The organism is Pseudomonas graminis, from assembly GCF_004364335.1.
Taxonomy (GTDB): domain Bacteria; phylum Pseudomonadota; class Gammaproteobacteria; order Pseudomonadales; family Pseudomonadaceae; genus Aquipseudomonas; species Aquipseudomonas graminis_D.
In genome coordinates, this window is the sequence record NZ_SOCR01000014.1 from 1 (window position 1) to 110,176 (window position 110,176).

Consider the following 110,176-nt stretch of genomic DNA (forward strand, 5'->3'; position numbering starts at 1 on the left):
GCGCAGTGGGCCGAGCCGCATGGATGCGGCGAGAGCGCCGTCAGGACATGGATGTCCGTTCGGCGCGGGCCCACGGAGCGTCGTCGAAGTGAGGGTATTCCGACGAAGGAGGAACCTAACCAGGAGCAAGCACCCTTGGTTCCTTGGGGATGGTGCGACTTTCGACTTTTCCAAGTAACTCGCCGAAGGCGAAATAGTCTGCCCCCAGGCAGACGCTCTAGATCCAGATCACGCCTTCCAGGGCGACTGCCGAATGACCTCCACAAAATTCAGCGGCTTGAACGTCGGATCCTCAGCCACCAACACATCCGCATTCACCGTCCCGAACGTCGTATCCGGCTTATGCCGAAAACCATCGGCAAACGCGCACAAAATGCACGCCTTGAAGTCCTCACCGCGCGGGTGAGCATGGGTCACCCCCTCACGCTGCTCATCACTGAACTGCCCGTAATTGATCCCCAGCACATCCATCTCCACGCCCGCCGTCACCAGCGCCACGTTCGGCCGCAAATGCTCGGGCACGCCCGGCGTCGTGTGCAGCGCAATCGACAACCACACCTGCTCCATATCCCCCTCGGACAACCCAAATGGCTGCATGAACGCCCGCGCCGCGTTGGCCGAATCCACCTCAAAACGCAGGTCCACGCTGCGATGCCGCGCCACCAGACCCAAATCATGAAACATCGCACCGACATAAAGCTGCTCGGCGTCGTACGCCAGCCCCTTGCGCTCCCCCGTCAGCGCGCCCCACAAAAACACACGGCGCGAATGATTGAACAGCAGGTCGTCTTGCTGATCGCGGATGTACTCGGTGGTGGCGCGGGCCAGCGCGCTGTCGGGGATCTTGATACCGGCGATTGATTGACTCATGGGAAATCTCTCCAGCGGCCGCACCGGTGTGGCGCGTTGAAGAGAAGTCTGCGCGGCGAGACCCAATGGCTCAATCGGCGCGCGGTCTCGTTCTCTGCCAAACGTGCATCGTTTACTGCCAGCTCACCTGCGGTTTACCAGATTGCGGCGGACCGACGGCACGACCTCGGATAAACTCTGCGCCGTTGCAGTGCGCCATGCCTCAAAAAGCGCCTCAAAAAGTGTCATCAAAGCGTGCCGTCAGAGCCCGCCGATAAAAGCATTCCTGCCCCCCCATCCTGATGCATCGAAAACAAGGAGCCCCTGTGTACAAGGGCGTTGCGTTATCGGTCATGGCCTCCTGCCTGTTCGCGGTCATGTACTACTACACCTCATTGCTCACGCCATTGAGCGGTGAAGAAATCTTCGGTTGGCGCATGCTGCTGACTCTGCCCTGCGTGACCCTGTTCATGCTCTCCAGCGGAGACTGGAAACTCGCCCGTGACCTCGGCGTCAGGGTGCGCCAGACGCCTGCATTGCTGGCGGGGATGGCGCTGTCGGCGACGTTGATGGGCGCGCAGTTGTTGCTGTTCATGTGGGCGCCGCTGCACGGCCGCAGCCTGGAGGTATCACTGGGGTATTTTCTGCTGCCGCTGACCATGATCCTCACCGGGCGTGTGGTGTACGGCGAGCACCTCTCGCACCTGCAGAAAATCGCCGCCTGTTGCGCGCTGGTCGGGGTCGGTAACGAGCTGCTGCGCCTGGGCAGTTTTTCCTGGGAAACCCTGGTCGTCTGCCTGGGGTATCCGCTGTACTTCGTGCTGCGGCGCAAGCTCAAGACCGACAACCTCGGCGGTCTGTGGTGGGACATGCTGCTGATCCTCCCCGTGGCGGTGCTGTTCATCTGCCAGGGCAATACCTCGGTGGTGGAACAATTCCCACGCTTCTATGTGCTGATTCCGGTGTTGGGGGCGATCAGTGCGTCGGCATTGGTCAGCTACATTCGCGCCAGCCGCCTGCTGGCGTTCAGCGTGTTCGGCTTGCTGAGCTACGTCGAGCCGGTGCTGCTGGTCGGCGTCGCCCTGCTGCTGGGTGAATCCATCGGCCGCGATGAATGGATGACCTACCTGCCCATCTGGCTGGCGGTCATGGTCCTGGTGGGAGAAGGCGCCAAGCATGTGTTGGCCCAGCGACGACGCAACAGCGTGTGAATTGAAGGTTGCTCGTTGGCAGCATTAATGACCGAAGCGCGCCAGCTGCATTTCCTGCAACCGGCTTAACGTGCGCCGAAACGCGAACGCCAGATAGCCTTCGGTGTACAGCTCGGCCATCGGCATCGCGGCTTCGATGTACAGCGGCACCTTGCGGTCGTAGCACTCGTCCACCAGAGCGATGAAGCGGCGCACGCCATCGTCGTAGGGCGACAGCTGCGGCAGCTCGCGGTCCCCCGCCGTGACCTGTTCAACGCCGTCCTCGGTGCCACGGGCAATGCGCCCCTCGCGTTGGGGTGCGCTCAGCGCCGGCACTTCACTTAGCAAGACGGCTTTATAGCGATCGCACAGCTCGATGAAATCCATCGCCGCCAGCGGTTGCTCGCACAGGTCGGCATAGCGGCACCAGATCACCGTTCGACTGCTGCGCACCACCGGCACATGGCGACGACCCAGCGGCGCTGGCTGAATCGACACCGACTCCCCGCTGCTCAACGCCTCGAACACTTCCACCAGCGCGCTCGGCCCCGTCTCCGCCTTCACCCAGTAACGCTGCTGCGCCTGACCGGGATGCAGCCGGTGGTCCTCGCCGCCGTCGACCGAGACCACCTCCATGAAGTGGTTGATCGCCGTGATCGCGGGCACGAAACGCTCGCGGTTATGACCCGTGGCGTACAACTGTTCGGGCAATTGATTGGACGTGCACACCAGCACCACGCCCTCGTCGAACATCGCGCGCAACAGGCCGCCGAGGATCACCGCGTCGCCGATGTCATTGACGAACAACTCGTCGAAGCACAGCACGCGCACGTCCTGGGCCAGCTCCCGGGCCAGCACCTGCAGCGGTCTGGCCACGCCGGTGAGCTGGAACAGGCGCTGATGCACCCATCGCATGAAGTGATGAAAATGCTGGCGCCGGGCCGGGACCTGCAGGCTGTCGTAAAAACGGTCCATGAGCCAGGTCTTGCCGCGCCCCACCGGGCCACACAGATAAACGCCCTTGACCGCGCCGCCGCGCTTGCCGTCGTTCAGCGCCTGCCAGCAGGCCTGCAAGTGCAGCACAGCATTGCGCTGGGCCTCGTCCGGCTGAAAACCCTGTACATCAACGGCCTGCTGCCAGGCCTCAAGTGGAGACAGAACGGTCATCGAAACGCTTCACTGTGCAGCGGAGTTTTGGTCGTGGCGTCTGGAATACGAAGCGCCCAACAGATAGAAACAGCCGCCGGCAATGATGAAGGCCGCCAGCATGTAAAACATGAAATGCGCCGACTGGGTCGCCAGGGCGAAGCCGCACAACACCGGCCCCAGCGCGCCACCGAGGTTGGAGAGGTTCTGCGCGCCGTAATACATGCCGCGCAAGTGGGTGGGTGCGATACGGTCGATGAACATGTACTCGGCGGGAAACACGATGATCTCGCCCAGGGTGAACACCGCCACCGCCAGCGACCAGTGCAGCACCGTCGTGGACAAGGCAAACCCGACCACGCCCATCAGAAACAGGCTGAAACCTGCGGTCAGCCACTGATTCAGGTACTGATGGCTGATGCGTTTGCCGACCAGGTACTGCAAGCAGATCACCACGGCGGCGTTCACCGCGACCACCGAGCTGATCACCTGATAGGTGAATTCCGGCGTGCTGGTGGTGACCAGATATTGCGAGAGGTACGCGGTGAACTGCCCGAATACCACCGCGCTGAGCACGCCGCCGACGGTGAAGCACACCAGCCGGTAGTCCTTGAGCAGGATGCGTCCGACGGCGATGAAGGAAACCGGCGCATTGGCCGGGTCCGCCGAACTCAGTTTGCGGTCCCCGTACATCGCGTAGACCGCCAAGAAGCCCAGGCCCAGCGCCGCCGATATCACGAACGGCAGCTTCATGTTCCAGTGGGCCAGCCCCGCGCCGATGAAGGGGCCGACGGCATAGCCGATGTTGATCAGCGTGTAGCGCACCGAGAACACTTTGCTCTGATCGGCCACCGGCAACAGCTTGCCAAACGCCGCCTTGACCACGATATCGATGACCGAATACGCGAAATTGAACGACACCAGAAACAGGAAAAACAGCCACAGCTTGCTGGTCACGCACATGCCGATGAAGCCGGCGACGAAGAACCCGGTGAAGCACAGAATCAAGCGGTAGCTGGACAGTTTGTCGGTGAGGTAGCCGCCGTACAGGCTCAACAGCGAACCGACAATCAGCGCCCCGCCGACGACCATGCCGATGTCGCTCATGCTCAAGACGAAATTCGAAGAAAGGTAAATCACCAGATACGGCAGGGTGATCGCCCTGCCCAGCGTCAGGAAAAGTGACGACGAAAGCAGGAGATTGACTGAAGCCGGGTAATGTCTGAGCGCAGCGAGCATCCGTGTTCTGTCCTTCATGACGTGCCGAGCCTGGGTAACAGGCGTCGGCGAGCTGTTTGAGTCAAACATCGTTACACAATCGGCAGTGACAGGACACCTGAAGAATGGGTGAAACGCGGCAGGGTGCGTCATTCCCCTACTGGCTGTGTGCGTTCACATTCCGTAACATTCCCACCTTTTGCACGCCGCCCTCCAGGAACGCCATGAAACCCGCACGTCTTCGCGCCGATGTCCTTGCCGGACTCACCACCTCTTTCGCCCTGGTGCCCGAGTGCATCGCCTTCGCGCTGGTCGCGCACCTCAATCCGCTGATGGGCCTGTATGGCGCCTTCATTATCTGCACGCTGACCGCGCTGTTCGGCGGGCGTCCCGGCATGGTCTCGGGTGCGGCGGGTTCGATGGCCGTGGTCATCGTGGCGCTGGTCGTGCAGCACGGCGTGCAATACCTGCTGGCGACGGTGTTGCTGGGCGGGTTGGTGATGATCGCGTTCGGACTGCTGCGCCTGGGCAAACTGGTGCGGATGGTGCCGTATCCGGTCATGCTCGGGTTCGTCAACGGCCTGGCCATCGTCATTGCCATGGCGCAGCTGGAGCACTTCAAAAGCGGCGAAACCTGGCTCAGCGGCACGCCGCTCTATCTGATGATCGGACTGGTGTCCATGACCATGGCCGTGGTGTATCTGCTGCCGCGCCTGACCCGCTCGGTGCCGCCGGCGCTGGTCGCCATCCTCGGCGTCGGCCTGCTGGTGTACCTGTTTGACCTGCCGACGCGCACCCTTGGCGACATGGCGCACATCGCCGGCGGCCTGCCGGGCCTGTCGCTGCCGGACGTGCCGTGGAATCTGGAGACCCTGAAGATCATCGCGCCCTACGCGATCCTGATGGCGCTGGTCGGTCTGCTGGAAACCCTGCTGACCCTGAACCTCACCGATGAAATCACCGAAAGCCGCGGCTACCCGGACCGCGAGTGTGTCGCCCTCGGCGTCGCCAACCTGGCTTCCGGCCTGTGCGGCGGCATGGGCGGCTGCGCGATGATCGGCCAGACCGTGATCAACCTCAGCTCAGGCGGCCGCGGCCGTCTGTCCGGCATCGTCGCCGGGGTGATGATTCTGATGTTCGTGCTGTTCCTGTCGCCCCTCATCGAGCGCATTCCGCTGGCGGCGCTGGTCGGCGTGATGTTCGTGGTGGCCCAGCAGACCTTCGCCTGGGCCTCCCTGCGGGTGCTGCGCAAAGTCCCGCTGAACGATGTCTTCGCGATCATCGCCGTGACCATCGTCACTGTTCTCACCGACCTGGCCACCGCCGTGCTGTTCGGCATCCTCATCGCGGCGCTGAACTTCGCCTGGCAACAGGCCCGCGAGCTGTACGCTGACAGCCATATCGAGCCGGACGGCAGCAAGATGTATCACCTGCACGGCACGCTGTTCTTCGCCTCCACCACGCCGTTCCTCGATCAGTTCGATCACGTCAACGACCCGCAACTTGTCACGCTGGATTGCCGTCACCTGATCTTCGTGGACTATTCGGCGATCGCCGCGCTGAAAACCCTGCGCGAGCGTTATCACAAGGCGGGCAAGCACCTGCGCGTGGTGCACCTGTCGGAACGCTGCAAAAAGCTGCTCAAGCGCGCGGGTGTGCAGCACGCTTGAGGCGCTTGCTGAGCCTGGACGTGCGGATTAACTGATCGCCCGCACAATAGTCTCGGTCGCCACCACCTGCGCGTATTCCCCGTGCAGGTTGGCCAGCGACATGGCGTGAATGTCCTCCGCGGTGCGTGGCTGGCCGAAGAAGTCTGCGCCGTCGAAGGTGAAGCAGGCGTCATGGGGCACGATGACCTCGAAGCCAAGATTGCCACCAGTGCGCGCGGTCGACTCCACGGAGTTGTTGGTGACCACGCCGACGATCACCACCTGATTGATACCGTCCGCGCGCAGCCATCCCTCCAGCGCAGAATGGCAGAAGGCATCGGGCACCTGCTTGTGCAGCTCGCCTTCGTCGTCCCACGGCATAAACGCCGGTTGGAACTCGACGCCGGATTGCTGCGGCCAGAACACCGAATTCGGTGAGCGGGAGAAATGCCGCACGTGAATCACCGTGCGCCCGCTGTCGCGCCAGGCGCTCAACAGTTCCAGCATCCGCTGCTCGGCGTCAGGGTTGTTGCGCCGCCCCAGTTTCGGGTGGTTGATGCCCTGCTGCATGTCGATGAGGACCAGCGCGGCTTTTGGTTGGATGTGCATGTTTATTCCTGTGAAGACGTTAGTGCAGTAAAGAGCGTGTGCCGCGAAGAGCGTGGCGTCTTGGAAGTTTTCCATCGCTTTGAGTCACGGCTTCCGTTTTACCCAGACTATCTCGACCACCGGTTACCGCGCGAGTCATGGAGGGCAGATACTCTTGCCCCTCCACCCACGACTGAGCATTCAGGCTAAAGGAGATCGACATGACCCATCCCACCAATCTGATCGGCAAAACAGCTCTGGTCCAAGGCGGCTCTCGCGGCATCGGCGCTGCGATCGTCAAACGGCTGGTCGAACAAGGCGCAGCAGTGGCCTTCACCTTCGTCAGCTCGGAAGCCAAAGCCCGCGAACTGCAAGACAGCATCACCGCAGCCGGCGGCAAAGGCCTGGCCATCAAGGCCGACAGCGCTAACGCTGAAGACATTCGCGGCGCCGTCGCCAAAACCGTAGAGACGTTCGGCGGCCTCGACATCCTCGTCAACAACGCTGGCGTGCTGGCCATCGCGCCGCTCGACGAATTCACCCTCGAAGATTTCGACCGAACCCTGGCGATCAACGTACGCAGCGTGTTCATCGCCAGCCAGGAAGCGGCGCGGCACATGAAAGAAGGCGGCCGCATCATCAACATCGGCAGCACCAACGCCGACCGCATGCCCTTCGCCGGTGGCGGCGTTTACGCCATGAGCAAATCGGCGCTGGTCGGCCTGACCAAAGGCCTGGCCCGCGACCTCGGCCCGCGCGGCATTACCATCAACAACGTCCAGCCCGGGCCGGTCGACACCGACATGAACCCGGCCGACAGTGACTTTGCCGAAACGCTGATGGGCCTGATGGCCGTCCCGCGCTACGGCAAGTCCGAAGAAATCGCCGCCATGGTCGCCTACCTCGCCGGCCCGGAAGCGGGCTACGTCACCGGCGCCAGCCTGACCATCGACGGCGGCTTTGGCGCCTGATCCCCGCGCTCTCGCCTTCAACGCAAAGCCCCGGACCTTTATGAGCACAAGGGGCTTCGCGCTTTTTCCTTAAGCGCATGAAAATTCTGAAAAAAAGTTTTGCCTTCGCCAAAGCTTTCGACTACATTAGCGCGCCTCGACAGACTGAACGTCTGAAGAGATACGGTGAAGTGTCCGAGTGGCTTAAGGAGCACGCCTGGAAAGTGTGTATACAAGAAATTGTATCGAGAGTTCGAATCTCTCCTTCACCGCCACATTAAAAAGATCCCCGCAACGCTTATGGCGTGCGGGGATTTTTGTTTCTGGGGTGTTTACCACACCGCGTCTGCACGGGCCGAGTCGGCTGGCAGAGTGGCAACTCCTCCGGTTGCCGCCAACCGCCCCATTCGTCAATCAACCTCGTCCAGCTGGTTCAAGCTCACCCGATAAGACTTAAGCCCGTCAGTCTGTGTGTACTGCTTGCTGAAGTATCGATAGACCGCGCCCTTCACAGTGATACCGACGCCGTTAGCCGTATCACGGACCACCACGTCCTCAAGGGCGCTGTCGGTGATCATGAATGAATTCCGCGTGTTCAGTTCCTTGAGTATTTCCTCGTCAGAGCCCGGGATCGGGCTGCTGAGATAAAACCGTAAGGTGTCCAGGTCGGTTGCAGGTGCGCCATAGTAGGTGACATACACCCATGCGCCCCGCTTTAGCTGATGTGTGAGCACCAGTTCATCTGCATCGGCGATGCCGCCCAAGACATGTTCGAGCAGGTAGTAAGCAAGCAATACGCTCAGTAAAGCCCAGAAGAGGAACTTGTAGATAACACGGGAGCTTGTAACCGTTGGATCGTGACTCTTCATTCCTTGATATGTCCTTGTGATTAAGCGACAGCTCAAATATCTCTGCTTGATCTGATTGGCCGGTTAATCGTCCGAAGGTGCCAGCCCCTTCGTGGGTTCAAACAGCGTCTGCAAAGAATGGGTGGTCGCCGAGAAGGTGTTTCGAGCTCGCAATCCGGGGCGTAGCGCGTCGCGCGCGCACCTTGGCAGCAAGTGTCCAAGGCGTGACAAATTGTGTGTGAGCGTGACTCTTTTTGAAAGGCCCGATCCTGACAGACCAGCAGACGCTGTATGTAGGAGATAGCCAGTCGTTCTAGGGCCACGCTATCGCCGATTAAACACTGCTCATTTAGAGGCTGGCCGGGACGGCCCGTCCGCCTATGCTCCGCGAGCCTTTGCTCGCCGGTATGTTTAAGCCGCGCAGCCGCTTGCCCCGCGGCATCCCACCCTGCAAACGACCACGTGACCCAACCCACCGGAATAACTAGAATCGCCCCGCGTTTATTTTTCCACGCAAAGCGTCGGAAAAATCTCCATTTGGGTGTCTGAGCAGCTAAGGTCTATCCCTCGTACTGTGAATGAATCCAATTCCCGTACACGGCTAGCGCTACACCAAAAGAAAACAGTCCGTATTCCGGCCCCCATTGCGCACCCGCGAGAGACACATGCAGGGTGCGAATTCGCAGGAGAAGGTAAATGAATGGCATCGGTAAACGTTTGCGCCAAGAAAGAAAACGTCTGAAATTGACCCAGAGCGCACTGGGCGCCATCGGCGGTGTTGAGGCCAACGCCCAAGGGCATTACGAAAGCGGGCAGCGACTGCCCAGGGCGGATTATCTATTCAAGATCGCCGCCGCCGGCGTGGACATTACCCGCGTCGTGACCGGGATAGAGGCCTCGGCCCGCCCTGAAATGCACACGTTTTCGACGATGCAGACGAGTCAGGACACGGAGGCTTCAGCCGACCTCGACAGCTCGGAAAGCATGGTGAAAATCATCAGCCAGTTGCGACAGAGTCTGTGGATCACGGCAAACGCACTGTGCGAGGTGACTCGACTGGTTGACTCCGAAGCGCCGCGCTCAAGCGCCGATCATGTCGAAGATCACCTGAAGGTGTTGCAAGGCGATGCCGACATGTTCGCGGCACTCGCGCTGGCAAAAGTCCAGAAAGCTGCCCACGAAACCCACTGATCCCGATCAGCGTCACTGACAGCCGAACCTCTCAGATGGTAGCCTTGCGCCATCCAGGGAGGTTTCAATGATCAGATTTCCAGCGCTGCCCTCAGCGATCATGATGTTGCTCTTGTGCAACGTGGCAAACGGCGACGTCTTCAAGTGCGTCGCCGCCAACGGCGCCATCAGTTTCGCCCAAAGCCCATGCCCCACTTACGTTGGCGAATCCATCGTACAACGCCCGCCGCCGTCCCGGCTTTCCAGCGAGTGGGAAGAAACCGACTTCCCTTATCGCTTGAACAAGAACGCTACGGAGATTCTGCAAGTCAGCCGACGTAGAAAGCTGATCATCACCAACGAGCGGGAGATCGCCGATCGCCTGCAAAGCATTCGCCCGCCTCCCCCCGGCCTCCCTTCGACTTGCGTTGCCCCGCGTTACGACAGCGCCTGCTTCGACCCCTCCGGCGGCCGTGTTCGTCAGCCAGTCAAAAGCGGCCTGATGAAATCCTCGGGAAACTGACAGCGTTGCCTGCTTACTCACGGCTTGCCGCTTAAGGCTTGCCGCTCACCATTACTTCTCAATTTTCTGAACTAAGTTTTTACCCGCGCCGATGTGACGCCCCGTGAGAGCTGCTTAAAGTCAGGCCCCATCGCCAGAATCACAAAAACGAGCCGGCCATGACCTCCACTAACACCCGCCACGACGCCGTTCAACACGCCGCACAAACGCTCATCGACGCGTTCGCCAGCAACGACACGGATACCTACTTCGCCGCATTCGCCGAAGACGCCACGTTCCTCTTTCACACCCTCCCTGCACCCCTGCTGTCACGGGCCGCTTACCGCGATGTGTGGGCGGGCTGGCAAGCCGACGGTTTCGCGGTGCTCGGTTGCCAATCGCGCAACGCGCACATCAGCCTCCAGGGTGATGTCGCGATTTTCATGCACGACGTCGACACCCACATCCGCTTCGGCGATGAAGAAAGCCATTTCAGCGAGCGCGAAACCATTGTCTTTCGACAATACGACGGGCGCTGGCTGGCATGCCACGAACACCTGTCGGTGAAAACGGGCTAGCGCGGGCCTTCTATCGCGGGGGCCGGCAACCAATGGCGAGTGGCCCTCAGAGGCTGCCGCCTGCACAACGCACTGCTTTACCTGATTCAGAGTCGCAATGCCGACCACTGCCAATGCCACGATCGGAGTCACCGGTCGAGATAACGGGCCTGCGCTTGTACGCTGGCCTTATAACAACACGACAGCGCGCAGGAACATCCCATGGCTCACCCCACCACCACGATCGAAACCTTCGGGGTCGAACAGATCCCCGATCATCAGCGCGACGCTGCGCCCCTCGACCTGTTTCGTCTGACCTTCGGCGGCGCCAACACCTTTGCCACAGCAGTGTTGGGCAGCTTTCCAGTGCTGTTCGGCCTGTCGTTCCAGGCCGGCGTCTGGGCCATCCTGCTGGGCATCGTGCTCGGGTCGATCATCCTTGCGCCGATGGGCCTGTTCGGCGCCCTCAACGGCACCAATAACGCGGTTTCTTCCGGCGCGCACTTTGGCGTCCACGGGCGCATCGTCGGCTCGTTTCTATCGCTGCTCACGGCGGTGGCGTTCTTCTCGCTATCAGTCTGGAGCTCGGGCGATGCGTTGATCGGCGGGGCGAAACGCATGGTCGGCCTGCCGGAAAACGACATCACCCTGGCGTTGGCCTACGGTGTTTTCGCCGTGCTGGTGCTGGTGGTGTGCATCTACGGTTTCCGTTTCATGCTGTGGGTCAACAAGATCGCGGTGTTCGCTTCAAGCCTGCTGTTCCTGCTGGGTATCTTCGCCTTCAGTGGCAGCTTCGATGCGGGTTTTGCCGGTACGGTCAATCGTGGCAGCGAAGGGTTCTGGGCGGCATTCATCGGCGCCGCGCTTCTGGCGATGAGCAATCCGGTGTCGTTCGGTGCATTTCTCGGTGACTGGTCGCGCTATATCCCACGCCAGACATCGAAAAAACGCATCATGGCGTCGGTGTTCCTGGCGCAGATCTGCACGCTGATTCCGTTTCTGTTCGGCCTCTGCACAGCGACCATCGTGGCCACCCAGGCGCCGCAATACATCACGGACAACAACTACGTCGGCGGCCTGCTGGCAGTCTCGCCCAGCTGGTTCTTTCTGCCGGTGTGCCTGATCGCGATCATCGGCGGGATGTCGACTGGCACGACGTCGCTCTATGGCACCGGGCTGGACATGTCGAGCATGTTTCCGCGCCTGCTCAATCGCGCCCAGGCGACGATTCTGATCGGCATCGCTGCAATTGCCTTCATCTTCATCGGCCGTTTCGCCTTCAATCTGGTGCAAAGCGTGTCGACCTTCGCGGTGCTGATCGTGACATGCACCTCGCCATGGATCGTGATCATGGTCCTGGGCCTGATCGTTCGCCGCGGCTTCTATCACCCGGCGGACCTGCAAGTGTTCACCCGCGGCCAGAGCGGTGGTCATTACTGGTTCGAACATGGCTGGAACTGGCGCGGTCTGGGTGCGTGGCTTCCGAGCGCGGCGGTGGGCCTGTGCTTCGTCAACTTGCCGGGACAGTTTGTCGGCCCACTGGGGAATCTGGCGAACGGAATCGACATCAGCCTGCCGATCACTCTGGGCCTGGCGGCGCTGTTGTACATCACCCTGCTGCGCACCTTTCCGGAACCGGTCGGCGTGTATGGCGCCCACGGTCCGCACCCTTTGTTGGGCGATAACGCGCATCGCAATGTGAAGAAGCCGATGGCGATCGGTTGATATTCCGACGCCGTTTGCCGAGGGCTCGCTGCACAGCGGGCCCTTTTTATTTGTCCGCAGTGGCGCTCTCACTTCAGCGGCCTGAGCCCGAGGCTACACCGACCGGCGGGCCGTGTGCCGCTGGCGCCAGTGATTCACATCACGCACAATCGCCGCTTGCCTCATTGCCCCAGCAGCATCCCACCCACAGCAACACGTCAGCTCGACCCACAGGAGATCACCCCCGCATGAACGCAAACGACTGGACCGAAGCTGCCTTGGCGAAGTACATCGAGACCAATCCGATGTTGCAGGCTGAAATCCAGGATTTGAGCCCGAAAGAACAGCAACAGCAGACCCTCTGGGCCTTCGAAGACGAAGCCGAAGCCCAGGGCATCCCGACCTGGGAGCTGGCGTTGACCTTTATTGCCGAAACCCCCGAGCAATTGAAGGAGCTGCGCCTTGCTGCGCACAAGGAAGCGGCCGAGGCACTGGACATGGACTGGGAAGAATACTGCGAACTGAACGAAGTCGAGGTTTAACCGACCCGCTCCCTCTCAGGGTCGCCAGCGTCGGCGACCCGACCCCTGACTTGCCAGTCATCCTTTGCGCTTTACCTTGCCCTGCCGGGTGGGTAACGTCTGCGCCACTTCAAAACAAAAAGGACTCGCTCCATGAGTGATTTGGTCGCCTATCAACTGGATGACGGCGTTGCGACGCTGACCCTGACCAACGGCAAGGTCAACGCCATCAGCAACGACGTGGTCGCTGCGTTCAATGCCGCACTGGACCGCGCCGAGCAGGACCGCGCCGTGGTGATCATTACCGGTCAGCCGGGCATTCTCTCGGGCGGGTACGACCTGAAAGTCATGACCTCATCGCCGGAAGCCGCCATGGCCCTGGTCGCCGAAGGGTCCACACTGGCGCGGCGGATGCTGTCTTTCCCGTTCCCCATCGTGGTCGCGTGCGGCGGTCATGCCGTCGCGAAAGGCGCATTCCTGCTGCTGTCGGCGGATTACCGTATCGGTGTCGAAGGCCCGTTCAGCATCGGTCTGAACGAGGTACAAATCGGCATGACCATGCACCACGCCGGCATCGAACTGGCCCGTGACCGCCTGCGCAAAAGTACCTTCGGTCGCTCGGTGATCTGCGGCGAGATGTTCGATCCAAAGGGCGCGCTGCAAGCCGGCTTCTTCGACAAGGTCGTCGCGCCGGAAGAACTCGCCGAGGCCGCGCGCACCGTGGCGCTGCAGATGAAGAAGATCAACATGCGCGCTCACAAGCAGACCAAGCTGAAAGTGCGCAAGGAATTTCTCGAGACCCTCGATCGGGCTATCGAGCTGGATCGCCAGATCCCGCTCTGAGCAATCACCAACCACGCGCCGCATTCCTCGCGGCGCGCTTGCCCTGAAACATCCCGTTAAATTCCTGATCCCCCGCCCGGCCCATGGGCAATTGCCGATTCCAGTGCACATCCGTACACTGCGCGACTTTTCGCCTGCCGGGTGGTTTTTGCATGCTGTTCGTATTGCGTATGTTATTGATGGGCCTGCACTTTCTGGTCGCCGGCGCGTTGGGACTTTTGCTTGGCCTGTGCCGCCCGTTCAACCCTGACAACAGCCGCCTGTGTGCTCGCCTCTACGCCCTTCCCGCCATGCGCATCCTCGGGCTTCGCCTGAACGCGCAGCTCAACCCGCAGTTCGAACAGACCAGGCCCTGCGTCATCATCTGCAACCATCAATCCAACTATGACCTATTTGTGCTCGGCAACATCGTGCCACCGCGCACGGTCTGCATCGGTAAAAAAAGTCTCAAGTGGGTGCCGTTCTTCGGCCAGCTGTTCTGGCTGGCGGGCAATGTGCTGATTGATCGCGGCAACCCGCAGCGGGCGCGCCGCGCCATTCTCCAGACCACCGACACCCTGCAGCACAAGGACACGTCCATCTGGGTGTTCCCCGAAGGCACGCGCAACAAGGGCGAAGAACTGCTGCCGTTCAAGCGCGGCGCGTTTCAAATGGCGATCGAGGCCGGTGTGCCCATCGTGCCCGTCTGCGTGAGCACCTACGTGCGCAACATGGATTTGAACCGATGGAACAGCGGCGAGGTGATCATCCGCACGCTGCCCGCCATCCCCACCGCGAACCTGACCAGCGAAGATATCCCGCAACTCGTCGCGCTCTGCCACGCCCAGATGCAGACCTGCATTGCCAGCGTGGACACGCAAGTTCGCGGGTCCGCCGCCGCCATCCCAACAGACGCTGAACAGCACTGAAAAAACCTGCGAACTCGTTCAAATCCGCCGACTCTGATCAGGGAGCGCGCTAAGCTGCGCGTCAGTTCTCCCTAAAAGAAGAAGCAGACATTATGGGTCGAGTGGTTGCCGCTGCCGTTTACAGTGCGGGAAAGAAAGTCACCAACATTTCCCTCGACGAGGGCGCGGCCTGGGCGGCGAAACCCGGGCATTTCGTCTGGATCGGCCTTGAGCAGCCAGACCTCGAACAACTGACCACCCTGCAACGGCAGTTCAATCTGCACGAGCTGGCCATCGAAGACGCACTGGAGGTCCACAGCCGGCCGAAGCTGGAGACCTTCGGTGACGCACTGTTCATCGTGACTTACGCGCCGATCCGCGAGAACGGCAAGCTGATCTTCATCGAGACGCACATCTTTGCCGGCAAGGGCTACGTCATCACCTCGCGCAATGGCGATTCAAAGTCCTACGGCGTGGTTCGTCAGCGCTGCGAGGCCCGTCCGCTGCTGTTGGAGCACGGGGAAGATTTCGTGCTGTATGCGCTGCTGGATTTCGTTACCGAGAACTACCAGCCGGTCACCGAGCAGATTCATTGCGAGCTCGAAGAGCTTGAGCATAACGTCCTGCGAAAGGACCTCAACGAATCCGACATCCACCGCATCCACGCCCTGCGTCGCGACCTGCTGCGCCTGCGCCGCTACGTGGCGCCCATGGTCGAGATCGGCGAGGAACTGCAGAAGCTCAGCTTCCCCTTCATCGACAAGAACATGCGCCCGTACTTCCGTGATGTGGAGATCCACGTCAAACGGCAGATGGAAGACCTTTCCAACCTGCGCGACATCGCCAGCCAGACCATCGAAATCAGCCTGCTGCTGGAGTCTTCACGACAGAGCCTGACCCAGCGCAAATTCGCCGCCTGGGCCGCGATTCTGGCCTTCCCCACCGCCATCGCCGGGATCTACGGGATGAATTTCCAGAACATGCCCGAGCTGACCTGGCACTACGGGTACTACATGGTGTTGGGGGTGATCATCGGCGGGTGCGGGATATTGTTCGCGAGCTTCAAGCGGTCTGGGTGGCTTTGAGGCTTTTGAATATGCCTACGACTGTAGGACCGGCTTTAGCCGGGAAGAAGCCGGTCTGAGCACCCTCAATTTTGAGGCGTAGCGAACGTCACCTTGCCGTGTCCACACCCATCCCACTGAACGGATACGACACTGCGTAGGAGCCGGCTTGCTGGCGAACGCGGTCGGCCACTCACTGCTGCGGTGTCTGATCCAATGTCTTCGCCAGCAAGCCGGCTCCTACGGACCTGATATCGGCCGTCAATTGGCGATGTCTGCTTCCCGGCTGAAGTAGGTCATACATGCGCGCTCACACCCGATTTCACTGGCTGCACGCGTCGCTTAGTGGGACCGGCTTTAGCCGGGAAGAGGCCCCTTTGTGCACCTTCAATTTTGAGGCGTAGCGAACGTCGCCTTTCCGTGTTCACACCCATCCCACTGAGCGGATACGACGTTTAGCTCACCGGCCGCTTGTTCGCCACAAACCGCATCATCCATTCCGCCACCGCCGTGCCGTGGTGGTCTTCTTCCAGGCTCGCAATGCCTTTGCCGTACACCTGCTCGCCCAGGGCGTCCTGACGGATGTCGAGCAGCGTGCGCGAGTAGTCGTGGATGAATTCCGGATGCCCCTGGAAGCACAGCACCTGGTCGCTGATGTGATACGCCGCGAACGGGCAGAACTCGCTGGTGGCAATGACCGTCGCCCCTTCAGGCAGCGCAGTCACCTGGTCCTGATGGCTGATCAGCAGCGTGAGCTTGTCCAGCGCCGGCGTCATCCACGGCTGGGTCGGTGAGAGGTTGTAGTGATGAATGCCGACGCCCCAGCCTTGTGACGCGCGCTCGGTCTTCCCGCCCAGCAGCAGCGCCAGCAATTGATGGCCGAAACACACGCCGAGCAGCTTGTCGCCGCGCTTGTAGCGGTCGAGCAGATACGTCTTGAGGGTTTCGATCCACGGATCGGTGCCGAAGGAATCGGCCTTGGAGCCGGTGATCAGATACGCGTCGAACTGCTCGTCATCCGGCGGGTAATTGCCCTGCATGACGTTGTAGACGACAAATTCCGCAGGCACCGGCTGGCGGGCGAAGAGCTTCTCGAACATCCGCCCGTAACCCTGGTATTGATCGACCAGTTCCGGGCGAAGTACGTCGGTTTCCAGAATGCAGATGCGTAACGACATAAAAATCCCTGAAGCGACAAAAGCGAAAATGCGTGGGCCCAAGCCTGCCTTGAAGGTCGGGGCAAGGCAAGGCCCGTTAAGGCGTTACGCCGTTGTCAGCTGAACCCACGCTGTACATCTTTTGGATGAACAGCCCTTCATACGCCACAACGAGGATTCGTTACTGGAACAGCTTCCCCTCCTCGGCTTTCTCCAGCAGCAACGCAGGCGGTTGAAAGCGTTCGCCATAGCGTTCGGCCAGGGCGCGGGCGCGGTTAATGAACGGCTTTAGCCCGTATTGATTAATGAACTGCAACGCACCCCCGGTCCACGCCGGGAAGCCGATGCCAAGCATCGAACCGACGTTGGCGTCCGCCGTCGAGCGCAGCACACCCTCTTCCATGCAGCGCACGGTTTCGAGGGCTTGAATGAACAGCAAGCGGTCGCGAATATCCTGGCCGCTGATCTGTGCGTCGGGCTTCTCGAACCGGGTCTTCAACTCGGGCCACAGGTGCTTGGGCGCGGCGTCGGGATAGTCGTAAAAACCGCCGCCGGAGGTTTTCCCTGCGCGATCGAACTCATGCAGCAGCTGCTCGATCACTGCGTCGGCCGGATGCCCGGCCAGCTCAACGCCCTGCTCGGCCAGGTCCTTGCGCGTCTGCTGACGAATCTGACTCATCAGCCTCAGCGACACCTCATCGGACACCGCCAGCGGCCCCACAGGCATCCCGGCCTTGCGCGCCTCGGTCTCGATCATCGGCGCACTGACGCCCTCGCCGAGCATGGCAATGCCTTCGTCGGCGTAGGTGGCGAACACTCTTGAGGTGAAAAAGCCGCGAGTGTCGTTGACCAGAATCGCGGTCTTGCCGATCTGCTGAACAAAGTCGAAGGCCCGCGCCAGGGTCATGTCGTTGGTGCGCGCGCCCTTGATGATTTCCACCAGGCGCATCTTCTCCACCGGGCTGAAAAAATGCAGGCCGATGAAGCGCTCCTGCCGACTGATGGCGCTGGCAAGGCCCGTAATCGGCAGCGTCGAGGTGTTGGACGCAATCACCGCATTGGGCACCACCACTTGCTCGGCGGCGGCGCTGACCTGCGCCTTCAGCTCGCGATTCTCGAACACAGCCTCGATGATCAGGTCGCAGCCTTCGAGATCGCTGTCGCGGCCTGTCGGCTTGATCCGGCCCAGCACGGCGTCGCGCTGAGCCTCCGTAATGCGGCCGCTGGCAAACTGCTTGTTCAGCAGTCGCGCCGAGTAATCCTTGCCCTTCTGCGCTGCTGCCAGATTCACGTCCTTGAGAATCACGCTGACGCCTGCCACCGCCGTGACATAAGCAATCCCGCCGCCCATCAAGCCGGCCCCGAGGATGCCCACCTTGCGCATGTTGAACACCGGCGGCGCCTTGGGCCGCGCCTCGGCGGCCTTGACCCGGTTCAGCTGAAACCAGCTGCCGATCATGTTCTTGGCGACGGGGCCGGTGGCGAGTTCGGTGAAGTAACGCGCCTCGATTTTCTCCGCCATGTGGAAATCCACCTGGGCGCCTTCCACAGCCGCGGCCAGGATCTTTTCCGGCGCCGGGTAGCAACCCCAGGTCTTGCTGCGCAAAATCGACGGCGCGATGGCCAGCATCTGCGCCACTTTCGGCTGCGCAGGCGTGCCGCCGGGCAATTCATACCCCGGTTGATCCCAGGCTTTGATCGGGGCCGGATTGGCCAGAATCCATTCACGCGCCTTGGCCATCAGGTCATCGGCGTCGCTGGCCAACTGATCAATCACGCCAAATTTCAAGGCGTGCTCGACGCCCATCGTCCGGCCCTCCATCAGCAACGGCAGGGCTTTTTCCAGACCCAACATGCGCACCAGCCGCACGGTACCGCCGCCGCCCGGAAGCAAACCGAGGGTGACTTCCGGCAAGCCCAGTTTCACATGGCCGCTGTTCAATGCGATGCGATGGTGGCAGGCCAGGCACAGCTCCAGGCCTCCGCCCAATGCCGAACCCTCGATGGCCGCCACCACCGGTTTGCCGAATGTTTCCAGCGCACGAAGCTGGGCCTTGAGGTCCATGGTCATCTGGTAGAAGGCCGCGGCGCGGGCGGCGTCGACCTGACTCAGCTCGTTGAGGTCGCCGCCGGCAAAGAAGGTCTTCTTCGCCGAGCGGATGATCACACCGGCGATGGCCTCCTTGTCCGCCTGCAGGCGCTCGAGCGTCTCGGCCATGGCCTGGCGATACGGCGCGTTCATGGTATTGGCCTGCTGGCCGGGCATGTCGAGGGTCAGCGTGACAATCTGATCCGGGCCGGTTTCGTAGCGGATGGCATCGCTCATGCGGTCGTTCTTCCTGAAGCGGTTATCGGATAAAGGCGGTCGGCGAAGCGGTTGTCGTGCTGCACGTTCATACCCGCTCGATGATCGTCGCGATGCCCATTCCACCGCCGACGCACAGCGTCGCCAGGCCGTAACGCAACTGCCGGGCTTCCAGCTCGTCGAGCAGCGTGCCAAGAATGATGCAGCCCGTGGCCCCGAGCGGATGGCCGAGGGCAATCGAGCCGCCGTTGACGTTGACCTTGTCGGGGTCGACGCCCATGTCCTTGATGAACTTGAGCACCACCGAGGCGAAGGCCTCGTTGACCTCGAACAGGTCGATGTCATCGATGGTCAGCCCCGCTCGCGCCAGGGCTTTACGCGTGGCGGGTGCAGGGCCCGTGAGCATGATGGTCGGATCGGTGCTGGTCACCGCCGTCACCACGATGCGTGCCCGAGGCCGCAGCCCCAGCGCCTGACCTTTTTGCGCAGTGCCGAGCAGCATCAAGGCGGCGCCATCGACGATGCCGGAGCTGTTGCCCGGGGTGTGCACGTGCTCGATGCGTTCGACATGGCTGTAGACCCGCAGCGCCGTGGCGTCATAGCCCATTTTGCCGATCGCCTCGAAACTCGGGCGCAGTTTGCCCAGCGCCTCCGGCGTCGTCTCGGGGCGGATGAACTCGTCATGGTCGAGCAAAAGCATGCCGTTCTGGTCCTTGACCGGCACCAGCGAACGACGGAACGCACCCCGCTCCCGGGCCAGCGCGGCCTTGTGCTGGGATTGCGCGGCGAACCGATCCACGTCGTCGCGGCTGAAGCCTTCAAGGGTGGCGATCAGATCGGCGCCAATCCCCTGGGGCGTGAAGTGAGTGTGCAGATTAGTGTGCGGGTCCAGCACCCAGGCGCCGCCGTCGCTGCCCATGGGCACCCGCGACATCGACTCCACGCCGCCGACCACCACCAGATCCTCGAACCCGGAACGGATTTTCATCGCCCCCAGATTCACCGCTTCCAGCCCCGATGCGCAGAACCGGTTGACCTGAACCCCGGCCACGTTCACGGCCCAATTGGCGACCAGCGCTGCGGTTTTGGCAATATCGGCGCCTTGATCGCCGATGGGCGTGACGCACCCCAACACAATGTCATCGACGTGGTGGGTGTCGAGGTGATTGCGTACTTGCAGTTCTTTCAACAGCCCTGCCACCAGATCCACCGGTTTGACGCTGTACAACGCGCCGTCCGGCTTGCCCCTGCCCCGCGGCGTGCGCAAGGCATCGTAAATAAACGCTTCGGTCATCCTGTCCTCGCTAACCCGATGAACTGTCTTTTTATAGGTCCGACCGACAGTCGAACTGTCATGGGAGCACTGTCTACCACAAGCGATATCACAGAGCGCATTGTTTCGCCGGATCGAGTGACAGGTTAGCTGGCTGCAGGAAGTTTCGGACTCGGACGAACGGTAGCGAGCGAATGAGCGTGGACACTTTTGGTCGCAGGCGTCTAGCAGGGGAATATCTGCGGGATGGCTATTCGCCAAACCTAGGGAAGTTATAAAAACGCGATGTCATAGGCCTCAATGATCTAAACCCCACGGCACGTGGCTTCTAAGGTTTAGTCAGTAGCAGTGGCGCCATAACAAAATCGTTTCACCAGCGCCTGCCGCCTGCGATCTGCTGATCGGGGCACCTGCTCTTTTGCCTCACCTTTGCCAACCCACACTTTGGTCACGACCAACGCCCATGGGTTTCTGTTGCTCAGGGATAACAAGAAAAGGCATTTACCATGTTCAAGTTCAAATTCAAGCGCTCGAAAATACGTCAGGCCGGATTGATTGTCTTCGCCACCACGCTGCTGCTGATCTTGCCGAACATGACGCGGCTGTTTGGCTGAGCATCCTGCTCAATGCACACGTAACCTCTCCCCTGTGTGATACAGGCAACCGTCGGCCGCGCGGGTATCGCGTCGTTGCATCCCGATTGTGTGGGCGTGGATTGCGTGGGATCAGCTAACGGGGCGGGATAAGAGCAAGGCTGCCTGACGCACTGAATAGCGCGTAGACGAAGCGGAGGCGGCCGAGCTGAGTGCTCGGCCGGTGCGGGTTGATCAGCCCTGGCGCTGGACCTGAATCATCGGTGCCGGGACAGGCTTTTTCGCCGCCGGCACTGCAACCGGCGCTGAGGGCGACACCACCACCTTGGCATGCATCTGCTCGCAACCACCGCCACGGCGCATGCCACGCACCGGGCAGGCGTCCAGATAATCCAGGCCGACCGCCAGCTTCAGATGCCGCTCCGGGATCGCCAACTGATTGGTCACATCGAAGCTGTACCAGGCGTCGTCAATCCACGCTTCTGCCCACGCATGGCTGGACAGATGTTCGCTGCTGTCACTGTAGAGATAACCCGACACATAGCGCGCCGGCACCCCCAGACTGCGGGCGCAGGCCAGAAACGCGTGGGTGTGATCCTGACAGACACCCGCACGGTTGGCGAACGCCTGAGCGGCGCTGGTATCCACCGCCGTCGCGCCCGGCGTGTAAGTAATGTGCTCGTTGAGCGCATGCATCATATCGATCAATGCGGTGCGGTCGGTGCGCTTCTTGGTCTGCGCAGCGGCGAAGGCGCGAATCGCTTCGTCGGCCTCGGTCAGGCGGGTGAAGCGCAGGAACGGCAGCGACGACTGGCTCTCATGTTCCGACTCGCGCTTCTCGTCGATCTCGACCTGTCCACGGGCACCGATGACGATGGCTTCGTGGGGTTCGTCCAGGGTCAGCACGTGGAGAATGTTGCCAAAGGGATCGATCTGCGCACGCACCGGGCGCGGCAACGCCAACTGCCAGCTCAGCACCTGCTGGCGCTCGCTGTCGTGGGGGGTCAGACGCAAATACTGGATGCTGGCGCGGACCTGATCGTCGTAGTGATAAGTGGTCTCGTGGCTAATTGAGAGTCTCATGCAGCCTCCAGGTAAGAAGTGTGAATGACGCTACCCAGTTGGGCCAGAAGTGGAATGAATTCGTTCAACCACTCATGCAGGCCTTCATCGAGAATCTCGTCGATGCCGGTGTAGCGCAGGCGAGCGTCCAGCTCGGCAGCCAGACGCTGGGCGGGACGGCCATTGGCCCCAGGCAGGCTGGCGAGAATGATGTCCAGCTCCTCCAGGCACGCACGCAATGAGCGCGGGATGTCCGCACGCAACAGCAGCAATTCGGCGACCTGACGGGCACCCGGTGCATCGCGATAGACCTCCGTGTACGCCTCGAATGAAGACAATGCGCGCAGTAGCGCACTCCATTGGTAATAGCCGGCGGCGGAACTGTCTGCCGCCGCGTTGGCGGACGGACCGCGCAATTCGAGCATTTCATAGCGCGCATCGAGCATGCGCAGGGTGTTGTCGGCGCGCTCGATGAACGTGCCCAGACGAATGAAACGGAACGCGTCGTTGCGCATGATCGTGCCATAGGTGGCGCCGCGGAACAGGTGCGAACGCTCCTTGACCCACTCACAGAAACGGCTCATGCCGTAGCGACTCAAACCCTGTTCGGCGATGCCGCGAATTTCCAGGTAAGTGGCGTTGATGTTTTCCCACATGTCCGCCGTAATACGCCCACGCACCGCATGGGCACTGGCCCGCGCTGCGCCCAGGCAGCTGAAGATGCTGGCGGGGTTTTCGGCGTCCAGCGCGAAAAAGTGCAGCAAGCGCTCGGCGTGCAGGTCGCCGTGGCGCTCCAGGTAATCGTCCAGGGTTCCGGTGATCAGCAGTGGCATGGCGATTTCATTGAGGCCATCCCCGCGTCCGTCCTGTGGCATCAGCGACAGCGAGTAACTGACGTCGAGCATTCGCGCGAGGTTTTCGGCGCGCTCCAGGTACCGCGACATCCAATATAAATCCGAGGCAGTTCTACTTAGCATTGGCAGGCATCCTTAATCCTCGACCACCCAGGTATCTTTGGTGCCGCCACCCTGTGACGAGTTCACCACCAGCGAACCTTCGCGCAGGGCAACACGCGTGAGACCACCGGGCACGACACGGGTTTCGCGGCCAGCCAGGACGAACGGGCGAAGGTCGATGTGGCGCGGGGCGATGCCGTTCTCGACGAAGGTCGGACAGGTCGACAGGCACAAGGTCGGTTGCGCGATGTACGCATGGGGCTTGGCTTTAAGCCGCGCCCGGAACGACTCGATTTCGGCGGCGGTGGATGCGGGACCCACGAGCATGCCGTAACCGCCGGAGCCCTGGGTTTCCTTGACCACCAGATCGCCCAGATTGGCGAGCACGTGGGACAACTCCTCGGGCTTGCGGCACTGCCAGGTCGGCACGTTCTTGAGAATCGGCTCTTCGTCGAGGTAGAAACGGATCATGTCGGTCACGAAGGGGTACACCGACTTGTCGTCCGCCACGCCAGTGCCGATGGCATTGGCCAGCACCACGTTGCCCGAGCGGTAGGCGGCCAGCAGGCCCGGCACGCCGAGCATGGAATCAGGATTGAACGCCAGCGGATCAAGGAACGCGTCGTCGAGCCTGCGGTAAATCACGTCCACCGCTTTCGGGCCGTCGGTGGTGCGCATGAACACGCGGTCATCGCGCACGAACAGGTCAGCGCCTTCCACCAGCTCCACGCCCATTTCCCGGGCCAGAAACGCATGCTCGAAAAACGCGCTGTTGAAGCGCCCGGGGGTCAGCACGACGACGCTCGGGTTATCCAGCGGGCTCGAGCTTTTCAGGGTGTCCAGCAACAGATTCGGGTAGTGATCGATCGGCGCGATGCGTTGCGCGGCGAACAACTCGGGGAACAGCCGCATCATCATCTTGCGGTCTTCAAGCATGTAGCTCACGCCGCTTGGCGTGCGCAGGTTGTCTTCAAGCACGTAATACGTGCCGTCGCCGTCACGCACCAGATCGACGCCGGAGATGTGCGAATACAGATCGCGATGAAGATTCAGGCCCTGCATCGCCAACTGATATTGCTCGTTGGCGAGGACCTGTTCGGCAGGAATGATCCCGGCCTTGATGATGCGCTGATCGTGGTAGAGGTCGGCGAGAAACATGTTCAGCGCCTTGACGCGCTGAATGCAGCCGCGCTCCACCACTCGCCATTCGCTGGCCGGAATGCTGCGCGGAATCGTATCGAAGGGGATGAGCCGTTCTGTGCCCTGCTCGTCGCCGTACAGCGTGAACGTGATCCCGGCGCGATGAAACAAAAGATCGGCCTCACGCCGGCGCTGAGCGAGCAACTCAGGCGGCGCTTCGCCCAACCAGCGGGCGAATTCCCGATAATGCGGACGGACTACGCCGCCCGCATCGTACATCTCGTCATAAAAGGTGCGGATCATGCCGTACTCCTTGTCACCATGGACACCAGAGCCTTCGCAAGGCCCGTGCCATCGGCATAAACGCTTGAATATCAATGGGTTGAGTTAAACAGCTGGAGCGTCCGCACCATTCCTGTGCACGATGCGCCCTAACCCGTTGCCCGACGCTTCATGGCGAAGCATCCGGTACTTTTCAAAATCTATCGCAGGCATAGCCACAGTTCATTTCCGCGCATTACTGGAGCTGAGCATAATCGCCCCATACCGCAGACCAACACGCCGGATTTCACAAGGCGGCTGGCTCAAAACCTTATTGGCAACGCCACCCGATATTCCCTTTCCGCCGCTCCCAAGAGAGCGGCTTTTTTTTGCCTGTGATTCAGCTCGGTGCATCTCCCGCGCCACGCCTGATCGTAGACACGGGAGACCGCGTTCTTAACGCCAGGCGCCGTGCTGGCGACGCCTGATGTCAGTGAAGCCAGGTCAATGAAGGCGCTTGAGCTCCTGTTTGACGCCCCATCCTTCAACCTCCCCGTCCAGACCGAAAATCGCGGTCTGGAAATCCTGCTCGAAGTCGCCGATTCCGTCGTAGGTCGCGTACATCAACTTGCTCAGTTCCAGGTGCCACGCACCGTCTTCCAGAGCATTGAGCTGGACATTGACTGACTCGCCACGAAATTTTTCCGCAGCCTGACGCGCCCGGTCCTCATCCGGAAAGGTGGCATAGAACTCGATGGGGTGAATGCGTGCGAAGTCGAAACCGCCTTCTTTCATGCAGCGCAGTACATGGCTGCTGACGTCTTCTTGAAAGGCTGTGCTCATGAAACGTCCTCCTATGCAACGATAGATAGAGTTTCAACTATCCCGAAACACTCCACGATGGCGAGGCGTGTAGCGACAGATCATCTGCCGCCCGGGACTCAAGCATGTCGCTGACAAGGCCGGTGCGTTTTACAAAACAAACATACGTACGCGAGCTGACTCGGGTAGATGTCTCACCGACCTCGCTGGCAGAGTACGCCGATTGATAGTGCGTTGCCAATTGGCAGGATGGCGGGAAATGCAGGCTTCTTACGAAGCCTCAACGATGGAGATGATCTGTACCGCGTTCTGCTCTTTGAGTGTCTTCACGGTGGGCTCGGCAGTGCGACCGTCGAGGTCGTTCAGATCAAGATCACTGGCAACCGGAAACAGGATCGGACGGAGTCGCTGCGCAGCCTCTTCTTCACTGGGACGGTGATCGGATTCAAGATCGAGGCTTTGCTGTACACCGTCTTTGTCCAGAAACGAAATAGTCCACACTTTCATCAATGTCTCCTCAGTAAAGGCCTGACAACGGCCTGATGATCTTGACCCTTGCAGCGCACCGACGTTCAACCCGAATCGTCAGCGCCCGCCTGAGGTTACCAGCCCGAGCCCACAGATCCGCGGGCAAAAAAAACGCCCCGGTGTCGGGGCGTTTTTCATCAGGCTGCGGTCATTGCGGCTTGGCGTCTTTGACCCCTGCCGTGTTGTCCAGCAGGCTCTTGGTCGCGGTCTGCAGGAAGCTGTCGAGCTTCTTGCGCAACTCGGCAACGTCCGGCGCGTTCGGCATCAGCTCGGCGTGGGGCTTTGTACCCAACTCATAGCTGTATACCTTCGGCTCCATTTCCTTGGGTTCGATCAGGATCCGGTTGCCGGTGACCAACGCGACGGTCTGCTCGCTGCCTGACGGCTTGATCACACCGAAGCCCTCGTCTCCCGCCGGCAGATTGAGCAGGTCGCGGCCCCAGCACTGGTGCACGGTGTCGCCACCCAGGCGGCCCATGATGGTCGGGACGATGTCGATCTGCGTACCCACGATGCTGCTGCGCTTGCCGAACTTGTCTTGCAGGCCCGGGGCGATCATCAGCATCGGCACGTTGAAGCGGCCCAGGTCCATCTCGGTGATCTGCTCGTTGTTGCCGAAGCCGTGGTCACCGACGACCACAAACAGCGTGTCCTTGTAGTACGGCTCTTTCTTGGCTTTCTCGAAGAACTGACCCAGCGCCCAATCCGAATAACGCATGGCGGTGAGGTGTTCATCCAGCGTGCCATGCCCGGTCACGCGCTCGACCGGCAGATTCGCCGGCAGTGCGTACGGCGTGTGGTTGGACAAGGTCTGCAGCAAGGCATAGAACGGCTTGCCCTTGGCTTCGCGGGCTTTCAGCTCTTCGGCGCCACGGTCGAACATGTCCTGGTCGGACACGCCCCAGGTGGGGTCCGAGAACACCGGGTTGACGAAGTCATTGCGGCCAATGAAGTTGGTCATGCCCTGGTTGCTGAAGAAGCCCGACTGGTTGTCCCAGGCGAAGTCACCGTTGTAGACATACACGTCGTCGTACTTGCGCGCGCTGAGCAGCTGCGGCAAGCCGGACAGCTTGTGGCTGCCTTCCGGCGTCTGCATCAGGTACTCGAAGCCCGGCAGGTTCGGGAAGCAGGCCATGGTCGCGAACATGCCCTGGTGGGTGTGCGTGCCGTTGGAGAAGAAACGATCGAACAGCAGACCTTCCTGGGACAGTTTGTCGAAGTAAGGCGTGATGTTCGATTCGTCGCCCAGTGCACCCACCGAATGGCCGGCGAAGCTTTCCATCAGGATCACGACGACGTTCTTGATCGGCAGTGTGTTGGCCGGCGGCGGCGTGAAATCACGACGCACAGCGGCTTTTTCCGGATCGATCAGCTTGTCGTTGGCGGTCAGCAGCATGTCACGAACGACCTGCTGGGCTTCGGCCTGAGGCAGAGTCGCCTTCCAGATGTTGTCGCGGTCTTCGGACATCCGGCTCTTCGCCGCTGCGATCAGCGTCAGCGTGCCGTTCAGGCCCAGGGTGTTGGCGAAGTTGGAGTCAGTGGTGTACGCATCGCCCCAACGCAGCGGCGGGCCCTGACGCAGGGTGCCGCGAGCGGCGATGACGGCCACCACCAGGCACAGCAGGAAAACCACGGCACGCTTGTACAACGGCGCAACCACGCGGTTGTCGGCGCTGGCCACATTGAACCCGCCACGCGGACGGGTCACACGATCGACGCCTTTGAAGACCAGGCTCAGCAACCAGGTCAGCAGCGCCCACGCCAACAGATAGCGAACCACCGGATAGCCGTACCAGATCATGCTCAGGACGGTTTTCGGGTCTTCTTTGACGTACTGGAAAACCAGGCCATTGAGGCGCTGGTGGAATTCACGGTAGAAATCCATCTCCATCAGGCCGAAGAACGTGGTCAGGCTCGCGACCAGCGTCAGCCAGAAGCGAAACACCCCACGGGCGGCCATCATGCGCGCACTGAACAGGGACAGCAGAAGGGGAATCAGGATGTACACGACCAGACGCAAATCGAACCGCAGGCCATTGCCGAACGACTCGACGAACGTCGAAGCCGGCGTCGCACCGATGCCTTCGCGGTTATAGACCAGCAGCGCAACGCGCAACAGGGTGTACAGGACCATCAGCACCAGGCCGCTCAGGAGCGTATAGGCCAGGTGCGATTTGACGGTAGGTTGCGGCGCGCGCGCCGGGGCGTCCGTTTTGGCCATGTGTTGTGGGATCCGTTGGATTCAGGTTGAGGTTCAAAAAGCGGTGCGCCCGACCACATCGAAATGCCGGTCCGGGCTGCGGGGGCCAAATATTACGTGAACCCTCGCGGTTTACCACCGATCCCGCGCATTCTTCATGACGGATCGGCACAAACATCTATCTCAATCAGTGGGCATGCCTGGAACGGCGCGAATCTTCCCGAAGAAACGGTGAAAATTCCGTTGATTAACGCCGCCACTCATATTTTCTTACAAAGCCTTGAATCGCGTTTACACCTTGAACGTCTGGGCATATTGCTCGACGGCCTGCTCGATGGCCCCAAAGACATGGGGTGCGTGGGGGTTGAGCGAGGCGTTTTCCTGCAGAGACGCCTGCACTGCCGCAATCAACCGCGCGATGCGCACGTTCGGTTTACGGATGTCACAGGTCGAGGCCAACGTCAGAATGCCGAGCCTCGATCCGAACAGGCTTTTCGAGCCGTCCAGACGCAGGGCCAACGCATCGTCCCTTATATACGCGGTGGTGTTGACGATGTCGTAGGCCGGCGCCAGTCGTGCGTCCGCCCCCAGCGGGTCGCGATACAGCAACCCGAAATTCTTCAGATGGGCATCGCCGTTGCCCACCATGCAGCTGAGCGCGACGATGTCGAAGAACTGATCCAGCGAATCACGAACATGCTCAGGCGCGCAAAACAGGCGAATGGCCTTGGCGATGTTTTCGTAGCTGGAGTCGTATTTCTGCTCCGTGCCCAGGCCCATCAATACCGCCATGTCTTCGAAACCGATGGCTCGTTGCTCAGTGTCCCGATCGAAGCGGCGCATGACGAACAGCTGGCGGTTATCCGACAGATAAAATTCCGGTACCGGCATGTCGGCCCTGCGCGCTGCGTCCATGCACACGTATTCGTTTACCGCCAGCCCGGGGAAGTCCGCCCTCCCCGACTTGACGATTAATTCAGGCATCAACAGCGTGGCTTTGGGGTCTGTGACGAAATCCGAATCGGGCACGATGACTTTGGGCTGAACGCCTGAGATCCCCGTGCGCAAAATGTATTGATCGACCAGTTCGGCAAACAAATCCTGCGTTCCGTCCCAACTGAGTATCTGCCCCAGACTTTTGCCTGCCACGGGGCCCGCACCGCCCAGCAAGTCGTCGATCATGGGAGACGCCACGGCCACGCGGCCGACCGGCGAACCGCTGCCGGTCAACGCCATGAGCAGCATGGGGTTGATGGGCGTGGTTTTGGCGAGGCGATTGCGCAACTGTTCCAGCACGAAGCCTTCGGGCAGGTTCATCTGGAACACCGGGTGCAGGCTTCGCGATACATAAGCCGCATCGCGAACGCCCATGGTCAGGCTGATCTGCGACTCCGGACTGGCGTCCAGGCCGTAGCGAAACAGGTAGTCGCAGGACTCAGGCGCGGACAGCTCACCGCTTTCACCCTCAGGGGTAAAAATGCGCACACGATCCAGCGGTTTCACCGGAACACCTCGCGCAGCTCTTCAAACGTCGGGCGTCGGGCGGAAACGACCTTTATTTCGGCATTCAACGCGGCCAGAACCTTGGCGTAGAAATTCACCGCCACGGTCGGGCTGCCTTTTTCGACTTCAGCAAGCTTTTGCCGTGTCATGCCCGATTGGTAGGCCAGCTGAACCTGAGTGAGGCCACGGGATTTACGCATCTGTTCGATCTGACTGCCCAATCGCTCAAGCAATAATGTCGCGTCCATTTGTCACGCCTGCATAACACTCAACGATGGATGGAATGTATACGTGACATGAATGGCGATCAAGGAGAAGTTACGTAAACCTGACATCAGCCAATGGATGTCAGGTTTACGTAACATCCTCAGCGGTCAGGCATTGCTCGGCTTGCTGATTGCCTGAAGAACGTACTGCGGCAATGCGAAGGCGCCGATATGTATTTCAGGGTTGTAGTAACGCGTAACGATGCCACTGCCGGCGAATCGCTGATGCAGGGTATCCAGCGAAATCTTGCGGTGCTGAGAATCCGTCGAACCCCAGGCAAAGGTCATTGCGCCGCCAATATAGGTGGGCACCGCTGCCTGGTAGAAATGCCAGTCGGCGAACAGGCCATTCATGCGCCCTGCCGTGGTCTGCACTTCGCTCAGCTGCATGAACGGCGTGCCGTTTTGCGTAACCAGAATGCCGCCTTCGTTGAGGCAGCGGTGGCACGCCTGATAGAAATTCTCCGAGAACAGCACTTCGCCCGGCCCGATCGGGTCGGTGGAATCGGAAATGATGACGTCGAATTTTTCTTCGGTATTGGCAACGAAGCGCATGCCGTCGTCGATGACCAGGTTCAGACGCGAATCATCGAAAGCGCCTTTGGAGTGGTTCGGCAGGTACTCCTTACACATCTCGACAACGGTGCCGTCGATCTCGACCATGGTGATGTGTTCAACCGTTGCGTGCTTGGCGACTTCGCGCAGCATGCCGCCATCGCCACCGCCGATGATCAGGACGCGCTTGGCACGGCCGTGGGCCAGAATCGGCACGTGGGTGAGCATCTCGTGATAGATGAACTCGTCGGCTTCGGTGGTTTGAATCACGCCGTCCAGCGCCATGACGCGACCCATGCGCGGGTTCTGGAAGATCACCAGATGCTGATGCTCGGTGCGCACTTCATGCAGCATTTTTTCCATGCGAAAGCGCTGGCCGTAGCCTTCGTACAACGTTTCTTGATAATCACTCATGGATGAAGTCCCCGATAACGACTGATGACAGGACGGCGGGCCGCCCACAAGAAGGCGCGCATTCTACGTCGCGGAGCATGACAGGTCGAATGTCGTGGTGGCCCGAGGGGATCCGCGGAAACAAAAACGCCCGACTGGCCAGGCCAGTCGGGCGTCATGTGTTCTGAAGCCTCGCTGCGCTTCTGCTGCGATACTAGATAAGCACGCTACTAGATACGCACATTGCCGCGCGGGCCAGCGATTGCCCAGATGATCAGGCCCAACACCGGCAGGATGACGATCAGCAAAATCCAGAGAATTTTCTTCCCGGTTTCCGCGCCGCTTTTCAGCACGTTGATGATGGCCCAAATATCCAGCGCCAGAATGATCAGGCCAATCAGACCGTTGAAGGTAGAACCCATGGTGTTGCTCCTAATTGAAGGCTTGCTCACTTGAGAGTGGCGGCCCGCGATGAGGGTTCCGTTGGTCGGCAGGGATATTTCGTGGCGCAGCGAAACACGTCGATGGGGATCAAATCTGCGCCTTGAGCGCCTCCAGCGCAGGTTCGATCAATATGCCGAGTTCAACGCCGAGGGCCATGACCCGCTCGACATCGGCGCCGTAGACCAGCACCGTTTGCAACACATGGTCCAGCGGCTCGCTGACGTCCATCAGCACATACCCGCCCATGTCCTTGTTCATGCTGGAAAGCTGAATCTGAATGCGGTTGAGCGCGGCCAGCGGTTCAGCCTTGGTCAGTTGCTTGGGTTTGATGTTGAACGCCACGTTGGGCCCGAACGAGGCCATGATCTCGGTGAGCAGGTCAGGATAGGTATCGGCCTGAAGCAACACGGTGTCGGGAAGGCTGCCAATGACCACCCACTCCCCCAGCGGGATCGGAAACGTGTCGTCGAAATTGATGTCGGGGTTGGCGGTCAGAAACGCATCGGGGTCGGCGTAAGCCTGGGCGGCCTCGTCGGCGATTTTTTCGATTTCTTCATCGCTCATGCAGCCGGAGCTGATCTTGCTGATGAATTCGATGAGTGAAGCTTTCATGGCAGATCGTCCGAGGGCTGGAAAACAGGCGCGCAGGATAGCTGGAAATGCTGCGCGCCTCTATCGCTTACGCCCCCAGGCGGGTGAGCTGCTCGGCAGTCTCGGTCGCGCCCATGGTCTGCGCGGCCATCAGCGGGGTGACGCCCTTGGCATCCTGAATGTGAGGGTTGGCCCCCTTGGAGATCAGGTAGTCGACGATCGCCGTGCGGTTGAACATCGCCGCCATCATCAATGCCGTGCGGCCGTCGGCTGATGCGCCTTCGACGTCTGCGCCGCCTTCCACAAGGATTTTCACGGTTTCCAGATCGCCCTTGAAAGCCGCGCCAGCGATCGGACTCTGGCCGTTGTCGTTGCGCAGTTCCGGGTCAGCCTTGTGCTTGAGCAGCACGCGCACTGCGTCCTGATGACCGTGATAGCTGGCCAGCATCAACAGCGTGTCGCCTTTGTGGTTGCGCAGGTTGGGGGTCAAGCCGTTTTCCAGGAGCCGGTCGAGCATCGGGGCGTCGCCGGCACGGGCCCTGTCGAATACCTGTTCGGCAAATTCCAGTGCCTCTTCGTCTGTCATGCGCGTGGCAGAACCGGGCGTGGTGGGGGCGTCAGACATTTCGTAACTCCAGTAGCGCAAGGCATTGCGCGGGATAGATCAAAGGATGCGGCGATCCATGGGCCAGGCAATCTATGAGCCATGGATAAAGCGTGTAGTTCCACTGATGACGCCATCACCCATGGCGCACGGCAATGGCGCCGCTGTAGATGACACCAACCATGCCACCTTCGGCTACAGGCGCCAAACCATCGGTTTCAATGCGCCCGACAGGATCGGCTCACGGCTGGCCGAGAAAATTTCGCAACAAGGGGAAATAAATCCGGGATACCGCTGTCTCAGTAATGTCATGCAACGCGTGGCCCCTCCCTGATTCACCCCTGTCTCACTCCCCACTCCGGTAAATTGCAGGATGCACGAGAGGCATTCATGCAAATTGCACGAGACAGTATTTTTTAGAAATCTGTAAGCCCTTGATTTCGTTGACATTTATTTAAGCGCAAAAGCTGGCACAGTCACTGCACTAGTCATTCCAAGCTTGTTATCCCATGAGCAATGGAGCCTCTAGACATGACTTTCATCCAAGAAAAATTCGCATCCGTATTTTCCGATTTCGAAGTCACCACCCAGCCGCGTCCGGACGGTGGCGTTCTGTTGACTCTGCGCAACGATGAAGGCACCAACATCCGCCGCTGCGTGTCCTACGCTCAACTGCACACCCCAGTGCAACTGGAATGGGTGATCAGCGCGATTCGTCGTGATCTGGCCGCACAAGCCAGCGAGCTGCCCGCTATCTCGATGTTGCAAAGCCAGCACCGTTTTGATTTGCCTACTTATCACACCCGATAAGTACCAGGCCGGAACATAGCGTTCCGGCAGCAGCACGTTTCACTCTCATCGAAGCATCCCTTGTAGATTCCCGCGATAGTTGATGCTATCGCGGTTTTTTTTTGGGCTTTTTTCCGAGGCTTTGACGTCAGGCGCTGGCACCCACTCCAGGTCTTTCTATCAGAGCCGGTCTACTGGTCAGAGCTCGTCTACTGAATGATCCCTCGACACAACGCCTCACCCACCGCCTGCGCACGGTTGGTCACCCCGAGCTTGGCGTAGATGCTCTTGAAGTGATGCTTGACGGTCGCCTCCGAGACTTCCTTGATCAGCCCGATCTCCCACGCCGTCTTGCCTTCCCGCGCCCACTTGAGAATTTCGAGTTCCTTGGGCGACAGCGCCCGCGTCTGCAGTTGACGTCCTTTCCCCGCCACGTGAAGCATCGGCACCAGACTCGTGAGCAGGTAACGATCGTTGTGGGTCAGCGGCCGCTCCATGCCGTTGAGCGTGCAGATGGTGATGACACCCTGATTGGCCCGCGTCTGGCTGCTGTACCCATAGGAAAAAGCCGGCAGCAGGTCACAATCCTCCACCGCTGCCATGTAGGCGGGTGATGGCGGATAGGTCTTGAAGGCCTCTTCCCAATTCAGAAAGCCCATGGTGTGGCGGTAGCAGCGTATGACCGGGTCTTCGATCATCAGGCGTCCCTGGCAATAAAGATCCTTCCAGTAGCTGTCGACGTTGGACGTAATGCAACTGAGCAATACGCCGTTTCGGTACTGATAAAGCATGGCCCGTTCGCTGCGGCATTCAGCTCTTAGCCAGTCAAGTGCGTTGGCGATGGCTGCATCGCCATCCTGTTCAGTGATGCTGCTGACCATTTGTTGTATCAACGGACTCAGCGTCCCTGTCTGCGCGTTTTTCATGTTCCCTCCCGTTTAAACCATCAATTGCGCGGCCCTGATACCCCTTGGTTTTTTTATGCATGGCAGCTGAAAAACGGCGTCAGGTGCTGTCGTCAACACGACCGCACCAGGCGCATTCAAAAGCTGTCAGGGTCCGACAGGCGAAGGGTTACACAGTCGAGGAGGGTTAAACACAGCGTCGAAAACAAACAGGCATGCCTGACCGTGAAACAAGCAACTTCCCACAAACGAACAAAAACCAACTTACATTTTTCCGCATTTGGATACAAAAACGGCCAATGTCAGAGACATCGGCCGTCGGTTTTCAGCACGTCTGGATCGTCAGAAAGCGCTGGGCTCTATCGCCGTAAAACGGCTGACGTTGACGTGTCCATCCAGTGCTCCGCCATCGCGCACCAGTGCGCAGGTGACCATGCCGGCCTGTTGCGCCGTATCGAGTTCTTCGACGATATCGGACAGGAACAGAATCGCCTCCGCCGGCTGCCCGATGCTCGAGGCAATCGATCGATAGGACGCCTCCTCGCGCTTGGGGCCAGAGGTGGTATCGAAGTAGCCACTGAACAGTCCGGACAGATCGCCCGCCTCGGAGCAACCAAAGATCAGCTTCTGTGCCTGGATCGAGCCCGAGGAGTAGACGTAAAGCGCATACCCCGCCTGATGCCAGCGTTTCAGCGCCTCAACGGCATCCGGATAGACATGCCCCTTGAGCTGCCCGGCCTGATACCCCTGTTGCCAGACCATGCCTTGCAAGGCTTTCAGCGGCGTGGCTTTGCGGTCTTCGGCGATCCATTGCAGCAGGATCTCAATGACCCGATCAACGTCGGCGTCGGGTTCGGCGCTGTCATTGCGCACGGCCTGCAGCTGGGCGGCCACGTCGGGTTCGGCAGCATGCTCGCGAACGAAGTCGGGCAGATGCTGTTTGGCGTACGGAAAGAGCACGTCGAAGACGAAGCTCACCGCGCTGGTGGTGCCTTCGATGTCGGTCAGGATCGCTTTGATGGTCATATTGATCAGTCTTCCAGACGCGGGAACTGGCTGGCGATGCTCTCGCCGGTGAACTTGGCCACCCAGCCATCCGGGTTGTTGAACAGGCGAATGGCGACGAAATGCGGATGTTCGCCCATGTCGAACCAGTGCCGGGTGCCCGCCGGAACGGAGATCAGGTCGTTTTTCTCGCAGAGCACGGCATAGACGAAATCGTCGATGTGCAGGGTAAACAGCCCACGGCCGGCCACAAAGAAACGCACTTCATCTTCGCCATGCTGATGCTCCTCAAGGAACTTGGCGCGCAGCTCGGCCTTTTGCGGATGATCGCTGTTGAGGCTGATCACATCGACGGTCACGTAGCCACGCTCGGTCATCAGCCTGTCGATCTGAGTGCGGTAGGCAGCAATCACTTCCTCCTGGCTGGCGCCGGGGGTGATCGGCGTTGCCGCCTGCCAGCGGTCGAACGCCACGCCGTGCTCGGCCAGGGTCGAGGCAATGTCTTCCAGGTGCGTCAGGACCTTGTTGGGCAGCTCGGGGGATGACACGTGATAAACGGACAGACTGCTCATTTCGGGGCTTCCTCGGTTCGGTCCGCGTCTGTCGGCTCTGGGGCCGATCCGACGCGTTGATTCAGGCAGTGGGAACGCTGGAGTGCATGATCGTTGCGCAGATCAGGGATCAGCGGTTGAGCACGGACAGCGTCTTGAGCTCGCATTCGAACAAGAATTCAAAGGCTTCGATCTGGCGCAAGGCATCGCTCATCTTCGCGCCCCACGTGTACAGACCATGACCGCGAATCAGGTAACCGGCGCAGTCAGGGTGTTGATCCAGCCAGGGCTGGACCTTGTCTGCGAGCCGGGCGATGTCCTGATCGTTGTCGAAAATCGGCACCACCACTTTTGATTCATGGGTGGAAACGCCGCTGAAGGCTTTTTGCAGCTCGTAGTCCTCGAACACCAGATGATCACCGGCAGTAAGCCGGGACAGCACGGTGGCGTTGACCGAATGGGTGTGCAGCACAGCGCCCACCGCTGGCTTGCAGCGATAAAGCTGGGTGTGCAGCAGGGTTTCAGCCGACGGCTTTTTGCCGGGCTCCAGGCTGTTGCCGGCGAGGTCGGTGGCCAGCACGTCGTCCATGCCCAACTGACCCTTGTGCTTGCCGGAGACGGTCAGCAGCGCTTCGGTCGGCGACAGGCGCACGGAATAATTGCTGCTGGTGGCAGGTGACCAGCCCCGGGCGTACAGAAACTGCCCCGCCTGGATAATTTCCCGAGCCAGTGCTTCGCGACTCATACGCGCTCCTCTTTCATACATGTGGCGGTCAGAACAGCAGCGGCCACGGCCGCCAGACTCGCAATGGCAAAGGTCCAGCTGGCGCCCAGCGCGTTCCAGCTGTACCCGGAATACAAAGCGCCCATCGCCCCGCCCGTGCCGGAAAGGGCGGCGTACAACGCCTGACCCTGACCTTGCTGGCGCGGGCCGAAACTGCGCTGCACGAAATGCACGGCCGAGGCATGAAAACTGCCGAACGTGGCCGCGTGCATCAGTTGGGCGACGATCAGAATCGCCAGATGATCGGCCAGATTACCCAGCAAAAGCCAGCGCAATGCGGCGATCACGAAGCTGGTAATCAACACCTGACGGACACTGAAGCGCTGCAACACACGGCTCATCACCATGAACATCAACACTTCGGCGATCACCCCCAGCGCCCACAACAGGCCAATCATGCCGCGGGTGTAACCGAGGTGTTCCAGGTGCAGCGTGAGAAAGGTGTTATACGGCCCGTGGCTCAGTTGTATCAGGGCGACGCTGATGTAAAACGCCAGCACCCCCGGCCTGATCAGTTGCCTGAGAAACCCCTCCCCCGCGACCCGCACACCCGAGACCAACGGCTGCGCGTTCGGCACCCACCAACTGCTGGCGATGATGCCGAGCAGGATCACCAGCAACAGTTGCGGGTAGTGATCCAGGCTGAACCACTCCAGCATCCGGCCCAGTATGACGACCGAGAGGATGAAACCGATCGATCCCCACAGCCGGATCTGGCTATAGCGGGAAGTCTGGCCCTGCAAATGCGTCAGCGTGATGACTTCGAATTGCGGCAGCACCGCGTGCCAGAAAAACGCATAGAGCGCCATGACCATCGCCAGCCAGGCGTAGGACGTATCGATGAGAATCAGGCTAAAACAGGCCAGTCCGCAGAGGGCGCCGAAGCGCACGATGGTCAGCCGTCGTCCGGTGTAATCGCCGAGCCAGCCCCACACGTTGGGCGCGACGCAGCGCATCAGCATCGGGATCGCCACCAGTTCGCCGATGCGCGCGGCGGAAAATCCCAGGTGGCTGAAATACAGCGCCATGTAGGGCGCCGTGGCCCCAAGCAGGGCGAAATAAAAGAGGTAGAAGCTGGCGAGCCGCCAGTAAGGAAGCGCCGCCACGCTCAGATGACCGCAGCGGTGACGCGCGGCTCAGGCATTACAGTTGACCCAGAATAGGCGTCATCACGCGCACGTCGCTGTTTTGCCCGCGATGGCGCAGCAAGTGGTCGACCAGCACGATGGCCATCATCGCTTCGGCGATGGGTGTGGCGCGGATGCCCACGCACGGGTCATGGCGCCCCTTGGTGATGACCTCAACGGAGTTGCCATCGACGTCGATCGAGTGCCCCGGCGTGGTGATGCTGGAGGTCGCCTTCAGCGCCAGGTGCGCAACGATCGGCTGGCCGGACGAAATGCCGCCGAGGATGCCGCCGGCGTTGTTCGACAGAAAACCCTCGGGGCTCATCTCGTCGCGGTGCTCGGTGCCACGCTGGGCAACGCAGGCAAAGCCGGCGCCGATCTCGACGCCTTTGACCGCGTTGATGCTCATCAGCGCGTGGGCCAGTTCGGCATCGAGACGGTCGAAAATCGGCTCGCCCAGGCCCGGCATCACGCCTTCGGCCACGACCGTGATCTTCGCGCCCACCGAGTCCTGATCGCGACGCAGCTGGTCCATGTAGGCTTCCAGCTCCGGCACCTTGCTCGGGTCGGGGCTGAAGAACGCGTTGTCTTCCACCGAGTCCCAGGTCTTGAACGGGATTTCGATCGGGCCGAGCTGGCTCATGTAGCCGCGAACGGTAATGCCCTGGGTGGCAAGAAACTTCTTGGCGATGGCCCCGGCGGCGACGCGCATGGCGGTCTCCCGCGCAGAGCTGCGACCGCCGCCACGGTAGTCGCGGATGCCGTATTTATGGTGGTAGGTGTAATCGGCGTGGGCGGGGCGGAACAGGTCCTTGATCGCCGAATAGTCCTTGGACTTCTGATCGGTGTTGCGGATCAGCAGGCCGATGGAGGCGCCGGTGGTCTTGCCTTCGAAGACGCCGGACAGGATCTCGACCTCGTCGGGCTCCTGACGCTGAGTGGTGTGGCGGCTGGTCCCCGGCTTGCGGCGGTCGAGGTCACGCTGCAGGTCTTCCAGCGACAGCTCGATGCCCGGCGGGCAGCCGTCAACGATGGCAACCAGTGCCGGACCGTGGCTTTCGCCGGCAGTGGTGACAGTGAACAGCTTGCCGTAGGTATTGCCGGACATGCGGGAGGCTCCGAGGACGTTCAAAAACTCAAGCGCGCCAGTATACGCAGGCTTATGGCGCAGTTCATCCTCGAACCTTATTCATTTGCCCGCGTCCAATTGACACTTTATTGATGATGGTCCTGCAATGCTAAGCGCCTTACCCCTGATTCGCGGCTTCTGGCCGCTGCGAGCGATCATCTTGAGCCTGACCCTGCTGTCATCCATCGCCCACGCCGGAACGCCCGTTGTGCTGCAGCGCCCCATCAGCCTGGACACGGGCACCGGCGAGCTGTTTGGCACATTGCTGCTGCCCAAATCGGCGAAACCCGTGCCGGTAGTGTTGATCATCGCGGGCTCGGGGCCAACCGACCGTGACGGCAATAACTCCGACGGGGGACGCAACGACAGCATGAAACGTCTCGCCCTGATCCTCGCCAAGCACAACATCGCCAGCGTGCGTTACGACAAGCGCGGCGTTGCGGCCAGTCGCCCCGCCACCCCGGACGAGCGCGATCTGAGCATCGAAAAATACGTCGACGACGCCGTCGCCTGGGCGGCCAAGCTCAAAACAGACTCGCGCCTGGGACCCCTGATTCTGATGGGCCACAGTGAAGGTGCGCTGGTGGCCACCCTGGCGGCGGAGCGTGCCGGCGCCGTGGCGTTGATCTCCGTAGCCGGTACCGGTCGGCCGGTGGATCAAGTGGTCCGCGAGCAACTGCAGGATCGCCTCCCTCCTCCGCTGCTGGCGCGCAGTGAGCAACTGATCGAGGAAATCAAGGCCGGCAAGACTGACAACGACGTGCCCGAGCCCCTCCAAGTGGTATTCCGCCCAAGCGTGCAGCCTTACCTGATTTCCTTGTTCCGGCAGAACCCGACGGCGGCGTTCGGACAGCTGAAAATCCCGACGCTGATCATTCAGGGGCGCAACGACATGCAAGTGGGCGTGGGCGACGCCGAGCTGCTGCACAAGGCCAAACCCGACTCGCAACTGGCGATCATCGACGGCATGAACCATGTGCTGCGCATCGTGCCGATGGACATCAAGCGGCAGTTGGCGTCCTACAAGGATCCGCAGTTGCCGTTGGCCAGCGAAGTGACCGATCGCATCCTGAAATTTCTCGACTCGGTACCGGCCGCCTGAGGCCGGTGCTTTTCAACGCGCGAGCCGACGCACGATCCTTTAGCTTCGTCATAAACGGCCGATAGCTGTCTGCTGGCATCGTGTGCCGGTGCCATGTGCCGGGCAATGTCGATAACAGGATCGCCGTGATGACAGAAGCAACCATGCAAACCGACGCGGTCGAGCCGACCGATGCCAAAGAAGGCGAAGTCGCCGCGCCTGTCTTGTGGGAGGAAGTGCACGCCGAGCATTTCTCCATGCTGCGTCTGGCGCCCCTGCCCACCGACCGCGCGACCGGCGCCCGCCCGCTGCGTTTCGTCGAGTTCGGCAGGGCCGAGCGGCACAACAAAGAATTCAGCCTGCTGCGCATGAGCTATCAGCTGCCGGGGCAGAAGACCCGCAAAGAACAGAATTGTCTGGATGTCTGGGTGGATCACGCCAATCGCAGCGTTCGCGTGGGCCCGGCGTCAGGCTTGCAAATCGAGCCATGGAACCGCGGCCTGGGCCGTTTCATGCTGGCTCAGGGCATCAGCTGGGCGCAGAAACGTTGCGCCGAGTACAAGATCGAAGGCGTTGCGCTGGCCAACAAGGATGCGCTCAACGAGGACACACGTCTGCGTCGTGATCACTTCCTCAAGACCCAGGGTTTCGAAGTCGTCTACGCCGATGCGCAACACCTCAAAGGCACCATCAAGGACGCCAAGGTCGGCAACCTCAATAACACCTGGAACGCCGACAAAATCCAGATCGTGCAGATCCTCGACGCCGCGCAGATGTTGCAACAGGCCGAACAGAGGATTCAGGAACAGGACGTCACGATCAAGAAAACCGAAGACAAGGTCAGCAAATACCGCCGGGACGACGCCGGCCTGCGCTTCACCATCGCCTGCCTGGTCACCTTTGCCGTGTTTCAGGCCGGCCTGCTGATCTGGATTGCGACGCATCGGTGAGCCGGCATCATGAGGGGAAAGGCCGGTGTGCTCGTCATCAGATGTGCGATGTGAATGCCGACGCCTTCCCGGCTGAAGCCAGCCCCACAGTTGCATGCGGTCAGTAGGACCGGCTTTAGCCGGGAACAGGCCGGTGTGCTCGTCATCAGATGTGCAGTGTTAATCCCGACGCCTTCCCGGCTGAAGCCAGCCCCACAGTTGCATGCGGTCTGTAGGACTGGCTTTAGCCGGGAACAGGCCAGCTGATTACCTGACTAGACCCGCGCTGCGAACAGATCTTGATGCTTGCGGCACTGCTCCGCCGTCAGCATGAACACGCCATGGCCACCACGTTCGAATTCCAGCCAGGCGAAATCCACTTCCGGGTACAGGCTTTCGACGTGAACCTGGCTGTTGCCGACTTCCACGATCAACAAGCCCTTGTCGTTCAGATGGTCCGCAGCCTGGGCCAGCATGCGCCGCACCAGATTCAAGCCGTCGTCACCGCAGGCCAGCGCCAGCTCGGGTTCGTGCTGGTATTCGTCGGGCATGTCGGCGAAATCTTCGGCATCGACGTACGGAGGGTTGGACACGATCAGGTCGAAACGCTGACCTGGCAGCCCGTCGAAACCATCGCCCTGCACGGTGTACACGCGCTGATCCACGCCATGGCGCTCGATGTTCTGATTCGCCACTTCCAGCGCCTCGAACGACAGATCGGCTAACACCACTTCCGCGTTCTGGAACACGTCGGCGCAGGCGATGCCAATGCAGCCGGAGCCGGTGCAGAGGTCGAGAATGCGGGCCGGATCGTTGGCCAGCCAGGGTGCGAAACGCTGCTCGATCAATTCACCGATGGGCGAGCGCGGAATCAGCACGCGCTCGTCGACGATGAATGACATCCCGCAGAACCACGCTTCACCCAGCAGATACGCCGTGGGCACGCGCTCCTCGATGCGTCGCTTGATCAGGTGTTGAACCGCCACCAGCTCGTCTTCTTCAAGGTTGCAGTCCAGGTAACTGTCGGCAATTTCCCACGGCAGATGCAGGGCGCCGAGCACCAACTGGCGAGCTTCGTCCCACGCGTTGTCGGTGCCATGACCGAAAAACAGGTCTTCCCCATGGAAACGGCTGACAGCCCAACGGATATGATCGCGCAGGGTGCGCAGGCGGGAAGTGATCACGGCAGACTCCTTGAAAAAACGACGGGCGATTCTATCAGCCATCCACGCAACAAACGATCCCGCACCAGGCGCGGCGGCCACGCGCTAAACTTTCCGCAGTCTTTACCTCGTTTTGCAGGCACTATGACAGCAACCGCGACCTGCTCGACGGCTTGAAGCCCGGCAAAAAAGCGAGGTCTGTGAGCAGGGCGATTCACAGAATCGCTCTGCCAGTGGACAATGTGGCAAAAGCCCCACTCCAAGGAGCCCTCCCCGATGTCTGTTTCAAACACTGGTCCGAAGACCATGTTTCAACTCAGTGGCCGTGAATATGCGGCGGCCACATTGAGTAATGCCACCCTGATCATCATCGATGCGCAGAAGGAATACCTTAGCGGCCCCCTCGCCCTGACCGGCGTTCAGGACGCTATCAATAACATCGTCAAGCTGGTCGCCGCTGCGCGCGCCGCGAAGTCGCCGATCATTCACGTGCGCCATTTGGGCACCGTCGGCGGCATGTTCGATCCCCAGGGCGAGCGTGGGCAATTCGTGCCTGAACTGCAGCCCCAGGATGACGAGATCATCATCGAAAAACGCCTGCCGAACGCGCTGAACGGGACCGTCTCCACCGACGATCGCACCACCCTGCACAGCCTGCTGGAAAGCCGAGGCCGGCTGGATCTGGTGGTGTGCGGCTTCATGAGCCATTCCAGCGTCAGCACCACCGTGCGCGCGGCCAAGGATTACGGGTTTCGCTGCACGCTGGTTCAAGACGCCTGCGCCACCCGCGACCTGCCGACCCCGAGCGGTGTCATCAAGGCCGAGCTGGTGCAGCAGGCGGAGATGGCCATCATGAACGACAACTTCGCCAAACTGGCGCTGACCAAAGACCTGATCTGATTCCTCCCTCGACAGGAGCTGTTGTGACCGAGCTGACCGCGCATGCCCCTTGCGCGGATCATTTTCCGGCAGTTCCTGTAGAAAAGGCGTACAAATGCAGTCGTCAGGCAGGGTCACCCTGTTCGCCTGACCGCCTATCCGTTATCGACCCATGATGCCCCTGAAACCTGGCCAGGCGGGAACCACACCACCCTGTGCAGGTCAGAGCGCCGATACCCATAGAGGAAATCGGAATGAAAATATCCGATGGTTTTGATGCCCGTCGCCTGCGCCCCAAAGGCCAGGGCAGCTGGCGGATGCGCATTATTGCTGCGATTTCGGCCGTTCTGGCCACCGCTGGCGTGCTGCTGGCCATGGCCGGCGTTGCCAGTCTGATCGGCAACCCTGTTGCGCTGGGCGAGCTGAACGCCAGTCCGGCGGGCGCCGTGGTGACGGTGATTGTCGGTTTGCTGATGCTGTATGTCGGCATCTGGTTCTGGCGCCGCAGTCGTCGCCGTCGTCGTCGTGCCGGCGAACTCAACATGTCTCCCCATCTGATGAAGAAGCACGACTGACCCTCGCGTCATCCGCTGCCGTTTAATCATCGAAAGCTCTGAGCATCGAGAGCGCTAATCATCGATAGTCGCGCCGATTCTGGCGTGACGTGGTTAAACTGGCCCCCTTCGCGGAGACCACCATGCAAGACGACGATTTTTCCCTGTTCAGCAGTGAGATTCGCGGCGTAAAGCCGATCAAGACTGAACATGCGGACGTAGGAAAACCCAAAACCGACCGTAAGAACCTGGCCAAACTGCGTCAGGCGGCCACCGTGCGTTCCGATGCGACGATTACCGTTGATGGTCTGTCAGACCAGTTCGTGATCGATGTCGGCCCTGAAGACACGCTTTACTGGGCCCGTGACGGGGTGCAGGAAGGCCAGATGCGCAAGCTCAAGTTGGGGCAGATCAGCTTTGAAGGCAGCCTGGACCTCCATGGCATGAGCGTGGAGATGGCGCGCGAAACGATGTGGGAGTTCCTGGCCGAGGCGGCAAAACTGGAGGTGCGTTGCGTGCGCATCACCCACGGCAAGGCGGTGCGGCTGGATGGCAAGCGGCCGATGATCAAGAGCCACGTCAATACGTGGTTGCGGCAGCACCAGCAGGTCTTGGGATTTGCATCGTGCATCGCCAAGCATGGCGGCGCAGGTGCGGTGTACGTGATCCTGAAGCGGACCATGATGGAAGGGCGTGACGAGTAAGGCGGGGCCTTGCCTCTTGTGAACAGGTTGGCGTCGTGGCTTGCCTGAGCGAAATACCCTGTAGGAGCCGGCTTGCTGGCGAACGCGGTGAATCAGAAACGAAAATATCGACTGACGCAATGCATTCGCCAGCAAGCCGGCTCCTACGGATTTTGCAGTGCTCATTCAATCAGCTGTCCAGCCGAGTGAAGACCGACATCACATTAGCGCGGACCTTGACCGCCGCCACCGCCACCGCCGCCACCAGGGCCGCCGCCTTCATAGTGACCGCCGCCACCGCCGCCACCACCGTGGCCTCCCCCGCCCGGTCCCCAGAATGGCCAGCATCCGGACATGGCCGACATCACCGCGATGACCATCGCGACTTTCGCTATACGACTCAACATTTCGATTTCTCTCTTAAAGCGGGCTTGATCACAGGCATTCATCACCTGCTGCTTCTGACAGCACGTGCCTGTGAATCCGCGTCGTGGTTTGGTACCGATCAAGTATCGAACCTGATACTAAACAGTCACCCAACAAAAAGGCCGCGAGGGAAAGGCTTCCGGTCGCGGCCTGTGCTTGATGCGTTGAAATGATCAGAAAAAATCAGCGGCGGTAGTAACCCGGTCCAGGTCCAGGTCCAGGGCCGTAGCCGCCCCGTCCGCCATCGTATGGGCCACCGTCGTAATAACGGTGTTCATGCCAGCCTCCGCCGTGGCGGCCCCAACCCGGTCCGAAAAAACACCCCGAAACCGACGACGCCAGGGCAATCACCAGTGCGATTTTCGCGATTCGGCTCACCATCATAAGCACTCTCTTCATCCGGGCATCTGTCACCCGTTACTTCAGACAGCAGGCCGACACATTCCGGCATATCCCCTCGGTAAAGGTTGGGTAAAGGTCAGCTGACACTGTCACGGCGGCGCCATGCCGCAGGCGTCTCGGCCGCCTGCCGTACCCCTGCGCGTCCAGCTACGCTACTATGTGCGCCTTTGCAGGCCCGCAACCCTGCGTTTTTTGAACCCACACGGAACACACCCCTGTGACTCTGGAACAGAACTACACCGCAATTTTCCGTGGGTTTTGCAGGGAAGATTGAAGTAGCGAAATCCAATAAACACGGGGTATTTCCTACCCTAGCGTACCCACCAAAACCATCAAAAACTCATGCAGTGGTACAAAAAATGGTACGGACTTCAGCTGTTCCGAGGCGTAGGTCGACAAATCTTTACCCGGATTTACTTCGCCAGTCCCTAACTCCTTGTGAATGCGGATGTCACATTGATCGCAGACTTGGCTCCCTACCCCTGTCTGCGGTGCATTGGTACGTCGCAGGTTTCTGAGGCTGTGAAAAGCCTCAACATCTACGCCCAGCTTGGTGATGAGCCGCATGAAAAAGGTATCGAAACGCTTCATACAATGGTCTGCGCGATCTCTTGTGGCGCAGTTGTGGCGGGAGCGACGGCTCAGGGGCATCCATCGCCAGCGCAAGTCCCTCATTGGGCATAAGCGCTCTTATTCAAATGCCAAAATCAGGCTGCCAGGCACCTTAAGCTTGGGCGGGAGCGAGCGCCGAGCGAACCTGATGGTGGCGATCCGCAAGCTGAAAGAGTCCGCTTACGACAAAAGAATTTCTATAATTACCATTGATTTCTCTAAGGTGAAGGAGCTGCACCCGTGTGGCACCCTTCTCTTCTTGGCTGAACTTGAGCGCCTGTTCGAATCCCCCGTTGTAGGCAAGAAGTTGGCAGCCACCTACCCTACGGACAGCGTTGTGGAGCAGATGCTTCAGCACATTGGCCTTCTCCAGCGTTTGGGATTGCCGCCAAGAATTGAGAACATCATCGCAGATAACGTCGTGTCATGGCTGCATGCCTCAGGAACCGAAGGCGAGCTCGACTCAATCGCGGACATTCTCCCAAAGGTCCTCACTGAGGGCAGCAACATGGAACTTCGAATCGCACTCCTGAGCGGAATGGCGGAGGCAGTGGCAAACTCGTCAGAACACGCCTATAAAAAGTCGACAGGTGGTGCAGACGAACGGAAGAAGTGGTGGCTTTTCGCTCGGCAGGTGGGAGATGAAGTAGCGGTAGCTATTTGCGACTTGGGATTAGGAATTCCTGGAACGCTGGAGAGCAACTGGAAGGAGGAGGTAGCAACTATCTTGAAAACTCGATCAGGTTTAAAGCGCCTTGATCACAAGATGATTCAGTTAGCCTTTACCGTTGGCAAGACAAGCACCGATCGCAGAAACAGAGGCAAAGGGCTCAAGGATATTCTCAAGGTAGTGCACGAACAGCAGGTCGGTAGTATTTTTATATACAGCAACAAAGGCATATATGTAATGGATAATGCCGATGCTACGAAGGTTTCACGCGATGAGAAGGTTAGCATCAACGGAACCATCATAATGTGGAAAATTCCAATTGAAGCCTTTGGGTTCGACGAGGCTGGGAGAAAATGAACGCCATGACTATTTATGTAGCTAAGGATTTCACTCGAATGCCTTGCGTTAGAAATCGCGAGGATGGCAAGAACTCTGGCGAGGAGTTTAGAGACGAAATACTCCTACCCGCACTCCGTACTAATGACCAAGTCGTCGTCGATCTTGACGGAGTCTTATCGCTGGGGTCTTCATTTCTCGAGGAAGCATTTGGAGGACTCGTAAGAAAAGGGTATTTTACCGCCAAGGAACTCGGCGCTAAGTTAGTTCTTAAATTTCAACTGGCCAGTTATGTAGAAGAAACTTGGGGATATATTAAGATTGCTCGAAAGGAATCCTGATGGATTGGTCTGAAATCGCTCGTTGGGCTGTACCTTCGCTGATCGTTGTGCTCGGCTGGTCTGTGGTGTCACGGGGCAACGATCGAAGGGAGACGAGGAAAGAGGTGAGGCAATTTTTGGATAGAACTATCGCCTCGGTTGAAAACATTCGGAAGAATGTTATTGACTGTCTTACTAAAGAAGTCTGTGACGACTCCAAGAAACTTGAGCTGAGTATTGATCCGGAATTGCTTAGGCTTGAAGCTGCGCTAGAGATACTTAAGCTTAAGGTCAATGATCATAAGCTCGACGGAAAGACCTTACGAACGGCCGTTTATAATAATGGTCATTACAGGGTCTTGAAACGAGAAAAGATGGATATGGATCACCGGGTGCTACAGGAAATTAATGTCGCAGCCGCAGATCTATGCTCATCGCTAGAGCAGGCATATCGAGAAACCTACCAGAAATCAAAATTCTGGCAGGTTTAATTAGATCGCCCGATCGAGTGAAGACATGAGCGCCGAGCGTGCCTCCGCGTACAAGCCTTTGCATGCGTCGGGCTATAGAACACGCTACAGCCTGCATCCATCGAGGCGCTTTATCTCATTGTGGAGCAGGCCGTCGAAGAACGCGCCGACGAGCTTGCGGCACGGGCGTAATTTTGCGCAGATCGTATAGCATTAGTCACGCTACGCATCAGAGTGGTCTATCGTGACTGCTGCAGCTTTCAAGTGCCTGCCAGGATTTTGTCTATGGCGAAACCAGGATCCCTTAGCGCAGATGTCCTAGCATCCTCGACAAACTCGTCAACAACAGGAGACTCCCCAGGAAATATTTTATTCATTCTGAATACATAGCTTTTTTTTATGAGACTGAACCCTTTTGGAAGCACTCGAGAAACTTCAGGACTGAGCTGATAAACCACCGCAAACCCTGCCACCATGAATATATAAGAAATACAGCGCTCATCACTGATAAGTTTAAAAGTTGTCAAGAACGACTTCGAATCAGTACCGTCAAAGTACCATCGACAAATACCTATCTGAAAGAATTCATCCAGATCATGCCCTCTGTATTTTGCATGACCTTCTAGAATTGCTTTTCTTAAAACATTTGATAACTCATCAGGGAAGTTGACAACGCTGAACTCATCTAGCGATGACTCTGAAGCGCGCCATATTATCGACAACCAAAACAGATAGAATCTATTGAAATCTAAGTTTGTTATTGTAATCCTCTTATCACTAGGAACTTTATCCTTAGCCCCTTTGAGCTTATTTATTTGACTAGTTTCATAAGAAAGATTTATATGCCTTTCGCATTCCTCACAGAGCAGTTCTTCGCGCCAATTGACATTATCCATCCTCGGCATTGAACTATCATTGATGCCCATAGTTATCAATTGGGAGTGTTCACCTTTCGCAATCCTCAACAGCCCCTTAGGTATAATGTGCGACTTAAGGAGCGTCCTCGGCTGTAGGCAGAGACGGCAACATGCCGACTTCCCAGGCTGACTATTGCTATGCACCATGTGCCACTCCGAATGATTTCACGAAGGGTAAATGGTAGCTCATGTGGTAGAGGGGGAAGCAAAGCCGAGGGAGCCGGAAGAAATCGATTTAGATTTTACGTATCCCGATTTGGGCGACCTTCACCTTCGAATCAAGCGCGATGCCAGCGGCCAGATACAAGCCCATCCGCCAACTGATCACCGTCTCGGTTAAGTCGAAGCTGTAGCGCTGCGTTTCAAGCGCCCCCTTCCAGTTTGCCGGCAGTGTGAAAGGCTCCTGATACTTGTCCATCGAGCGGTAGTACACGAGCGACGAGGCTCCGCCTACTGGCTTCGTGACGATCAGCTCAGCTTCCCATCCCAGAATGCCCCGGGTCGTTCCCACGATCTCGGGTGCAGCCACCATCTCGATGACGTCACCGACGACCAGGTTGCTCAGGGTCAGGTTCGCCGCTGGCTGGACGTAGATGTATCCACCGGCTGCCGCCATCGTGCCGCTGAGTTCGATGCACTGCGCCTCGCCGAACGCTGCGGGCTCCTTGTACCAGCGCGTCGCGACACCGGCCAGGCCAGAACCCGCGGCCTTGTGACTGTCCGCCAGCACCGAACCTGCCACCGGGTTAACGGCCGCATTGATGACGCCAGTGGTACCGGCCAGCAACGGGTTGGCATTGAGACAGCCGAAGGGACGAATCGCCGAGTAGAGATCGGCGGCGTCCGTGGGCAGCGGCACGCCGAAGAACTCGAAATTGGCATTGATGATCGGCACACAGCGGGACTGGATAAAGTCGGCGCCGATCAGGTTCGGGTGCAGGTCGTCCACGGTCATGGCCTGGGTGAAGCCATCCCAGATGTTCACGACCGGCACGAACTGTTTGACGTAGGTCAGCACCCAATCCTTATAGGCGATTGCGTCCGCCAGTGCCTGGCCGGTGAGCGCTTTCGTGCCGAACCGCGGCGTGCCGGTGCCGACAATCAGGTACTTCCCGGGCGTGTTCTGGAACGCCATGATGGCCTTCATCACGTTGGCCTTGCTGTCGGCGAGCGTCATGCCCGGCGTGGTGCTGTCGTTGGTGCGCGACAGCAGCATCCACAAATCGGCCGTCGCTGACGTCAGGCAGGACGGCAGCCGTGGCATGAACTGCCCAGAGTGGTCGCCGACCTTCCCCTGATTGTCCAGGTAGCTCGGGAACAGGCCGGTCTTCGCCGCGATCGCCCCAGCGTAGCCGTAGGCTTCGGTGCCGAACGCCTTGGTGTCAATCGTGTGGCAGTTTGCACTGAAGCTATCGCCCAGCAGGCCCAGACCGCGACGGATGCGGCGCCGGGTCGGCTGCGCCTCGGCGAGGAGGCTCATGCGAACACCTCGAATGCAGCGCCAGCAGATGGCACGAATCTAACCGTGGCCGGGGGGATGTTGAGTTGATAAGCCCCATCGTTCCAGAGCGTGTCGGCCGTCACCCAGCTGTCGCCCATTTTGATCTGAATCGCGACCGAACCGCCGTTTGCTTTTACGCCCAGCGTCACACGCATTGCGCGATCGTAGGTCTCTTCTTTTGTCGTGGTCTGCATGTCTCGCTCCTCAAGCCACGTCGCGGAAGAAAACGTGGTTGCCCAGCTTCAGCGTTCGCTTCGCCTTGGCCGCCCAGTCCGGCGCCTTCGGCATCATGGTGGCGTAGTAGTGAGTCGCCCCACCGGTGGGGTCCGGCACCTTGCCGTCGATCACCTGGTCAGCAGCAATCCGGCACTGCGCCAGCTCGCGGAACGGGATCTGGCGCGCGCCACTCAGGAACTGATAGTTCGGGTCGTTGCGGTTCCAGCAGCTGAACTGGTACGGCTTCTGGCACACGCCGGCATAGCCTTCGCCCCACCACGATTTATCCTTGCCATCGTCCACTCGGTTGCGGATCGTCCAAGCCACGGCCGCCATGCCGGTCAGGCCCTCGCCGCGCGCTTCGCCCCACAGCGTGCGCGCAAGCACATCGCGATCTTTCTCGGTAACGGTCATCACTTTTCTCCAGACAAAAAAATACCCGCTCGATGGCGGGTTGCGATAAAGCAGAGAACTGCTTAGGCCGGAGGAGCTGGCCAGTCGACAGTTGTGGGGTATCCGGGCTGTAGCTGAATTTTTGCCAGCGCCGAACGGTATCTTTTCCAGGCGATCAGAAGCGCCTCGCCGTCATCGTCCGCATCACCGGTATCGTGATCGTCCTGAAGCGGCTGAATGGAATCGTCGGCAATCTTCTTGCGCCTGCCTTGCTCAGCGGTCACCTCGCCCATCAGAGCGATAACCCGCTGCGTTTCCTTCATCTCTTTAGTGATGAGCTTGGACCAGTCGATGTTGCTCATTCTGGGAATGCCTCTGGGTTTGCGGGCGCCGCAAGCGGTTGTGGAAATGCAACTGGGCCGTCCGGCACGCCGACCAGATCGACCGGGAATGCCTGGGCCGGGCTGTAATTAGCCGGGTTTGGAAACAGCAGCGTGACTACCAAATCACCGGAGATCATTTCCACGTCGCCCGCGAACCATTCTGAATCGATCGCAGAGCGCGGTAAGGTGGCACCATCAGAAATCGCGGAGAAATCGAAGTCTTCGCCGTTGATATTCAGGACTTGCCCGGTTTTGACGACTTCCAGCAAGTCGTCTCGGCGCTGGGGGGAAAGCTTGATAATCATTAGAACCACCTGCCTATAGCGATTACATGGACGTACGGGGTACCGACAGTCGCTGATGGGTGTGAGTTGCCGACGGCAATTGTCGTGCTGCTCCCGCTACCAGCGCTGTCCTGGGCAGCGTTTAGGAACCCCCCATTGCCACCTACAGACCCAGCGGCAGGAACGCAGATGGGCTGGGCGGTGAACGGCGACGGAAAGGACCATGCCGCTGCCGCCGCGGACCCCGGCGGCAACGACGGGTAGGCGATCCCGTGCCGGCAGATCATCGTGCCGTTAAGGTATTTCGTGAAGGTCCCGTTGCCGTTTGTGCCTTCTTCGACGATTGCACCGGTAGGAATCCCGCCGGATTGCGAGACAGTGCCGACCGCGTTTCCTTCGTGGTAAAGGGTGCGAGCAACCGCCCCCATTGAGAAGCCGCCAACTTTCAGTTTGTTGTCGGTATCCAGCCCGAAGTGAATTGCATATGACGCATCCCTGATAAAAGTGATGACTGAGGAGGCGCCGGCGTTTGCGCCGTTAGAGATCCTTAATGCTGTTCTCCCATCTTTCCCGGATGAACTTATGTTCGCGATTCCTGGCGGCTCGCCAGAAGAGAAAAACGTACCTGCGGAATTATTGTTCACTCCTAAGCCAGCTGCGCCGAGTGCCGCCAACGCACCGGCAGCCGTCGTCATTCCGGTGCCGCCCTTCGTCACCGGCAAGGTGTCGTAGTTGCCGGTGGTACCCAGAGCTGCGAGCTTCGTGCCGAACTGGTTCACAAGGGCTCGCAATGCGTCGGCCGAGTCCTTGACGTAACCCTGCATCGGCGCCAGCGCGTAGGTGCCTGCGTTGGTTGTGGCGCCGAGGTAGTTCGGGGAAATCGCCATCGCTGTATCGCTGGCAATGTTGGTCACTTCGTACCAGCGCCCGTCCGGGCCGAGAAACGCATCCCCTACCCGGCTGTTGGCGATGAACGAAGTATTGTTGCCGGTGACGGCATTCGAATTTTGGGCGACGGAAACCGTCCCGGCTTTGTACCAGGGCATAAAGAGTCCTTGAATATTGATGCGGCCTGTAAGCGGCCCCGGGGGATTAAACAGGCCGCATTGGGCGAGCTGCGAAAGTAGTTCTGCCGTTTTTGTCGGTGCCTATCTCGGTGCCGGCCAGTGCACCCATATAGCCATTCAAAGTGCCGCGAACACCCGCATGAAAACCGCAGGGCGTTTCGCGACTGGTGTTGCCGTTGTAGTTTTTCCCGCCGAGCAATGTCGAGGCCAAGAAGTAGTCCTCGTAGGAGCCCGTCCATGCTGTTTGATAACCGGTCCAGTTAATCCCCGATACAGACCCGGCCCTGCCATCCTGAGTCCAACCCTCATTTGAAGGAACACCAGTCATGATCAGCAGGTTGTCAGAGCCCACAAAGATTTGTTCAGTAGCGGCGTTCCTGAGCCGGAGATCGTATTTGTTTGGGACGGATTTGGACGTGAAGGTCGCGACAAGCCAACGACCGCTGCAATCTGAGCTATTGAAAGGGGACATCAGCATCAGTTTGAAGGCAAAGCCGGTCCAGTTGCCTGCCCCACCCGCGTGCAGCAGTGTGTGATACATGCCCTGATTTGTGGGATTGAGGAAAATGAGTGGCGGTTCGATTGTCGTTATCGGTGCGGCGTACGTAATCACCGCGGTTGATATGGTAATTGAGGCATCGGAGGGCTTTCCAATCCTATAGTTGCCAGACCCGACAACGGACAGCACTCGGTTTTCGCTGGTCACTTGAACCAGGTTAGATCCGTTCCGGGATCTAAACCCATAAGACATACGTCACCTTATTGGTAGGTCAGAATAAAGACATTCAGCAGTACTCCCGCACCGCGCCTCACGCGAAGCTGCCCGGTCGACCAAAACACCGACGGCAGGGTCTGCTCTTCGTTCGTCTGATTCGCAAGCGTTACGCACACAAACGAGGTCGAGGTAATTTCCGGCATCGATATGAAGCTGGTGAAGTCGCTTGTGACCGGGGGGACCGTGACCTGTTTAGTCACTATCGACCGAATCGTCATGACGGACGTGTCCAGAGTCACGCCCCCCTGGGCATTGCGTGTCCTTGCGCCGTAATAAGCCATCAGCCGATTTTCCCGAACGCAGCGCGCTCTGTCCCGGCGCCGTCGTAGGCGAACATGCCGTTGTTGTTCAGCAGCAGCGACCCATCCGAGGTCTGACCACGAAGGGTCAGCGTTCCAGCCGGCACATTGATCTCCAGCAATGGGAGGCCCTGGCTGTCGACCGCCGCGGACTTCAAGGTCATCCCGAGAATCAGCTCCTTGATGAAGGCCGTACTGATGATTGCGGTGTTGATGAACACTTGCCCTCCCTGCACCACGAACGGCGCAATCATCGTGCCGCTCGCCTCGTCCAGAATCGCGAACCGCTGAGCGAAAGCGAGAATCTGGGACTCCTGCTGCTGGCCCTCGACACCTATGGCGAGTCCCGCCATGACCGTTCGCCCGCCGACCGTGGTGGATGTTTTTATGGTCGTGAGCGACGAAACCTTGCCGCCAAGTGCCGAGACCGCCCTAGTGGCTGTTTCGGCGCTGGCTGTAGCGCCATTGGCTGTCGCATTAAGCGTTGTGATCTGCTGAGCAGTGGCCTGCCTGTCAGTGGCCATCGTCGTTTCGACAATGCTTATCTTCGACTCATTTCCGCCAACCCGTGCATCCAGCAGGGTGACCCGCTGTGTCTGCGCAAAGTCTTGCTCCGTGCGGACCTTGACCTCTTGCGCGTAACTGGCGGTGCTGTCCCATCCTTTGAGTGCATCGGCGAGCTCACCTTCACCGCTGTCCTCCCGATAGGAAGCTTGAAGGGCCTGAAGCTGAGATGCTGTAGAGGTGGTCTTGCCGTCAATCGTTGTGATGTCAGTGGTGTTCTTCGTGACCTGCGCGGCCAAACCGTTCGCGGCTCGGATCGACTGGCCGCTGTTAACCCAATACGTCGGGTTAGGCGGCCCGTTCGAGCCGTCGGCTTTGGCCGGCACGTCGATGATCGCGGTCCATAGGTTGTCGCCAACCCTGACCGTGTTATCGCGCACGTAGGGATCAGTCGGCACGTAAGCCAGTGCATCGGTGATCGCACCAATCTCGCTTTTAAGCTCAGCAATGCGTTCATTGACCGAGCCGTCCCCATCCCCGGATATCTTGCCGATCTCGGAAAACAGCTGCTCGGACAGGGCGGACGCCTGGATTTTCCCCAAGAAATACTTTTCGTATTCGGCCTGGTCCCTGCTGACCTGGCCATTGACGCCGTTAACGGCTGGATGCCATGGGCCGACATTCCCGCTTCGATCCACGAGGCGCGCCCAGAAGAACAGGCTGGTCCCAACGTTCAGGTTGTGCATCTCGTGCGTGGCTTGCGGATAGGCGAAATCCGACAGTTTCGTGGCCGTCGCCAGATTGTTCGTGCCGTTGCTCCATATCTCGGTCCGCTGGGTGTCTTCTGCACCAGGTGGGAAAGTCCACTGAAGATGAATGCCATAGACCAGCGCCGAGGCTGTCAGTGAAGTCACTGCCGGCGGCAACCCCTCCTTGCCGTTGAGCTGGGTCAGTATCGAGTTTCGCCATACCGACGAGATGTCATAGGCACTGACTGCCCGAACGCGCGCCAGGTACGAGCCGGAATAGATGCCGACGATATCGACGCTGTTTGCGCCGGTGCGCTGCACCTTGATCCAATTGCCGTTGTCCTTTCGCCACTCGACGTCATAGCCCACCGCGCCATTTACCGCGGGCCAGGCGATCGTCATGGTGGTGACAGCGAGGCCCTGCGCGATCGCAGTGGTCGAGGCCAATGTCACGCTCGCCGGCGCCGGAACGACAGTGAGCGGAATCACACTGATCGGCCGTTCCTCGAGGCGCGCGCCGGTGTCGATGTAGGCGAACTTCCCTGGCTCGTATTGCAGCGCCGAGATCTCGTAGTCCCCTTCAGTAGTCCGTTTGGTGCTCAAAACACGGAACAGCGGAATGGCCAGATCATCTGCATCGAGCGCCCACTGGAGCTCGGGGCCTGGGGTTTGGCTGTACGCGGTAGTGACTGTGATCGCACGACCATTCACAGACTGCACCGTGCGCGCCTGCGCTTGGCCGCTGGGCAGGTTGATGATCAACCTGTCGCCAGCCTTGGCCATGGTGTCCCGGTCGAGCGTCACCACGCGGCCGGCGGCGGCAGAGATACGGCCGCCGACTTCGCGCCCGGCCAGCAGCGAGTCGGCCACCGGAATGATGTAGCCCGGCAGTGGTATCGCGCCTTCCATGCCGGTCTTGAACGTGATGGTTCGGTCCTGGCTGTTACTCATCACCACCCATTTCCCGCGGCGCTGAGCCTCCGACGCCCGGGTGCAGCCGATCGCGCTGATCTCGGTGGGTCTGTCGTCGAAACGTCGCTGCAACGCCAAGTCCGAATAGGCAGTCACGTCGGTGTCGTAGTTGTTGGCCGGGTTGTCGTAGCTGACGATTGCGCGCGTGTAGCGCGTCTTTGCCGAGGCGCTGCCGTAGTTCATTTCCCCGCCAATCACGTTGGCCCGGGTGAACACGTAGTCGAAGTCCTGCGCGCGGGGCATGTCCGCCTGCATCACGAGCTGGCCCTGCGCCCAGTAAGTCATGCCCCGATAAATCGCCGAGATGTCGCGTAGCAGCGTCCATGCATCCGCCTTGCCCTGGAGGTTCATGTCGCAGAGGAAGCGTGGTTCCTGCCCGCTGATGCCGTCCGACACCAGTTGATCGCAATACTGGGCGATCCGGTACAGCTCCCACTTGTCGACCATGTACGGCTTGATGCGCTTGCCAAGTCCGAAGCGGTCAACCGTGCAGATGCCGTAGGTGACCCACGCAGGGTTGTTGGTCCATGCCTGCTTAAAAGTCCCGTCCCAGACGCCGGTATAGGAGCGCGCGACCGGGTCGTAGTTGCTTGGGACCTGCCACTTGCGGCCCTTGCACTTGATGGTCACAGCCGGAATGTTGCTGAACTGCTCCGCGTCGAATTCGACGTACAGAAGCGCGGTGTTCGGGTAGCGGAGCTTCTCGTCGATCACCTCAGTCAGACCGGCGACAAGCATCGTGTCGGCGATCTTGTTGGTGTTCTGGTTCGCTGTCAGGCGGCGCACGCGGATCTGCCAGCCAGAAGTCGCCGGCGGCAAATCGATACGGCGGGAGCGCTCATACCGGGTCGTGGTCTTTCCGTCCACAGCCTCGGACAGCACCTGTACGTAGGCGCCGCCGTCGGTGGCCAGGTCAACGGCATACTCGATGCGGTACCCGCCGACATTGCCCTCATCATCCTGCCGCTGCAGCGCTGGCCAAGCGAGCCGAATACGCACGGCAGAAAGCTGGACGTTGGTGATCGAGCGAATCCACGGGCTGTCGCTGCGCAGCTCGACGTTGATGGTGGTTTCGTTCTCGACTGACGGGATACCGGGGATGTAATCCTGTTCAACGGAGCCGGAGCGCCACTCCCACTTCACATTCGGGAAATTGACGTTGCCGCTGGCGTCGTTTATCGGCGTGTTATCCAGGAAAATGTCGGCGGCCGTGGGCACGCCTTCAAACTCGCCCTCGCCCACCGCGATCAGGATCTTGGCCAAGTTGGTGGAACGCAGGCTGTCGGTTGCCTCCGTCGGCGCCTTCGGGCTGCTACTGCCGCCTTTGGCGCCCCAGATATCCACTTGCTCAGCTGCGCCCATGCTTTCCTCCAGGCATAAAAAAACCGCCAATCGGCGGTCAGGTCTTCCAGTTCAAATTCAGGTTTTGTCTTCAGCGAGAATCGATGCAGAGATAATCGCGCCACCCCACCGGCGTTCGCCGATGCAGATCGCGACAGGGTTGCCGCTGGCAGTCGTGTTCTTGGCACTGCCAAACGCGTATGACGGCAAGTTGTCGGGTGACGCACTTTGGCTCAGGCTCTTTGCTTGAGGGCTCAACAGTTGAATGACACCTCCAGCGGTCATCGCTATGCCGCCACTAAGCAAGGCAGATGAAGCACCGAGGGCGAAGGGTGTACTGCCAGGCACAAAAAATGAGGCCACAACCATCACGATGCCGACAACAGTCTGCAGCACGCCGGCGCGCTTGCTCCCGGATATGACCGGGACAATTCGTAGGTGTCTGGTGCCACCAAGGTCAAACTGCGATTCACCGACGTTCTGCTTATTCCGGAAAATGGCAAACCGCATTCCCAGTCGGTGCAATCGATCGACCTCGTCTTTGAAGCCGGGCAGGGAAACCTGAAGTGCTTTGAATACCTCCCATGACTTCCCAGTGTCGAGCAGCCTCGAATGTATCTTGCCGAGCTTCCTACCTAATGCCCCCCACAGCTCAATGGTCGTCATCGCGTCGTAGTGAATGGCTGTACTTCCCATATAAGCTCCAGACAAAAAAGCCGCCCGGAGGCGGCATGAGAGGCGCAACGCTCATCAGATACAGGATCGAACAGCGTCTGAAACCGCGCCCCGTCCAAGTTGTTGCCAAGCAATTCGTTGGAAATGTTTAACAATAGAACCATTTTGCGTCCGAGAAACTTCAAGCACTTCGTCAGTTTGCCCTACACCGGGATTCGCCAATATCAAGCGATAGCCAGTTTCTGTTTCGCTCATTGACGCGCCAGCATTGAGATCCTGCCATTTAGGAAGGACACACAATGCGTATTGTTTTGGGCTTTTTTGAGTGGATGCTGTGAACACCGGATTGGTATTTCTAAGATCGGATGGAGTAGTACATCCGGCCAACAGAGCAACGGCGAGCGCTGCAACTAAATTTCGCATGATGGTCCCTCATTGATAAAGGACTGAGCGTATCACCGGGAGTCGCGATGGCGAAGTATCAGCCGAGTGCGGTCGTGCCACGGGCCGCCGAAGATGATGATCTCGGACGGCCTCCCGTACATGTGGTGGAGCAGGAACGGGCCGGCGCCGTGCACCGCCGTCGCTTCGTCCGGCAGGCTTGGATCTGCGCCGAGGTAAATGCCAGCGTGGTTCGGGTGTTTCGTGCGCCCGACTTCCATGACAATCATGTCTCCCCGTTGCGGCGTGCCCACCCGCTCAAAGCCCGCCGACTCATAGGCCTGCTCGTACAGGCTCGGGCCATCGGCGTGCTCCCACCAACCGTCCTCCCGTTTGAAGACATCGAACTCCAGCCCCCATTCGCTCTTGTACCAATCAGCGCAGATCTGCCAGCAATCCCAGGCACCGTGCACAAAGGGACGGCCCAGCAGCGGCGTATTGCCGGTGGGAACGATCGTTCGCAGATCACCTTCTGGCCAGCTGAGGATGTGCCAGGGCAATTCTGTCGCCTCGCACATCGCCAGATCGCGTGGCGAAGGCCTGCTCGTGGCGTCAGGGTGCGAGTGGACGATGCCGATCACTTCGCCCAGGTCCTCGGCGGCGGCGTAATCCGCCGGCGAGATCCGAAACTCTTCATTGGGATCAGCCGCGGTGTTCGTGCACGGTATGTACTGCTGCTTGCGCCCGATGCTAATCAGCAGCCCGCAACACTCGCGAGGGTAATCGGCGGCGGCGTGCGCCTGAACCGCCTTGACAATATGTTTCAGCATGGTTAGCTCCTGGCGATCAGGGACACGGCAGGGAAGCCGCCAAATGGCAAGGGGTTGCCCTCACCGAAGCGAGGCACACAACCACGTCCCAGAGTCGCGTCGCACTCGTCCTTTTCTGGATCGTCGGTGAGGTTTCCATCCTTGTCCCGGTATGGGCCGGTGTAATTGCAGTTGGGGCCGCGGTACCCACCGGTCAGGCACCAGTGGCACAGCGTCGTCATCTGCCGCCCAATTGATTCGCCACCCACATCGCCCGGGCTCGCCAACTCCCACGACACGCTCGACCCGTTCTCCGATGTCTTTTGGTCTAGAAACCAGACCTCGATCGTCTCCTGCGAGGGATCCGCGTCAGGATTGCCGCCGGCGAAGTTCTCGGCATCCAGATACGTGCCCAGGGTGTGCCGCATCGTCAGCTTGAAATCCAGCAGATCCTCGAAGGCTAGGCACAACGCCGTGATCCTGCCGTTGACGTTGCCCACCGAGAGCGTCGGGCGTACTGCCGTGCCATCGCCCGTGGCCTCGATGCCGTCGATCTGCATCGGCCAGGCGCCGTATTCCTCCCCCTGCCACCAGATCGCCTTAGCAGGCAGCTGATCGGCATCGGCGCCAGCAGCGATCAACTCGGCGGCTGTATATGGGATGGAGTGACCGTGAAACCGCAACACATCCGCGCCGAAATCAGACCCATCCAATTCAAACAGCAGCACTTCACTACCAGGCTCGAGCACCTGGATATCTTTGATCAGTGGCATGTTTGTCCTATGGCTTGAATGACTGGGTGAACGTGGTTGTTAGGGTGTAAATGCCCGCGCCCTTGGGGCTCACTGCCGGCGCGGTGGCGCGCCAGAAACTTAGCTCGCCGAGAGGGGGCGTCCAGAAAAACGATTTGAAATTGCCGTGACGATCCAGAAAGGCTTTGATTTCCAGCGCTGTGGCTTTACCGACCACAAAGGTCAGGGACCAACTGTCAACGCGGTTGTTGATGCCATCCCCAACCACCTGCTCATATCCATCACCAAATTTTGATGACCGAGTTCGATACTCCGGAGCGCTGGCGGCATCAATCCCCGGACACCAGGTGAACGTCTCAACGGCCATTTATGACTCTCCAAATTGCCCCGCCAGGCCGAAGCTCTTCGGCGATTGCTTGCTGCGCGCCCCGCTTGGCGGTGTCCGCGTAAGCCTGGCCGACGGCCTGCATGTCCTGCGCGGAATTTCCACCACTGGACTCGGGCACAGCGATCGTTTGCTGAATGAGCACCTGCGTGGAAGATGCAGGACTCCCCCCGCCGATCGCCTTGACGCCTAAAGACCCATCGGATGTACGCGAGAGAGGCAGAATCGCTTCCGGCCCAGCCTCGCCCATGAGTCCGACATTTCCTCCTGCCATCCCGAAAGTGGTCGGTGAAGAAACGAGTCCATTCGTGAACGCGCCGCCCTTGGCGAACATCTGAATTCCGTTTGCCCAAGCGCCGCCCTTTGCCTGAGTGCTCGCCCAGTTAGAGAAAGCCGATCCGGTGTAATCAGCTTGGGTAGCGCCTGCGGTCCCCCCACCGCCGGCAAACAATCCGCCGACGGCAGAGACGCCGGCTGACAGCAGGCCGCTGGCCGCCTGACGGGCAGCGATGCGAGCCATGTCCGCCAGCACCGACTTGGCAAAGTCGGCGAACGAGAGCTTGCCCGTCAGCGCGAAGTTTGTGACTGCATCCTCCATAGAGCTGAAGGCACTGGTGAACAATGTCTGCGTCTGTCCGGAAATGTCCTGCGCACTGTCCAGATAGTTCGCGAGGGCCGCGGTTGCCCCGTTGACCCAATCCGCCTGGGCCGCATCCAGCCCCTTGTAATAGTCCTGCTGGATAGCTAGGCGCTTGGCGAGGGCGTCTTTGAGTTGCCCAGTTTGCTTGGTGAATTGTTCCTGGGTGATGTCGCCTGTGTTCAATTGCTTCTGCAGATCAGCCATCTGCTGGTTGTAATCCTCCTGGATGGCCAGATCCTGCTTCAGGCGATCGCGCGCTTTGTCACCCATGCCAACGGCCGCGATCTCTTGATCAAAGCCGGATTTGGCGGTCTGGTTGGCGGCGTTCAGCGTGGCCGCATAAGCGGCTGCCTTCGCCTCGTCCTCGTTGGCCTGCTTGAGCTGTTTCTTTGCATCCAGCTCGGACGCAAGCCCAAGCAACCGCTTCTGCTGCTGAGCATTGATGCCGACCAGCTTTCCAGATTCGACCTCGAACTGCAGTTTCGAAACCTCAGTGGCATTTTTTCTTGCATCCACCGAGGTGTTAATCAGTTCGATCTGTCGTTGCAGATCTGTCTCTGAATCCGAAAACGACTCTTGGATCTTCTTTGCAGCGGCAGCAGCATCAGATGCAGTCTTCTTCGCGGCCGCCGCAGCTGCTGCGATAGCTGCCGGGTCGACGCCCGAACCTTTGCCCGGAGTAATGGATACATTCGTCTTCGCCAGCTCGGCTGCGGCCTTCTTGGCGTTGGCGACATAGTCTTTGAACCTGTCACCGGCCAATGGGGTTTCAAGCTCTTTTGTTATCTCTCCGGCTGCTTCCCGAGCAATACCAAAACTCAGGTCACCGGACGCCGCCATTTGAGCGGCGTTTTCCTTGAACTTCTTCGAAGTGTCTCCGAAGGAAAGCTGTGAGAGGGCCATCTGGCCGCTGGAGTCGAGCTTCTGCAGGTATCCAGTTGCGGTTGAAAACGTTCCAATCAGGGTGTTCGAAATGATCTTGAAGACTCGAGCAACGCCGTCCCCTGCATTCACGACAAATGCAGTCGTTTCCACAAGCTTGTCGCCTAAGCCACCCACTACCCCTTTGAGCCCGCCGGCATCCTTCGCCGATGTGTTCAGATCCTTGGTGAACTGAGCCAGCACCGGGAGAAACTCGGCGGCAAGCATGGTCTTGGCGGAGGTCAGGTACTGCTCGAGTCCTTGAATTTCTATCCCGAACTGTTTGGCGGCCGCGATGGTTCCTTCGTCCATGACAACGCCCGCAGCTTCGGCTGCAGCGCCCAGCTCATCGAATGCCTTGCCTCCATTGCGCAGCAGTGGCACAAGTGCGGTGGAGTCGCTGGCAATGGCCTCCATGTAGAAGGTCATCTCCTGCTGGTTGACATTGGCCTTCTCGAGGCTTGTCACGTACAGCGCCAGCGCGTCCTTGCTGTTGAGCTTCTTGAAGCTATCGGCTGTCAGGCCAACCTTAGGCGCAATGTTGGTGAAAAAATCCTTGAGAGCTCCACCGCCCGTATTCGCGAAGTCCCCGAGCTTGTCGTTCGTGTCTTTGAAAATGTCGGCCAGCTTGTCCTGTTCGACGCCCACGCTCTGCGCGCCGGCGGCGTACTTCTGAAACTCAGTCGTGCCCAGCCCCGCCAGCGCGGCCTGGTTAGATATCTCCTTCGCCACGCTTGCAGAGTGAACAACGAGTGCAGTAAGCACCGCCGGGATTGAGCCCACAGCCGCGCCTACACCCTTTGCAAGGCTGTCGAACGACTTGGAAATTTCAGCCGTTCGCTTCTTCGCGTCCTGGCTCGCCTTGTCGAGCGGCCCGGTAAATGCCCCGATCTTTGCAATCAGATCCAGCGTGAGCGTGCCCAGTGAGTTACCGGCCATTCATCTTCTCCGAGAAATTCACACCCATGCCTCCATCGCTTCCTCAAGGCTGACCTCTCGTGCCCGCTCGTGCGGCAAGAAGTCAGCGAGCTTAAAGCCGCCGTCCTTGGATATCCGGTTCGCGTAGATGGTGGTCAGTAACGCCACGCTGCGCTCGACCCTGGCCCCCACGTTCAAAGAGCCACGTTCCCGCCGGTACTTTGCCCAGCGGTTGTATTCACGAAGGCTTAAGCGCTCTTGGGCTTCCGCGATCGTGCAACCGAACGTGACCGCGAGTTCGTGCCAGAGCTCTTCTCCGTCGGTAAGGGCGTCGTCTTTCCCAGGTTGTTCACCTCGAAAATAGCGGCGAGCAGCGCTACGGTGAGACGGCCGTCGAGGGCTCCCCGCTCGGGGTCAGCCGTCCCGGTGATATCCCCAACGGTGAAAACAGCATTGCCGTTCTCGTCGCAGACACTGGCGGCGATGCGGCCGGCCAGGCTGTCGTGCTTGCCGTTCAGCGCTGTCACATCGCTGACCGCCGCTTGATAGCCCAACGGGCGGATAAACACCGTCGCGATGAACTCGTCATCGCCCTGCGACCACTTGATTTCCTTTTCCACCGGCCGGCCCGTGAAGGCGCCGACCGATTTAAGGCTTTCCAGAGTGAGTTTCATGCTGTGGCCTTATGTGGTCTTGCGGATCCAGGCGGAACCGCCGGAACGCTGGATGGTTGCCGCGGTACTTACGACGGCATTCGCCGCGAAGTCGAATGGAAAGTCTGAGACGTAGCCGCGGAACGTGAACCAGGTGCGGGTTTCAGGGAGATCGAACCCATCACCCGAAACTGTCGGGGCTTCGGTTCCGTCAGACCAGCCCACCGCCCAATCAATGGTGGTGTCGCCGTTGGCTTCGGAGAGCTGGTGCAAACGGATGTGGCTAGGGTTGTTCGGGTCAGCGTTTACCGTCAGCGAAGCCTGCCCTGGTGTGCGCAGTCCTTTCTTGTAACTGCGCTCCTGGTCTTCCAGGCACGTGTCTTCAATCTGGTCAGCCGGAGCCCCGCCCGGGCTGAAGGCAGTGGCGCATTCGATGGCGAGCACGGTCTTTGGACCGGTACCGGACAACGGCGGCACCAGCGCGTAAATCTGGGTTCCTTGGGACAGAATCGACATGGTGATCTCCAAATGTCGGGCACAAAAAAACCCGCTCAGGGCGGGTCGGTTTCGGGTTATCCGTTATCGCTGGACGATCCAGTCGACGTCGAAGCTGTAGCGGTAGAGCATGCTCTCGGTGTCGCGGGTCTCGCCGTTGTAACTCGTGACGCGGGCGGCAAGCTCGATGGCGTACTCGATGGCCTGTCCAGCCGCTCGAGCGCCTGCGGCCGTCGTGGCGTAGACGTCAACCTGCAGGCCGTATGCCTCAACATCAGGTCGACCGGCCAAGTAGTTGTCAGGGCTGCCGTTAATCACCTGCCAAACGCAGTAAGTGCCAGCGGGCTTTTCTGGCGCCATGCCGAACAGGAAAAACCGTACAGGGCTTTCCCCGATCAGTGCCCTTACCGCCGGATCGGCAGTGGCCACCTGGAAAATGGGTGGGTATTTCATTTGCCCGCCTTTGCCGCGCGCCGGATCGCCCGGTCTATGGCCTTCTCGTATTCAGTGATGAACGTATCTGTGGCCAGACTGATGTTGTCCGCCAGCGCCTTACGCATGAAGGGATTAGCCGCCATCTTGGCGGTGCCGAACTCGAAGAACCGCCAGTGCGGCGTTGGTCCCGCCGCGCCCTCATCGGGATTGCCCTTTTTGGCGATTTTGGCACCATGAAGAACGCCGACGCGGAACCCTAGATCGCCCGATGCCTTGAACAGTCGGCCATTCCAGCGCAACGCGATGTTCTTTGCGATCGAGCGTCCTGTCGATGCATCGTCGAGCTTCTGTGCGCCCTCCTTGGCTTTGTCGGCCACTACCTGCGCAGCCTTGCGCAGCGCGGCTCGACCGCCTTTGCGCTTGACGTCGTACGACACAGCCTCCAGCTTGGCGACGAGTGAACCAATGCCGGTCAGGCTGAACTGCACCGTGTCAGCCATCAGTCACGCCCTCGCTGCATGCCAAGGTCAGATAATCAAGGCCGCTGTCGGCATCCGCCAGCACACCCTGAATGTCATAGATCTTTAGCCGGTACAGGATGCGCATGGCTGGTTCAACGCCAGCGCGGTACCGAATGATGATCCTGACGGCCACTCGGTTTTGCGGCGCGGCGGCAGCGACAAATTGCGTGACCGACACCGGCTCGACTGCCGCCGGTACCTTGGCCCAGGCATCGACCCAGCTGGTGACCATTTCCCCAGTGACCGGGTCCTGATCGTAATGCGGCCGCTGGATGGTAATGCGGTGCCGCAACCGCCCGGCGCGCATCAAACACCCATCCCGATGCGGTAAGGCATCAGCAGGGACTTCGAAGCAAGCGGCAGCTCGGCGACCGTCGATCCAGCGACTACCTCCTCGCGGTTCGCATACAGGTGGCCCAGCTTCAGCAAGCACGCAGCCCTGATGGCCGGATTCATAACGATCCCGTAGGCGTCCATGTCGATGTCTTCCACGGCTTCGATGTATGCACGCCAAGCCTGATCCAGCAGCCGACACCGATCCTCATCATGCTGAATAAGATCGGCGCCAGCCTTCGCCGCGTCGTATGACAATCTGCAAGCGCTCAGGCGCGCTGCTACGTTGGCTTTGGTCACGTCCAAGGTGGCCTGATCGAGGAAAAAGCGGCGCTGCATGAACTGCTTCGCCGCTTCCTCCGCCGCATCAAGCTGGGCCTGAATAAGCACCTGGTCATCTGGCTCTGCCAGGAGGTGATGCATCGCCAGCTCGATGTCGATCACGCTCATGTCAGTCGGCCTTTTTGTTGGGGTCCGGCTTTGGCTTTCCGCCCGACTTGTTCTCGGGCTTGGGCCCCTGCTTGTTCTGCGGATCGGGGGAGTTCTTCACGTCGTAATCCTCGATCAGGCCGCTCAGCAGCAGGTCGCGCGCCACGATCTCGTCGACGGTGATCTTCGAGCCTCGCCGCGCATATTTTTCTTCTGTATTCAGCCCATCAGTGTTGAAACCTTTGATGGCCGTTACGGTGATATCTGGCATCAGTGGTCACGCCCGGTTGCCCGGGCGCGCTCCTGTGAAGGCGATTTGGCTTACGCCGCGTCGAAGTCGCCGTGGACAAAGGATTCTGGACGGTAAACCGCCAGTGCCAGGCGCTCTTCGGCGCGGATGGTGACCATGTTGGTGCGGAAGTTGTCGCCGTCTTCGGTGGACACTTCGACAGCAGCTTCTTCACGATCGAAGACCTGGGCCGCGATGTTCATCGCGCCCACCAGGAACTCGCCTTCAGGAACGGCGTTGCTGTCCACCACCGGCAGTTTCCAGAGACGCTGGGCACCACCTTCCTGGACGTTGACCCAGATGTAGGAGCCGTTCGCATCCTTGGTCAGCTCGATGTCTGCCCAATCGACCGGGTTCAGCGCGATCGCGGATGCGCGGTATTCAGCAACGCGCACCTGCAGGATGGCGCGGCGCAGGGTGTCGATCTTCGTGTCGCCGGTCTTGCGCAGCGCGTTGTTGAACGCCGTGGCCTGCGGAATGAGGCCCAGAAGGTTGCCAGCAACACCGTTACCGGCAATCAGCTGGTCCTCTTCCTTGTACTTCAGGCCATAGATCGCACGGCCGTTGATGTAGCTTTGCAGCAGAGGGATATCCGACAGCACCTGCTTAGAAGCTCGGAACCAGTGTGCGATGGTCACGACGTTGGTGGTCTTCAGGGCGAACGACAGATCGGACTGCGCTTTCATGTCCCCTTCTTTCGCCTGAATCCCGGCCATGTTCTGGAAGCCGGTCTCCTGAACGAACTCGACAGAAGTCGAAGCGGTGCGCCCCGGCATGATCAGGTCGCGGATAACGAACTGACGTTCAGGCTCGGCGAAGACGCCAGGGACGCGGGCCGGCTGGATGCCAACGCCAACGCCGCCGGTGCCGGTGGTGGCACTGGTGATGTTGGTGACAGCCTTGCGACCAACGCGCGCGATACCGCGGCCACGGGTTTGGAGCGCCTTGAAGTCTTCCGAGTCCGACAACTCCTCGCCGGCGGACTTCAGATCAATCGGGTCGTTGGCAGAGAAGCGGCGGGCCAGCTTCTGTTCAACTTCCTGGAGGCGGTCTTGCAGGCCCAGGCCATCTTTGACCAAACCGTCCAGTACCGTTTTGGTATCGGTCAGGATGGTGCCGTGCTCTTTGATTTCTTGGCTGGCCTTCTCGGCGAAAGCCTTAATTTCCTTGTCGCGCTGATCCAGCAGATCGCTGACTGCTTTCAGCTGGACTTTGTCGTCAGCGTGTTCTTTACGCTCCATTTGACGACTTTCGGCGCGAGCCAGGTTGCTCATGGCGTTATGCATGGTGAATCCTCAAAACGATGGGAGAGACAGTGCCGGGCGCGACTTCAGCGCCTCGACGAGTTCAAGTTCAGCCAGATCGCCCGCGGACTCGCTCCGGAGCAGGTGCTGCAATCCACGGTTGGCAATCACCGCAGATTGAGTCTTCGAGAAGCCTGCCTCACGCAGGAGCAGCTCAAATTCGGGTAGTGAAGGCAAACCTCCGTGGGCCAGCTTTGACTTGATGGTGTCGGTGCGCGCCTCGTCGTTGGCCGGTACCGTCACAATGGAAATCTCGATCAGGTCCAGCTTGGTCAGGGTGCGAATACCGGTCTTTTCATCGCGAGTGGATGCGCGGACGTAGTAACCGATGGACAGGCCAGTGATGGATCGGGTCTTCATGCCTCGCTGTGCAATCCGCGCGTATGGCGCATCGCTGAGCCAGAGTTCGCCCGAACCAAAGAGACCGCGATCGTCTTCTTTCAGGCTTTCGATATCCCAGCTGCCGATAGGCTCGCCCGTTCTGTGCTGCCAGAGCACAGGAAAGGTCCGGCCTTTTGACTTGGCGTCTGCGATCGACTCGAGGAAGGCGCCCGGGGCAACCACCTCGTTGTAACTGTCCACGACTCCGAACACGGAACCGTAGCCAGAAAAAAGGCCGTCTTCGCCGACAGCCTTCACGTCATAGTCGAATGAGCGGTACTTGACCGCCTGCACCTGGTCTTTTCGTTTCATTCAGAATTACCTTTTGGCTTGTCGTTGAGCCAGTCGAGCAGGGCCGAGCGCGCCTGCTGGGCGTCGCCAGCGTCGCCGCCAAGCTGATCGATCGGGAGCATGTTGGATTGCACGGTGAGTACTCCCGCGTTGCCACCCATTGGCGGCATGTTCTCTTTCAGACGGCAGTCGTCCCGGGTGTAGATCCCGTTCTGGGTCATCGAGCTGTAGAACTGGGCACGCGCCGCACTATCTGCGCGAAGTAGCCCTTCGGGGTTGAATTTGGCGTAGAAGGTCCGGCGCTCCTCGGGACGCAGAAGGCGGCGATTGATGCTTTGCTCTATGCGCTTCATCCAGGGCAGCAGGGTGAACGTCAGGAAGCCGATCATCTGCTGCTCCATGCCGGTGCCCCAACTGGTGCTGTTGGAGGTGTGTCCGACCATCCATGGGGGAACGCGGAACCAGCGGCAGATCTCCTCGACGTTGAACGCACGGGTCTGCAGCATCTGCGCATCCTCCGGGGTCATCGCGATCTGCTGGTACTTCATTCCAGCTTCCAGGACCATCGTCTTCCCGGTGTTGGCCGCGCCGGCGAACTGCGCCGCCATGTCACCGCGAATGTCCTCGCGCTGATCCTTTTTGAGGATCTGGTCAGTCGACAGGACGCCGCCCAGCTTCATGCCGTTGGCGAACATCTTGCTGGCAGACTCATCTGCAGCCATTGCCGCGCCAAACACATTGCGACCCATTGAAAGCGGACTGAGTCCGCACATCGGGTCAGTACCGAAGCCGCGGATATGCATCATCTCCTCGTCCGTCAGCACCACTATCTTGCCGTTGTGGTCGGAGTAGCGATATTCGATGGTGCCGTCGTTCAGCCGCCGAGGCGGGGACATGTTCTGTGGCAACAGGAAATCAAGGCTGATCACCTGGCGCCCGCTCAGATGCGGCTGATTGAACCCATTGCCGTGCAAGAGCAGGCTGGCCACCACGCACTCCCAGAACTCGACCGGAGTCTGGTCCGCGTTTGGTTGAACGCTGATGACCCGGTGTACCGGATGCGACGTGGCGACGACTGGTGCCCCGTCGCGGGTTTCGTACAGCGCGATAGGCAACGTCGCCAGAGTTTCCGCGATTAAGCGCACGCATGCCCACACCGTGGAGAGTTGAAGGGCCGTCTGCTGGCTGACTGTCTTGCCAGACGACGAGTCCGTCCCATAAAAGCTGTTCCAGAAGCTCCCATCACTGAGCCCGATCCGGCGTCCCACCCAGCCTGCGAGGGATGACTTGATACCGCTGGGCTCTGCGGATTTGATGAGCGCCTGCCGTAGCACTGACGTTAATGGCTTACTCAAGGATCAGCCCCTTGCGGATAAAGCCAGCCGCTACAAGACATGCCGCGCCGCCAGCAATCAGCGACCAGCCGAGGCCGGCCAGCAAGAACACGCCGGCCACCAGCAGGCAAAGCGCGGCCACGGCCACCACGATGAAAAGTGTCAGGCCTTTGTCCATGAGTTGTTATCCAACGATGATTGGGTTTGAGAAGAAATCGCCGATATCGCCGGCGCCGTCATTGACCAGGATGAGTACTCGCCCGATCGACATGATCAGTGCCACCGCGCCATCGATCTTGTTGTCATCGCCCTGCTTGATCGGGCGGACCACGTCATCATTACCGGGCATGTTCTTGCCAATAACGTTGGCGATACACCAGGTCATGATCGGGTTGCCGTCATGATGGAACCTTCCAGCGGCCACAGCGGCCTCCAGCTCCTTCATCGGGTCTGACATGTTGGTGTAGTTCTGCGTAATCGTTACCGGGTTGAAGCCTTCGTCGTCGAGGTCATGAGTCAGCCCAGTCGCGCCATGGGGATCGATGGGCGATTCGCGCAACGGCGCCTGATGATTGGCCTCCTTGGTGTCCTCGAGTATTTCGCGGTAATCGATCTCTGCGCCGTCGGTTACTTCCAGATGCCCCGATATGATCCAAGCCTGGAAGCGTTCGGACATGCGCTTGTTATCGGTGTTGTACGCAGTGTCGTAAGGGACCCAGAATTTGGGACCGACGCTGTAGTAATGGGTCTTTCCGTCGATGATCCGCCAGAACAGGCGCGCTCTTGAGTTCATATCAAGCTTGCGGGCCAGGTCGAACCCGGCAATCCACTCCTGCCCCTCGAACTGCTCGAGAGTCAGCGTGGTGTCCTCGCAGGCTTTCCAGCTCTCCATGTTGAAGAAGCCGGACTTGGCGCTTACCCACAGGTTGAGGTGCTTGGTTTTGAACGTGTTGGCAAAGCGTGCGGACCGAATGGCCCTCGCCTGCTGGCTTTCCAGGTATTCCTGAAACACCGAAACCCCGTGATTTGGGTTGGCCTTTGCCAGCATCTTCGGGTCGGTCCAGTCGTCACCCTCGTCCAGCGTCCAGATCCAGCCGAAAAGCTCTTCATCAGGCACGGTGCCTTCGAGCATCTCGATCACCTGGCGGCGCTTGTCGTAGCAAGGACCTTCGATATCGGCGCCGGCGGTGGTGATGATGAACATCAGCGGCTGACGCCTTGCGCCCATCCCCGTCAGCATCGTGTCGTACTGGGCCGATGTCCGGTGCTCGTGGTATTCGTCCACGATCGCGCAGCTCGGTGACGCACCGTCGCCTGGATCGCCGATCAGAGGCTCGAAACGGCTGAAGTCAGACGGGATGTTCATGTTCGAGGCATTGACCTCTATCCCTGCCGCCTGGATCAGCATTGGCGACTTGGTGACCATCAGCTTTGCCGGCCGGAAAACTTCCCACGCTTGTTTCTCTGTGGTCGCGCCGGCGTACACCTCGGCACCGAACTCCCCATCAGCGACGAACATGCTGATTCCGACGCCGCCGGCGACCACGGATTTGCCGTTCTTGCGTGGCACTTCCCAGTAACTCTCACGAAACCGGCGGTAGCCACCCTTCTTTTTGACCCAGCCGAAAGTGACCGCCAGCCCGAACAACTGCCACGGCTCCAGACTGATCAGCTGGCGCTTGAAAGCCCACTCGCCCTTTGTGTGCGGTAGGAGCTGCATCAGTTTGAGTTTCTTCTCGGCCTTGACCGGGTCGAACTTGAAACGGAAGCCGCGCTTGCGGCTGGCAGCCACGTCGTCGAAGTGGCGCTGCACGGCCTGATGAATGTAACGACACGCCGGCACCTTTCCCCGGAGCAATGAACGACCCCACGCCGTCGCCTTGTCGACGTTCGGGTGGGTGGATTTGGTCATCAGCTACTCAGTAATTTGGCGAACTCGTTGGTTTCCTTTTCTTTGTTGCCGCCGATCAAGCGCGTGCGGCTCGCGGGGTCCAGGCCAAGCATCGACCCGAACGTCACCATCTGGCGCATCGTTTCGTTAGCCGCGGTCAGGGCAGGATTCTTCATCGGGCCACCGGTGGCCCCGGTCACCACAATGCCGAACTCCTTGATCGACTCCTGGGCCAGGCGCCAGTTGTCATAGGCGCTGCAGAAGGCTTCGACGTTATGCAGATCAGTGATCGCGACGACGTTCTCGCGGAGCAGCTCTGGAACAATCATGTTCCACATGGTTGAGGCGCGATCGCTCAACCATTCAGGCGGGTCGATCTGGGTGATTTTGGAAAACTGAGGCTCTGCATGATTTAGCTTGCGCTTGCCTGGATTACCTGCGAGAGCCTTCTGGGCCGTGGGTTTGGGAGTACGGCCCGACCTCCCCTTCACCCCGGCCATGGGCCCACTCCTGAACTTTATATTTCGCGGGTGTAAAAAAACGACTGAGGGCGCGGTCTAGAAGCCGAAGGCCCCAGACTTTTGACCCTCCCCACCCCTGGAAATGGGAATATTTCTCATTTTCACAAATTTCGATGAAATTTCACGAGAATCGCTCTCATTCACGTGCCATCGGCGCGAGACGCCTTCGCGTTGCCCCAGCCGCCGTCCTCTGCCGCCGTCTTGCGGCTGTGGCATGAGTGACACAGGCCTTGCCAGTTAGAGCGAACCCAGAACGCCTCTTTGTCGCCGCCGTGCGGCACGATGTGGTCGAGATCGGTAGCTTCCACCACCAATCCCCGTCGCTCGCACTCAGCGCACAGTGGGTGCTTAGCCAGGTATGACTTGCGGGCCTGCTGCCACTTGTAGCTGTAACCTCGCTGGCTGCTGGTCTCTCGCTGCTTCTCACGCTGCTTGACTTCGAACCGCTTGCCCACGTCTTTGTGCGCATCACAGTACCGAGGGTTCCGGGTCAGCACGTTGCAGCCCTGGGCATTGCAGGGTCGCTGCGATCTCAGCGGCATGGTGTGCCGTCCATGTACCTGAGTGGTTGAGCATCAGGATCTTCAGGCTCATTCTCGGCCATCGCCTGGATCAGCAGGTCGAGGCGATGCGCTATCGTCTGCATCGCGGTTGCCTGCGCTTCCTGTGCTGCCGTTACTCTTTCCAGTAAGGAGATCAGCTGCTCGCTCATATGCCACCTTCGACCACTTGTTGATCCATGCGCGCCGTGCGGCGCAACCAGAGCAGGCCATCAATCACCGTCCGTTCACTTGCTTTGACTGCGAAGAATCTGCGCATCGACCTGGTCGGCGCACGTGTCGAGCAGCTTGATGGCCTGATCCTTCAGTTCCCACACGTCGCCGTTATCACGCAGATCGGTATCGTCTGCATTCACCCGCTCGCATGGGATCAGCTCAGGGGCTTCCAGCCTTATGGCTGTTGTCTTTGTTACCACTTGCGGCTTTGCCGCGCAGGCCGTCAGGCAAAGGCTGAGCAGCCCAATCACGAACAGGTTTGCTGTTGCGCTTGAGATCATCGAAATCCTTCTTGGCCTTTTTGGCCTTGTCTTCGCTGGCTTTGATCCGCTTGCTCAGGTCGGAGGTGTACGCGGCGTTGCGCTCTGCTTCGGCGCGCAGCGTGGTGATCGTCAGCTGGCTTTCCTTGTTGGCATCGACGGCCTCCTGCTTGGCTTTGGCCTCGACAGTGACCGCGCCTTGAAGCGTGACCACGCGGATCTGCTGGATTGCAATCAGCAGGCCCATGACGATGACAATTACGATGCCGACCGCGATGGCTCGCAACGTGGAGCCAACCTTGGCTACTGCGACGACAGGTTCGAGGCTCATAGTGAGTCCGCCTTGCGTCCGAGGAACCGGATGATCAGTTCGCGTATGGCGGTTACGCCGATAAAGCCGATCGTGCCGCCGGCGGCTACCGACAGGCTCGACGGCCAAGCCATCCATTCGATGACGCTGCTTGCTGACAGGCTCAAGGCACCACAGATCAGCGCCTCGAGCACGACGCGCCATTTGTTGGCTTCTTTGCCTTCATAGAGCACGCGCAATAGAGAAATGGTTGCGGCCATGATCGCTCCTTGCCAGAGCGGATTCGACAGGACGAGCCAGACCTGCGCCCAGAAGTCAGGTGATTTTTCAGGCATGTTCGTCGTAGTCCGACATCCACCCTTTCGGGATCGGAAATGAGTCAGCCCCGCAGCACTCCCAGCTTAGAGCGATGGGTGTGGCGGGACTGAAAACGAAAAAGCCCCGGTAGATGCCGAGGCTCGAAATAGTTGCGTGTCTTCCCACGCTGCCTGCCAAAGCCGCCCCGGCGCAATCGAGGTAATGGGGCTCAGAGGCTGCCGGTGTTATTTCCGTACGCCGCACTGCCGGCTATCGACGTCCAGGCCACTCCCGAAGGAACCACCCTGGCTATGGCGTCCTACATACAAAAAACCCCGCACTTGGCGGGGTATCACTACAGAATGGTTATTAAAGCCTGCGGGCGTTCTCAATAGTCGCACCCGTTAAAGAAATTAAGCGGTCAAACAACTTGGTGAAAGCCGGCCCGCAGAATGACTCATCTTGCCAGCCAGGGATTATCACCCAGTATCCCTGAACGTCTTTTTTAATCATCAGATCGTAGACGAATTCGGGTTTTGGCTCAGCGTCAGCCGCGTGTGGAAAACTCAAACACAGGGCGAACGCAATCGATGAATCCTGCTTCGGCAAGCTGTTGGTTGCCCAATTTTTGAACGCTCCATCCTCGGCCGACACACCGATCGCAACTATCGGTCTCGTAACGCCTGCAACGTTTATCACGTCATTGCCTACGTCTAGATAATTACTAAAATCGGACCTGATACTGTCAATCATGCGTCGAAGATCGCGCCAGTACTCATCATTCGATTCTTTAACTTCGTTGTAGACTCGATGCAGATCTTCATATCTCGACATGCGTGCTTCCTTTCGATTGCTGAGAAGGCAACACATTGACACAGCTCCACCAGCTTTTCGAGGCCCACCCTGGAAACAAAAAAGCCCAGCGCAGGGGCCGGGCTTTCGAGTTCGTGTCGCGCTGAATCAGCTGAACACCGTGCCATGAAAACAGGTGTTTATCCGCGAGGAAAGAAATTTCTACGCCGCCTCGCGAACCTGCTCAATGGCGCAGTCAATCCACGCCACACCGGCCTTGATGATCTCCCGAGCTTTTGCCTCTCCCATCTTGGTTTCCCTCCCGATACGAAGTGCGGGCCACTTCATTCCGAAGTACATCCAGACGAAGCCGCCCATTTGTGCATCGCGTTTAGTCAGCCTGGCAACAGCGCTATCGACAACCAATGCCACGTCGTCGGTGATCACGAACTCTGCGACACGGCCCTCGCCTGCAGTGTTGTCACGAATAAGCGCATACAGCGGCGACACATAGCGCGGAACGCCCATCCCGGACATCCGCCACCACCCCCACTGCTCCAATAGGTACTCGGTGTCGCCCAGCGGCTTGCCCAGATACGTTCGTTTTTTCATGCTGCCTTCCTCGGATCTGGTTCATTCAGGCCGAATAGCTCACGCAGGAGCTGATCGGCGACTTTGCTCTTTGCATGCCCTTCGGTGATCCACCGCCCGGCGTACGCCTGAAAGTTGAGACTCCCCCGGTGGTTGCCCCAGTCAGCAACTAGGTCCATCAGCGCTGCGGCGCCGATCCGGCCGTTGGATTTGTCGAGCAACAGGCGGTTGCCTTGCTTCAGGAAATCCCGCTCGCCGGAGGTCAGGATCTTGCGTGGTAATGCTGCAGTTACTTCACTCATTGCCGTCTCCTGGCTGGGCTTGGGCGGTGCCTTTTCCAATATGGCTCCTCCCTTGGGATGGATGCTGGTTTGCGCTGAAAGCCCCGGACTCAAAGGGCTGCACGCGTGTGCATACCGCTGGCTGTCCCGCATATGTCCCACCGTGAAGCAGGGCAAATCCTTGGCCGTCGAGGTGCTGATGCCATGCCTCCAGCGCCTTGCGTTTCATGCCCTCGGCGGTGGTGTGGATGTAGGTCGCATCCAGATCCTTCATGGCGTGGTTGAGCAGCATCTCGCCGACCATGTAGTCGACGCCCAGATCTGCCCAGGCCGTGCGCGCCACCTTGCGCAGGTCGTGACTCGACCATTCACCCTTGCTCACGCTGGTGAACACAGTGCAGGCCTTGCTCGCACTCAACGCCGATCCGTTGCTGCCGGGAAACAGGAACGGCCCGCTGTAGCCCATTGCAAGCTGTCGGGCGCGGTATCGCTGTAGGAGTGCGCAGGCTTGTTCGGTAAGCGGCAGCGTGTGTTCGGCCTTGGTCTTCGTGTCGCCGGCGGGGATGAACCACTGGCGGGTCACGAGGTTGAGGTTCTTCCAGCGGGCCAGCCGGGTTTCGCCGAGCCGCGTGCCGTGGCAGAGCATCATCAGCGGCAACATGGGCTGCACCGGCACGGCGTCGAATTGCTTAGCGAACGTCTGTAGGAGCGGAGGCAGATCATCACCACGCAGGCGCGCTGCCTTGGGCCTGATGCGCGTCCGGACGAAGTCGGTGAACTTCAGGTCTGCCATCGGACTGATGTCGATCAACTTCAGCCGGGCGGCTTGCCGAAACGCCGCCGCCAGCACGCCGTAAACCGAGCGTACGAACGACAACGCGTATTTCTCCTGCAGGGGCCACATCAGCAGGCGATCGAGCGAAGACCGATTGAGGCTGGCCAGCTCCAGTTCGTGCAGACGCGGCACCAAATGACAGCGCAGCGCCGACTGCGCGCTGGCCTTGCGCTTGGCGGACAAACCACGATCGCGCGTCATCCGGTCGGTGTACCAGGTCAGCACATCACCGACGGTGCGCCAACTGGTGGTGGTGGATGCCGCCGCCGAGTCCACGGCACGGCGCGCGAGGATCTCGGGCAACGTGGCCTGCATCAGCTTGGCGTTGATGCCGGGATAACTGCCGGCCTTGCCCCACTTACCGCTGACAACTACGTGCCAGGAGCCCTTGCTGCGATCGGCGGTCGAGTAGCGGAAGCGCAGCTGCGGATAGCGAGGATCGCGCAGCTGACGAACGCCGGTGGCTGCCTGCTTGCGGATTTCGGCGTCGGTGATGGCGACCTGAACGGTTTTGGCTGGCTTACTCATCGTCCGCGCCTCCTCGATGGTTGCGGCCGGTGAACTTCAGCACCCGGCCCATCTCCACCTCTTCATCACTCGGAGGCTTCCCACCGAACGGCACGAACCGCACGAACTGCCCCTGCGCCTGCACCAGACACGTTCCCGGCTTGCCGTGACGGCACTTGCCGACGATCAGCTCCGTGACGCCGTTTGCTCCCTCGTCGGTGTCCGTGTCGCGGTGGACGAGAATGACGACGTCGGCGTCTTGCTCAATCTGCCCGCTATCGCGGATATCGCTCGGGCGTGGGCGTTTGTCCGGGCGGTTGGTGGGGCCACGGTTCAACTGCGCCAGCACGATCACCGGCACCTTCAGCTCCTTGGCAAGGTTCTTCAGCGCGGTGGAGATCTTGCCGATCTCCAGCGTGCGGTTCTGCCCGCCTTCGCCCGCGATCAGGGTGATGTAGTCGACGACGATCACGTCCAGCCCTTCGTGGCGCTGGCACTGGCGCGCGATCGAGCGGATGCGCGCGACGGTCATACCGGCCTGATCGCAGACGTACAGCCGGGCCTTGTGCAGGACACTCACCGCGCTGGTGATGCGCGGCCAGTCTTCATCCTTCAGCGAATGCCCTTCGTCCAGCCGGGTCAGGTCAACCGCGCCCAGCGAGGCGATGTTGCGCGTTACCAGTTCTTCCTTGGTCATTTCCAGGCTGAACACCAGGCCGGACCCGCCGAGCTGAGTAGTCGCGTACTGGGCGATCTGAACGCCGAGGATCGTCTTGCCGGACGCGGGAAGGCCCGCCACGACGACCATGTTGCCGGGGCGCAGGCCACGAATCAGCTTGTCCAGATCGGGTATCCCGGTCGAGAGCCCCTTCGGCGCCGTGCCCGAGAACTTCGAATCGATGGTGTCGATCACTTTGGGCAGGATGTCGCCGACCTTGTGATAGTCCGGCTCGCCGTCGTCAAGGTCGCGCAGATCGGCCATGGCCTGCTGGCCGCGCGCGATGATCTCGGCTACGGGCAGGTCATCATTAGCTGATTGGCTGATCGTGTAAGCCGTCTCCACCACCTTGCGCAGCACAGCACGTTCACGAATCACCCGGGCGTAGGTTTTCCAGCTCGAGGTGCCCTGCGCGTTTGACTGGATGGTGGCGGCGTAGCCCAACATGCTGCTGCCGTCGGGCAGGAACTGGTGGTGCTCGCTCACCATGATCACGTCGACCGGGTCGCCTGCTTCGTGACAGTCCAAAATGGCCCGGTACAGCGCAGCGTTCTCGATCTCATGGAAGTCGGCGATCTCGACCTTTGAGCGGACCTCGTCAATCAGCGTGGGGTCAACGAATATCGCGCCAAGCAGCCCATGCTCGGCGTCTACGTTGAACAGTTCGCGACTCATGCGGCACCCCGCGCGGACGGCCAGCGGAACAGCACCACCAGCCCGCCTTTGTCACGGAGACGATCGACAGCGCGGTCGCCCAGGCAGTGGCGCAGGTCGGCCATGCCGAGATTGCTCACCACGATGGTCGGGCGCAGCTGCTCGTATCGGCCGTTGATGACCTCAAACAGCACGGTGCGCTCGAAATCGGTGCCGTGCTGCACGCCCACCTCATCGATGACCAGCAAGTGCGGCCGGACCAGATCGGCGTAGACCTGGGATTCCGTTTTGCTGGGCGAGCCGAAGGTGTCTTTGACGCTGCGGATGATGCCGCCAGCCGTGGCGTAGCGGCCGATAAGACCCTGCGAGCCGAAGTGGCGGATGACCTGCTGCAGGATGCCGGTCGCAAGATGCGTCTTCCCGGTACCGACCTGGCCGAGCAGCATCATCGAGCGACCGACAAGGAAGTTCTCGCTGAAGGCGTCGATGTAGCCGGTCGCCGTGCTACAGGCCTGAAGCTTGCCCTGATCTTGACCAGCAGCCCACGTATCCAGCGAAGAGCTCTGAAAGCGCAGCGGGATGCCGGCGTCCAGCAGACGTTCATTCATTAGGCGATCACGGTGCAGCGTCACGCCAGCGGTGCGGGTTTCGTATTCCTGCGCGTGGCGTTTGTCGAAATGGCAGCGTGGGCAGCCGTACCAAGCCGGCTCAGCGCCGAACTGCTCGACCAGCGAATCGGTGAACTGGCCGTGATCCGGGCAGTCCCGAGTCGCGGTTTCAAGCGTGTATTTGATCTTCATTGGCCGCTCCCCGCGATCCGAAAGTTGCCGTTCTCGTCGCGCTCCAGGCCTTCCTCGTAGTCGATCTGGTCGAATCCACTGTGACGGGAAGGCGCGGCGACGCCCGCCGGTTGCAGTTCGTCTTCCCAACGCTTGCCGTTCAGCCAGCTGGTCGGGTGTGGGATGAACTGTCCATTGCTCTTCAGCCAGTCGATGCTGGTCACTTGGCGCGCCAGCGCAGCGGTGATGACAGCGAACATTTCCGGCGTGACGGCCAGCTTCTCCCATGCGGCCTGTGCCTTGGCCTTTTGGACCTTGCGTGGATACAGCTTCCAGAACACTGCGAACCCTTCCATTGGATCGGTTTCGCACACAGATTTTGGTTCCTTGACTGGTTCAGAAGGGTGACTGGTTCTGGGGGCAGCTCCTGCCCCACCCCCTGGGTTATCTACTGCCCCAGGTGGGTTATCTCCTGCCCCACCCCCTAGGGCATTTGCTGCCCCACCATCAAGTGACAGGTGGAAGAGGTTGGACTGATTCAGCTCGCCCTTACGCCGGTATTCCCGGCGCAGATATCCGGCCTTCTCCAGCTCACGAATGTGCAGCTTCACCGTGGAGCGCCCGATCTCGCACTGATCAGCGATGTGCTGATACGACGGCCAGCACTCGCCCTGGTCGTTCGCGTTGTCGGCCAGTTTGATCAGCACCAATTTGCGCAAGGGGTTCCCCACCTTCGCCTTCATGGCCTTGACCATTGATTCCATGCTCATTGCAGGGTCTCCCCGTTCCGGCGGGCGGCATGTGCTGCAATCGCTTCGATGCCACCAGACATGCGGAGTACCAGTTGTCGCAGCGCGGTTGTGGCATTGATTGCTTCCACAGCCATAGTCGCCGCGATCTTGGCGTTGCCTGCAGCGAGCGTGGCATTCGTCCCCAGCCGAACCTGATCGCTATGGTTGAAGGCTGCACACGCAAGCGCGAGGTTGGTGTGCGCTTTGAAGTACTCGGGCGGCAGGGCACGCGTGATCGAGCCCTCAATCGGGATATTCATATCCGAAAGCGGCGCCCCCTCCAGCAGATGCCGCCCCATCGCTTCCCAGTGATCTTGGGCAACCTGTTTGGCGTCGTGGCCCGTCTTGCGTTTAAACAACACCTTGATAGCCCAGAACGCCTCGATCAGCGCCAGGTGGGTGTCGTCCTCCATCTCGATCGTGTATTCAGGCTCACAAATCACCTCAAGCGCGTCCTTGATTACTTCGAAACACTTGAGCAGGAGCGCGGCGTCGGCATACTTTTCGAAGTACGCCTCGTCGATAACCTCTGCCGCCTCTGATGATGGGAAATTGACTACGTTGTTCATCGAGGAACCTCCAGCAGATCTTGATCACGGCTCGCCCAAAGCGCCTGCAGCTTGGTGAAGCCCTTGCCCGTCACGCGGCAGGTGAATTTCGTTTTCCGCTCCCCCGTCTCCTTGTCTTTGTAGGAATGAGGCTCAGCGACGAGATATCCCGCCCGAATCTTGTCCTGGTACGGAGTGTTGAACCGATCTACCCAGCCTTTGAATCGCATGAACCGGAACAGGGTGTTCTGCCCGGTGCCGAGCGATTGCGCGACATCGCGCACATAGTGGACGTCGTGGGAAATGACGACGTGATCGTGAAACTCGACCTTGGAGGCGTCAGCGGCGACCTTCTGCTCGAGCGCCAGGTTCTCGGTGCTTAGTTCTTGATTGTCAGCAGTAAGCGCCAGCACCTTGCCGACGTTCTCCAGAAGGAGCTCTTTCAGTACAGCCGGGTCACTGAGTGCGGCCAAAACGCCGGCCTGAGGACTTTGGAGCTTCTGCTCCAGTTCGGTCATGTAGTCGAACACCGCAGCCTGGAGGTCGTAGCTATACGACATAGCCATCAAGCACGACTCGCGCTTCTGGAAGCGGTAGCCGGGAGATTTACGCGTAGCTCCATTGCCGACGGTTACATCGAACATGCAGGAAAAGTTTCCGGCATGTTCGCCAAGCACTTTTGGCACCTTCTTGAGGAAGTCGGCGTGCTCGACCTTTGCAAAACCTTCAGAAGGAAATACTTGACCAGCCATCTCAGCTTGGTCTTTGCGATGGTTGTTGATGAAGTCGGCCAGTTCGAGGCTGGTCATGGTGACGGCATCGCCGCCGTTGAATTTGGCGATGCTCATGCTGTTGCCCCTTCTTCAATCATCCAGCGCTCGGCGACGATCTGCTCTTTGAAGCCCAGGTCCACCACGTAGCGCTTGAGGCGCTCGATCTCCGCCAATGCGAATTCAGATGTGATAGCGCACCCTTCTGCCTCGATGCGCACTGCCGAAATGCACAGTTGCCAGCTTGGGTAAAAGCTCAGCCCGGTGAGCGCCATGATTTGGCGGTACAAGGTCAGAGAAATGTGCTCGAGGTCGATCTGCTGGGCACGATTGAGAGGATGGCGTCGCGTCCGGGGCCCGTCCTCGGGCGCATCAATCAGGTTATGGACTTGCCAGTAGGCGCGGACAAGCGACACAAGGTCTCCACCGGCCGCAGTCGGCTCAGCCACGCCAATATGCGCACGAAGAATGGCGGCCATCTGCTTTACCAGGCTGGAGACGGTTTGCGAGTTTTTAATCATTGGGATGCTCCGGCGGCGTGCGCGCCACGATTTGGCAGGTCAGCGTTTTGTGGCGCGGATTCACTTCGCGCGATGTTGCCGAACATTTCGATGGCAGATTCAGTGCCGGGACTGCCTGTGTCGCCTAAGTAGGTTGCAAGCTGCGCCAGCTCTGCTACGTCGCGCCCAGAGTTGTGCTCGACGTCCCGCGAAATAGCCCGGGCGAGAGCCGAAAACCAATCCAGTAGGTTCTTCGCGGCGAGCATCTGAAACTCGGCTTCTTCCGCAAGCTGTTTGAGGTTTGGAGTGGAAGTACTCATTGGCCCGCATCCTTTTTCACGCTGGCCATGGCCAGCTCTGCGGATCGAGTGAGAGCCAGAACAGCGTCGGTAATGAACGCGAGGGTCTTGAGTTCCGAACAGAACACCAGCTCGCCCGAGTTAGTCGATTCGTGCATGTGACGTAGCAGCCCGCGCATGCCGTCCGACAGGTCCGCCGCCATAGACACAGCCTCGCTTACCTTGCCCCCGGCCATTACGGCAATCAGTTGGTTGTCGCCAAGAGCCAGGCAATCACCAAACTGCATGTGATCTACAGTCAGAGGTTTTGCAGCAGTAAACCGGCTCATGCCGCACCGCCTGCGCGTTGCGCAGCCATCAATCCGCACACGGATGAATCAACAATCGCTTTTGCGCTGACCAGGACTTCCTGGATCAAATAGACACCGGCTGTTTTCAGTCCGCTGTCTTCGTCGTGGTATTGCTGGATGAAGAGGAGCACTTCGCTGAGTAGGCACGAGCTATTTTCAAGCGCATCAACAAGACAAATCCCAGGTGTCACTTGGAATATCTGGTCGCTCTCGGGATTAATAGCTTTGAATTGCATGAGTTGAGTCAATGGCACTTGCGCCTCTAAGGGCTTGGTGCTATTTTTTGGGTGCGACATATTTTCGTCCTCCTAAGACGATGCAGTACAAAGCGCTTGCTCTAACAAGCGCCAGATGAGAACCCGCCCCTACAGCGGGTTTTCTGCTTTCTGGGGTTCAGAAAGTAAGAATGATGCGGACGCCTTTATGGGGGCCCAGTGCTTCGAGGGTGATTGCATTGACCGTTATTCAAAGTTTTATCCTTCCACACACTGGCTGTTCAGCCAGTTGTTTCAACATAAGTCCAGTATTACAGCAAAGGCTAACCAGTTAGGGACGGTGCCGAGAAGTGCCCAAGTCCCACGTTGGGAGCTCGCAATTCAGGGGCCTCACTACTTCCCACCCGAGCCGCAGAAATGTTCTTGCCCTTGCTAAGTCCGGGAATCCATCAAGCGCACTCGGCACTGTATGGAATCACAGCGCCATCAGGGTCAGGTGCGTGTACCGGGTTTTCGGTGCATGATTTCTTCAAGGTTTGCAGAGCTGCGACCTCAGCAACCAGCGGACTCAAGTCACCGGCCAATACGGCGCCGCGAGTCTTGATCTGCGCCGCGAGGGATTTTTCTACGCTGATCTTTTGAGAGCCAGATAGCCAATACGAAACAGTGGCCTGGGACACCTCGAGCGCCTTCGCAGTCGCCGCTTGGCTACCGAAGTAAGAAATAAGGGCTTTGATAGAATCGCTCACAAAGTCAGCTCCTGATAAGTCTTTTTATAGACTGCACATAAGTAAACTTCTTTGCAAGCCCATAAGCGTTTTTATAGGATCGCGGGATGAAACTATCCGACAGAGTAAAAGCGGCCCGAAAGCAAGCTGGTCTAACCCAGAGCGGCCTGGCAGAGAAAGTTGGCATCGCTCAAACAGCGATCAGTCAGCTTGAGTCTGGAAAAACGCTTAGATCCACCTACCTATTTGATATCGCCCGGGCGTGTAGCGTGAGCAGCCAGTGGCTGGTGTCAGGCCTGGGGGGGATGAACATCACCCCAGGCCAGCCCCATGACCCAAGCGCGGAACGCGCTTTCGAAGAGGGGTACAACGATGCGCTTCTCGGACGGCTCCCGCCCGCGCAGCCTGATACGGCTGCAACTGCAGTTGAACCGATTATTGTCTGGGACGACAGCACGCCTCTCGCCGATGATGAGGTTGAAATACCTTTCTTGCGTGAGGTTGAATTGTCGGCAGGGAGTGGCCGCACAGTGATCGAGCAAAGCACTACCGCTAAACTGCGCTTCGGCAAGAAGTCTCTTAGAGCTCACAATATCCAGTTCGACGAAGCTGTTTGCGTGGTCGTAGCAGGGAATTCGATGGAGCCCGTACTGCCGGATGGGAGCACGGTGGGCATCAACACAGGCCAAACAACCGTGGTAGACGGTAAAATGTACGCCCTGAAACATGACGGGCAGTTGAGAGTTAAGGTGCTTTACCGTCTGCCAGGTGGTGGGATTAGAATGCGCAGCTTTAACCACGTAGAGCACCCAGACGAGAGCTATACGGGTGAGGAAATGGCCGAGAACTCCATAGAGATCATTGGCAGAGTTTTTTGGGGCGCATCGTTTTTTTAGAGCCAGAGCCAGAGCAAGCCCGCTTTCGTGCGGGTTTTTTTTTCGCAAAAATAAAGGGTTTGATAAAAAAGCAATTCGCTTCTTGACGGATCTTATCAATCTACTTATATTTCCTGCATCGGAAACGGATCTCAAGGAATCAGGAAATGAGCACACTTATCCACTTCGGCGTATTCCAAGGCACCACCGGGCTACTGGCGGAGCAAGAGCTGCGCGCGGCAATGGCGATAAGCGCGGGGCTCTCGGGCAAGGAAGTGGCGCGTGAGATCGGCTGTGCACCAAGCACGGTGAAGAAAACAGTCGAACGCATCTTCTTTAAATTAGGGGTATCTAACCGCGCCGCCTTGGTTGCCCAAGTCTTCAAACTCGGCCTGATTGCTTTCTCAACCGGCATGACGCCGTCGCCGCAGCAGCAGAACCATGAGGATGCTGCCCATGGTGTGTTCATCGCCTGACCAGCGGCGTACGCCTGCGCGCGGGCGTAGTCCGGTGATCAGCTAAACCTGAACCACTGCACCAACACCAGAATTTTGCGAAAGCCAAAAAACGCGGCCGGCACACGTTCGGCCAGGAGAAAGGGACAATGCTGATTCTTACCCGCCGCCCAGGCGAAGCCCTCCGCATCGATAGCGAGATCGCCGTCACCATTCTCGGCATTCAAGGCCAGCAGGCACGGATAGGTATCCAGGCGCCGGCCAGCGTCGACGTACACCGCGAGGAGGTTTACCAGCGCATTCAGCGTGAGCTCGGCGCGGCCGGTCCTGCGCATATCGATGAACGCATCAAGCGAGTGGCCGCTGAAGTTGATCCGCGTTCCCTCTTCGTTAAGGAGAACCCTGCAGGTTTTGCGCCGGAGGATCTGGAGCGAGAAGGCTCCGGCTTTGCGAACAAATACGCTCAGGACGCCTACGGGGTGTTCCTGTCCGGCTATCGATCGGCATTGGAGGCAGGTCAATGATCACGTCCCACGGCACCCAGCTTCACATGCGAACCGAGTTCGAAAGCCTGGGTGACCGGCTGATTCGCTTCGGCCAGGCTTTGAAAGAACCAGAAACAACGGTGGGCCAACTGACCAGCTTGGCCAACTCTTGCGGCATCGCACTGAAGCTTAGGGCCGTTGCTGAAAGCGGGGGTCGTGACGATGACGTATGACAACGAACTGAAGTTGCTGACCCTGGCGCTTGTCCGCCAGCGGTTTGAATCCATACACGACGCCGAACTGGCGCTCGAACGGTTCGAGCGCCTGACTACTCCGGCCGCGGTGCAAGAACTGATTGCGGAGAGTGAAACCCTGCGCGGCCTGTACCAGATGCATAAGGAGACCGAAACACGCGAGATGCGCGACCTCAAGGCTGAGAACGAACGCCTCAAGCGCTTCAAGACCGCCTACATGGAGTTCAGCGACAAGACGGACTGGGTTCGTCCAGATCCTGCAGGTCAAGAGGTCGGGATGCACGTCGCCGACGTGCTGCGCAAGCGCCACGACGATCTCACGTCCCACTGCCAGGCGCAGGCGCAGGAGATCAAGGCGTTGCGCAAGACCTTACCGGTGGACGTGCCGTGCAACCGTGACACGTCAGTTGCGCTGCACAAAGAAAACCTGACGAGTCAGGAGGAATAGCCATGGCCGCCGCTGAAGACTTGAGCGAGAAGTACGTCGCGGACAAAGTGCCTGAGGCAAAGATGGCAGAGCTCGTCGGCACAACGCGACGGGCGCTGCAGGGCAAGCGCGCCCGGGGGATCATCCCGAAAGGCGTCTGGAACGAGATTGATGGCCGCATTTATTACAGCATCAGGAGATATGAGGCATGGATCGAAAGCCAATGGGACTGCCCACCGGAGTTGAATTCGCGGGCAACTCCATTCGCATCCGGTTCACCTGGGCTGGTGAGAGACGCTGCGAAACCCTCCCCTATCCCCAAACGCCAAAAGGGATCAAGGCTGCCGCCGATCTACGTGCTCAAGTAATCAGCCTGGCCAAGCATGGCGTACTGGATGCGGACAGGTACGCCGACCTCTTCCCCAACTCGAAGCACTCACACCACGGCGCAAAAATGCTCTTCGGAGCGTATGCCCAGGCATGGCTGAACGGCCGCGAGGTCGTGAACGGCACCCGCAAAAACTATCGGATTTCCCTTAACAAGTACTGGATGCCGCACTTCGCAACGATGCCGATCGAATATGTGTCGTCTCTGGATCTGCGCCGAGTCGTGACCGAGACGAACTGGCTGAGCCAGGAAGTGAAGCGCGCGGCCATCCAGAGGCTGGGCACAATGTTCAGCTGCGCAGTCGTGGACGGCGTGATAGCGCGCAATCCCGTTGATGCGCTCGAACTGCCGGCGCGGCCGAAGAAAGCCCCCGATCCTTTCACCGTGGAGCAGGCCGACCAAATCATCGCGCGCCTGTACGAAACGCTTAAGCACTCCACTGCCATCTATGCGGCGTACTTCGAATTCGCCTTCTATACCGGCATGCGCCCAGGCGAGATCGCGGCCCTGCGCTGGGATGAGGTGGACAGAGAGCGCCGCTTGGCGCACGTCTGCCGGATCGTAGTGGACAAGGTGATCGAGGAGCGAACCAAGACAAAAGCAGCTCGCACGGTAATGCTCAACAGCAGGGCATTGAATGCGCTTCGCGTCGCCGAGGAAGTCGCAACGCTGCGCAGGTCCCAAAAAAAACGGATGCAGCGGGACTCGCCCTACGTATTCCCCCCGACCAGAATCAGTGAGTACCTGCAGCAGGCCAGCCTGACTGACAAATTCTTCAAGGTCGCCGTTGAAGACCTCGGCCTCCGGGTAAGACGGCAGTACAACTGCCGACACACCTACGCTACCATGTGCCTCATGGCGGGCATGAACCCCGCATTCATCGCCAATCAGCTGGGACACAGCGTCCAGATGCTGCTGTCGACGTACGCCAAGTGGATCAACTCAAGCACCGACTGGGGCGAGTTGGACAAACTGGAAACGAAGCTGATTGGTACAAATTTGGTACGGCCTGAACCGCCACCACTCTGAAACCCTTACGGAACACACCCCTGTGACTCTGGAACAGAACTACACCGCCATCCTCGGTCAACTAGGCGAAGACGTCTCCCGCGAAGGCCTGCGCGACACCCCGAAACGCGCAGCCAAAGCCATGCAGTACCTTTGCCGCGGCTATGAGCAAACCCTCGAAGAAGTCACCAACGGTGCGCTGTTCAGCTCCGACAACAGCGAAATGGTGGTGGTCAAGGACATCGAGTTGTACTCGCTGTGCGAACACCATCTGTTGCCCTTCATCGGCAAGGCCCACGTCGCCTACATCCCGAGCGGCAAAGTGCTGGGCCTGTCGAAGGTCGCGCGCATCGTCGACATGTACGCCCGTCGCCTGCAGATCCAGGAAAACCTCAGCCGCCAGATTGCCGAAGCCATTCAGCAGGTCACCGGCGCCCTGGGTGTGGCAGTGGTCATCGAAGCCAAGCACATGTGCATGATGATGCGCGGCGTCGAGAAGCAGAATTCGTCGATGATCACCTCGGTGATGCTGGGTGAATTCCGCGAAAACGCCGCGACCCGCACCGAGTTTCTCAGCCTGATCAAGTGATCACGGCGTCCTGAAGCCGCAGCATCAGGCTGCGGCTGTCTGGCGGTTCGTGCCGCCGAGTGAGGTTTTAGCGTGTTGATGAAAGCAGTGAGAGTCGGTCTCGGCCAGCTCGTGATCGCGGGCGATTTCCTGACCCGGCCGAGCAAGAAGAAGCGTTCTCCCGAAGCCCAGGCTGCCGTCGATGCGTCGGCAAAAGCGCTGACGCTGTATCAGTTCCACGCCTGCCCGTTCTGCGTGAAAACCCGCCGGGCGCTGCGCCGCTTGAACGTGCCCGTGGCGCTGCGTGACGCGAAGAACAACGAGCCGGATCGTCAGGCACTGCTCAGTGGCGGCGGCCGGATCAAGGTGCCTTGCCTGCGGATCGAGGAAGAAGGCCAGACAGTTTGGATGTATGAATCGAAGGTGATCGTTGATTACCTGGAGAAGCGCTTCTCCGGGGTTTGAGGCGTATCTATTGTAGGAGCGCGCTTGCCCGCGAAACCTATCAGCTGCAATATCCACGCGCCTGACCCACCGCATTCGCCAGCAAGCCGGCTCCTACAGAATACGTGTACGCCGAAGATTTCGGATGTTGTCGAGATCACCTGTAGGAGCGCGCTTGCCCGCGAAACGTATCAGCTGCGACATCCACGCGCCTGACCCACCGCATTCGCCAGCAAGCCGGCTCCCACAGATCCATGCCTGACGCTGAAATTCAGCCAACACAGATCCACTGTAGGAGCGCGCTTGCCCGCGAATGCGATCTGCCTGCGCCGGTGATTTCGCCTGACCCACCGCATTCGCCAGCAAGCCGGCTCCCACAGATATATGCCTGACTCTGAAACTTCAGCCAACACAGATCCACTGTAGGAGCGCGCTTGCCCGCGAATGCGATCTGCCTGAGCCGGTGATTTCGCCTGACCCACCGCATTCGCCAGCATGCCGGCTCCCACAGATCCATGCCTGACGCTGAAACTTCAGCCAACGCATAGGGGTTGCCGTTACTTCGGGCAACCTTCCTGGCGACAGGCCGTGTACGCCTTCAATTGCTCAACCCGCACTTTGGTCTGCGCTGACAGGCATTGCGCCTGAACAAGCGGCCACATGCTTCCGCCCTCCTCCCGCTTGCCAGCCTGATACTGGCAATCGGCGTCACGAAACGCGATCCACTTCTTCTGCGCATCCTGCAGCGCCTTTTTGCGCGCCGGCGTCTTCAGGTAGACCATCTGCGCGTTGTATTGGGTGTTCAATTCGGCGTCCAGCGCCTTGTACTCCTGACTGGCGCACTGATTCATCGACGCCTGATTGGCGTCGCAGTCCTGCGCCTGGGCCGAGCAGCCGATGCCCAGCGCCATCAGCATGCCGACCGCGATCATCCTGTACTGCATGTCTCATCTCCTTTTAGTGAACAACGCCAATCGTCAATCCAACATGCCGACGTAACCCGGTTGCTGCTTGACCCGTGCGAGCCAGGCTTGAATCGCCGGGAACTGCGCCAGGTCGAAGCCACCCTGATCGGCCACGTGGGTGTAAGCGTAAAGCGCGATGTCGGCGATGGAGAAACTGTCGCCCACCAGAAACGGCGTGCGCAGCAACTGTTGCTCCATGACTTTCAGCGCCTTGTTACCGCGACGGTGCAACGAGTGGTATTCCTCCATCCGATCCTCTGGCATCCCCAGATAAAACTGAATGAAGCGCGCCACCGCCAGGGTCGGCTCATGACTGTACTGCTCGAAGAACTGCCACTGCAGCATTTGCGTGCGCAGGCGCGGGTCGGTCAGCAGGTAAGGCGTGCCTTCGGCGAGGAAGTTGAGAATCGCGTTGGACTCCCACAGGCAGGTGCCGTCTTCGAGTTCAAGCACCGGAACCTTGCCGTTCGGGTTCTTCGCCAGAAACGCCTCGGTTTCGGTCTCGCCCTTGAGGATGTCCACCGGCACCCACTCGTATTCCGCGCCGAGCAGGTTAAGCATCAGCTTGATCTTGTAGCAGTTGCCCGAGTTGTAATCGCCGTAAACCTTGTACATCAGCCCTCTCCCTTCAATCGTGTGCCGTCAATCGTGCCGGTCATGCGTGTGCGTAATGTATCAGGCCACCTGTGAAAGCTGTGTTTGCCGAATGACGGTAGCCAGTCGCTTCAAACCTTCGTCCAGGCGCTCGGGGTCGATGTGGCTGAAATTGAGCCGCAGGTAACCCGGGTTGGCGTCCGGATCGGCAAAGAACGGCTCGCCCGGCATGAACGCCACGTTCTGCGCCAGCGCGCGGTCGAGCAACGTGCGGGTGTCGAGCTTGTGCTTGAGGGTCAGCCAGAAAAACAGACCGCCCTGGGGGTTGTTCCACTCGGCCAAGTCCGTGAAGTGCCGCTGCAACGCGGCTTCGAACGCGTCGCGGCGGGTGCGATAGAAGCTGCGCAACTCCAGCAGATGCTGCTCATAGTGCTCGCTGCCGATCCACTGCAAGGCCTGCCATTGGCCGACTCGATTGGTGTGCAGATCCGCCGACTGCTTGAGCTTGAGCAAATGCGGGAACAGGTCGGGGGTGGCGATCAGGTAGCCCACGCGCAAGCCCGGCATCAGGGTTTTCGACACGGTGCCGGTGTAGATCCAGCTGGCTTTTTTCAAGCGGCTGACGATGGGCCGCGCGCTGCCGCCATCGAAGGTCAGCTCGCGGTACGGCTCGTCTTCGATCAGGGTGACGCCAAATTCATCGAGCAATGCCGCCACCGCATCCCGCGCGGTTTCGCTGTAACGCACGGCCGACGGATTCTGGAACGTCGGAATCAGATACGCGAACGACGGCGAGTGCTGCTCCAGTCGCTGACGCAGCGCGTCAAGGTCCGGGCCTTCGGCGAGCAGCGGCACGGTGAGGCAATCGGCGCCAAACAGCTGGAAGATCTGCAGCGCGGCCAGATAGGTCGGCGCTTCGAGCAGGATCTCGGTGCCCTTGTCGATGTACAGCTTGGCGGCCAGATCCAGCGTCTGCTGGGAACCGCTGACAATCATCACCTGACTCGCGTCGCAGTCGATGCCCAACGCCCGCGCCTGGGCGGCCAGGGCCTCACGCAACTGCGGCTCGCCTTCGCTCATGCCGTACTGGCCGATGCTGCGCGGCATGTCAGACCATTCACTCTTCGGCAACATGGCTTCCGCCGGCAACCCGCCCGCGAAGGACATCATTTCCGGGCGCTGAGCGGCGGCGAGGATTTCGCGAATCAGTGAACTCTTCAAACGGGTAACGCGTTCGGAAAATGGCATCGGATCACCGCTGGCGGAAAGAAAGGGGAATACGTCAAACTGCTTGACCGAAATTACGATGCCGCGCACGGATACGTCAATATGCTTGACCTTAAAAATTCATCGACCCAGCAGGTTGCCATGGAGGCGTTTTTCTTCGGCTACCAGGCGTTCACCGCCAAGGCCGATGAAATGCTCGACCGCCGTGGCCTGAGTCGGGTGCACCAGCGCATTGTGTTTTTTATCGCCCGCTATCCGGGTCTGAGCGTGAAGGAACTGCTCGGCAAGCTGGGGGTGAGCAAGCAGGCGCTGAACACGCCGCTGCGCCAGTTGATCGAAATGGAGCTGGTGCTCAGCGTCGCGCCCGAGGACGACAAACGGAAGCGCCTGCTGGAGCTGACCGCCGAGGGACGCAAATTTGAAGAGTCGCTGCGTCGCGAGCAGGTCAAGCTGTTGCAGCGGGTGTTCGCCGAAGCCGGGCGCGAAGCGGTGGATGGCTGGATGGCGGTGAATCAGGCGCTGGGCAACACGATGACCCGCGACTGACCCGCCGGGTTGCAGGCTGCGCCCGAAACTGTGCCGACCATTGCGCCGATGGCTGTATTGCAACGGGGCATGACCACTGCGTATAGGCTGGCAGCTCTGTTCAACCGCTGCGCCAAGGATAGACCCGCATGACTGACGTGCCCCTCGCGCCATTGCGACCGCTGACCGACTCTTCGCCCTCCGCCATCGTCGCCGGATTCATCGCCATGATGACCGGCGTCACCAGTTCGCTGGTGCTGATGTTTCAGGCCGGTCAGGCCGCCGGGCTGACCTCGGCGCAGATTTCCTCGTGGATCTGGGCGCTGTTCATGGGCATGGCGGTGTGCAGCATCGGCCTGTCGCTGCGCTATCGCTCGCCCATTACCGTGGCGTGGTCGACGCCGGGCGCGGCGTTGCTGATCACCAGCCTGGGCGGCGTTGCCTATCCCGAAGCGATCGGCGCGTTCATCACCTGCGCGGTATTGGTGATCATCTGCGGCGTCACCGGCAGCTTCGAACGGCTGGTCAAGCGCTTGCCCACGTCACTGGCGGCCGCGCTGCTGGCGGGCATTCTGTTCAAGATCGGCAGCGAAATCTTCGTCGCCGCGCAACACCGCACCGGCCTGGTGCTGGGCATGTTCTTCACCTACCTGATAGTCAAACGCTATTCACCGCGCTACGCCGTGCTGGTCACCCTGCTGGTCGGTGTCGCGCTGTCGGGCATGCTCGGCCTGCTGAACTTCAGCGGCTTCGCCCTGGAAGTGGCGATGCCGGTGTGGACCACGCCATCCTTCTCCATTGCCGCGACCATCAGCATCGGCATTCCGCTGTTCGTTGTCGCCATGACTTCGCAGAACATGCCGGGCGTCGCAGTGCTGCGTGCAGACGGTTATCAGGTGCCCGCCTCGCCCCTGATCACGGCCACCGGCCTCATCTCGCTGATCACCGCGCCGTTTGGCGCCCACGGCATCAACCTCGCGGCCATCAGTGCCGCCATCTGCACCGGCCCTCACGCTCATGAAGACCGCGACAAGCGCTACACGGCGGCGATCTGGTGCGGGATTTTCTACGCCATCGCGGGGGTGTTCGGCGCGACGCTGGCGGCATTGTTCGCGGCGTTTCCAAGGGAACTGGTGCTGTCGATCGCTGCCCTGGCGCTGTTCGGCTCGATCATCAACGGCCTGACCGTGGCAATGAACGAACCCAAGGAACGCGAAGCCGCGCTGATCACCTTCATGGTCACCGCATCGGGGCTGACGCTGTTATCCATCGGTTCGGCGTTCTGGGGGATTGTTGCGGGAGTGTTGACGCTGCTGATCCTCAACTATCGCAAATGACCGCTCGCGGCATGCCACTCTTCTGTAGGAGCGCGCTTGCCCGCGAATGCGATCTGCCTGCTGCATCGATGTCGACTGACTCACCGCAATCGCGGGCACGCCACTCTCCTGTAGGAGCGCGCTTGCCCGCGAAAGCGATCTGCCTGCTGCATAAATGTCGCCTGACTCACCGCAATCGCGGGCAAGCCACTCTTCTGTAGGAGCGCGCTTGCCCGCGAAAGCGATCTGCCTGCTGCATTAATGTCGGCTGACTCACCACAATCGCAGGCATGCCACTCTTCTGTAGGAGCGCGCTTCCCCGCGAAAGCGATCTGCCTGCTGCACCGATGTCGGCTGACTCACCGCAATCGCGGGCATGCCACTCTCCTGTAGGAGCGCGCTTGCCCGCGAAAGCGATCTACCTGCTGCATAAATGTCGCCTGACTCACCGCAATCGCGGGCATGCCACGCTCCTGTAGGAGCGCGCTTGCCCGCGAACGCGATCTGCCTGCTGCATCAATGTCGGCTGACTCACCGCAATCGCAGGCAAGCCACTCTTCTGTAGGAGCGCGCTTGCCCGCGATTGCAATCTACCCGCTGCATCGATGTCAGCTGACTCACCGCAATCGCCGGCAAGCCACTCTTCTGTAGGAGCGCGCTTGCCCGCGAATGCGATCTGCCTGCTGCATTAATGTCGGCTGACTCACCGACAATCGCGGGCAAGCGCGCTCCTACAAGTTTGCGTCGCATCATGTGTCTACCACGCCTGAAGTTACAGCCTGAAATGCCCCACCATGCCTTTCAATTCCAACCCCAGCGACGCCAGCTCGATGCTTGAAGCCGCATTGCCCTGCATCGCCAGCGCGGATTGATCGGCACTGGCGCGAATGCTGGTGACGCTGCGGTTGATCTCTTCCGCCACCGAACTCTGCTCTTCCGCCGCAGCGGCAATCTGCTGGTTCATCTGCTGAATCATCGACACGGCCGCAGCAATGCTGCCCAGCGCGCTTTCGGTTTGCAGCGCATCGCTTACCGCGAGTTTGACCAGCTCGCCGCTGCTCAGAATCTGCGCCACTGACGCTTGGGCGCCGCTTTGCAACCGGGTAACCAGCCGCTCGATTTCTTCCGTGGACTGCTGCGTGCGTTTGGCCAGCGCGCGGACTTCATCGGCCACCACCGCAAAGCCTCTGCCCTGCTCCCCCGCCCGCGCCGCTTCGATGGCGGCGTTCAGTGCCAGTAGGTTGGTCTGCTCGGCGACGCTTTTGATCACACCGAGCACTGTGCCGATGTTCTGGATTTCCGCGCTGAGGTTCTCGATCGAATCGCTGGCGGAACGGGACGACGAGGCCAGCTGTTCGATCCGCTGCATGCTCTGGCGCACCACGGCCTGGCCCGAGTCGACCTTGTTATCGGCCGTCTGCGCCGCAATCGCCGCTTCTTCAGCGTTGCGTGCGACGTCGTGAACGGTCGCGGTCATCTGATTCATCGCCGTCGCCACCTGCTCGGTTTCTTCCTTCTGGCTGCTGACTTCCAGATTGGTCTGCTCGGTCACGGCCGACAGGGAATGGGCGGACGTCGCCAACTGCTCGATCCCCGCCTGCAGCCCGCTGACGATGGTGCTCAAGCCCGCGCCCATCTGCTGCATCGCTTGCATCAACTGGCCGATTTCGTCCTTGCGCGTGACACTGACGTGCCGGCTCAGGTCGCCGGCCGCAATCCGCTGGGCCGTGGCAATCACGCTGCGCAACGGCGCGACGATCAGGCGCGTCATCACCAGCGCCGCGATCAGCCCGACCACCAGCGCCAGCACGGAGGAGCCGATGATCATCATCGAGTTGGCTTGCAACTCGCTCTGCATCGACTGGCCTTCGGCGTCATAGGCCTGATTGACCTGCTGCACGACGACTTTGGCGTTGCTCGCCAGTTGTTGCGAGACCTTCGCTTCCGACTCCAGCAGCCCGGTGTATTCGTTGAGTTTGTCGCTGAAGTTGCTGATGTGCCCGCCCACCTCGGTCAACACCGTGAGGTAACCGGCGTCCTTGATCACGCCCTTGAGCTGCTCAGCCAGTTCCTGCGCCTGAACCGCCTGCTCGATCTTGCCGGTCTTGACCTCCTCGCCAGAGCCCGTCTTGCGGCTCTTGTCGAGGCGCACCCGGGCCTCGTCCATGGCCTGCATCATCAGTTTCGACACCTGGCTGACCTGACCGGCCTGCTCGATGAACTCCGCGCCCTGCTGGCCTTGGGAATCTTTCAGCGTGTAGGCGCCGTCATCGGCCAGCCCCGCCTGCAACACGTCGAGGTTATTGGCGACGCTGGACACCGACCAACTGGCCATTTCCAGCGCCAGGTCCTTGCTCTGGCTGATGCTGACGAACTCGTCGAACGACGCACGATAGGCTGCCAGTGCCTGCTGCACCTGACCCATCACCTGCTCGTTGATCGGCGCGTCGGCTTTGAGCTGCTGCGCCTGAGCGTTCAGGCCATCGAGCCCGGCGTGCACCTGATCAACCACCTTCGGATCGCCGTGCAGGGCGTAGTCCTGCTCCAGCATCCGCACGCGGGCCACTTCACTATTGAGTGCGGTCATCACCTTCAGACTGTCGAAATGCGCGCTGATGGAACGCAGCGACCAGACCCCGATGGCCGCGACCAGCGCGGTCAATAGCAGCACCAGAACGAAACCGATGCCCAGCTTCTGGGCCATCCCCAGATTGGCGAAACGCGTCTTCACGGCCGACATAATCAGTTTCCGCTCCACAGCTTGAGGGCGCACATGGCAAGGCCATCCGCGCACGGCAAATCAATATCCGTGAAGATTCGCAATGCCCAAGGGGCAAAACAAGGTGTTGACGTCGGAATGATGGCAAATAGCTAGATCGAAGTCGCTTCCAGAACGGTCATCGTCGTACTAGCACGTGGCCGGGGCCACCGTCAGCGTGCCCGCCTCGGTATCGAGCACCGCGCGACTGCCCAACGCCACCGCCAGATTGCGGTCACCATGGCCGATGGACAGACCGCCCAGGACCGGAATGCCCAGATCGCCCAGGCGCTCGGTCAAGACATCGGGCGGCCGGATCGGGTTATTGCCGTGACCGGGCTCGCTGAACTGGCCCAACGCGATACCGCCGAGCCGTTGCAGAATCCCGCAATTGAGTAGGTGCGTGATATTGCGGTCAACCCGATACGCCAGCTCGCCGACGTCTTCGAGCAGCAGGATCGCGCCTTCCAGATCCGGCATGAACGGCGTGCCGATGCAGGTGCTCAGCATGCTCAGGTTGCCGCCAAGCAAGACGCCCTCCACCGTCCCAGACGTACGCACGGTGAAGGTGGGCTCTGCCGGGTCCGCATGGATGACGGAAGGCTCGGTGCTCATCAATGCGTGCTTGAGCGTGCTGGCAATAATGCCGCCCTTCTCGAGCTGCGCGGCGACTGGGCCGTGAACCGTGGCAAGGCCTGTGTGGGTCCAGAGTGCGGCGTGCAAGGCGGTGATGTCCGAGAAACCGACCACCAGTTTCGGGTCGCGAAGCACGGCGTCGTAATCGAGTTGGCCGAGGATGCGCTGAACGCCGTAGCCGCCCCTATTACAAAGCACTGCGCGGATTTCGGGGTCGGCCAGCGCGTCGTTGAGGTCGGAGATGCGATTGGCGTCGCTGCCTGCCAGGAACCCGATGTTGTCCAGTGCGTGGGGGTAGACGCGGGGGCGTAATCCCCAGGACGTGAGTTCCCGCACGGCTGCTTCCACCCGGGCTTCGGCGACCGGGCCGGCTGGGGATACCAGCGCTACGGCGTCGCCAGCGCGAAGGACTTGGGGGTGAAGAGTTGGGCGGGAGGCAGGCATTTTTTGGAGACTCGGCGGGTGTTTGGTGATGGGTGCAATGTAGAGCACTGGGGGGAGTGAATCCAGTGGGGATGGTGATGTGGTATTTGGCACCGACAGGGGACGTGGTTACGAATTTCTGTGCGCGCTGTGGTGGATTTTGAGGAAGTAACGCTGTCGCCGCGTATTTTGATGTTCCGCGGCATGGAGATTTATAGAATGGGTCTGAGGCGTGAGTGCGCCAATCTGAGAGCTAGTGAACGGCAGTGCCACATAAATTTTTTGCTGACGTGAGAGGGCAGTCGCCTCGTGATCATCTGTGAAGTGGCAGCTATCGGCCACAGGCGGCCATACTTCTAAACTTCAATCTCCGAAGGATCTACTTTCATCTTTGCTAATCCGGATAAAAAATTAGACGGGTTTACTAAAAGCGATGACAGGCGGGTAATAAATTACGGTCGACCTGGTGTATTCATGGCATTTTGCATTGACTCATGGGGCATCCCTATTGACACGCCGAGGTTTTTACTCTAAACCCTTACAGCCGAAAGATTGCTGTACTCAAAGCATTTAAACTTTCCGTCCTTAAATGAGGCAGGGACGTCACACAAGGCCAGGGGTGAATTATGAGATCAATTACGTTTGTACTGTTAGATAAAAAGGTAAACTCCAGAAATATCCAGTTTGTAATTGATATTGGTAGCTATGCTGAATTAGCTGGCAACATCATAAACAACAATCCTTACCAGCGTAACAGGGTAAGTAAAAGCGGCAGCATTTATAATCTTTTGAAGGAAGATATTCTTAAAGAGTGTATCATCCCCCCCATTGTCTTGGCGTCTACTTCCACCTTGAGAAACGGAAGCACTAACGATGAACTATTAGAAGAAGTTCTAGCCGATTTTGGGAATCTCAAGATTTTAGATGGATTGCAACGATCACTTTCGATTATTGATGTATATAATACAAATAGAGATTACTTCGACGGCCTTGCTGAAAAGTACATGATAAGAGTCGAAGCTTACCTATCTATCAGTGACACTGGCATCCTTTACAGAATGCTCACCCTTAATACCGGCCAGACCCCGATGACATTACGTCATCAATTAGAAATATTGTTTTCTAAATATGCAGAAGGTGGGGTTGATGGTGTTACGATTTTGCGAGAAGTTGACGAAGCTGCGGTTAAAACAATTCACTCTTATCGATTTGCTGACTTAGTCGAAGGCTATACATCATTTTTAGAAAGAAATGAACTACCAATTGACAGATTCGACATACTTCAGACCGTTAGGACGATAAAATTTATTTCGGATGAAAGCGCCGAGAAAATAGAGTTTACAGACTTTGTCAGCTCCTATCGCTCGCTATCGCTAGCGTTTGATAATCGGTTTGCGGACTGGCGCTATCCGGACGATGTGGATGAAGACCTGCGTACCAACGCGAACCCCTTTGGGCGCGAAGTTTATAAGATTTTCAATAAAAGTCAGCCACTAACTGGTTTTGGCGCAGCAATAGCGGAATTGATGAGCTCAGGGGTAATTGCAGGCCTAAATGATATCGATCATTTAATTCCACGGTTGGTTTTTGGTGAAAATGATCTGCTCGAGCTAAATAAGTATTTGGATGATATTCGTGAGAAGGCAAAAAAGATTGGTAATGGTCAGCGGATCTACTTCAAGTTATTTTTTAAATATCTGTTAGATCGCGACGGCAGCTCCTTTCTAAATGTTTCTGAGTCTTTGGAGAAAGCGAGAAATCGTGCTATTGCAGAGGTCTGAAAAGCATGGAAGACTTAATCGAGTTGTCGGATGCGAATGTGCCGCGGGCCTATCTTGAAGACCCGATGCCTGAAGTACAGGTTAAATATGGAGTGAGGCTTTATACCAAATCTGCGCCAGACGAGAAAGAAATTTCGCAGATCTTTATACCGGGCGATACTAAAGAGGTTCGTATTGGATGGCTGATACCTATACTTTCTATAATATCTTCAGAGCATGAACAGTTCGATGATAAATATTTCAGAAAACACGTATACGAAGCACTGAAGACGGTCAAAGGCCGAACTCTTCCCGAAAGTATCTACATATTGATTTACAGCACACGCTTTCTTGAGAGTGTCGCAGTCCATCGCGACGGCGAGCTGGCTTTAGCATTTTTATTATATGGGATTTACCCGTTTTATGGAAAAAGCTCACTCGCCGGGTTAGATTTTAAATTGGCAGTGACTCCAAAAATTGTTATTCATAGATGTTTTAACGGTGATAGCGCGACAGGCTTCTTAAAAATATTGATAAGCGAGGTTCTTCCTCGGGAGAAAAACGGCTATGCGAGATTCATGTTTTTCTATCAAATATATGAACTTGCGATGGAATTCGTATTTTACAAGAAGGTCAACGAACTTAAAATAAAGCGGAGTCACCTTGGCATTATAAGGAAGCGAATTGATGAGTATTCATCTGAGAGCAAACTTATAGGATTATTGTATTCCGAAATGCAGCGTGAGGAATACGATGCTAGCTTGGCTGCAGTGGCCAAACTAATATTCGAGGATGTGAAGGATGTAAGCTATTATGCCTCCACGATGAAGTCAAGCATGCTTTATGATGTCAGAAACACACTCGTTCATAGCTACTATAGATTTAATATCGGAGACAGTCTTTCTTACTTGGCTTCATATTTAGAAGACGAAGTTTTTCATGTGCTACAGTATCTTTATTCAGTCGAGGGAATGAGAATAGAGATCGAAGAAAACTACTTTGGAGGTGTTATCTGACTGGCCTAATCGGCTAAGCCAGGGGTGGACCTACCTTGCAATGCCTTTCCGTAATGACTGCTTCTGGCCTCCTCCTCCACTCATCGTGGTAGCCCCCAAACTTCGCTAGGGCTAGGATGTGTTCGATTAGCCTAAGTAAATCCTCGCGCGATGCGGGCGGAACGGATCACTTTCAATTCAGCATGCGCAGGACACAACATTACCCATGGTCGGGTATCCGCTCTGATAAATGCGAAATCTTAGCGAAGCCAACCGTTAATCCGCCCCTCACCAGGTGACCAAGACCCGGCACGCGAATCACAGCGCGGTGTACCCCGTTACGATGTGGGCCCGAGCTGCAGAGGACGAACAGAATTCGCCGCGAATTCTCGGCCAACTGATTGTGTAGCGGAGAAACTTGGCTTTTGCCCAAATGGGGGTGTAGAACACAGGGGATGAGATTAATGGTGTCCTGTGCTAGGTGCGCATTCAGCTCTGGGAGAGAAATACGCGCTAAGGTCACGATCGTTGAAGCCTCTCGGTACTGAATAGCTGACCAATGCTAGCGTTTGTACAAAAAGCGCGAAATCAGCAGAAACATACTGGTTAAACATACACCACAAAGCACTGGATATATAACCAGACTGCAACATTCAATCATTCGACAGTGGCGAAATGGTTGCATGGACCTAAAGGGTGTGGCTTCATTAGCTCGCTCAAACGCAACGGATAGCTGACACTGTGCTGCCTTTGCTGTCAAAACTGTGTTCGTGCAGAGACAATTAATGGCCACCAAAAAGACGTTCATGGAAGAATCGACTGCACCAGGCACAGTCGCTGGGTTCGATTACCAATTCCACTACTTCCTTTATCGCTTATTCAACATGAAAAAGGGCCAGTCGATCGGCCTTGAGATGAAGGATGACGTACATACCGACATGGACAATGATGTCCAACTTTTCTTTCAACTCAAGCACACCATCCAGACCCAAGCCGGGGGCAATCCCATTGCCTTGGCTGAACTGGACTCGGATCTCTGGAAGACCCTATACAACTGGGCCTGTGTTATCTCTGACCCGAAGGATGGTAGGGCTGAGACTGCAGAACAGTTAACATTCGTGAGACGAACCGAATTCCATTTGGTATCTAATAAAAGTGAAAGCGATTCGAACAAATTTGGGCAATTGTTGAGCTTTTTTACTGAACACCCTTGCAGCGAGAACTTGAAAGCGGTTATTGATCGCATTGAGGGCCTAGCTGGCTCTACAAAAGATATGACAATCAAGGGCTATATCGACACTGTCCTAGGCTTGCAGCCCCAGGTAAGGGAGGAGTTCCTCAGGCGAGTCTTTTTTCAGCAGGCTGCAGGAGCAATTGTCCAGAAAATAAAGGACTCCTTGCTGGAAAAATTTGTCCATCCTGAGAGGATCGATAGCACTTACCAGCGACTGCATGCTTTAATCAGAGATGATAATTACTTTTCAATCCTTGCAGGCACAGTTACAGCGATAAAGTTTGACGACTTCGCTACGCGATACCGTAAGGTCATCTCACCAAGTGACAAGCAGACCCTGAGCAGGCACTCTTTTCACCCAGTGCTCCCCAAAAACTTGCTCGATCAACGCTTCATTAGACAGCTGATCGCGATTGACGACTTCCCGGACACCGATACCGAGCGGATCACGATGTTGTCGACCCATCGAGTCAGGATGGCCCGGAGCCTTGAAGTATGGGTGCAGGGAGGGGAAGTGGTATCTGATGAAGTCCAGGCTCTGCACCAAGACGTCTCGCTACGCTGGGGCAATCGACATCACAAGGCATTCAGAAAATGCCCTCCAGCCAAGGTCAACGATCGAGCCTTGGAAATCGTCGATGCTATGCGAGACGAAAACTACCGACTGGGCGACGATGAGCTGAACACCGAGCAATCCAACGGAGAACTCTATGTCCTCTCGGAGCAGCATGCCATTGGCTGGCATCCTGACTGGAAAACGCTATGAATAACGAAATGTACGATGATACCCCTCATCCTCAACGTGTCTGGAGTGGCTACAACAACGCCGGGATTGCTGCCGTTGCTATCGGCTGTGTCTTGAACCATTGCCAAAGCCTGACGTTGGCTAAAGCACTTCTGATCACTCCGATCATCATGCACGCAGAAACTACGAAATTCTTGGCTAGTCAGCGCACTAGATCTAGGCAAATCGCGTCACTGGTCGCGATCCGGCCAGATTTCGTTCTCAATTTCGACCAGCGCTACCACGCAAGCCTGGTGCATTCCGTCAACGGCATACAGCTGCTTCATCAACTCAAATTGGCTGCCTTCGATTCTACGATCACCTCAGTAATACGCTTCAACTGCCCTCCTGAGTTTGGCAGGCGAGCCGAGTCAGTTGACAAGGCGTCGTCTGAGATCGCGAACCTGCTCCAGGCCTCGGAAGAAGAGCTTTACCTGAACCTTAGGATACAACTTTGAAATTTGGCATCGATACTATTCGGCTTTGGTCACATCAAGGTGAGATACGCGATGTGGATTTCGAGCGCGGGCGGATCAACGTTTTGAGTGGCAGCAGCAACCGAGGGAAAACGTCCCTACTGCACATCATTGATTACTGCTTGCTGTCCAGCGCTCACAAAATCCCGCATGACGTCATCAATGATACAGTCGACTGGTACGGGGTAAAATTCTACATCAATGACAAAGAGTTCGTGATCGCGCGCAAGAGCCCGCACGCCCAAACCGTGTCAGACAAGTTTTACCTTTCCAGCGTCGGCGCCTTTGCGCCAAAACCTTTCGCCAACGCTACTAGTGACGATATAAAGAAGATCCTCCAGAGTGAGTTTGGCCTGAACAACAGTGTAGTGCTCTACGGTGGCCGAGGCGTACGCCACGGGACGCAAGTATCTTTTCGCTACTTCTTACTGTTCAACACTATCTCCGAAGACATTATTACCAACACCTCCGCCTACTTCGACCATCAGCAGGATGACCGCTATCGGGTGGCGCTACCGCGAGTGCTCGATCTAGGCCTGGGCATCGACAACCTCGAAAACATTGAGCAGCGCGAGCGACGTGATGACCTCAAGCGGATGATTGAGAAGCTTGAAAAGAAGAAAAAAGTAATGAGCGGCGGGCGCCACCTTTTTGAGAGCGAGGCTCGCCAGCTTGCCGCGTCAGCGGCTGAGTATGGACTGATTGAAAAAGTACCTGCAGTCGTCACTATCGACTTTTTGAGGGAAATCGTCAAAGACGTCGCTATGCCCGAGGCCTCCGGAGAGGATGCAAAACGCCTGAGTCAGGCGCGGTCAAAGCTCTTTGAGATCAATAGGCGCATGCGCCGCCTTCGTGAGTTTTCAGATGAAAATAAGCTGTACAAGACAGCTCTGAAGGTTACGCATGATAGTCTGAAGCCGTTAGAGAGTCTGCTCAAGCAATCGGAAGAACTGTTGAGGACGGAGATATTTGATGATCTTATCGACAGCCTAAGTGTTGATCTACGCGCCCTGAAAGCTGCAACCGCAACTAAGCAACCTGTCGACACACAGGTGAACGCTATAATGGATGACTTGAAGGAACAGAAGGCTGAGCAATTACGGATCATTGAGTCGCTGCCCAAGGAGCAGAAGTCGTTTGACGACACGATCCAATTGGTGAAATTCGTTACTCGAATCGAGACGAAGCTTGAAACATACACAGCTGTGGCAGCCGACAGTCCAGAAGACTACGACAGCCAGGTCGCGAAGCTGAACCGCGACCTGGAAGCAATGGACGTAACCGACGTTGCTAGCGTACGCGACGGCACTGTGGGCCAGATTAACGACGTGTCATTGGCGCTGCTTAGCGAAGCAGCATCTGCGATGGACAACTACGCCACGTTCAAGACATCGTTCAACTATGAAACGAAAAGGCTACAGCTTCGCCGTCCACAGTCGTCCTTCATCGAAAACGTGGGCAGCAGTTCAAATCATATGTTCCTGCACCTGTTCATGTTCCTCGCACTTCATGAGGTAGCGATCACTAAGGGGGGAGACTTTGTCCCCAGCTTCCTTTTTATAGACCAACCCAGCCGCCCTTATTATGGGGAGGAAAAGATCATGGACGAGGTTTATCTTAAAAACTCCGACCAAGCCAAGGTCAGCCAAGCTTTTGAGCTACTCGGGAACTTCGTAACACGGATGAAGAAACACCACAACACCGACTTCCAAATGATTGTGCTCGAACACGTTCCTGTGGAGCTTTTCCAAGACGTCGCAAACGTTAAGGTACTGCCCGAGTTTCGGGGGAAAAACGCCCTGATCCCATTACACTGGCGCACGGCTTAAACTATAAGGGGACGAACTATAAGGGGACGGATTTATTTATACCTAGAAAATAAATCTGTTTCCTTATCTTCGTCCCTCATGTGCAAGATGGTCCTGAACGACCCGCTTTTCATCTTCTGTTGCTTCATGGAATGCCTCCCGTAAATGCGCCATTGTGGCGAGCACCTTAGGCGAGAGTGAAATCTTCCTCATCCTGAAACAAAAACGTCAAATATGACCGTTCCAACAGGAACCGGAATGGCCCGCTCAACCACACACCCTCTGGAAAACCATCATTGATAGCAGCGATGTCGTGCTGCATCCCCAAAACCAGAGAGAACCTCACCATGCGCGTGTCTGGCCAGCAACCCCCCGTTTCGTCACCCTCCATCGAACTTCAGCAACGCTCAAATTCGACGGCTGCCACCGGCCACGCTTCCGTGGGGCAGGGTCATCCTCAATCCGGTGAGGTCAGCGCAGCGGCGCTGACCCAAGCCCGTGAAATGAAGCATTTGCTCACGACCTACGTGAGCAGTCAGTTCCAGCCTTATAAAGATCGTCTGGATCCGGAATCAGGGCACCGGGGAGAAATCGATCAAATCATAGAAAGCCGCGTCAACAAGCTGATGGAGGAGAACATCTCGTTCCAGGAGCTTGGAACGTTGATGGAAAAAGCCCAGAAAATGGACCGCAACGCTTCAATGGTGTCGGGAACAGCCGGCGGCGTGCCTTTTGCGGTGGCGTCGTCGATCCAGGCGGCCATTCCCGTGATCACGGGAATCGGGGCAAACATACAAAACCCGGTGGCAAAAGCGGCAGCCCTGGGCACGATTTCACTCGCGGCGGCGTCAGTGATGGATCAGGTCGGCGGCGCTTCCATGAAGAAACTTCGAGAAGACGCGTACTACCTGCATGCGCCCGAGGACAAACTGCATGAGTCGTTGAACATCGCCCTGAAGACGATCGATACCACAGCGAACCTGGCCATCCAGAACGCCAAGGAGGCGCAGACGTTCACGATCCGGAATGGCATCAGGACGGCGGTTGGCCCGGTGGTGGCGGCGATCAATCCGAAGGCCGAGCCCATTGTGGACACAGCCCTTGCTATTGCGGGTGGTCTCGCTGCCGGTACCGGTACCGGGTACCTCGCCAACAGTCGGCGCACCGAGCAAGGCACCAGTGGCCCCGCGCTGCTGTTGGGACGAAGAGATGCCGAAGCCAAAGAGGATCTGAGTCAGGAAACCGAATGGATCGACGCGTTGAAGGCATTGCGGGACGCGAAAACTGTCCGTACGCCTCTCGCCAATGGAGTGGGACGTCTGGCCGACGCCGGCCGCACGTTGGTATCCGATCCGCTCGGGGCAGTGTCGAGAACCGCCAAAGCGACTTTCACCCCTTCCGGAGCCGCCAATGTCGCCACACTGACCGGTGGCTTCGCCGGATTGGAAGCCGGTAAAGGCGCTGTGGTCAACGCCTTGAGCCAGCAGCACCCTGCCCTGGGTTCATTGGCGAAACACGCCGTCAATACAGTGGGCGGCGCGGCTGTGTTCGGGGGCAACGCCGCTAGCGTCGCGGTCGCAGACAAGGTGGTTGACGACTTGAGAGCGCGAGGCAAGAAAACAGCGGAGCCCACGACAGGCGCTACCGGGACCGCTGAGTCAGTGCATGAAGATCCGGCCGACGCTACCGGGGAGACTCCCGGCGAACAGCCATCCCGTGTCAGCAGGCCTTCCAGTCAACGGTCCCAACGAGCGGCGTCTGATACGGCCTCTCTTTCGCGAACCAGCCTCACAGGCAACCGGATCACGAGTGCGGAGAACTCGGCACCCTCCTCTACCAAGTCTCCAGTGGGCAGTGCTCGGGCAAGCCTCAAGGGTGAGCAAGCCCAGCCCACGATCAGCGCCGGACCCTCCAGCGAGGCGGCGCGGCCCGGGTCGAGGTCTTCGGCGGCACCTGCCCCGCTTCAGGCTCAAACCTCGGTGCGCGCAGATGATTCCTCGGATGACGACGCCAGCTATCACACTGCGACGTCGGGTTCGTCAGATGACGAATCGGTCTATCACACTCCGCCGCAAACGCCGGCTTGAGGGAGTCGGACGATAAGGTGTGAAACCGCCGGCCGCCGTCTTCAAACGGCTGCCGGCAGGCCTGATGCTCCTGCTGCTAGACGCGATCCCCCGTGTGCAGCGGCAGACAGGAAGATTTAATGATCCAGGAAATCAAGATGTGGCAGATCCTATTGTTTAAGTTCAGAAGCTTCCTACGCCATCGCGGGAGGTTGGGACCTAGGGTGCCCGCTTGGGTCATGAAATACTCAGTTTCCAAATTTCTTGCACTCGCTTAACCATGATAAAAAGCGAGCGGCGTCCCAAGCTGGGAATTGTCAGGGAGACGTTGAATGTTCTTTTGGCATATCGTGCCCTCGTGGCATCAGATCGAAGATCGGATAAGGAAGGAAATGGGCTACCAAGGTGGTGCTCAGTTTAGAAATCATTGGGGCGAGCCTGCCCCGTCCCTCAGCCTGAACATCCGCCGTGTCGAAAGCGTCAGGTCTGCGTTTTATCAAGCTGAATGGCAGGCGGGCATTGCAGCTGTTGAGGACTAATTGATGTTCGACTATGAATATGCTCTGAATAAGGCGAAAGAGTATCTTGAGGATTCAGAGATACCTTTGCAGATTACGTATGAAGGTGAGTTCGCGGAGGGGTGGTTCTTTTGCTATCAGTCAGCTGAGTATTTACGAACTGGTGATTCGGCTGATCAGCTGGCGGGAAATAGCCCATTTCTGATTGACCGTAATACCGGTGAGTTGTTCGAGCTGGCGACCGCTAAGCCTGTAGCAGAGTACGTTGATGGTTACCTTCAAGAGCGCTATGCGTAGTAAATATGCGTGACTATAAAACAGCCTATTTGAGTCACAAAGGCGTAGGTATAAAAGTGGCTTACGATACGGCGATAGATTGGGACGTGACCGGCTATTCAACTAACACCGCAAAGAATCCTAAGCCATGAAAACTGATTACCACCTCATTGAAAACAACCTCAGCTTCGTCCTCGCAGAGCTTGGATCTCAGCCGGAAGTGGCTTCGTTCTTCCCCCCCGAATCCTTATCTTATCAGGAGCAAATTGATCAGTTGTCTGAGTGGGTGAATGGCGCGGGAGAGTATGGTCTGGCGTATGAAAACGTCGTTTCCATGCTTGAAGTGCTACCTTTCACGTTATCGGGTAAGGCGGCAATAAAACTTCTGGAGGTCGGTTTGATTTTTGGTTTCAAGACTGAGTCAGAGTCAGATAAAGGATTCGACCGACGCTATTTGCAGGAATCGTGATTCACTCTGTATGCAAGGCAGAGCCCACTCATACCGGGTGGGTCGCTTGCCTTGAATCATATATAAAAGGGAAAAAGCGGTGGAGTATTCGGCTTTTCTGTATCGACTTGCCCGTGCGGCGCCCAGTTTTTAAGAGTTCTAGCTACAGCTTCGAGGCTGCGCCGTTCGGAACCAGAAGCACCTTTGCGTTACTAGGAAGCGAGTATTAAGTCGATATGATGATAAAAAGATATACGGCAGCATTTTTGATTCCTGTCGGCGCACGTAAAATTTTAGGCGAAGATGGTTGGGAGTTTGACAGCCCTGAACGGCTATCCAAGGGGCTTGCAGATCACCTGATTGCCGCACTGAGACTAGACTTTGCTGAGAGGTACTCAGGGATCAAAAGATACATAGGCGACAATATCAGCATGTCCATATTTCTTGACGATAAAAATGAGATAGAGAATATTTACTTTCAGTTTTACGGGAGCTCGCTGAAAGCGCTAGAACAGCTATACCAAGATCCCCAAGTGTCTTCTAAAGCCGAAATAATCATGCCTGAAAAAGAATGAATACTTTCTACGGGCACCAGCTTCACACCCGTGTGGAAGACCAACGCCGCCAGCGTCGCGGTCGCAGACAAGTTGGTTGAGGATTCGATGCCGCGAGGCAGGACAACGGCCGCACCCATCACAGACGCCATAGAGAACGCTCAATTATCTTCCAGGGACCTCCGGTCAGATAAGTCCTCGGATGACGACGCATCCAGCTATCACACTGCGGCGTAGGGTTCGTCAAATGACGAATCCACCCGCCACACTCCGCCGCGAACGCCGGATGAGTGAGTCTTCGGAAGACGCGCTAGTGCTGCACGTGCTTACCCGCTTGGCTGTCAGTCGGCCGGAATTCTACCGTTGCGCCCAAGGTCTCCAGCCGGTGGCACAACTGGCGCAGTTGAAGTTTTGTGCCGCTTCCGGCCTTGAATTCAGATATTTCGGCAAGTGCCAGCGCTTCTTTCAATGACAATCCGCGTGCCTTGCTGACTAGCTGAACGACCTTGAGCTTGTGGAGACCCGAGGCAATAACGATCAAGTCGCCGCTTTCAAAATCTGCCGGGGCATAAGTACTGATTTCGGGCAGCGACTGCTCCAAGCGCCCTGGTTCCTGACGGGCCTCGATTACCTCATGCCAGTACTGATTCGCAAGGCCGGCCTCAGCCATGATCAGGCGAATGAATTCTGTGGAGTCATCACTGACCGCTGCCAACGCTTCCAGCAAACGGCGAAAAGCCATAAGGCTAGATGCTATCTGTACTGCATCCCACCGGCCTGCGCCGTGAGCAGCGGTATAGACGGGATAACCGCTTGGGGATTCGGTTGCTGCGATAAAAACCGGATCATCCAGCCCGGTCATGGCGAGAACGTACCAGTCGGGATTCCATCCGCCGTCAGCTTCGGATACCAGGTTTTCGCCCGTATTCCCGAGCGTCCGGAAGTCGGCCTGAAAATCATCAAGACGATCAAATGTGGCGTAGTGCATGGGCAGAAGAGGATCGCCCACCACGATGCCATGAGTTAGAAACTCGTGAACGCCTTCATGGGCCAACTTCATGGGTCACTCAGTTTTCATACGGGTTTACGTGCACCCTAACGGTATAGGCACCCGCCCTGCAAACAGTGCACCCCAAAATGCGTCGCGGTGTTGTGAATACATAACCTGATCTGGGTAAGGTCATTTAAGCAGGTCGCCCCCATCAAGCATTACTCTTCGAACCCAGTGTTTTCAAAAGTGTATGGCGACTCCACGGCCCGCAGTATCCTGGAAGATGCGCAATGACTTGGTAACAGCAACGCTTATACCAGTCAGCCACGCCGTCATCGAGGGTCTCAATAAGTGCTTCCCGGCAGGCACGCGTCATAGCCAGCGCCTCAAGTCGGTGCAAAAGCTCAGTGCCGAGTTTCCGCCCCCGCCAAGCTGCATCTACCCACAGGTAACTGATAAAAAGACGGCCGAACTCGGTGCGACCGGTGACGCCGCCTATCAAGATTTCATCTTCCAACACTGTGCAAGCGATAGGGTTCGCGACGCCGCCCTGCTCACGGGACAAGTTCTGACCGTGTTTTATGACGCCATCAGAGACGGCTTGCAGATGCTGTTCGTGAATGCCGCATGTTTGCCATTGCCTCATGTCGTTTCCTTATGTCCGGTCTACCCACATCTCGTGCAAGTGCCGTTCCTATGGGCGTTCGATTGGCTGCTTATGGCCGACAGCTGCCCCTCACGGCCAAAATCCCATACCGCTCGCGACGATAACGAGCTGGCAGGTAGTTCTCGCCTTCATCCCGGCTGAACGACAGTCCATCCTTTGCCTTTACTCGACGACGCTTTATCACCTGTCATGCACACGCCAACCTGAAGACGCTTCATTTTCTCAAGTATTTGAGGACTCAGCGCTTGACCATATAGTTGGGACAGTTTGGCACTACGAGCGATGGACTCCTGATAGTTTCGGCTGGCTTCGGCTTCGCAGCTATCGATGTCGGCTTTGAACATGGCCTACTGGGAGGAGTAATCCACTCCCGGTTTCTCGAATCTGGTGCCTTCGTAACTTTGACGGCGGTAGTCGATTTGGGCCGTTGGCGTAGAGGGAGTGGAGGTAAATCCGCCAAGAGTAGCAAGATGGGATACCGCGGCGCATATGAGTACATCGCATTTCGGTTTCACCGCGCGGCCTTTTAGGCGCCCCCGTCGAGGTCGTGCATTTGGGCCACTATGTTCATAAAGACCCAGGCATCCCCCTTGTCGTACGTCTCCAAGGCTTCGCTGCCGCCGATAAACGGGTACGGCTGCGGGATATAGACTTGGTCTTCAGCAAGGGGGCCCAGGTGCCGGAACAACTCGGCGACGTGATCCGAGTCCAGGACATACAGCTCGAACCCCGGCTCTTTCAGTACTTCCGCTTCAAAGTCTTCGACTGACGGGTGGCTTCCGTACGACTTTGCCGCGCACTTGAAAGGGTGCAGCACGAGGTACTCTGAGTCGTGTGGGTTGCGAAGAAAGAAATGGCCTAGGCTTGAGTAACCAACAACCTCTGTGTGGTTCGGGAAGCTGGCGGCCCACGCGCCCAAATCGCTCGAGGGTCGAACCGAAAAGAGTGTGTAGAGAACTGGTTCGGATGGCTTTCCGAATATTTTGGAGAAAAGTCCCAAGGTGACACCTCAAGTTGAGCGCTTGGTAGCAAGAACGCGCGTGTAAATTTCGTGGTCGAAAACGACAGGCCGCCCTATTCGATTTAGCGGCCTGCCGCCGATCTCACGTCTCGTCGCAACGACTTTGAAGTCGTCCTGGCTGGAGCCGGAAACCGTGCCTTGCTTGCACTGCCACGTGCGGGTGCTCGGGCAGTTTAAGGCGATTACCCCGCGGGGTCCTGACGAGATTCCACCTCAAAGCGATAGTTGATATCCACCTCGCTGGCATCTACCGGCAGAGCGGTTTTGGTCAGTACAAACTCGAATGCTGGCTCGAAGTATTCATCACGCAGGATTTCACCTGCCAGCACTTCCACTTCATACCAACCATTCTCGACTTCAATAGTCGGCCTGTTTGATTGCTCATAACGCTCGAGCAACTCATCGAGATTCTCATCCGTGAATGCCTGCAGAATACGCCACGTGAACAAATGTATGCGACCGTGCTCGACACGCAGCGAATAACCGCTGCGACGATGCTGAACCCGACCTTCATGCCGGAGCATTTCAGGTTCAACGCCGGCCAACGTGAAAACCACAGTGTAAGGATGGTTTTCCACACCGGCGAGCGGGATGAGGACGCCATCGAGAACAGCCTTGTCGCCGCTGTCATTGGACACAAACTCGCCAGCCAGATCGTCGGCAAGTTGATGCTCTTGCTTGAAGCGCCTCAGCAGTTGAAGGTCACCGAGCAAAAAGTAGTCAATCAGGTCGTTAAGGACCTCGGAAAACATATATTGCATAAGTGGAGATTCCTGGTGTCACAGCGCCAAAATAAGATGCAGCCAGTCAGCGTTGCTCCGTAATTCATCGCCTAATACTGGGCTTACGTGCGCCCTGAAGGCATAAGCATCTGGGCTGCAATCGTCAGTCTTAGCCAACAGTTGCTTGAGTCAGATGTTGCTCAAGCACATCACGTGCGTGGCATGCTCATGATCTGTTCGCATGAAGCCGCACTTCAGATAAAACGCGTCGCCGGCGGCGGTATCGGTGAAAAGGCACACGCTCTGAAAGCGCAGAGCGGCATGTGCAACAAGCGCCTTTACCTATGTCTGTCCCGCGTGGTGCCGCCTTGATGAAGCGCTGACATAGACCCGTCGCAACCTCGCCATGTTCTTTTCGGCGTAGGGATCAACTGAAAGGCCTCCGATGGCTATTAGCTGCTGGTTTCGGTATGCGGCCATAAGACATTCTCCAGGGGCATTGAAGCGATTGATCCCGGAGTCCCACTCGGTAATCAGCCGGGTCAGAAACTTGAAACCTTCTTCAACAGCCTCTTTCTCCAGCACCTGAATCTG

127 protein-coding genes, 1 tRNA gene and 3 pseudogenes (1 of these 131 cut by a window edge) are annotated in these 110,176 nt (G+C 58.6%); 42 read left to right on the top strand and 89 right to left on the bottom strand.

Annotated elements, in window-relative coordinates:
- Window positions 1–228: 228 nt before the first annotated feature.
- Window positions 229–870 (bottom strand): HD domain-containing protein, encoded by a 642-nt coding sequence (locus EC919_RS22900; protein WP_133776597.1) that lies wholly within the window; start codon window positions 868–870, stop codon window positions 229–231.
- Between the two features lie 305 nt (window positions 871–1,175).
- Between EC919_RS22900 and rarD the strand changes: the two genes are divergently transcribed.
- Complete coding sequence (gene rarD, locus EC919_RS22905) at window positions 1,176–2,060, top strand: EamA family transporter RarD (protein WP_133776598.1); 885 nt, start codon at window positions 1,176–1,178, stop codon at window positions 2,058–2,060.
- Between the two features lie 24 nt (window positions 2,061–2,084).
- Here the strand turns inward: rarD and zapE are convergent, their stop codons facing one another.
- Window positions 2,085–3,206, bottom strand: coding sequence for a cell division protein ZapE (zapE, locus tag EC919_RS22910; protein WP_133776599.1), 1,122 nt, complete (start codon window positions 3,204–3,206; stop codon window positions 2,085–2,087).
- Between the two features lie 9 nt (window positions 3,207–3,215).
- Window positions 3,216–4,424, bottom strand: coding sequence for an MFS transporter (locus EC919_RS22915; RefSeq protein ID WP_133776749.1), 1,209 nt, complete (start codon window positions 4,422–4,424; stop codon window positions 3,216–3,218).
- A 203-nt stretch (window positions 4,425–4,627) separates the two neighbouring features.
- Between EC919_RS22915 and EC919_RS22920 the strand changes: the two genes are divergently transcribed.
- Entirely contained in the window at window positions 4,628–6,073 is a 1,446-nt protein-coding gene (locus EC919_RS22920; protein ID WP_133776600.1) for a SulP family inorganic anion transporter, read from the top strand.
- A gap of 27 nt (window positions 6,074–6,100) precedes the next feature.
- Here the strand turns inward: EC919_RS22920 and EC919_RS22925 are convergent, their stop codons facing one another.
- Complete coding sequence (locus EC919_RS22925) at window positions 6,101–6,661, bottom strand: cysteine hydrolase family protein (RefSeq protein ID WP_133776601.1); 561 nt, start codon at window positions 6,659–6,661, stop codon at window positions 6,101–6,103.
- 200 nt (window positions 6,662–6,861) lie between these two features.
- On the opposite strand from EC919_RS22925, the gene EC919_RS22930 reads away from it, so the two are divergent.
- Together EC919_RS22930 and EC919_RS22935 are read left to right on the top strand one after the other, a co-directional pair.
- Window positions 6,862–7,611, top strand: a complete 750-nt coding sequence (locus EC919_RS22930; RefSeq protein ID WP_133776602.1) for a 3-oxoacyl-ACP reductase family protein — start codon at window positions 6,862–6,864, stop codon at window positions 7,609–7,611.
- A 164-nt stretch (window positions 7,612–7,775) separates the two neighbouring features.
- Window positions 7,776–7,865, top strand: a tRNA-Ser gene (locus EC919_RS22935).
- A 135-nt stretch (window positions 7,866–8,000) separates the two neighbouring features.
- On the opposite strand, the gene EC919_RS22940 is transcribed toward EC919_RS22935, so the two are convergent.
- A complete protein-coding gene (locus tag EC919_RS22940; RefSeq protein WP_133776603.1) occupies window positions 8,001–8,459 on the bottom strand; it encodes a hypothetical protein in 459 nt (152 codons plus the stop codon).
- A 675-nt stretch (window positions 8,460–9,134) separates the two neighbouring features.
- Between EC919_RS22940 and EC919_RS22945 the strand changes: the two genes are divergently transcribed.
- The 8 genes from EC919_RS22945 to EC919_RS22980 all read left to right on the top strand — a co-directional run bounded on the left by EC919_RS22945 (window position 9,135) and on the right by EC919_RS22980 (window position 15,707).
- The gene (locus EC919_RS22945) at window positions 9,135–9,629 is read left to right on the top strand and encodes a helix-turn-helix domain-containing protein (protein ID WP_133776604.1); all 495 of its coding nucleotides are present in this window, start codon (window positions 9,135–9,137) and stop codon (window positions 9,627–9,629) included.
- A 67-nt stretch (window positions 9,630–9,696) separates the two neighbouring features.
- The gene (locus EC919_RS22950) at window positions 9,697–10,131 is read left to right on the top strand and encodes a DUF4124 domain-containing protein (RefSeq protein WP_133776605.1); all 435 of its coding nucleotides are present in this window, start codon (window positions 9,697–9,699) and stop codon (window positions 10,129–10,131) included.
- A 158-nt stretch (window positions 10,132–10,289) separates the two neighbouring features.
- A complete protein-coding gene (locus tag EC919_RS22955; protein WP_133776606.1) occupies window positions 10,290–10,688 on the top strand; it encodes a YybH family protein in 399 nt (132 codons plus the stop codon).
- Window positions 10,689–10,889: 201 nt separating this feature from the next.
- The gene (locus tag EC919_RS22960) at window positions 10,890–12,392 is read left to right on the top strand and encodes a purine-cytosine permease family protein (protein WP_133776607.1); all 1,503 of its coding nucleotides are present in this window, start codon (window positions 10,890–10,892) and stop codon (window positions 12,390–12,392) included.
- 227 nt (window positions 12,393–12,619) lie between these two features.
- Window positions 12,620–12,913: a DUF6388 family protein gene (locus tag EC919_RS22965; RefSeq protein WP_133776608.1), complete on the top strand. Its 294-nt coding sequence runs from the start codon at window positions 12,620–12,622 to the stop codon at window positions 12,911–12,913.
- A 132-nt stretch (window positions 12,914–13,045) separates the two neighbouring features.
- Window positions 13,046–13,735 carry a crotonase/enoyl-CoA hydratase family protein gene (locus EC919_RS22970; protein ID WP_133776609.1) on the top strand — a complete coding sequence of 230 codons (690 nt, stop codon included), beginning with the start codon at window positions 13,046–13,048 and terminating at the stop codon, window positions 13,733–13,735.
- Between the two features lie 152 nt (window positions 13,736–13,887).
- Complete coding sequence (locus tag EC919_RS22975) at window positions 13,888–14,643, top strand: lysophospholipid acyltransferase family protein (protein WP_133776610.1); 756 nt, start codon at window positions 13,888–13,890, stop codon at window positions 14,641–14,643.
- A 92-nt stretch (window positions 14,644–14,735) separates the two neighbouring features.
- A complete protein-coding gene (locus EC919_RS22980) occupies window positions 14,736–15,707 on the top strand; it encodes a magnesium and cobalt transport protein CorA (RefSeq protein WP_133776611.1) in 972 nt (323 codons plus the stop codon).
- Between the two features lie 434 nt (window positions 15,708–16,141).
- Here the strand turns inward: EC919_RS22980 and EC919_RS22985 are convergent, their stop codons facing one another.
- The 15 genes from EC919_RS22985 to EC919_RS23055 form a co-directional block, all read right to left on the bottom strand.
- The gene (locus EC919_RS22985; protein WP_133776612.1) at window positions 16,142–16,864 is read right to left on the bottom strand and encodes an amidotransferase; all 723 of its coding nucleotides are present in this window, start codon (window positions 16,862–16,864) and stop codon (window positions 16,142–16,144) included.
- 160 nt (window positions 16,865–17,024) lie between these two features.
- Window positions 17,025–19,169, bottom strand: a complete 2,145-nt coding sequence (locus EC919_RS22990; RefSeq protein WP_133776613.1) for a 3-hydroxyacyl-CoA dehydrogenase NAD-binding domain-containing protein — start codon at window positions 19,167–19,169, stop codon at window positions 17,025–17,027.
- 67 nt (window positions 19,170–19,236) lie between these two features.
- Window positions 19,237–20,442, bottom strand: a complete 1,206-nt coding sequence (locus EC919_RS22995; protein ID WP_133776614.1) for an acetyl-CoA C-acetyltransferase — start codon at window positions 20,440–20,442, stop codon at window positions 19,237–19,239.
- 806 nt (window positions 20,443–21,248) lie between these two features.
- Window positions 21,249–22,097 carry a transglutaminase family protein gene (locus tag EC919_RS23000; protein ID WP_133776615.1) on the bottom strand — a complete coding sequence of 283 codons (849 nt, stop codon included), beginning with the start codon at window positions 22,095–22,097 and terminating at the stop codon, window positions 21,249–21,251.
- A complete protein-coding gene (locus EC919_RS23005; protein WP_065989404.1) occupies window positions 22,094–23,053 on the bottom strand; it encodes an alpha-E domain-containing protein in 960 nt (319 codons plus the stop codon). Before EC919_RS23005 ends, EC919_RS23000 begins: the two co-directional genes overlap by 4 nt.
- Window positions 23,054–23,065: 12 nt before the next feature.
- Window positions 23,066–24,475 carry a circularly permuted type 2 ATP-grasp protein gene (locus EC919_RS23010; protein WP_133776616.1) on the bottom strand — a complete coding sequence of 470 codons (1,410 nt, stop codon included), beginning with the start codon at window positions 24,473–24,475 and terminating at the stop codon, window positions 23,066–23,068.
- A 462-nt stretch (window positions 24,476–24,937) separates the two neighbouring features.
- The gene (locus tag EC919_RS23015; RefSeq protein ID WP_133776617.1) at window positions 24,938–25,276 is read right to left on the bottom strand and encodes a ribonuclease E inhibitor RraB; all 339 of its coding nucleotides are present in this window, start codon (window positions 25,274–25,276) and stop codon (window positions 24,938–24,940) included.
- A gap of 249 nt (window positions 25,277–25,525) precedes the next feature.
- Complete coding sequence (locus EC919_RS23020; protein ID WP_133776618.1) at window positions 25,526–25,762, bottom strand: hypothetical protein; 237 nt, start codon at window positions 25,760–25,762, stop codon at window positions 25,526–25,528.
- A 169-nt stretch (window positions 25,763–25,931) separates the two neighbouring features.
- Entirely contained in the window at window positions 25,932–28,004 is a 2,073-nt protein-coding gene (locus EC919_RS23025) for an LTA synthase family protein (protein ID WP_133776619.1), read from the bottom strand.
- A gap of 270 nt (window positions 28,005–28,274) precedes the next feature.
- A complete protein-coding gene (locus tag EC919_RS23030) occupies window positions 28,275–29,486 on the bottom strand; it encodes a type II toxin-antitoxin system HipA family toxin (RefSeq protein ID WP_432213841.1) in 1,212 nt (403 codons plus the stop codon).
- On the bottom strand, window positions 29,483–29,734 hold the full coding sequence (locus tag EC919_RS23035; RefSeq protein WP_133776620.1) for a helix-turn-helix domain-containing protein: 252 nt from the start codon (window positions 29,732–29,734) through the stop codon (window positions 29,483–29,485). Before EC919_RS23035 ends, EC919_RS23030 begins: the two co-directional genes overlap by 4 nt.
- A gap of 126 nt (window positions 29,735–29,860) precedes the next feature.
- Complete coding sequence (speE, locus tag EC919_RS23040; RefSeq protein WP_133776621.1) at window positions 29,861–30,721, bottom strand: polyamine aminopropyltransferase; 861 nt, start codon at window positions 30,719–30,721, stop codon at window positions 29,861–29,863.
- Window positions 30,722–30,930: 209 nt separating this feature from the next.
- On the bottom strand, window positions 30,931–31,122 hold the full coding sequence (locus tag EC919_RS23045) for a PLDc N-terminal domain-containing protein (RefSeq protein WP_037009073.1): 192 nt from the start codon (window positions 31,120–31,122) through the stop codon (window positions 30,931–30,933).
- A gap of 109 nt (window positions 31,123–31,231) precedes the next feature.
- A complete protein-coding gene (locus EC919_RS23050; protein WP_133776622.1) occupies window positions 31,232–31,756 on the bottom strand; it encodes a hypothetical protein in 525 nt (174 codons plus the stop codon).
- Between the two features lie 67 nt (window positions 31,757–31,823).
- Complete coding sequence (locus EC919_RS23055; protein WP_133776623.1) at window positions 31,824–32,360, bottom strand: ankyrin repeat domain-containing protein; 537 nt, start codon at window positions 32,358–32,360, stop codon at window positions 31,824–31,826.
- Between the two features lie 58 nt (window positions 32,361–32,418).
- Between EC919_RS23055 and EC919_RS23060 the strand changes: the two genes are divergently transcribed.
- Window positions 32,419–32,673: a hypothetical protein gene (locus tag EC919_RS23060; RefSeq protein WP_133776624.1), complete on the top strand. Its 255-nt coding sequence runs from the start codon at window positions 32,419–32,421 to the stop codon at window positions 32,671–32,673.
- Between the two features lie 197 nt (window positions 32,674–32,870).
- Window positions 32,871–33,149 (top strand): DUF3509 domain-containing protein, encoded by a 279-nt coding sequence (locus EC919_RS23065; protein WP_037009057.1) that lies wholly within the window; start codon window positions 32,871–32,873, stop codon window positions 33,147–33,149.
- Window positions 33,150–33,337: 188 nt separating this feature from the next.
- Here the strand turns inward: EC919_RS23065 and EC919_RS23070 are convergent, their stop codons facing one another.
- From EC919_RS23070 to aroC, 6 genes are all read right to left on the bottom strand, one after another.
- The gene (locus tag EC919_RS23070; protein ID WP_133776625.1) at window positions 33,338–34,054 is read right to left on the bottom strand and encodes a helix-turn-helix transcriptional regulator; all 717 of its coding nucleotides are present in this window, start codon (window positions 34,052–34,054) and stop codon (window positions 33,338–33,340) included.
- Window positions 34,055–34,375: 321 nt separating this feature from the next.
- Window positions 34,376–35,059 (bottom strand): acireductone synthase, encoded by a 684-nt coding sequence (gene mtnC / locus EC919_RS23075; RefSeq protein WP_133776626.1) that lies wholly within the window; start codon window positions 35,057–35,059, stop codon window positions 34,376–34,378.
- Between the two features lie 5 nt (window positions 35,060–35,064).
- Window positions 35,065–35,610, bottom strand: coding sequence for a 1,2-dihydroxy-3-keto-5-methylthiopentene dioxygenase (locus EC919_RS23080; RefSeq protein WP_133776627.1), 546 nt, complete (start codon window positions 35,608–35,610; stop codon window positions 35,065–35,067).
- A gap of 109 nt (window positions 35,611–35,719) precedes the next feature.
- Window positions 35,720–36,334, bottom strand: coding sequence for a methylthioribulose 1-phosphate dehydratase (locus EC919_RS23085; RefSeq protein WP_133776628.1), 615 nt, complete (start codon window positions 36,332–36,334; stop codon window positions 35,720–35,722).
- On the bottom strand, window positions 36,331–37,479 hold the full coding sequence (locus tag EC919_RS23090; protein ID WP_133776629.1) for an MFS transporter: 1,149 nt from the start codon (window positions 37,477–37,479) through the stop codon (window positions 36,331–36,333). Before EC919_RS23090 ends, EC919_RS23085 begins: the two co-directional genes overlap by 4 nt.
- Before the next feature lie 37 nt (window positions 37,480–37,516).
- Window positions 37,517–38,608, bottom strand: coding sequence for a chorismate synthase (gene aroC / locus EC919_RS23095; protein ID WP_133776630.1), 1,092 nt, complete (start codon window positions 38,606–38,608; stop codon window positions 37,517–37,519).
- A 127-nt stretch (window positions 38,609–38,735) separates the two neighbouring features.
- Here aroC and EC919_RS23100 point away from each other — a divergent pair, with 127 nt between their 5' ends.
- Window positions 38,736–39,731 carry an alpha/beta hydrolase gene (locus tag EC919_RS23100; RefSeq protein ID WP_133776631.1) on the top strand — a complete coding sequence of 332 codons (996 nt, stop codon included), beginning with the start codon at window positions 38,736–38,738 and terminating at the stop codon, window positions 39,729–39,731.
- 128 nt (window positions 39,732–39,859) lie between these two features.
- Window positions 39,860–40,660 carry a hypothetical protein gene (locus EC919_RS23105; protein ID WP_133776632.1) on the top strand — a complete coding sequence of 267 codons (801 nt, stop codon included), beginning with the start codon at window positions 39,860–39,862 and terminating at the stop codon, window positions 40,658–40,660.
- Between the two features lie 254 nt (window positions 40,661–40,914).
- Here the strand turns inward: EC919_RS23105 and prmB are convergent, their stop codons facing one another.
- Window positions 40,915–41,823 (bottom strand): 50S ribosomal protein L3 N(5)-glutamine methyltransferase, encoded by a 909-nt coding sequence (gene prmB / locus EC919_RS23110; protein WP_133776633.1) that lies wholly within the window; start codon window positions 41,821–41,823, stop codon window positions 40,915–40,917.
- Between the two features lie 255 nt (window positions 41,824–42,078).
- Here prmB and EC919_RS23115 point away from each other — a divergent pair, with 255 nt between their 5' ends.
- From EC919_RS23115 to EC919_RS23125, 3 genes are all read left to right on the top strand, one after another.
- A complete protein-coding gene (locus tag EC919_RS23115) occupies window positions 42,079–42,702 on the top strand; it encodes a cysteine hydrolase family protein (protein WP_133776634.1) in 624 nt (207 codons plus the stop codon).
- Between the two features lie 233 nt (window positions 42,703–42,935).
- Entirely contained in the window at window positions 42,936–43,256 is a 321-nt protein-coding gene (locus tag EC919_RS23120; RefSeq protein ID WP_133776635.1) for a hypothetical protein, read from the top strand.
- 122 nt (window positions 43,257–43,378) lie between these two features.
- Window positions 43,379–43,939, top strand: coding sequence for a Smr/MutS family protein (locus tag EC919_RS23125; RefSeq protein ID WP_133776636.1), 561 nt, complete (start codon window positions 43,379–43,381; stop codon window positions 43,937–43,939).
- 203 nt (window positions 43,940–44,142) lie between these two features.
- Here the strand turns inward: EC919_RS23125 and EC919_RS23130 are convergent, their stop codons facing one another.
- Window positions 44,143–44,325 carry a hypothetical protein gene (locus EC919_RS23130; protein WP_133776637.1) on the bottom strand — a complete coding sequence of 61 codons (183 nt, stop codon included), beginning with the start codon at window positions 44,323–44,325 and terminating at the stop codon, window positions 44,143–44,145.
- Between the two features lie 727 nt (window positions 44,326–45,052).
- Window positions 45,053–45,337 carry a hypothetical protein gene (locus EC919_RS23140; RefSeq protein ID WP_133776638.1) on the bottom strand — a complete coding sequence of 95 codons (285 nt, stop codon included), beginning with the start codon at window positions 45,335–45,337 and terminating at the stop codon, window positions 45,053–45,055.
- Between EC919_RS23140 and EC919_RS23145 the strand changes: the two genes are divergently transcribed.
- The 3 genes from EC919_RS23145 to EC919_RS23155 are packed head-to-tail and all read left to right on the top strand — an operon-like array spanning window position 45,312 to window position 47,175.
- Window positions 45,312–46,385, top strand: a complete 1,074-nt coding sequence (locus tag EC919_RS23145) for a hypothetical protein (protein WP_133776639.1) — start codon at window positions 45,312–45,314, stop codon at window positions 46,383–46,385. The two genes, EC919_RS23140 and EC919_RS23145, sit on opposite strands and share 26 nt — an antisense overlap.
- Entirely contained in the window at window positions 46,382–46,705 is a 324-nt protein-coding gene (locus tag EC919_RS23150; RefSeq protein WP_133776640.1) for an STAS-like domain-containing protein, read from the top strand. The genes EC919_RS23145 and EC919_RS23150 overlap by 4 nt, the downstream gene beginning before the upstream one ends.
- Window positions 46,705–47,175 carry a hypothetical protein gene (locus EC919_RS23155; protein ID WP_133776641.1) on the top strand — a complete coding sequence of 157 codons (471 nt, stop codon included), beginning with the start codon at window positions 46,705–46,707 and terminating at the stop codon, window positions 47,173–47,175. Before EC919_RS23150 ends, EC919_RS23155 begins: the two co-directional genes overlap by 1 nt.
- A 239-nt stretch (window positions 47,176–47,414) precedes the next feature.
- On the opposite strand, the gene EC919_RS23160 is transcribed toward EC919_RS23155, so the two are convergent.
- The 49 genes from EC919_RS23160 to EC919_RS23395 all read right to left on the bottom strand — a co-directional run bounded on the left by EC919_RS23160 (window position 47,415) and on the right by EC919_RS23395 (window position 81,935).
- Window positions 47,415–48,080 carry a hypothetical protein gene (locus EC919_RS23160; protein WP_133776642.1) on the bottom strand — a complete coding sequence of 222 codons (666 nt, stop codon included), beginning with the start codon at window positions 48,078–48,080 and terminating at the stop codon, window positions 47,415–47,417.
- A 226-nt stretch (window positions 48,081–48,306) separates the two neighbouring features.
- Window positions 48,307–49,551, bottom strand: coding sequence for an SGNH/GDSL hydrolase family protein (locus EC919_RS23165; protein ID WP_133776643.1), 1,245 nt, complete (start codon window positions 49,549–49,551; stop codon window positions 48,307–48,309).
- Window positions 49,548–49,766: a hypothetical protein gene (locus EC919_RS23170; RefSeq protein WP_243842318.1), complete on the bottom strand. Its 219-nt coding sequence runs from the start codon at window positions 49,764–49,766 to the stop codon at window positions 49,548–49,550. Before EC919_RS23170 ends, EC919_RS23165 begins: the two co-directional genes overlap by 4 nt.
- A 10-nt stretch (window positions 49,767–49,776) precedes the next feature.
- Window positions 49,777–50,202, bottom strand: a complete 426-nt coding sequence (locus tag EC919_RS23175; protein WP_133776644.1) for a cell wall hydrolase — start codon at window positions 50,200–50,202, stop codon at window positions 49,777–49,779.
- Between the two features lie 62 nt (window positions 50,203–50,264).
- Window positions 50,265–50,543 (bottom strand): tail fiber assembly protein, encoded by a 279-nt coding sequence (locus EC919_RS23180; RefSeq protein ID WP_133776645.1) that lies wholly within the window; start codon window positions 50,541–50,543, stop codon window positions 50,265–50,267.
- Window positions 50,540–50,869: a hypothetical protein gene (locus EC919_RS23185; RefSeq protein ID WP_133776646.1), complete on the bottom strand. Its 330-nt coding sequence runs from the start codon at window positions 50,867–50,869 to the stop codon at window positions 50,540–50,542. The genes EC919_RS23180 and EC919_RS23185 overlap by 4 nt, the downstream gene beginning before the upstream one ends.
- Window positions 50,869–51,894, bottom strand: coding sequence for a phage tail protein (locus EC919_RS23190; protein WP_133776647.1), 1,026 nt, complete (start codon window positions 51,892–51,894; stop codon window positions 50,869–50,871). The genes EC919_RS23185 and EC919_RS23190 overlap by 1 nt, the downstream gene beginning before the upstream one ends.
- Window positions 51,895–51,940: 46 nt before the next feature.
- On the bottom strand, window positions 51,941–52,621 hold the full coding sequence (locus EC919_RS23195; RefSeq protein WP_133776648.1) for a hypothetical protein: 681 nt from the start codon (window positions 52,619–52,621) through the stop codon (window positions 51,941–51,943).
- Window positions 52,622–52,674: 53 nt separating this feature from the next.
- Entirely contained in the window at window positions 52,675–52,971 is a 297-nt protein-coding gene (locus EC919_RS23200) for a hypothetical protein (RefSeq protein ID WP_133776649.1), read from the bottom strand.
- Entirely contained in the window at window positions 52,971–56,576 is a 3,606-nt protein-coding gene (gpJ, locus tag EC919_RS23205) for a TipJ family phage tail tip protein (RefSeq protein WP_133776650.1), read from the bottom strand. The genes EC919_RS23200 and gpJ overlap by 1 nt, the downstream gene beginning before the upstream one ends.
- A gap of 57 nt (window positions 56,577–56,633) precedes the next feature.
- Entirely contained in the window at window positions 56,634–57,251 is a 618-nt protein-coding gene (locus EC919_RS23210) for a tail assembly protein (RefSeq protein ID WP_133776651.1), read from the bottom strand.
- A 54-nt stretch (window positions 57,252–57,305) separates the two neighbouring features.
- Window positions 57,306–57,653 carry a hypothetical protein gene (locus tag EC919_RS23215; RefSeq protein ID WP_133776652.1) on the bottom strand — a complete coding sequence of 116 codons (348 nt, stop codon included), beginning with the start codon at window positions 57,651–57,653 and terminating at the stop codon, window positions 57,306–57,308.
- A gap of 32 nt (window positions 57,654–57,685) precedes the next feature.
- Window positions 57,686–58,441: a C40 family peptidase gene (locus EC919_RS23220; protein ID WP_133776653.1), complete on the bottom strand. Its 756-nt coding sequence runs from the start codon at window positions 58,439–58,441 to the stop codon at window positions 57,686–57,688.
- A 2-nt stretch (window positions 58,442–58,443) separates the two neighbouring features.
- Complete coding sequence (locus EC919_RS23225; protein ID WP_133776654.1) at window positions 58,444–59,193, bottom strand: phage minor tail protein L; 750 nt, start codon at window positions 59,191–59,193, stop codon at window positions 58,444–58,446.
- 7 nt (window positions 59,194–59,200) lie between these two features.
- Window positions 59,201–59,539, bottom strand: coding sequence for a phage tail protein (locus tag EC919_RS23230; RefSeq protein WP_133776655.1), 339 nt, complete (start codon window positions 59,537–59,539; stop codon window positions 59,201–59,203).
- On the bottom strand, window positions 59,529–62,057 hold the full coding sequence (locus tag EC919_RS23235; RefSeq protein ID WP_133776656.1) for a phage tail tape measure protein: 2,529 nt from the start codon (window positions 62,055–62,057) through the stop codon (window positions 59,529–59,531). The genes EC919_RS23230 and EC919_RS23235 overlap by 11 nt, the downstream gene beginning before the upstream one ends.
- An 18-nt stretch (window positions 62,058–62,075) precedes the next feature.
- On the bottom strand, window positions 62,076–62,309 hold the full coding sequence (locus EC919_RS27960) for a phage tail assembly protein T (protein WP_133776657.1): 234 nt from the start codon (window positions 62,307–62,309) through the stop codon (window positions 62,076–62,078).
- Window positions 62,285–62,710: a phage tail assembly chaperone family protein, TAC gene (locus EC919_RS23245; protein ID WP_133776658.1), complete on the bottom strand. Its 426-nt coding sequence runs from the start codon at window positions 62,708–62,710 to the stop codon at window positions 62,285–62,287. Before EC919_RS23245 ends, EC919_RS27960 begins: the two co-directional genes overlap by 25 nt.
- 9 nt (window positions 62,711–62,719) lie before the next feature.
- Complete coding sequence (locus EC919_RS23250) at window positions 62,720–63,205, bottom strand: phage tail tube protein (protein ID WP_133776659.1); 486 nt, start codon at window positions 63,203–63,205, stop codon at window positions 62,720–62,722.
- A gap of 63 nt (window positions 63,206–63,268) precedes the next feature.
- The gene (gene gp17, locus EC919_RS23255) at window positions 63,269–63,637 is read right to left on the bottom strand and encodes a tail completion protein gp17 (protein ID WP_133776660.1); all 369 of its coding nucleotides are present in this window, start codon (window positions 63,635–63,637) and stop codon (window positions 63,269–63,271) included.
- The gene (locus tag EC919_RS23260; RefSeq protein WP_133776661.1) at window positions 63,634–64,119 is read right to left on the bottom strand and encodes an HK97-gp10 family putative phage morphogenesis protein; all 486 of its coding nucleotides are present in this window, start codon (window positions 64,117–64,119) and stop codon (window positions 63,634–63,636) included. The genes gp17 and EC919_RS23260 overlap by 4 nt, the downstream gene beginning before the upstream one ends.
- On the bottom strand, window positions 64,112–64,447 hold the full coding sequence (locus tag EC919_RS23265; protein WP_133776662.1) for a phage head closure protein: 336 nt from the start codon (window positions 64,445–64,447) through the stop codon (window positions 64,112–64,114). The genes EC919_RS23260 and EC919_RS23265 overlap by 8 nt, the downstream gene beginning before the upstream one ends.
- Window positions 64,447–64,923, bottom strand: a complete 477-nt coding sequence (locus tag EC919_RS23270) for a head-tail connector protein (RefSeq protein WP_133776663.1) — start codon at window positions 64,921–64,923, stop codon at window positions 64,447–64,449. The genes EC919_RS23265 and EC919_RS23270 overlap by 1 nt, the downstream gene beginning before the upstream one ends.
- A 1-nt stretch (window position 64,924) precedes the next feature.
- A complete protein-coding gene (locus tag EC919_RS23275) occupies window positions 64,925–65,173 on the bottom strand; it encodes a hypothetical protein (protein ID WP_133776664.1) in 249 nt (82 codons plus the stop codon).
- 50 nt (window positions 65,174–65,223) lie between these two features.
- A complete protein-coding gene (locus EC919_RS23280) occupies window positions 65,224–66,477 on the bottom strand; it encodes a phage major capsid protein (RefSeq protein ID WP_133776665.1) in 1,254 nt (417 codons plus the stop codon).
- 9 nt (window positions 66,478–66,486) lie between these two features.
- The gene (locus EC919_RS23285; RefSeq protein WP_133776666.1) at window positions 66,487–67,188 is read right to left on the bottom strand and encodes an HK97 family phage prohead protease; all 702 of its coding nucleotides are present in this window, start codon (window positions 67,186–67,188) and stop codon (window positions 66,487–66,489) included.
- On the bottom strand, window positions 67,185–68,522 hold the full coding sequence (locus tag EC919_RS23290; RefSeq protein WP_133776667.1) for a phage portal protein: 1,338 nt from the start codon (window positions 68,520–68,522) through the stop codon (window positions 67,185–67,187). The genes EC919_RS23285 and EC919_RS23290 overlap by 4 nt, the downstream gene beginning before the upstream one ends.
- A complete protein-coding gene (locus EC919_RS27220; RefSeq protein WP_166650616.1) occupies window positions 68,515–68,679 on the bottom strand; it encodes a hypothetical protein in 165 nt (54 codons plus the stop codon). The genes EC919_RS23290 and EC919_RS27220 overlap by 8 nt, the downstream gene beginning before the upstream one ends.
- A gap of 6 nt (window positions 68,680–68,685) precedes the next feature.
- Complete coding sequence (locus EC919_RS23295) at window positions 68,686–70,413, bottom strand: terminase large subunit (protein ID WP_133776668.1); 1,728 nt, start codon at window positions 70,411–70,413, stop codon at window positions 68,686–68,688.
- Window positions 70,413–70,892: a phage terminase small subunit P27 family gene (locus tag EC919_RS23300; protein ID WP_133776669.1), complete on the bottom strand. Its 480-nt coding sequence runs from the start codon at window positions 70,890–70,892 to the stop codon at window positions 70,413–70,415. Before EC919_RS23300 ends, EC919_RS23295 begins: the two co-directional genes overlap by 1 nt.
- A gap of 161 nt (window positions 70,893–71,053) precedes the next feature.
- Window positions 71,054–71,455: an HNH endonuclease gene (locus EC919_RS23305; RefSeq protein ID WP_133776670.1), complete on the bottom strand. Its 402-nt coding sequence runs from the start codon at window positions 71,453–71,455 to the stop codon at window positions 71,054–71,056.
- Window positions 71,446–71,625, bottom strand: coding sequence for a hypothetical protein (locus EC919_RS23310; protein ID WP_133776671.1), 180 nt, complete (start codon window positions 71,623–71,625; stop codon window positions 71,446–71,448). The genes EC919_RS23305 and EC919_RS23310 overlap by 10 nt, the downstream gene beginning before the upstream one ends.
- A gap of 75 nt (window positions 71,626–71,700) precedes the next feature.
- Window positions 71,701–71,940: an Rz1-like lysis system protein LysC gene (lysC, locus tag EC919_RS27480; RefSeq protein ID WP_243842319.1), complete on the bottom strand. Its 240-nt coding sequence runs from the start codon at window positions 71,938–71,940 to the stop codon at window positions 71,701–71,703.
- Complete coding sequence (locus EC919_RS23320; protein WP_133776753.1) at window positions 71,849–72,235, bottom strand: hypothetical protein; 387 nt, start codon at window positions 72,233–72,235, stop codon at window positions 71,849–71,851. Before EC919_RS23320 ends, lysC begins: the two co-directional genes overlap by 92 nt.
- A gap of 41 nt (window positions 72,236–72,276) precedes the next feature.
- Entirely contained in the window at window positions 72,277–72,594 is a 318-nt protein-coding gene (locus tag EC919_RS23325; protein ID WP_074893635.1) for a phage holin, lambda family, read from the bottom strand.
- A 331-nt stretch (window positions 72,595–72,925) separates the two neighbouring features.
- A complete protein-coding gene (locus EC919_RS23330; protein ID WP_133776672.1) occupies window positions 72,926–73,390 on the bottom strand; it encodes a hypothetical protein in 465 nt (154 codons plus the stop codon).
- Between the two features lie 180 nt (window positions 73,391–73,570).
- On the bottom strand, window positions 73,571–73,960 hold the full coding sequence (locus EC919_RS23335; RefSeq protein ID WP_133776673.1) for an antiterminator Q family protein: 390 nt from the start codon (window positions 73,958–73,960) through the stop codon (window positions 73,571–73,573).
- Window positions 73,957–74,241: a hypothetical protein gene (locus tag EC919_RS23340; protein WP_133776674.1), complete on the bottom strand. Its 285-nt coding sequence runs from the start codon at window positions 74,239–74,241 to the stop codon at window positions 73,957–73,959. Before EC919_RS23340 ends, EC919_RS23335 begins: the two co-directional genes overlap by 4 nt.
- Window positions 74,234–75,583 carry a tyrosine-type recombinase/integrase gene (locus EC919_RS23345; protein WP_133776675.1) on the bottom strand — a complete coding sequence of 450 codons (1,350 nt, stop codon included), beginning with the start codon at window positions 75,581–75,583 and terminating at the stop codon, window positions 74,234–74,236. The genes EC919_RS23340 and EC919_RS23345 overlap by 8 nt, the downstream gene beginning before the upstream one ends.
- Entirely contained in the window at window positions 75,576–76,955 is a 1,380-nt protein-coding gene (locus EC919_RS23350) for a replicative DNA helicase (RefSeq protein WP_133776676.1), read from the bottom strand. Before EC919_RS23350 ends, EC919_RS23345 begins: the two co-directional genes overlap by 8 nt.
- Entirely contained in the window at window positions 76,952–77,734 is a 783-nt protein-coding gene (locus EC919_RS23355; RefSeq protein ID WP_133776677.1) for an ATP-binding protein, read from the bottom strand. The genes EC919_RS23350 and EC919_RS23355 overlap by 4 nt, the downstream gene beginning before the upstream one ends.
- Window positions 77,731–78,483 (bottom strand): helix-turn-helix domain-containing protein, encoded by a 753-nt coding sequence (locus tag EC919_RS23360; protein WP_133776678.1) that lies wholly within the window; start codon window positions 78,481–78,483, stop codon window positions 77,731–77,733. Before EC919_RS23360 ends, EC919_RS23355 begins: the two co-directional genes overlap by 4 nt.
- Entirely contained in the window at window positions 78,480–79,073 is a 594-nt protein-coding gene (locus EC919_RS23365) for a hypothetical protein (protein WP_133776679.1), read from the bottom strand. Before EC919_RS23365 ends, EC919_RS23360 begins: the two co-directional genes overlap by 4 nt.
- Complete coding sequence (locus tag EC919_RS23370) at window positions 79,070–79,900, bottom strand: phage antirepressor KilAC domain-containing protein (RefSeq protein ID WP_133776680.1); 831 nt, start codon at window positions 79,898–79,900, stop codon at window positions 79,070–79,072. The genes EC919_RS23365 and EC919_RS23370 overlap by 4 nt, the downstream gene beginning before the upstream one ends.
- Entirely contained in the window at window positions 79,897–80,343 is a 447-nt protein-coding gene (locus tag EC919_RS23375; protein WP_133776681.1) for a hypothetical protein, read from the bottom strand. The genes EC919_RS23370 and EC919_RS23375 overlap by 4 nt, the downstream gene beginning before the upstream one ends.
- A complete protein-coding gene (locus tag EC919_RS23380) occupies window positions 80,340–80,642 on the bottom strand; it encodes a hypothetical protein (RefSeq protein WP_133776682.1) in 303 nt (100 codons plus the stop codon). Before EC919_RS23380 ends, EC919_RS23375 begins: the two co-directional genes overlap by 4 nt.
- Window positions 80,639–80,950 (bottom strand): hypothetical protein, encoded by a 312-nt coding sequence (locus tag EC919_RS23385; protein WP_133776683.1) that lies wholly within the window; start codon window positions 80,948–80,950, stop codon window positions 80,639–80,641. The genes EC919_RS23380 and EC919_RS23385 overlap by 4 nt, the downstream gene beginning before the upstream one ends.
- The gene (locus tag EC919_RS23390; protein WP_133776684.1) at window positions 80,947–81,267 is read right to left on the bottom strand and encodes a hypothetical protein; all 321 of its coding nucleotides are present in this window, start codon (window positions 81,265–81,267) and stop codon (window positions 80,947–80,949) included. The genes EC919_RS23385 and EC919_RS23390 overlap by 4 nt, the downstream gene beginning before the upstream one ends.
- A 368-nt stretch (window positions 81,268–81,635) precedes the next feature.
- Window positions 81,636–81,935 carry a transcriptional regulator gene (locus tag EC919_RS23395; protein ID WP_243842320.1) on the bottom strand — a complete coding sequence of 100 codons (300 nt, stop codon included), beginning with the start codon at window positions 81,933–81,935 and terminating at the stop codon, window positions 81,636–81,638.
- Between the two features lie 86 nt (window positions 81,936–82,021).
- Between EC919_RS23395 and EC919_RS23400 the strand changes: the two genes are divergently transcribed.
- The 8 genes and pseudogenes from EC919_RS23400 (at window position 82,022) to EC919_RS23435 (ending at window position 86,839) form a co-directional block, all read left to right on the top strand.
- Entirely contained in the window at window positions 82,022–82,810 is a 789-nt protein-coding gene (locus tag EC919_RS23400; RefSeq protein WP_133776685.1) for an XRE family transcriptional regulator, read from the top strand.
- Between the two features lie 146 nt (window positions 82,811–82,956).
- Window positions 82,957–83,265 carry a response regulator transcription factor gene (locus EC919_RS23405; RefSeq protein WP_133776686.1) on the top strand — a complete coding sequence of 103 codons (309 nt, stop codon included), beginning with the start codon at window positions 82,957–82,959 and terminating at the stop codon, window positions 83,263–83,265.
- Window positions 83,266–83,393: 128 nt separating this feature from the next.
- Window positions 83,394–83,573: pseudogene (gene csrA, locus EC919_RS27485) on the top strand (carbon storage regulator CsrA); the annotation flags it as partial.
- Window positions 83,574–83,764: 191 nt separating this feature from the next.
- Window positions 83,765–83,962 (top strand): hypothetical protein, encoded by a 198-nt coding sequence (locus EC919_RS23415; protein ID WP_133776688.1) that lies wholly within the window; start codon window positions 83,765–83,767, stop codon window positions 83,960–83,962.
- Window positions 83,952–84,431: a hypothetical protein gene (locus EC919_RS23420; protein WP_133776689.1), complete on the top strand. Its 480-nt coding sequence runs from the start codon at window positions 83,952–83,954 to the stop codon at window positions 84,429–84,431. Before EC919_RS23415 ends, EC919_RS23420 begins: the two co-directional genes overlap by 11 nt.
- A 187-nt stretch (window positions 84,432–84,618) precedes the next feature.
- Window positions 84,619–85,827 (top strand): site-specific integrase, encoded by a 1,209-nt coding sequence (locus EC919_RS23425; protein WP_133776690.1) that lies wholly within the window; start codon window positions 84,619–84,621, stop codon window positions 85,825–85,827.
- Between the two features lie 22 nt (window positions 85,828–85,849).
- A complete protein-coding gene (gene folE, locus EC919_RS23430; RefSeq protein WP_065989346.1) occupies window positions 85,850–86,395 on the top strand; it encodes a GTP cyclohydrolase I FolE in 546 nt (181 codons plus the stop codon).
- Window positions 86,396–86,473: 78 nt separating this feature from the next.
- A complete protein-coding gene (locus EC919_RS23435) occupies window positions 86,474–86,839 on the top strand; it encodes a glutathione S-transferase N-terminal domain-containing protein (RefSeq protein ID WP_133776691.1) in 366 nt (121 codons plus the stop codon).
- Window positions 86,840–87,375: 536 nt separating this feature from the next.
- On the opposite strand, the gene EC919_RS23440 is transcribed toward EC919_RS23435, so the two are convergent.
- From EC919_RS23440 to EC919_RS23450, 3 genes are read right to left on the bottom strand one after another with little or no spacing between them, the layout of a single operon-like run.
- Window positions 87,376–87,762, bottom strand: coding sequence for a lysozyme inhibitor LprI family protein (locus EC919_RS23440; RefSeq protein WP_133776692.1), 387 nt, complete (start codon window positions 87,760–87,762; stop codon window positions 87,376–87,378).
- 33 nt (window positions 87,763–87,795) lie between these two features.
- Window positions 87,796–88,398 (bottom strand): glutathione S-transferase family protein, encoded by a 603-nt coding sequence (locus EC919_RS23445; protein ID WP_133776693.1) that lies wholly within the window; start codon window positions 88,396–88,398, stop codon window positions 87,796–87,798.
- 60 nt (window positions 88,399–88,458) lie between these two features.
- Window positions 88,459–89,625, bottom strand: coding sequence for a PLP-dependent aminotransferase family protein (locus EC919_RS23450; protein WP_133776694.1), 1,167 nt, complete (start codon window positions 89,623–89,625; stop codon window positions 88,459–88,461).
- An 81-nt stretch (window positions 89,626–89,706) separates the two neighbouring features.
- On the opposite strand from EC919_RS23450, the gene EC919_RS23455 reads away from it, so the two are divergent.
- Together EC919_RS23455 and EC919_RS23460 are read left to right on the top strand one after the other, a co-directional pair.
- A complete protein-coding gene (locus EC919_RS23455) occupies window positions 89,707–90,150 on the top strand; it encodes a MarR family transcriptional regulator (RefSeq protein WP_133776695.1) in 444 nt (147 codons plus the stop codon).
- A 128-nt stretch (window positions 90,151–90,278) separates the two neighbouring features.
- Entirely contained in the window at window positions 90,279–91,466 is a 1,188-nt protein-coding gene (locus EC919_RS23460) for a benzoate/H(+) symporter BenE family transporter (RefSeq protein ID WP_133776696.1), read from the top strand.
- Window positions 91,467–92,217: 751 nt separating this feature from the next.
- Here the strand turns inward: EC919_RS23460 and EC919_RS27965 are convergent.
- The 3 genes and pseudogenes from EC919_RS27965 to EC919_RS23470 all read right to left on the bottom strand — a co-directional run bounded on the left by EC919_RS27965 (window position 92,218) and on the right by EC919_RS23470 (window position 95,283).
- Entirely contained in the window at window positions 92,218–93,099 is an 882-nt protein-coding gene (locus tag EC919_RS27965) for a methyl-accepting chemotaxis protein (RefSeq protein WP_432213843.1), read from the bottom strand.
- Window positions 93,079–94,185, bottom strand: a pseudogene (locus tag EC919_RS27970) (HAMP domain-containing protein); the annotation flags it as partial. The pseudogene EC919_RS27970 and the gene EC919_RS27965, both read right to left, overlap by 21 nt.
- Window positions 94,186–94,353: 168 nt before the next feature.
- Window positions 94,354–95,283: a S66 peptidase family protein gene (locus tag EC919_RS23470; protein WP_133776697.1), complete on the bottom strand. Its 930-nt coding sequence runs from the start codon at window positions 95,281–95,283 to the stop codon at window positions 94,354–94,356.
- A gap of 605 nt (window positions 95,284–95,888) precedes the next feature.
- Here EC919_RS23470 and EC919_RS23475 point away from each other — a divergent pair.
- From EC919_RS23475 to EC919_RS23520, 10 genes are all read left to right on the top strand, one after another.
- The gene (locus EC919_RS23475; RefSeq protein WP_133776698.1) at window positions 95,889–97,043 is read left to right on the top strand and encodes a hypothetical protein; all 1,155 of its coding nucleotides are present in this window, start codon (window positions 95,889–95,891) and stop codon (window positions 97,041–97,043) included.
- A 5-nt stretch (window positions 97,044–97,048) separates the two neighbouring features.
- The gene (locus EC919_RS23480; protein WP_133776699.1) at window positions 97,049–98,038 is read left to right on the top strand and encodes a hypothetical protein; all 990 of its coding nucleotides are present in this window, start codon (window positions 97,049–97,051) and stop codon (window positions 98,036–98,038) included.
- 764 nt (window positions 98,039–98,802) lie between these two features.
- The gene (locus EC919_RS23485; RefSeq protein ID WP_133776700.1) at window positions 98,803–100,017 is read left to right on the top strand and encodes a hypothetical protein; all 1,215 of its coding nucleotides are present in this window, start codon (window positions 98,803–98,805) and stop codon (window positions 100,015–100,017) included.
- On the top strand, window positions 100,014–100,493 hold the full coding sequence (locus tag EC919_RS23490; protein ID WP_133776701.1) for a hypothetical protein: 480 nt from the start codon (window positions 100,014–100,016) through the stop codon (window positions 100,491–100,493). The genes EC919_RS23485 and EC919_RS23490 overlap by 4 nt, the downstream gene beginning before the upstream one ends.
- On the top strand, window positions 100,490–102,340 hold the full coding sequence (locus EC919_RS23495; RefSeq protein ID WP_133776702.1) for a DUF3732 domain-containing protein: 1,851 nt from the start codon (window positions 100,490–100,492) through the stop codon (window positions 102,338–102,340). The genes EC919_RS23490 and EC919_RS23495 overlap by 4 nt, the downstream gene beginning before the upstream one ends.
- 326 nt (window positions 102,341–102,666) lie before the next feature.
- The gene (locus EC919_RS23500) at window positions 102,667–104,406 is read left to right on the top strand and encodes a hypothetical protein (RefSeq protein WP_133776703.1); all 1,740 of its coding nucleotides are present in this window, start codon (window positions 102,667–102,669) and stop codon (window positions 104,404–104,406) included.
- 311 nt (window positions 104,407–104,717) lie between these two features.
- Window positions 104,718–104,924 (top strand): hypothetical protein, encoded by a 207-nt coding sequence (locus EC919_RS23505; RefSeq protein ID WP_243842321.1) that lies wholly within the window; start codon window positions 104,718–104,720, stop codon window positions 104,922–104,924.
- A 3-nt stretch (window positions 104,925–104,927) separates the two neighbouring features.
- Complete coding sequence (locus tag EC919_RS23510) at window positions 104,928–105,200, top strand: YrhB domain-containing protein (protein ID WP_133776704.1); 273 nt, start codon at window positions 104,928–104,930, stop codon at window positions 105,198–105,200.
- 127 nt (window positions 105,201–105,327) lie between these two features.
- Complete coding sequence (locus EC919_RS23515) at window positions 105,328–105,648, top strand: hypothetical protein (RefSeq protein ID WP_133776705.1); 321 nt, start codon at window positions 105,328–105,330, stop codon at window positions 105,646–105,648.
- A 215-nt stretch (window positions 105,649–105,863) separates the two neighbouring features.
- On the top strand, window positions 105,864–106,202 hold the full coding sequence (locus EC919_RS23520) for a hypothetical protein (protein ID WP_243842322.1): 339 nt from the start codon (window positions 105,864–105,866) through the stop codon (window positions 106,200–106,202).
- A gap of 289 nt (window positions 106,203–106,491) precedes the next feature.
- On the opposite strand, the gene EC919_RS23525 is transcribed toward EC919_RS23520, so the two are convergent.
- The 5 genes and pseudogenes from EC919_RS23525 to EC919_RS23545 all read right to left on the bottom strand — a co-directional run.
- Window positions 106,492–107,241 (bottom strand): hypothetical protein, encoded by a 750-nt coding sequence (locus EC919_RS23525; protein ID WP_133776706.1) that lies wholly within the window; start codon window positions 107,239–107,241, stop codon window positions 106,492–106,494.
- A 142-nt stretch (window positions 107,242–107,383) separates the two neighbouring features.
- Complete coding sequence (locus tag EC919_RS23530; protein ID WP_133776707.1) at window positions 107,384–107,818, bottom strand: GNAT family N-acetyltransferase; 435 nt, start codon at window positions 107,816–107,818, stop codon at window positions 107,384–107,386.
- Window positions 107,819–108,365: 547 nt separating this feature from the next.
- Window positions 108,366–108,839, bottom strand: coding sequence for a T6SS immunity protein Tdi1 domain-containing protein (locus EC919_RS23535; RefSeq protein WP_208295010.1), 474 nt, complete (start codon window positions 108,837–108,839; stop codon window positions 108,366–108,368).
- Window positions 108,840–109,042: 203 nt separating this feature from the next.
- Window positions 109,043–109,621 carry a hypothetical protein gene (locus EC919_RS23540; RefSeq protein WP_133776708.1) on the bottom strand — a complete coding sequence of 193 codons (579 nt, stop codon included), beginning with the start codon at window positions 109,619–109,621 and terminating at the stop codon, window positions 109,043–109,045.
- Between the two features lie 150 nt (window positions 109,622–109,771).
- Window positions 109,772–110,176 (bottom strand): annotated as a pseudogene (locus tag EC919_RS23545) (GNAT family N-acetyltransferase); it runs 42 nt beyond the window's last position.

Coding starts and splice junctions, on each gene's coding strand:
- EC919_RS23235 (WP_133776656.1), bottom strand. CDS start 62,057: ATGGCCGGTAACTCACTGGGCACGCTCACGCTGGATCTGATTGCAAAG.
- gpJ (WP_133776650.1), bottom strand. CDS start 56,576: ATGGGCGCAGCTGAGCAAGTGGATATCTGGGGCGCCAAAGGCGGCAGT.
- EC919_RS23380 (WP_133776682.1), bottom strand. CDS start 80,642: ATGAGTACTTCCACTCCAAACCTCAAACAGCTTGCGGAAGAAGCCGAG.
- EC919_RS23260 (WP_133776661.1), bottom strand. CDS start 64,119: ATGGCTGACACGGTGCAGTTCAGCCTGACCGGCATTGGTTCACTCGTC.
- gp17 (WP_133776660.1), bottom strand. CDS start 63,637: ATGAAATACCCACCCATTTTCCAGGTGGCCACTGCCGATCCGGCGGTA.
- EC919_RS23405 (WP_133776686.1), top strand. CDS start 82,957: ATGAGCACACTTATCCACTTCGGCGTATTCCAAGGCACCACCGGGCTA.
- EC919_RS22975 (WP_133776610.1), top strand. CDS start 13,888: ATGCTGTTCGTATTGCGTATGTTATTGATGGGCCTGCACTTTCTGGTC.
- EC919_RS22960 (WP_133776607.1), top strand. CDS start 10,890: ATGGCTCACCCCACCACCACGATCGAAACCTTCGGGGTCGAACAGATC.
- EC919_RS23420 (WP_133776689.1), top strand. CDS start 83,952: ATGACGTATGACAACGAACTGAAGTTGCTGACCCTGGCGCTTGTCCGC.
- EC919_RS22945 (WP_133776604.1), top strand. CDS start 9,135: ATGAATGGCATCGGTAAACGTTTGCGCCAAGAAAGAAAACGTCTGAAA.
- EC919_RS27220 (WP_166650616.1), bottom strand. CDS start 68,679: ATGGACAAAGGCCTGACACTTTTCATCGTGGTGGCCGTGGCCGCGCTT.
- EC919_RS23105 (WP_133776632.1), top strand. CDS start 39,860: ATGACAGAAGCAACCATGCAAACCGACGCGGTCGAGCCGACCGATGCC.
- EC919_RS23300 (WP_133776669.1), bottom strand. CDS start 70,892: ATGGCCGGGGTGAAGGGGAGGTCGGGCCGTACTCCCAAACCCACGGCC.
- EC919_RS27965 (WP_432213843.1), bottom strand. CDS start 93,099: ATGCAAGCGATGCAGCAGATGGGCGCGGGCTTGAGCACCATCGTCAGC.
- EC919_RS23200 (WP_133776649.1), bottom strand. CDS start 52,971: ATGGCTTATTACGGCGCAAGGACACGCAATGCCCAGGGGGGCGTGACT.
- EC919_RS23415 (WP_133776688.1), top strand. CDS start 83,765: ATGATCACGTCCCACGGCACCCAGCTTCACATGCGAACCGAGTTCGAA.
- zapE (WP_133776599.1), bottom strand. CDS start 3,206: ATGACCGTTCTGTCTCCACTTGAGGCCTGGCAGCAGGCCGTTGATGTA.
- EC919_RS23120 (WP_133776635.1), top strand. CDS start 42,936: ATGAAAATATCCGATGGTTTTGATGCCCGTCGCCTGCGCCCCAAAGGC.
- EC919_RS23425 (WP_133776690.1), top strand. CDS start 84,619: ATGGATCGAAAGCCAATGGGACTGCCCACCGGAGTTGAATTCGCGGGC.
- EC919_RS23450 (WP_133776694.1), bottom strand. CDS start 89,625: ATGCCATTTTCCGAACGCGTTACCCGTTTGAAGAGTTCACTGATTCGC.
- EC919_RS23335 (WP_133776673.1), bottom strand. CDS start 73,960: ATGAAAAAACGAACGTATCTGGGCAAGCCGCTGGGCGACACCGAGTAC.
- EC919_RS23455 (WP_133776695.1), top strand. CDS start 89,707: ATGCTTGACCTTAAAAATTCATCGACCCAGCAGGTTGCCATGGAGGCG.
- EC919_RS22900 (WP_133776597.1), bottom strand. CDS start 870: ATGAGTCAATCAATCGCCGGTATCAAGATCCCCGACAGCGCGCTGGCC.
- EC919_RS23275 (WP_133776664.1), bottom strand. CDS start 65,173: ATGCCAGATATCACCGTAACGGCCATCAAAGGTTTCAACACTGATGGG.
- EC919_RS22930 (WP_133776602.1), top strand. CDS start 6,862: ATGACCCATCCCACCAATCTGATCGGCAAAACAGCTCTGGTCCAAGGC.
- EC919_RS23230 (WP_133776655.1), bottom strand. CDS start 59,539: ATGGCCGTTGAGACGTTCACCTGGTGTCCGGGGATTGATGCCGCCAGC.
- EC919_RS23175 (WP_133776644.1), bottom strand. CDS start 50,202: ATGACCGTTACCGAGAAAGATCGCGATGTGCTTGCGCGCACGCTGTGG.
- EC919_RS23245 (WP_133776658.1), bottom strand. CDS start 62,710: ATGAAACTCACTCTGGAAAGCCTTAAATCGGTCGGCGCCTTCACGGGC.
- EC919_RS23515 (WP_133776705.1), top strand. CDS start 105,328: ATGAAAACTGATTACCACCTCATTGAAAACAACCTCAGCTTCGTCCTC.
- EC919_RS22920 (WP_133776600.1), top strand. CDS start 4,628: ATGAAACCCGCACGTCTTCGCGCCGATGTCCTTGCCGGACTCACCACC.
- EC919_RS23525 (WP_133776706.1), bottom strand. CDS start 107,241: ATGAAGTTGGCCCATGAAGGCGTTCACGAGTTTCTAACTCATGGCATC.
- EC919_RS23100 (WP_133776631.1), top strand. CDS start 38,736: ATGCTAAGCGCCTTACCCCTGATTCGCGGCTTCTGGCCGCTGCGAGCG.
- EC919_RS23180 (WP_133776645.1), bottom strand. CDS start 50,543: ATGAGCAACATCGACTGGTCCAAGCTCATCACTAAAGAGATGAAGGAA.
- mtnC (WP_133776626.1), bottom strand. CDS start 35,059: ATGACCATCAAAGCGATCCTGACCGACATCGAAGGCACCACCAGCGCG.
- EC919_RS23210 (WP_133776651.1), bottom strand. CDS start 57,251: ATGGGAAGTACAGCCATTCACTACGACGCGATGACGACCATTGAGCTG.
- EC919_RS23510 (WP_133776704.1), top strand. CDS start 104,928: ATGTTCGACTATGAATATGCTCTGAATAAGGCGAAAGAGTATCTTGAG.
- EC919_RS23150 (WP_133776640.1), top strand. CDS start 46,382: ATGAACGCCATGACTATTTATGTAGCTAAGGATTTCACTCGAATGCCT.
- aroC (WP_133776630.1), bottom strand. CDS start 38,608: ATGTCCGGCAATACCTACGGCAAGCTGTTCACTGTCACCACTGCCGGC.
- EC919_RS23055 (WP_133776623.1), bottom strand. CDS start 32,360: ATGTCTGACGCCCCCACCACGCCCGGTTCTGCCACGCGCATGACAGAC.
- EC919_RS23160 (WP_133776642.1), bottom strand. CDS start 48,080: ATGGGCATCAATGATAGTTCAATGCCGAGGATGGATAATGTCAATTGG.
- EC919_RS23285 (WP_133776666.1), bottom strand. CDS start 67,188: ATGAAACGAAAAGACCAGGTGCAGGCGGTCAAGTACCGCTCATTCGAC.
- EC919_RS23115 (WP_133776634.1), top strand. CDS start 42,079: ATGTCTGTTTCAAACACTGGTCCGAAGACCATGTTTCAACTCAGTGGC.
- EC919_RS23460 (WP_133776696.1), top strand. CDS start 90,279: ATGACTGACGTGCCCCTCGCGCCATTGCGACCGCTGACCGACTCTTCG.
- EC919_RS23215 (WP_133776652.1), bottom strand. CDS start 57,653: ATGCGAAATTTAGTTGCAGCGCTCGCCGTTGCTCTGTTGGCCGGATGT.
- EC919_RS23340 (WP_133776674.1), bottom strand. CDS start 74,241: ATGAGTGAAGTAACTGCAGCATTACCACGCAAGATCCTGACCTCCGGC.
- EC919_RS22965 (WP_133776608.1), top strand. CDS start 12,620: ATGAACGCAAACGACTGGACCGAAGCTGCCTTGGCGAAGTACATCGAG.
- speE (WP_133776621.1), bottom strand. CDS start 30,721: ATGAGTGATTATCAAGAAACGTTGTACGAAGGCTACGGCCAGCGCTTT.
- EC919_RS23330 (WP_133776672.1), bottom strand. CDS start 73,390: ATGTCGAGATATGAAGATCTGCATCGAGTCTACAACGAAGTTAAAGAA.
- EC919_RS23390 (WP_133776684.1), bottom strand. CDS start 81,267: ATGTCGCACCCAAAAAATAGCACCAAGCCCTTAGAGGCGCAAGTGCCA.
- EC919_RS23265 (WP_133776662.1), bottom strand. CDS start 64,447: ATGCGCGCCGGGCGGTTGCGGCACCGCATTACCATCCAGCGGCCGCAT.
- EC919_RS23445 (WP_133776693.1), bottom strand. CDS start 88,398: ATGTACAAGGTTTACGGCGATTACAACTCGGGCAACTGCTACAAGATC.
- EC919_RS23145 (WP_133776639.1), top strand. CDS start 45,312: ATGAAAAAGGTATCGAAACGCTTCATACAATGGTCTGCGCGATCTCTT.
- EC919_RS23310 (WP_133776671.1), bottom strand. CDS start 71,625: ATGAGCGAGCAGCTGATCTCCTTACTGGAAAGAGTAACGGCAGCACAG.
- EC919_RS23270 (WP_133776663.1), bottom strand. CDS start 64,923: ATGAGCGTGATCGACATCGAGCTGGCGATGCATCACCTCCTGGCAGAG.
- EC919_RS23485 (WP_133776700.1), top strand. CDS start 98,803: ATGGCCACCAAAAAGACGTTCATGGAAGAATCGACTGCACCAGGCACA.
- EC919_RS23045 (WP_037009073.1), bottom strand. CDS start 31,122: ATGGGTTCTACCTTCAACGGTCTGATTGGCCTGATCATTCTGGCGCTG.
- EC919_RS22915 (WP_133776749.1), bottom strand. CDS start 4,424: ATGCTCGCTGCGCTCAGACATTACCCGGCTTCAGTCAATCTCCTGCTT.
- EC919_RS23085 (WP_133776628.1), bottom strand. CDS start 36,334: ATGAGTCGCGAAGCACTGGCTCGGGAAATTATCCAGGCGGGGCAGTTT.
- EC919_RS23435 (WP_133776691.1), top strand. CDS start 86,474: ATGAAAGCAGTGAGAGTCGGTCTCGGCCAGCTCGTGATCGCGGGCGAT.
- EC919_RS23170 (WP_243842318.1), bottom strand. CDS start 49,766: ATGCAGACCACGACAAAAGAAGAGACCTACGATCGCGCAATGCGTGTG.
- EC919_RS23280 (WP_133776665.1), bottom strand. CDS start 66,477: ATGCATAACGCCATGAGCAACCTGGCTCGCGCCGAAAGTCGTCAAATG.
- EC919_RS23190 (WP_133776647.1), bottom strand. CDS start 51,894: ATGCCCTGGTACAAAGCCGGGACGGTTTCCGTCGCCCAAAATTCGAAT.
- EC919_RS23025 (WP_133776619.1), bottom strand. CDS start 28,004: ATGGCCAAAACGGACGCCCCGGCGCGCGCGCCGCAACCTACCGTCAAA.
- EC919_RS22990 (WP_133776613.1), bottom strand. CDS start 19,169: ATGAGCGATGCCATCCGCTACGAAACCGGCCCGGATCAGATTGTCACG.
- EC919_RS23080 (WP_133776627.1), bottom strand. CDS start 35,610: ATGAGCAGTCTGTCCGTTTATCACGTGTCATCCCCCGAGCTGCCCAAC.
- EC919_RS23400 (WP_133776685.1), top strand. CDS start 82,022: ATGAAACTATCCGACAGAGTAAAAGCGGCCCGAAAGCAAGCTGGTCTA.
- EC919_RS23155 (WP_133776641.1), top strand. CDS start 46,705: ATGGATTGGTCTGAAATCGCTCGTTGGGCTGTACCTTCGCTGATCGTT.
- EC919_RS23360 (WP_133776678.1), bottom strand. CDS start 78,483: ATGAGCATGGAATCAATGGTCAAGGCCATGAAGGCGAAGGTGGGGAAC.
- EC919_RS23530 (WP_133776707.1), bottom strand. CDS start 107,818: ATGAGGCAATGGCAAACATGCGGCATTCACGAACAGCATCTGCAAGCC.
- EC919_RS22980 (WP_133776611.1), top strand. CDS start 14,736: ATGGGTCGAGTGGTTGCCGCTGCCGTTTACAGTGCGGGAAAGAAAGTC.
- EC919_RS23440 (WP_133776692.1), bottom strand. CDS start 87,762: ATGCAGTACAGGATGATCGCGGTCGGCATGCTGATGGCGCTGGGCATC.
- EC919_RS23060 (WP_133776624.1), top strand. CDS start 32,419: ATGGGCCAGGCAATCTATGAGCCATGGATAAAGCGTGTAGTTCCACTG.
- EC919_RS23345 (WP_133776675.1), bottom strand. CDS start 75,583: ATGAGTAAGCCAGCCAAAACCGTTCAGGTCGCCATCACCGACGCCGAA.
- EC919_RS22940 (WP_133776603.1), bottom strand. CDS start 8,459: ATGAAGAGTCACGATCCAACGGTTACAAGCTCCCGTGTTATCTACAAG.
- EC919_RS23225 (WP_133776654.1), bottom strand. CDS start 59,193: ATGCCACTGATCAAAGATATCCAGGTGCTCGAGCCTGGTAGTGAAGTG.
- EC919_RS23305 (WP_133776670.1), bottom strand. CDS start 71,455: ATGCCGCTGAGATCGCAGCGACCCTGCAATGCCCAGGGCTGCAACGTG.
- EC919_RS23140 (WP_133776638.1), bottom strand. CDS start 45,337: ATGAAGCGTTTCGATACCTTTTTCATGCGGCTCATCACCAAGCTGGGC.
- EC919_RS23220 (WP_133776653.1), bottom strand. CDS start 58,441: ATGCTGAAACATATTGTCAAGGCGGTTCAGGCGCACGCCGCCGCCGAT.
- EC919_RS23370 (WP_133776680.1), bottom strand. CDS start 79,900: ATGAGCATCGCCAAATTCAACGGCGGCGATGCCGTCACCATGACCAGC.
- EC919_RS23385 (WP_133776683.1), bottom strand. CDS start 80,950: ATGAGCCGGTTTACTGCTGCAAAACCTCTGACTGTAGATCACATGCAG.
- EC919_RS23375 (WP_133776681.1), bottom strand. CDS start 80,343: ATGATTAAAAACTCGCAAACCGTCTCCAGCCTGGTAAAGCAGATGGCC.
- EC919_RS23070 (WP_133776625.1), bottom strand. CDS start 34,054: ATGAAAAACGCGCAGACAGGGACGCTGAGTCCGTTGATACAACAAATG.
- EC919_RS22970 (WP_133776609.1), top strand. CDS start 13,046: ATGAGTGATTTGGTCGCCTATCAACTGGATGACGGCGTTGCGACGCTG.
- EC919_RS23250 (WP_133776659.1), bottom strand. CDS start 63,205: ATGTCGATTCTGTCCCAAGGAACCCAGATTTACGCGCTGGTGCCGCCG.
- EC919_RS22950 (WP_133776605.1), top strand. CDS start 9,697: ATGATCAGATTTCCAGCGCTGCCCTCAGCGATCATGATGTTGCTCTTG.
- EC919_RS23520 (WP_243842322.1), top strand. CDS start 105,864: ATGATGATAAAAAGATATACGGCAGCATTTTTGATTCCTGTCGGCGCA.
- EC919_RS23365 (WP_133776679.1), bottom strand. CDS start 79,073: ATGAACAACGTAGTCAATTTCCCATCATCAGAGGCGGCAGAGGTTATC.
- EC919_RS23185 (WP_133776646.1), bottom strand. CDS start 50,869: ATGATTATCAAGCTTTCCCCCCAGCGCCGAGACGACTTGCTGGAAGTC.
- EC919_RS23000 (WP_133776615.1), bottom strand. CDS start 22,097: ATGAGACTCTCAATTAGCCACGAGACCACTTATCACTACGACGATCAG.
- EC919_RS23015 (WP_133776617.1), bottom strand. CDS start 25,276: ATGAGCACAGCCTTTCAAGAAGACGTCAGCAGCCATGTACTGCGCTGC.
- EC919_RS23165 (WP_133776643.1), bottom strand. CDS start 49,551: ATGAGCCTCCTCGCCGAGGCGCAGCCGACCCGGCGCCGCATCCGTCGC.
- EC919_RS23010 (WP_133776616.1), bottom strand. CDS start 24,475: ATGATCCGCACCTTTTATGACGAGATGTACGATGCGGGCGGCGTAGTC.
- EC919_RS23065 (WP_037009057.1), top strand. CDS start 32,871: ATGACTTTCATCCAAGAAAAATTCGCATCCGTATTTTCCGATTTCGAA.
- EC919_RS23130 (WP_133776637.1), bottom strand. CDS start 44,325: ATGTTGAGTCGTATAGCGAAAGTCGCGATGGTCATCGCGGTGATGTCG.
- EC919_RS23325 (WP_074893635.1), bottom strand. CDS start 72,594: ATGCCTGAAAAATCACCTGACTTCTGGGCGCAGGTCTGGCTCGTCCTG.
- EC919_RS23295 (WP_133776668.1), bottom strand. CDS start 70,413: ATGACCAAATCCACCCACCCGAACGTCGACAAGGCGACGGCGTGGGGT.
- EC919_RS23475 (WP_133776698.1), top strand. CDS start 95,889: ATGAGATCAATTACGTTTGTACTGTTAGATAAAAAGGTAAACTCCAGA.
- EC919_RS23490 (WP_133776701.1), top strand. CDS start 100,014: ATGAATAACGAAATGTACGATGATACCCCTCATCCTCAACGTGTCTGG.
- EC919_RS23020 (WP_133776618.1), bottom strand. CDS start 25,762: ATGAAAGTGTGGACTATTTCGTTTCTGGACAAAGACGGTGTACAGCAA.
- EC919_RS23050 (WP_133776622.1), bottom strand. CDS start 31,756: ATGAAAGCTTCACTCATCGAATTCATCAGCAAGATCAGCTCCGGCTGC.
- EC919_RS22985 (WP_133776612.1), bottom strand. CDS start 16,864: ATGTCGTTACGCATCTGCATTCTGGAAACCGACGTACTTCGCCCGGAA.
- EC919_RS23470 (WP_133776697.1), bottom strand. CDS start 95,283: ATGCCTGCCTCCCGCCCAACTCTTCACCCCCAAGTCCTTCGCGCTGGC.
- EC919_RS23350 (WP_133776676.1), bottom strand. CDS start 76,955: ATGAGTCGCGAACTGTTCAACGTAGACGCCGAGCATGGGCTGCTTGGC.
- EC919_RS22925 (WP_133776601.1), bottom strand. CDS start 6,661: ATGCACATCCAACCAAAAGCCGCGCTGGTCCTCATCGACATGCAGCAG.
- EC919_RS23500 (WP_133776703.1), top strand. CDS start 102,667: ATGCGCGTGTCTGGCCAGCAACCCCCCGTTTCGTCACCCTCCATCGAA.
- EC919_RS23125 (WP_133776636.1), top strand. CDS start 43,379: ATGCAAGACGACGATTTTTCCCTGTTCAGCAGTGAGATTCGCGGCGTA.
- EC919_RS23035 (WP_133776620.1), bottom strand. CDS start 29,734: ATGGACGCGACATTATTGCTTGAGCGATTGGGCAGTCAGATCGAACAG.
- EC919_RS22955 (WP_133776606.1), top strand. CDS start 10,290: ATGACCTCCACTAACACCCGCCACGACGCCGTTCAACACGCCGCACAA.
- EC919_RS23480 (WP_133776699.1), top strand. CDS start 97,049: ATGGAAGACTTAATCGAGTTGTCGGATGCGAATGTGCCGCGGGCCTAT.
- EC919_RS23540 (WP_133776708.1), bottom strand. CDS start 109,621: ATGCAATATATGTTTTCCGAGGTCCTTAACGACCTGATTGACTACTTT.
- EC919_RS22995 (WP_133776614.1), bottom strand. CDS start 20,442: ATGACCGAAGCGTTTATTTACGATGCCTTGCGCACGCCGCGGGGCAGG.
- EC919_RS23005 (WP_065989404.1), bottom strand. CDS start 23,053: ATGCTAAGTAGAACTGCCTCGGATTTATATTGGATGTCGCGGTACCTG.
- EC919_RS23355 (WP_133776677.1), bottom strand. CDS start 77,734: ATGAAGATCAAATACACGCTTGAAACCGCGACTCGGGACTGCCCGGAT.
- EC919_RS23505 (WP_243842321.1), top strand. CDS start 104,718: ATGTTCTTTTGGCATATCGTGCCCTCGTGGCATCAGATCGAAGATCGG.